The organism is Paraburkholderia nemoris (assembly GCF_905221015.1).
Classification (GTDB): Bacteria; Pseudomonadota; Gammaproteobacteria; order Burkholderiales; family Burkholderiaceae; genus Paraburkholderia; species Paraburkholderia nemoris.
In genome coordinates this window covers 1-115343 of the sequence record NZ_CAJNBO010000023.1, presented here as the reverse complement: position 1 = coordinate 115343, position 115343 = coordinate 1, and the positions used below count along the sequence as shown (strand labels likewise).

At 62.8% G+C, this 115343-nt stretch carries 96 protein-coding genes (1 of these 96 running past the window's edge); 72 read left to right on the top strand and 24 right to left on the bottom strand.

What is annotated here, in order from left to right:
* The 11 genes from KHO33_RS30170 to KHO33_RS30120 form a co-directional block, all read left to right on the top strand.
* A protein-coding gene (locus KHO33_RS30170) for a TonB-dependent receptor (RefSeq protein WP_054043152.1) crosses the window boundary here: on the top strand, positions 1-1893 show its 3' portion. 849 nt of this gene lie to the left of the window's left edge; 1893 of the gene's 2742 nt are visible here — the last part of the coding sequence; the start codon falls outside the window, past its left edge; its stop codon occupies positions 1891-1893.
* Positions 1894-2117: 224 nt separating this feature from the next.
* On the top strand, positions 2118-4073 hold the full coding sequence (locus tag KHO33_RS30165) for an extracellular solute-binding protein (RefSeq protein WP_054043164.1): 1956 nt from the start codon (positions 2118-2120) through the stop codon (positions 4071-4073).
* Between the two features lie 8 nt (positions 4074-4081).
* On the top strand, positions 4082-5134 hold the full coding sequence (locus KHO33_RS30160) for a microcin C ABC transporter permease YejB (protein ID WP_054043154.1): 1053 nt from the start codon (positions 4082-4084) through the stop codon (positions 5132-5134).
* Positions 5088-6203, top strand: coding sequence for an ABC transporter permease (locus KHO33_RS30155; RefSeq protein WP_054043157.1), 1116 nt, complete (start codon positions 5088-5090; stop codon positions 6201-6203). Before KHO33_RS30160 ends, KHO33_RS30155 begins: the two co-directional genes overlap by 47 nt.
* Positions 6200-7861, top strand: coding sequence for an ABC transporter ATP-binding protein (locus KHO33_RS30150; protein WP_054043158.1), 1662 nt, complete (start codon positions 6200-6202; stop codon positions 7859-7861). The genes KHO33_RS30155 and KHO33_RS30150 overlap by 4 nt, the downstream gene beginning before the upstream one ends.
* Entirely contained in the window at positions 7854-9290 is a 1437-nt protein-coding gene (locus KHO33_RS30145) for a TldD/PmbA family protein (RefSeq protein WP_054043160.1), read from the top strand. Before KHO33_RS30150 ends, KHO33_RS30145 begins: the two co-directional genes overlap by 8 nt.
* Positions 9290-10651 carry a TldD/PmbA family protein gene (locus tag KHO33_RS30140; RefSeq protein WP_200566522.1) on the top strand — a complete coding sequence of 454 codons (1362 nt, stop codon included), beginning with the start codon at positions 9290-9292 and terminating at the stop codon, positions 10649-10651. Before KHO33_RS30145 ends, KHO33_RS30140 begins: the two co-directional genes overlap by 1 nt.
* A gap of 43 nt (positions 10652-10694) precedes the next feature.
* Positions 10695-11216: a GNAT family N-acetyltransferase gene (locus tag KHO33_RS30135; protein ID WP_328822090.1), complete on the top strand. Its 522-nt coding sequence runs from the start codon at positions 10695-10697 to the stop codon at positions 11214-11216.
* A 44-nt stretch (positions 11217-11260) separates the two neighbouring features.
* Positions 11261-11827, top strand: coding sequence for a GNAT family N-acetyltransferase (locus KHO33_RS30130; protein ID WP_200566521.1), 567 nt, complete (start codon positions 11261-11263; stop codon positions 11825-11827).
* A 13-nt stretch (positions 11828-11840) separates the two neighbouring features.
* Positions 11841-15041, top strand: a complete 3201-nt coding sequence (locus tag KHO33_RS30125; RefSeq protein ID WP_200566520.1) for a multidrug efflux RND transporter permease subunit — start codon at positions 11841-11843, stop codon at positions 15039-15041.
* Between the two features lie 562 nt (positions 15042-15603).
* Positions 15604-16038 (top strand): DUF2968 domain-containing protein, encoded by a 435-nt coding sequence (locus tag KHO33_RS30120; RefSeq protein WP_054040605.1) that lies wholly within the window; start codon positions 15604-15606, stop codon positions 16036-16038.
* A gap of 93 nt (positions 16039-16131) precedes the next feature.
* On the opposite strand, the gene KHO33_RS30115 is transcribed toward KHO33_RS30120, so the two are convergent.
* Together KHO33_RS30115 and KHO33_RS30110 are read right to left on the bottom strand one after the other, a co-directional pair.
* Positions 16132-16506, bottom strand: coding sequence for a hypothetical protein (locus KHO33_RS30115; RefSeq protein ID WP_054040604.1), 375 nt, complete (start codon positions 16504-16506; stop codon positions 16132-16134).
* 62 nt (positions 16507-16568) lie between these two features.
* On the bottom strand, positions 16569-16916 hold the full coding sequence (locus KHO33_RS30110; protein WP_128576694.1) for a hypothetical protein: 348 nt from the start codon (positions 16914-16916) through the stop codon (positions 16569-16571).
* 352 nt (positions 16917-17268) lie between these two features.
* On the opposite strand from KHO33_RS30110, the gene KHO33_RS30105 reads away from it, so the two are divergent.
* On the top strand, positions 17269-18264 hold the full coding sequence (locus tag KHO33_RS30105) for a GlxA family transcriptional regulator (protein ID WP_200566533.1): 996 nt from the start codon (positions 17269-17271) through the stop codon (positions 18262-18264).
* Between the two features lie 141 nt (positions 18265-18405).
* Complete coding sequence (gene rfbC, locus KHO33_RS30100) at positions 18406-18957, top strand: dTDP-4-dehydrorhamnose 3,5-epimerase (RefSeq protein WP_200566519.1); 552 nt, start codon at positions 18406-18408, stop codon at positions 18955-18957.
* Positions 18958-19000: 43 nt separating this feature from the next.
* Here rfbC and KHO33_RS30095 read toward each other — a convergent pair whose 3' ends face one another.
* Positions 19001-19897 (bottom strand): EamA family transporter, encoded by an 897-nt coding sequence (locus KHO33_RS30095; RefSeq protein WP_200566518.1) that lies wholly within the window; start codon positions 19895-19897, stop codon positions 19001-19003.
* A gap of 102 nt (positions 19898-19999) precedes the next feature.
* Here KHO33_RS30095 and KHO33_RS30090 point away from each other — a divergent pair, with 102 nt between their 5' ends.
* On the top strand, positions 20000-20902 hold the full coding sequence (locus tag KHO33_RS30090) for a LysR substrate-binding domain-containing protein (protein ID WP_234480694.1): 903 nt from the start codon (positions 20000-20002) through the stop codon (positions 20900-20902).
* Positions 20903-21043: 141 nt separating this feature from the next.
* Positions 21044-21673 (top strand): GNAT family N-acetyltransferase, encoded by a 630-nt coding sequence (locus tag KHO33_RS30085; RefSeq protein WP_200566516.1) that lies wholly within the window; start codon positions 21044-21046, stop codon positions 21671-21673.
* 140 nt (positions 21674-21813) lie between these two features.
* Here the strand turns inward: KHO33_RS30085 and KHO33_RS30080 are convergent, their stop codons facing one another.
* The gene (locus KHO33_RS30080; RefSeq protein ID WP_035551387.1) at positions 21814-21975 is read right to left on the bottom strand and encodes a DUF1328 domain-containing protein; all 162 of its coding nucleotides are present in this window, start codon (positions 21973-21975) and stop codon (positions 21814-21816) included.
* 989 nt (positions 21976-22964) lie between these two features.
* Here KHO33_RS30080 and wecB point away from each other — a divergent pair.
* From wecB to KHO33_RS30025, 12 genes are all read left to right on the top strand, one after another.
* Positions 22965-24161, top strand: coding sequence for a non-hydrolyzing UDP-N-acetylglucosamine 2-epimerase (wecB, locus tag KHO33_RS30075; RefSeq protein ID WP_054040599.1), 1197 nt, complete (start codon positions 22965-22967; stop codon positions 24159-24161).
* 83 nt (positions 24162-24244) lie between these two features.
* Positions 24245-25579, top strand: coding sequence for a hypothetical protein (locus KHO33_RS42280; RefSeq protein WP_234480693.1), 1335 nt, complete (start codon positions 24245-24247; stop codon positions 25577-25579).
* Entirely contained in the window at positions 25519-26448 is a 930-nt protein-coding gene (locus KHO33_RS42275; protein ID WP_236074721.1) for a cellulose biosynthesis cyclic di-GMP-binding regulatory protein BcsB, read from the top strand. The genes KHO33_RS42280 and KHO33_RS42275 overlap by 61 nt, the downstream gene beginning before the upstream one ends.
* Positions 26445-28667 (top strand): glycosyl transferase family protein, encoded by a 2223-nt coding sequence (locus KHO33_RS30065; RefSeq protein ID WP_054040597.1) that lies wholly within the window; start codon positions 26445-26447, stop codon positions 28665-28667. Before KHO33_RS42275 ends, KHO33_RS30065 begins: the two co-directional genes overlap by 4 nt.
* Positions 28664-31333, top strand: coding sequence for an NfrA family protein (locus KHO33_RS30060; RefSeq protein ID WP_200566515.1), 2670 nt, complete (start codon positions 28664-28666; stop codon positions 31331-31333). The genes KHO33_RS30065 and KHO33_RS30060 overlap by 4 nt, the downstream gene beginning before the upstream one ends.
* 15 nt (positions 31334-31348) lie before the next feature.
* Positions 31349-32074 (top strand): alginate O-acetyltransferase AlgF, encoded by a 726-nt coding sequence (locus tag KHO33_RS30055; protein ID WP_054040595.1) that lies wholly within the window; start codon positions 31349-31351, stop codon positions 32072-32074.
* Positions 32075-32229: 155 nt separating this feature from the next.
* Positions 32230-33258 carry an alginate O-acetyltransferase AlgX-related protein gene (locus KHO33_RS30050; protein ID WP_200566514.1) on the top strand — a complete coding sequence of 343 codons (1029 nt, stop codon included), beginning with the start codon at positions 32230-32232 and terminating at the stop codon, positions 33256-33258.
* Positions 33258-34499 (top strand): alginate O-acetyltransferase AlgX-related protein, encoded by a 1242-nt coding sequence (locus KHO33_RS30045; RefSeq protein WP_200566513.1) that lies wholly within the window; start codon positions 33258-33260, stop codon positions 34497-34499. The genes KHO33_RS30050 and KHO33_RS30045 overlap by 1 nt, the downstream gene beginning before the upstream one ends.
* Before the next feature lie 5 nt (positions 34500-34504).
* Complete coding sequence (locus tag KHO33_RS30040) at positions 34505-36157, top strand: MBOAT family O-acyltransferase (RefSeq protein ID WP_200566512.1); 1653 nt, start codon at positions 34505-34507, stop codon at positions 36155-36157.
* A gap of 33 nt (positions 36158-36190) precedes the next feature.
* A complete protein-coding gene (locus tag KHO33_RS30035; protein ID WP_054040591.1) occupies positions 36191-36427 on the top strand; it encodes an acyl carrier protein in 237 nt (78 codons plus the stop codon).
* 7 nt (positions 36428-36434) lie between these two features.
* Positions 36435-38015, top strand: a complete 1581-nt coding sequence (locus tag KHO33_RS30030) for an AMP-binding protein (protein ID WP_200566511.1) — start codon at positions 36435-36437, stop codon at positions 38013-38015.
* 4 nt (positions 38016-38019) lie between these two features.
* Positions 38020-38919 (top strand): alpha-amylase family protein, encoded by a 900-nt coding sequence (locus KHO33_RS30025; RefSeq protein WP_200566510.1) that lies wholly within the window; start codon positions 38020-38022, stop codon positions 38917-38919.
* A 15-nt stretch (positions 38920-38934) separates the two neighbouring features.
* On the opposite strand, the gene KHO33_RS30020 is transcribed toward KHO33_RS30025, so the two are convergent.
* Positions 38935-39573, bottom strand: a complete 639-nt coding sequence (locus KHO33_RS30020; RefSeq protein WP_200566509.1) for a LysE/ArgO family amino acid transporter — start codon at positions 39571-39573, stop codon at positions 38935-38937.
* Between the two features lie 97 nt (positions 39574-39670).
* Between KHO33_RS30020 and KHO33_RS30015 the strand changes: the two genes are divergently transcribed.
* Positions 39671-40564, top strand: a complete 894-nt coding sequence (locus tag KHO33_RS30015) for a LysR family transcriptional regulator ArgP (protein ID WP_200566508.1) — start codon at positions 39671-39673, stop codon at positions 40562-40564.
* 64 nt (positions 40565-40628) lie between these two features.
* On the opposite strand, the gene KHO33_RS30010 is transcribed toward KHO33_RS30015, so the two are convergent.
* Entirely contained in the window at positions 40629-42029 is a 1401-nt protein-coding gene (locus KHO33_RS30010) for an NAD(P)/FAD-dependent oxidoreductase (protein WP_200566507.1), read from the bottom strand.
* 155 nt (positions 42030-42184) lie between these two features.
* Here KHO33_RS30010 and KHO33_RS30005 point away from each other — a divergent pair, with 155 nt between their 5' ends.
* From KHO33_RS30005 to KHO33_RS29995, 3 genes are all read left to right on the top strand, one after another.
* Positions 42185-43156, top strand: a complete 972-nt coding sequence (locus KHO33_RS30005) for a LysR family transcriptional regulator (RefSeq protein ID WP_054040585.1) — start codon at positions 42185-42187, stop codon at positions 43154-43156.
* 267 nt (positions 43157-43423) lie between these two features.
* Positions 43424-45028, top strand: coding sequence for a purine-cytosine permease family protein (locus KHO33_RS30000; protein WP_054040583.1), 1605 nt, complete (start codon positions 43424-43426; stop codon positions 45026-45028).
* Between the two features lie 159 nt (positions 45029-45187).
* Complete coding sequence (locus tag KHO33_RS29995; protein WP_054040581.1) at positions 45188-46579, top strand: NAD(P)/FAD-dependent oxidoreductase; 1392 nt, start codon at positions 45188-45190, stop codon at positions 46577-46579.
* A gap of 151 nt (positions 46580-46730) precedes the next feature.
* On the opposite strand, the gene KHO33_RS29990 is transcribed toward KHO33_RS29995, so the two are convergent.
* Positions 46731-47102 (bottom strand): cupin domain-containing protein, encoded by a 372-nt coding sequence (locus KHO33_RS29990; RefSeq protein WP_054040615.1) that lies wholly within the window; start codon positions 47100-47102, stop codon positions 46731-46733.
* 207 nt (positions 47103-47309) lie between these two features.
* Between KHO33_RS29990 and KHO33_RS29985 the strand changes: the two genes are divergently transcribed.
* Together KHO33_RS29985 and KHO33_RS29980 are read left to right on the top strand one after the other, a co-directional pair.
* Positions 47310-48746, top strand: a complete 1437-nt coding sequence (locus tag KHO33_RS29985) for an aldehyde dehydrogenase family protein (protein WP_200566506.1) — start codon at positions 47310-47312, stop codon at positions 48744-48746.
* 129 nt (positions 48747-48875) lie between these two features.
* Positions 48876-49334 (top strand): lipoprotein, encoded by a 459-nt coding sequence (locus KHO33_RS29980; RefSeq protein WP_054040577.1) that lies wholly within the window; start codon positions 48876-48878, stop codon positions 49332-49334.
* Positions 49335-49369: 35 nt separating this feature from the next.
* On the opposite strand, the gene KHO33_RS29975 is transcribed toward KHO33_RS29980, so the two are convergent.
* On the bottom strand, positions 49370-50746 hold the full coding sequence (locus KHO33_RS29975) for an ATP-binding protein (RefSeq protein ID WP_200566505.1): 1377 nt from the start codon (positions 50744-50746) through the stop codon (positions 49370-49372).
* A gap of 108 nt (positions 50747-50854) precedes the next feature.
* Positions 50855-51805, bottom strand: coding sequence for a LysR family transcriptional regulator (locus KHO33_RS29970; protein ID WP_200566504.1), 951 nt, complete (start codon positions 51803-51805; stop codon positions 50855-50857).
* Between the two features lie 118 nt (positions 51806-51923).
* On the opposite strand from KHO33_RS29970, the gene KHO33_RS29965 reads away from it, so the two are divergent.
* Both KHO33_RS29965 and KHO33_RS29960 read left to right on the top strand, forming a co-directional pair.
* On the top strand, positions 51924-53096 hold the full coding sequence (locus tag KHO33_RS29965) for a M20 aminoacylase family protein (protein WP_200566503.1): 1173 nt from the start codon (positions 51924-51926) through the stop codon (positions 53094-53096).
* Positions 53097-53260: 164 nt separating this feature from the next.
* On the top strand, positions 53261-54616 hold the full coding sequence (locus KHO33_RS29960) for an MFS transporter (protein WP_200566502.1): 1356 nt from the start codon (positions 53261-53263) through the stop codon (positions 54614-54616).
* Between the two features lie 900 nt (positions 54617-55516).
* Here KHO33_RS29960 and KHO33_RS29955 read toward each other — a convergent pair.
* Positions 55517-56770 carry an MFS transporter gene (locus KHO33_RS29955; RefSeq protein WP_093646737.1) on the bottom strand — a complete coding sequence of 418 codons (1254 nt, stop codon included), beginning with the start codon at positions 56768-56770 and terminating at the stop codon, positions 55517-55519.
* Complete coding sequence (locus KHO33_RS29950) at positions 56767-57744, bottom strand: PRC-barrel domain-containing protein (RefSeq protein WP_054040569.1); 978 nt, start codon at positions 57742-57744, stop codon at positions 56767-56769. Before KHO33_RS29950 ends, KHO33_RS29955 begins: the two co-directional genes overlap by 4 nt.
* A 516-nt stretch (positions 57745-58260) precedes the next feature.
* Here KHO33_RS29950 and KHO33_RS29945 point away from each other — a divergent pair.
* The 3 genes from KHO33_RS29945 (at position 58261) to KHO33_RS29935 (ending at position 61162) form a co-directional block, all read left to right on the top strand.
* The gene (locus tag KHO33_RS29945) at positions 58261-59643 is read left to right on the top strand and encodes an NCS2 family permease (RefSeq protein WP_054040567.1); all 1383 of its coding nucleotides are present in this window, start codon (positions 58261-58263) and stop codon (positions 59641-59643) included.
* 244 nt (positions 59644-59887) lie between these two features.
* Positions 59888-60313, top strand: a complete 426-nt coding sequence (locus KHO33_RS29940) for an ArsR/SmtB family transcription factor (protein WP_054040565.1) — start codon at positions 59888-59890, stop codon at positions 60311-60313.
* Positions 60314-60427: 114 nt separating this feature from the next.
* Positions 60428-61162: a DUF899 domain-containing protein gene (locus KHO33_RS29935; RefSeq protein WP_054040563.1), complete on the top strand. Its 735-nt coding sequence runs from the start codon at positions 60428-60430 to the stop codon at positions 61160-61162.
* Positions 61163-61190: 28 nt separating this feature from the next.
* On the opposite strand, the gene KHO33_RS29930 is transcribed toward KHO33_RS29935, so the two are convergent.
* Entirely contained in the window at positions 61191-62036 is an 846-nt protein-coding gene (locus tag KHO33_RS29930) for a response regulator transcription factor (RefSeq protein WP_054040561.1), read from the bottom strand.
* 139 nt (positions 62037-62175) lie between these two features.
* Here KHO33_RS29930 and KHO33_RS29925 point away from each other — a divergent pair, with 139 nt between their 5' ends.
* Together KHO33_RS29925 and KHO33_RS29920 are read left to right on the top strand one after the other, a co-directional pair.
* On the top strand, positions 62176-63012 hold the full coding sequence (locus KHO33_RS29925; protein ID WP_200566501.1) for a carbon-nitrogen hydrolase family protein: 837 nt from the start codon (positions 62176-62178) through the stop codon (positions 63010-63012).
* Between the two features lie 179 nt (positions 63013-63191).
* Positions 63192-64559, top strand: coding sequence for an APC family permease (locus KHO33_RS29920; protein ID WP_200566500.1), 1368 nt, complete (start codon positions 63192-63194; stop codon positions 64557-64559).
* 33 nt (positions 64560-64592) lie between these two features.
* On the opposite strand, the gene KHO33_RS29915 is transcribed toward KHO33_RS29920, so the two are convergent.
* Together KHO33_RS29915 and KHO33_RS29910 are read right to left on the bottom strand one after the other, a co-directional pair.
* Entirely contained in the window at positions 64593-64775 is a 183-nt protein-coding gene (locus tag KHO33_RS29915; protein ID WP_093646755.1) for a hypothetical protein, read from the bottom strand.
* 180 nt (positions 64776-64955) lie between these two features.
* Complete coding sequence (locus KHO33_RS29910) at positions 64956-65861, bottom strand: NAD-dependent epimerase/dehydratase family protein (RefSeq protein ID WP_200566499.1); 906 nt, start codon at positions 65859-65861, stop codon at positions 64956-64958.
* Between the two features lie 115 nt (positions 65862-65976).
* On the opposite strand from KHO33_RS29910, the gene KHO33_RS29905 reads away from it, so the two are divergent.
* The 8 genes from KHO33_RS29905 to hutG all read left to right on the top strand — a co-directional run bounded on the left by KHO33_RS29905 (position 65977) and on the right by hutG (position 75455).
* On the top strand, positions 65977-66873 hold the full coding sequence (locus KHO33_RS29905) for a LysR family transcriptional regulator (RefSeq protein WP_200566498.1): 897 nt from the start codon (positions 65977-65979) through the stop codon (positions 66871-66873).
* Positions 66874-67129: 256 nt separating this feature from the next.
* On the top strand, positions 67130-68653 hold the full coding sequence (gene hutH, locus KHO33_RS29900) for a histidine ammonia-lyase (RefSeq protein ID WP_128576689.1): 1524 nt from the start codon (positions 67130-67132) through the stop codon (positions 68651-68653).
* 37 nt (positions 68654-68690) lie between these two features.
* Positions 68691-69386 (top strand): histidine utilization repressor, encoded by a 696-nt coding sequence (gene hutC, locus KHO33_RS29895; RefSeq protein WP_054040559.1) that lies wholly within the window; start codon positions 68691-68693, stop codon positions 69384-69386.
* Positions 69387-69478: 92 nt separating this feature from the next.
* A complete protein-coding gene (hutU, locus tag KHO33_RS29890) occupies positions 69479-71167 on the top strand; it encodes a urocanate hydratase (protein ID WP_093646762.1) in 1689 nt (562 codons plus the stop codon).
* 2 nt (positions 71168-71169) lie between these two features.
* The gene (locus KHO33_RS29885) at positions 71170-71790 is read left to right on the top strand and encodes a HutD/Ves family protein (protein WP_407946204.1); all 621 of its coding nucleotides are present in this window, start codon (positions 71170-71172) and stop codon (positions 71788-71790) included.
* Positions 71791-71920: 130 nt separating this feature from the next.
* Positions 71921-73144 (top strand): imidazolonepropionase, encoded by a 1224-nt coding sequence (gene hutI, locus KHO33_RS29880; protein ID WP_200566496.1) that lies wholly within the window; start codon positions 71921-71923, stop codon positions 73142-73144.
* A 10-nt stretch (positions 73145-73154) separates the two neighbouring features.
* A complete protein-coding gene (locus KHO33_RS29875; RefSeq protein WP_054040557.1) occupies positions 73155-74540 on the top strand; it encodes a formimidoylglutamate deiminase in 1386 nt (461 codons plus the stop codon).
* Between the two features lie 96 nt (positions 74541-74636).
* Positions 74637-75455: an N-formylglutamate deformylase gene (hutG, locus tag KHO33_RS29870; RefSeq protein WP_200566495.1), complete on the top strand. Its 819-nt coding sequence runs from the start codon at positions 74637-74639 to the stop codon at positions 75453-75455.
* A 285-nt stretch (positions 75456-75740) separates the two neighbouring features.
* On the opposite strand, the gene KHO33_RS42665 is transcribed toward hutG, so the two are convergent.
* Positions 75741-75875 (bottom strand): hypothetical protein, encoded by a 135-nt coding sequence (locus KHO33_RS42665; protein WP_266212797.1) that lies wholly within the window; start codon positions 75873-75875, stop codon positions 75741-75743.
* Between the two features lie 315 nt (positions 75876-76190).
* Here KHO33_RS42665 and KHO33_RS29865 point away from each other — a divergent pair, with 315 nt between their 5' ends.
* Positions 76191-76856: a hypothetical protein gene (locus tag KHO33_RS29865; RefSeq protein ID WP_054040612.1), complete on the top strand. Its 666-nt coding sequence runs from the start codon at positions 76191-76193 to the stop codon at positions 76854-76856.
* Between the two features lie 74 nt (positions 76857-76930).
* Here the strand turns inward: KHO33_RS29865 and KHO33_RS29860 are convergent, their stop codons facing one another.
* Positions 76931-77476 (bottom strand): hypothetical protein, encoded by a 546-nt coding sequence (locus KHO33_RS29860; protein WP_054040553.1) that lies wholly within the window; start codon positions 77474-77476, stop codon positions 76931-76933.
* A 109-nt stretch (positions 77477-77585) separates the two neighbouring features.
* On the opposite strand from KHO33_RS29860, the gene KHO33_RS29855 reads away from it, so the two are divergent.
* Positions 77586-78485: a helix-turn-helix transcriptional regulator gene (locus tag KHO33_RS29855; RefSeq protein ID WP_054040551.1), complete on the top strand. Its 900-nt coding sequence runs from the start codon at positions 77586-77588 to the stop codon at positions 78483-78485.
* On the top strand, positions 78482-80389 hold the full coding sequence (locus KHO33_RS29850) for a DUF3857 domain-containing transglutaminase family protein (protein ID WP_054040610.1): 1908 nt from the start codon (positions 78482-78484) through the stop codon (positions 80387-80389). Before KHO33_RS29855 ends, KHO33_RS29850 begins: the two co-directional genes overlap by 4 nt.
* A gap of 101 nt (positions 80390-80490) precedes the next feature.
* Here the strand turns inward: KHO33_RS29850 and KHO33_RS29845 are convergent, their stop codons facing one another.
* From KHO33_RS29845 to glgC, 5 genes are all read right to left on the bottom strand, one after another.
* Complete coding sequence (locus tag KHO33_RS29845) at positions 80491-81642, bottom strand: branched-chain amino acid ABC transporter substrate-binding protein (RefSeq protein WP_054040549.1); 1152 nt, start codon at positions 81640-81642, stop codon at positions 80491-80493.
* A 452-nt stretch (positions 81643-82094) separates the two neighbouring features.
* A complete protein-coding gene (locus KHO33_RS29840; protein ID WP_054040547.1) occupies positions 82095-82556 on the bottom strand; it encodes a hypothetical protein in 462 nt (153 codons plus the stop codon).
* 88 nt (positions 82557-82644) lie between these two features.
* Positions 82645-83511: a pyridoxal kinase PdxY gene (pdxY, locus tag KHO33_RS29835; RefSeq protein ID WP_054040545.1), complete on the bottom strand. Its 867-nt coding sequence runs from the start codon at positions 83509-83511 to the stop codon at positions 82645-82647.
* Positions 83512-83727: 216 nt separating this feature from the next.
* The gene (gene glgA, locus KHO33_RS29830; RefSeq protein WP_200566494.1) at positions 83728-85188 is read right to left on the bottom strand and encodes a glycogen synthase GlgA; all 1461 of its coding nucleotides are present in this window, start codon (positions 85186-85188) and stop codon (positions 83728-83730) included.
* Between the two features lie 118 nt (positions 85189-85306).
* Positions 85307-86572, bottom strand: coding sequence for a glucose-1-phosphate adenylyltransferase (glgC, locus tag KHO33_RS29825; protein ID WP_054040543.1), 1266 nt, complete (start codon positions 86570-86572; stop codon positions 85307-85309).
* 586 nt (positions 86573-87158) lie between these two features.
* On the opposite strand from glgC, the gene KHO33_RS29820 reads away from it, so the two are divergent.
* Positions 87159-88322, top strand: a complete 1164-nt coding sequence (locus KHO33_RS29820; RefSeq protein WP_054040542.1) for an alpha/beta fold hydrolase — start codon at positions 87159-87161, stop codon at positions 88320-88322.
* A gap of 268 nt (positions 88323-88590) precedes the next feature.
* Here the strand turns inward: KHO33_RS29820 and KHO33_RS29815 are convergent, their stop codons facing one another.
* Entirely contained in the window at positions 88591-89586 is a 996-nt protein-coding gene (locus KHO33_RS29815) for an LLM class flavin-dependent oxidoreductase (RefSeq protein ID WP_054040607.1), read from the bottom strand.
* A gap of 1164 nt (positions 89587-90750) precedes the next feature.
* Between KHO33_RS29815 and KHO33_RS29810 the strand changes: the two genes are divergently transcribed.
* From KHO33_RS29810 to KHO33_RS29790, 5 genes are read left to right on the top strand one after another with little or no spacing between them, the layout of a single operon-like run.
* Positions 90751-91830, top strand: coding sequence for an LLM class flavin-dependent oxidoreductase (locus tag KHO33_RS29810; RefSeq protein ID WP_200566493.1), 1080 nt, complete (start codon positions 90751-90753; stop codon positions 91828-91830).
* Between the two features lie 11 nt (positions 91831-91841).
* On the top strand, positions 91842-92813 hold the full coding sequence (locus tag KHO33_RS29805; RefSeq protein WP_234480691.1) for a class II aldolase/adducin family protein: 972 nt from the start codon (positions 91842-91844) through the stop codon (positions 92811-92813).
* Between the two features lie 12 nt (positions 92814-92825).
* Entirely contained in the window at positions 92826-93899 is a 1074-nt protein-coding gene (locus KHO33_RS29800) for an ABC transporter substrate-binding protein (RefSeq protein WP_128576918.1), read from the top strand.
* A gap of 33 nt (positions 93900-93932) precedes the next feature.
* On the top strand, positions 93933-94541 hold the full coding sequence (locus KHO33_RS29795; protein ID WP_200566492.1) for a cysteine dioxygenase family protein: 609 nt from the start codon (positions 93933-93935) through the stop codon (positions 94539-94541).
* A complete protein-coding gene (locus tag KHO33_RS29790) occupies positions 94538-96139 on the top strand; it encodes a rhodanese-related sulfurtransferase (RefSeq protein WP_200566491.1) in 1602 nt (533 codons plus the stop codon). The genes KHO33_RS29795 and KHO33_RS29790 overlap by 4 nt, the downstream gene beginning before the upstream one ends.
* A 19-nt stretch (positions 96140-96158) precedes the next feature.
* Here the strand turns inward: KHO33_RS29790 and KHO33_RS29785 are convergent, their stop codons facing one another.
* On the bottom strand, positions 96159-97070 hold the full coding sequence (locus KHO33_RS29785) for a LysR family transcriptional regulator (RefSeq protein ID WP_054043524.1): 912 nt from the start codon (positions 97068-97070) through the stop codon (positions 96159-96161).
* A gap of 197 nt (positions 97071-97267) precedes the next feature.
* On the opposite strand from KHO33_RS29785, the gene KHO33_RS29780 reads away from it, so the two are divergent.
* The 14 genes from KHO33_RS29780 to astE all read left to right on the top strand — a co-directional run bounded on the left by KHO33_RS29780 (position 97268) and on the right by astE (position 113398).
* Complete coding sequence (locus KHO33_RS29780) at positions 97268-98254, top strand: ABC transporter substrate-binding protein (RefSeq protein ID WP_200566490.1); 987 nt, start codon at positions 97268-97270, stop codon at positions 98252-98254.
* Positions 98255-98276: 22 nt separating this feature from the next.
* Positions 98277-99467 carry an acyl-CoA dehydrogenase family protein gene (locus KHO33_RS29775; RefSeq protein WP_054043517.1) on the top strand — a complete coding sequence of 397 codons (1191 nt, stop codon included), beginning with the start codon at positions 98277-98279 and terminating at the stop codon, positions 99465-99467.
* A gap of 517 nt (positions 99468-99984) precedes the next feature.
* Positions 99985-100536 carry a hypothetical protein gene (locus tag KHO33_RS29770; RefSeq protein ID WP_054043519.1) on the top strand — a complete coding sequence of 184 codons (552 nt, stop codon included), beginning with the start codon at positions 99985-99987 and terminating at the stop codon, positions 100534-100536.
* A gap of 21 nt (positions 100537-100557) precedes the next feature.
* The gene (locus KHO33_RS29765; RefSeq protein ID WP_093646802.1) at positions 100558-101511 is read left to right on the top strand and encodes a patatin-like phospholipase family protein; all 954 of its coding nucleotides are present in this window, start codon (positions 100558-100560) and stop codon (positions 101509-101511) included.
* 1121 nt (positions 101512-102632) lie between these two features.
* The gene (locus KHO33_RS29760) at positions 102633-103322 is read left to right on the top strand and encodes an ABC transporter permease (protein WP_012432581.1); all 690 of its coding nucleotides are present in this window, start codon (positions 102633-102635) and stop codon (positions 103320-103322) included.
* A 4-nt stretch (positions 103323-103326) separates the two neighbouring features.
* Positions 103327-104040: an ABC transporter permease gene (locus KHO33_RS29755; RefSeq protein ID WP_054043065.1), complete on the top strand. Its 714-nt coding sequence runs from the start codon at positions 103327-103329 to the stop codon at positions 104038-104040.
* 79 nt (positions 104041-104119) lie between these two features.
* Positions 104120-104911 carry an ABC transporter ATP-binding protein gene (locus tag KHO33_RS29750; protein WP_054043063.1) on the top strand — a complete coding sequence of 264 codons (792 nt, stop codon included), beginning with the start codon at positions 104120-104122 and terminating at the stop codon, positions 104909-104911.
* A gap of 37 nt (positions 104912-104948) precedes the next feature.
* Entirely contained in the window at positions 104949-105998 is a 1050-nt protein-coding gene (locus KHO33_RS29745) for a GlxA family transcriptional regulator (RefSeq protein WP_054043062.1), read from the top strand.
* A gap of 152 nt (positions 105999-106150) precedes the next feature.
* Complete coding sequence (locus KHO33_RS29740; RefSeq protein WP_054043060.1) at positions 106151-107386, top strand: aspartate aminotransferase family protein; 1236 nt, start codon at positions 106151-106153, stop codon at positions 107384-107386.
* A gap of 55 nt (positions 107387-107441) precedes the next feature.
* Positions 107442-108500, top strand: a complete 1059-nt coding sequence (gene aruF / locus KHO33_RS29735) for an arginine/ornithine succinyltransferase subunit alpha (RefSeq protein ID WP_200566532.1) — start codon at positions 107442-107444, stop codon at positions 108498-108500.
* Positions 108497-109534, top strand: a complete 1038-nt coding sequence (astA, locus tag KHO33_RS29730) for an arginine N-succinyltransferase (RefSeq protein ID WP_054043058.1) — start codon at positions 108497-108499, stop codon at positions 109532-109534. The genes aruF and astA overlap by 4 nt, the downstream gene beginning before the upstream one ends.
* Positions 109535-109536: 2 nt before the next feature.
* A complete protein-coding gene (gene astD, locus KHO33_RS29725; protein WP_200566489.1) occupies positions 109537-111000 on the top strand; it encodes a succinylglutamate-semialdehyde dehydrogenase in 1464 nt (487 codons plus the stop codon).
* 9 nt (positions 111001-111009) lie between these two features.
* Positions 111010-112350 (top strand): N-succinylarginine dihydrolase, encoded by a 1341-nt coding sequence (gene astB, locus KHO33_RS29720; protein WP_200566488.1) that lies wholly within the window; start codon positions 111010-111012, stop codon positions 112348-112350.
* Positions 112334-113398, top strand: coding sequence for a succinylglutamate desuccinylase (gene astE / locus KHO33_RS29715; RefSeq protein ID WP_234480689.1), 1065 nt, complete (start codon positions 112334-112336; stop codon positions 113396-113398). Before astB ends, astE begins: the two co-directional genes overlap by 17 nt.
* Before the next feature lie 61 nt (positions 113399-113459).
* On the opposite strand, the gene gstA is transcribed toward astE, so the two are convergent.
* Positions 113460-114089, bottom strand: coding sequence for a glutathione transferase GstA (gene gstA, locus KHO33_RS29710; protein ID WP_054043053.1), 630 nt, complete (start codon positions 114087-114089; stop codon positions 113460-113462).
* 126 nt (positions 114090-114215) lie between these two features.
* Between gstA and KHO33_RS29705 the strand changes: the two genes are divergently transcribed.
* On the top strand, positions 114216-115124 hold the full coding sequence (locus tag KHO33_RS29705; RefSeq protein WP_054043051.1) for a LysR family transcriptional regulator: 909 nt from the start codon (positions 114216-114218) through the stop codon (positions 115122-115124).
* Positions 115125-115343: the final 219 nt, after the last annotated feature.

Genomic DNA, 115343 nt, shown 5'->3' with positions numbered 1-115343 from the left:
CAGGACTTCACCAATCAGCCGGGCGGCCTTTCGTTGCTCGCGCCGTCGTACTGGAATATGCCAGACGGCAGTGTGCAGGCGTTGAGCGGCTGTCCGTCCGGCGGTTCGGTGCGCCCCGCAGCCACCAACTCGCTGACGGCCGGCAAGGCAGGCACGGTCTGCGCATTCAATACCGCGGAAGGCACGTCCATCGCGCCGATGACCGAGCGTCTCAACGCGAAGCTTCACGCTGACTTCAAGATCAACGATACGACCACGGCATTCGGCGACTTCCTGATCAGCAGAAACACGACCACCACCAACGATGGTCTGTGGGGCAACGTGGTCGGCAATCCGCAGAATCCCACGCTGGTGTTGAACCCGCAGACGAAGCTGCTCACCCCGTTCAGCACGGTTGTACCGGCGACTAACCCGTACAACCCGTTCGGGGTTGGCACGCCGCTCACCTATGCTTTCCCGAACACGATCGCGGAAAAGACGGATGCCACGTACTGGCGCGCATCGACGGGTGTCAAGGGTTCGTTCAACCTGCCGAACGGTGAATGGGATTGGGCGACGTCGGTGAGCCACTCGCAAAGCACGGTCGCGAACACCTACACGAACCAGCTGAACTCCGCCGCACTGGCCAACATTTATCAGAACGGTACGCTGAATTTCGCGAATCCGTCGGCTACGCCCAATGCGTTCAACGGGCTGTACCAGGATGCGGACAACCTGGGTATCTCGAAGCTCGATACGGTTGACGCGACGTTGTCGACGCCGGAGCTGTTCCACCTGCCGGCGGGCGACGTGGGTCTCGGGTTCGGTGCGCAGTTCACGCACCAGAGCGAAGTGCTCACGCCGGGTGCGGCATTCCTGTCGGGCCAGGTCATCAATCCGAATCTCCAGACGGTGAACGGCCAGCGCAATGTGGCGGCCGTGTATTACCAGGTGGACATTCCGATTGTGCGCAACCTGACCTTTAGCCAGTCGGGTCGTTACGACCACTACAGCGATGTGGGCGGTGCGTTCTCGCCGCGCTTCGCGTTGCGCTATCAGCCGGTTCAGGCGCTGACGATGTACACGTCGTATGACCGCGGTTTCCGCGCGCCGACGTTCGTCGAAAACAGCAAATCGCAAACGCTCGGGATCCAGGTTGATCCGAACACGGGTCTGAACTACACCTCGATCACAGAGGGTAATCCGAACCTGGCGCCGGAGCACACGCGCAACTTCAACATCGGCTTCCAGTTGTCACCGACCCGTACAACCGATGTCGGCCTCGACTGGTACAAGATTCGCGTCGACAACGTGATCGGCCAGGGTTCGCCTTCGCAGGTTGCTACGGATCCGACAACGGGTGACGTGCTGTACAAGGTCATTCCGTATCAGAACCTCGGCTACCTCGACACGAACGGCTTCGAAGGCACGTTCCGCCAGGCGCTGCCGACCACGACCGCCGGTACGTTCACCTTGTCGGCTGACTGGGCCTATGTGAACAGCTTCAAGCTTGGTTTCCTGGGTTCCTCGCCGATCAACGGTGCGGGTAACAACTTCACCCTCACGCAACCGTTCGGCGGCAGCTTCCCGCGCTGGAAGGGCAACACCACCCTGGACTGGACGTACCACAAGTTCGACGCAGCATTGACGTGGCAGTTCACGGGTCCGTACGCGCAGAATCTGAATCCGTCCGGGCCGAGCAAGGTGGGATCGTACAGCCAGTTCAACCTGATGATGACGTACACGGGCTTCAAGCACTGGACGATTTACGGCGGTATCGACAACATCTTCAATCGTACGCCGCCGTACGATCCGATCTTTGCGAATGGCACGTTGGATCAGAACGGGTACGATCAGTCGATCTATACGTACATTGGCCGTTTCGCGCAGATCGGCGCAACATACAAGTTCTGAGGTCTCTGTAGTTGATCTGATGGAAGCACCGCTCCGGTTCCGTTCGTGCAAGGAACCGGAGCGGTGTGCTTTAAGCGGCGACTCATCGTAAGGCGGCGCAGTCTGCCTGTCGTCGCAATGGACCAGCGTGCACCGGTACAGCCAACAGGTTGTACTCGTGCCGCAGGACGAATCGCGCGCAGGTCACGAGCCGGTGCGCACTGTATGGGCTGATGAAAAGAATGATGAATTCCGGACTGTTGCGCCTGCACGACGCGATTGGATGTTTGCTCGGCGCAGTGCGCCGCGCCGCGAGCATCTCGTTCGTCATTGCCGCTGCGCCTGGCCTGCTAGCGGTATGCGGAGCGATGCCGACGGCGGCGCAAGCAAAGCCATCGATTTCACAGTACGATCAGCCGAAGTATCCCGCCGATTTTACGCACTTCGACTACGCGAATCCCGACGCGCCCGCGAACGGCTCGCTCAGTTTCGAAAACTATAGCGAACTGCAGACTTACGATTCAATGAATCCGTTTCTGGTGCGTGGCGCGCCCGCGCCCGACATCCAGAATCTGATGTTCGATACGCTGATGCAGCGTAGCTGGGACGAACTGGCCTCCGAATATCCGCTGATCGCCGACGATGTCGAAGTCGCACCAGACCTGAGCTCAGCGACATTCCATATCAATCCCGCCGCACGCTTTTCTAACGGCGACCCGATTACGGCCGCCGACGTCAAGTACTCGTACGACACGTTGACGAGTCCACAGGCCTCGCCGCTTTTCAACGCGCAGTTCTCGATCATCAAAAGCGCGACGGTAGTCGACAAGAGCACGATCCGCTTCGATTTCAAGCATGCTGAACGCGATGCGCCGTTGATTGCCGGCGACCTGCCGATCTTTTCGCCGAAGTGGGGGATGCAGCCCAATGGCAAGCGTCTGCCATTCGACCAGATCTCTTCCATGCCGCCGATCAGTAGCGGCGCCTATCTGATCGAGAGCCGCAAGAACGACAAGCAGATCACGTATCGCCGCAACCCTGACTACTGGGCGGCGAATCTGCCTTCGCGACGTGGCATGTTCCGTTTCGAGCGCATCACGTTCAACCTGTACCGCGACCACTACACACAGCTCGAAGCGTTCAAGGCGGGCGACGCGGACGTCATTGTCGAATACAGCGCGACGCAGTGGGCGCGCAAATATGTCGGCAAGAACTTCGACAACGGACTGCTGAAGAAGGGCGAATTTGCCGACGGTCCCGCGCAGATGCAGGGCATGCTGATGAATATGCGCAAGCCGATGTTTCAGGATCCGCGCGTGCGTCATGCCCTGACGCTGGCACTCGACTACGACTGGATGAACCGGATGATGTTCTACGGTCAATACCGGCGTACGAACAGCTATTTCGAGGCCAGTCCGTTCGGTGCGACCGGCATGCCGGGCGAGAAGGAACTGGCGTTGCTCGAACCATTGCGTGGCAGCGTGCCGCCTGAAGTGTTCGGCCCGATGCTCAAACAACCCGACACGATTCCGCCGAATTCCCTGCGCGGCAATTTGCGCGTTGCGCGCGATCTGCTGGCGCAAGCCGGTTGGCACTATCGCGACGGCGCATTGCGCGACGCCAACGGTACGCCGATGACGATCGAGATCATGGACGATCAGCCGGGCATGGATCGTCTGATCCTGCCGTATATGCAGGCGCTCGGCATGCTCGGTATTCAGGCCCATATGCGCGAAATCGACAGCGCGTTGTACGAGAAACGTCTGGACAATTTCGAGTACGACATGACCACCTTCATCTATCCGCCGGTCACGATTCCGGGCGCCGAACTGACCCGCCGCTTCGGCAGTGCGGCTGCGTCCGAAGTCGGCTCCGAGAACTATACGGGCATCCGTTCGAAGGCGGTCGACTCGCTGATTCACTCCGCGCTCACCGCCACCAATCTCGACGATCTGGAAGCCGCAACCCGTGCGCTGGATCGCGTGCTGATCTATTCGTTCTATCTTGTGCCCGAGTACTACGCGCCGGGCGCACGCATCGGCTACAAGACCACCATCGGCTTTCCGAAGACCGTGCCGAACTCCTATCTGTACGAAGACTGGGTCATCGACTACTGGTACGTGAAAGCGCCGGGCGCACAAGCGACACAGAAACTCCAGGCCGCGCAATCCGCGAGTTCAACCACGGCAACGGCCCACTGAGGAACACCATGCTCGCCTACATTCTCAGACGATTGCTGTTGATGGTGCCGACGCTGCTCGGCGTAGTCACGCTCACTTTTGTCGTCACGCAGTTCGTACCGGGTGGGCCGGTCGAACAGGTGATGACGCAACTCCGCCACGGCGCTGGCCGTGGCGGAGAGGCGGGGTCGGGTGGCGGCGGCTATCACGGCAGCCAGGGTGTCGATCCGCAGCAGTTGGAGCAGATCAAGAAGCAATTCGGCTTCGACAAGCCGCCGCTCGAGCGCTACGTTCTGATGCTCAAGCGCTATGCGACCTTCGATCTCGGTCAGTCCTACTATCAGCACGACAGCGTGTGGGACGTCATCAAATCGAAGCTACCCGTGTCGATCACGCTCGGCTTATGGACGGTGATGCTCACGTATCTGATATCGGTGCCGTTAGGCATTGCGAAAGCGGTGCGCAACGGCTCGCGCTTCGATACCGTGACCAGTGTGCTGGTGCTTGCCGGTTACGCGATTCCGGGCTTCGTGCTGGGCGTGCTGTTGCTGATGCTGTTCGGCGGCGGCACCTTCTGGCAGGTGTTTCCGATGCGTGGCCTTACCTCGGACAACTTCAACGACCTCAGTGCGTTCGGCAAGGTGCTCGACTATTTGTGGCACATCGTATTGCCGGTCACGGCTTCAGTAGTGGGCAACTTCGCGATCGTCACGATCCTGACCAAGAACACCTTTCTCGAGGAGATAGGACGTCAATACGTACTGACTGCACGCGCTAAAGGAGCACCGGAGCGCGACGTGCTGTGGAAACACGTGCTGCGCAATGCCGCGATTCCGTTGCTGACCGGTTTGCCGGCAGCCTTCGTCGGCGCCTTCCTGAACGGCAATCTGTTGATCGAAACCCTGTTCTCGCTCGACGGCATGGGCCAACTTTCGTATGACTCGGTGATTCGCCGTGACTATCCGGTCGTGCTCGGTTCGCTGTTTCTGTTCACGCTGATCGCCCTCGTAACCAAACTCATTGCTGACGTCTGCTATGTCCTCGTCGACCCCCGCATCCAATTCAACCGCCTGGACCGCTGATCAGTCCAGCGCGGCGCACGTGGCGTCGCCGTCTCCCTGGCGGCGCACATGGCTGCGCTTCAAGCGGCAGAGGCTCGGTTACTGGAGCCTCGTGATCTTCGTGTCGCTGTTCGTCATCAGCCTGTTCGGTGAGGTGCTGTCCAACGATCGTCCATTGATTGTCCGCTATGACGGGCACTATTACTTTCCTATCGTCAAAGACTATTCGGAGAAGATCTTCGGCGGCGATTTTCCGGCGCGCGCGAATTACCTCGATCCGTATATTCGTTCGCGGCTCGAATCGAATGGCAACTTCGCGATCTATCCGCCGAATCATTTCCATTACGACACGATCGACTACTTCGCCGCCCATCCATATCCGGCACCACCTACTAGAAGCAACTGGCTCGGCACGGATCAGTACGGCCGCGACGTGCTTGCACGGCTACTGTACGGTTTCCGGCTCTCGGTGCTGATGGCGCTCGCGCTCACGGTTTCCGGTGTCCTGATCGGCGTATTGACCGGCGCGGTGCAAGGTTTCTACGGCGGCCGCACCGATCTGATCGGCCAGCGTCTGATCGAGATATGGAGCTCGATGCCGGACCTGTACCTGCTGATCATCTTCGCGTCGATCTTCGAACCCACGCTGTGGCTGCTCTTTATTCTTCTCTCGATGTTCGGCTGGCTCGTGCTCTCCGACTACGTGCGCGCTGAGTTTCTGCGTAACCGTTCACTGGACTACGTGAGGGCGGCACGGACCATGGGTCTCTCGAACTGGCAGATCATGTGGCGCCATGTGCTGCCGAATAGCCTGACGCCGGTGATTACCTTTCTACCGTTTCGCATGAGCGCGGCGATTCTGTCGCTGACCAGTCTCGACTTCCTTGGGTTGGGTGTGCCGCCGCCTACGCCGAGCCTCGGCGAACTGCTTCAGGAAGGCAAAAACAACCTCGACGCCTGGTGGATTTCGGTTTCGGCTTTCGCCGCGCTGGTGATCACGCTCCTGCTGTTGACCTTCATGGGCGACGCATTACGCAATGCGCTCGATACGCGCAAACGCGGTTCGGCCTTCGGCGGAGGCCCGCGATGAGCGACGTCAAACCAAACCGGCCGTTGCTGGAAATCGACCGCTTCTCCGTACGTTTCGGCGACAAGATCGCCGTGCATGAACTCAGCCTCTCGATCGCGCGCGGAGAGCGCGTCGCCCTGGTCGGCGAATCGGGCTCCGGCAAGAGCGTCACTGCATTGTCGATTCTGCGTCTTGTCGAGCATGCTGATCTCAGCGGGCGCATGCTGCTCGACGGCGAAGATCTGCTGCAGAAGACCGAGCAGGAGATGCGCGGCCTGCGCGGCGCCGATGTGGCGATGGTGTTTCAGGAGCCGATGACGGCGCTCAATCCGCTCTTCACGATCGGCAAGCAGATTGCCGAGAGCTTGCGTTTGCACGAAGGCTTGCGGCCGAACGCGGCACGTAAGCGCGGCATCGAGTTGCTCAGGCGCACCGGCATTCCCGAACCGGAGCGGCGCATCGACAGTTTTCCGCATCAACTGTCCGGCGGCCAGCGGCAGCGCGCGATGATTGCAATGGCGCTGGCGTGCCGGCCACGTCTGCTGCTTGCTGACGAACCGACCACCGCGCTCGACGTCACCGTGCGTCAGCAGATCGTCGATCTGTTGATCGCGTTGCAGGAACAGGAAGCGGCCGAGCGTGGCATGGCCGTGCTGCTGATCACGCATGACCTGAATCTGGTGAAGCGTTTCGCGCAGCGCGTGGCGGTGATGGAAAAGGGCGTACTGGTCGAAACCAATACGACTGAAGCGTTGTTCTCCAACCCACAGCATCCCTACACGAAGCGCCTGCTGGACAGCGAGCCGCAACGTGCGGTGGAGCCCGTCGAGCCCGACGCGCGGCGTTTGCTCGAAGTGCAGGGACTCGCCGTCGACTACAGCACCTCCGCGAAAGGCTGGCGCTCCATGTTCGGCCGCTCCACGTTCCGCGCAGTGCACGACGTCGACCTGAGCGTGCGGCGCGGTGAAACGCTCGGTATCGTCGGCGAATCGGGGTCGGGAAAATCGACGCTGGCGGCCACCGTGCTCGGTCTGCAGCGACCGGCCGCCGGCCATATCCATATCGACGGTTTGCCGCTTGCCTCCCTGAAAACCGCGCGCTCCCGCCGCGAGTTGTATTCGCGCATGCAAGTCGTGTTTCAGGACCCGTTCGGCTCCTTGTCGCCACGTATGACGGTGGAGCAGATAATCAGCGAAGGCCTGACCATGCATCAGCCCGACATGGACGCCAAGGCGCGGCGCGCGCGTGTCGGTAGCCTGCTGGAAGAAGTTGGGATGCCCGCGGACGCCATGTTGCGCTATCCGCATGAGTTTTCCGGCGGCCAGCGCCAGCGTATAGCGATTGCGCGTGCGCTCGCGGTCGAGCCTGAATTGCTGGTGCTCGATGAGCCGACCAGTGCGCTCGATGTATCCATCCAGAAACAGGTGCTGAATCTGCTGACAAATCTGCAGAAAAAGTACAAGCTAAGCTATTTGTTCATTACGCACGATCTGGCGGTGATGCGAGCCATGGCGCATCGCGTGATCGTGATGAAGTCAGGACGCATTGTCGAAGCCGGCGACACACTCGACGTGTTGCACGCACCGTCGCATCCTTATACCCAGTCGCTGCTCGCGTCGTCGCTGATCGTGTCGCCGGCGGGTGCAGAGAAGACTCCCACGGGAACCGGTAATGATTGACGAACGTTGGGCGCAAGCCGCCCGATCGCTTACGAGCCGCGCGGCGTTCTGGTCGCTGCGCATTGTCGATGAACGGATCGACGATCACGAGATCCGCAACGACATCGCGCAACCCATGCGCACGGTGCGCGATCGTGGCGCAATGCTGATCGCATGGGTTGGCGCGGGTGCCGGCTATGCGGCTACCGCGAATCTGAGTGCAGCGGGTCTGCAGGAGGCGCTAGATCTCGCCACGGCCCGCGCGGAAGCGAGTGCGACCTTGTCGCTGATCGACCATCGCGAGGTAGTGCGTCCTGCGATGAGCGGCCACTATGTGTCGCCGAACGCGCAGCTTGCGTTGCCGAGCCGCGCCGAATGGCTGGATCGTCTGAGCGTGGAGTGCGCGGGTGCGAATCTTGATGCACGCATTGTCGAGCGCGTCGCGGCCGTGCAGATCACGCTTACCGATCAGCTCTACATCACCAGCGACGGCGTGCGTATCGATCAGCAGTTCCAGTTCGTGATGCCGCAATTGAGCGTGGCAGCCCACGCGGACGGCGATACGCAGGTGCGTACCCTCGGCGGCAACTACGGCACGTTGGGGCAGGGTGGCATGGAAGTGTTGGCGCGCTTCGGTTTCGACGGGTCGGGTGCGCGTGTCGCCAATGAAGCGCTGCAATTGCTGGCCGCGCCGAATTGCCCGTCAGGCAAGCGCGATTTGCTGCTGATGCCCGATCAGATGATGCTGCAGATTCACGAATCGATCGGCCATCCGCTCGAACTCGATCGCATTCTCGGCGACGAGCGCAACTTCGCCGGCTGGAGCTTCGTCAAGAAAGAGATGTTCGGCTCGTATCGCTACGGTTCGGAACTGCTGAACGTGACGTTCGATCCGGAGCTGCGTGAGGAAGCGGCCACGTACGCATTCGACGACGACGGCACCGAAGCGAAAAAGCAGTATCTGATCCGCGGCGGCGTGCTCGAACGTCCGCTCGGCGGCGCGCTTTCGCAGCAACGCGCGCATATGGCGGGCGTGGCGAATTCACGCGCGTCGAACTGGAACCGCCCGCCGATTGACCGGATGGCGAATCTGAACATCGAGCCCGGTGAGAGTTCTCTGGCGCAGATGATCGGCAAGATCGAACACGGCATTCTGATGCGCACCAACACGTCCTGGTCGATCGACGACCATCGCAACAAATTTCAGTTCGGCTGTGAGTTCGGTCAACTGATCGAAAACGGCAAGCTTACCCAGGTCGTCAAACAGCCAAATTACCGCGGCATTTCGGCGAATTTCTGGCGCAGCCTGAGCGCGGTGGGGAACGCGGAAACGCGCGAGGTGTACGGCACGTCCATGTGCGGCAAGGGCGAACCGGCGCAGATCATTCGCGTCGGCCACGCCTCGCCGGCGTGCGTGTTCAGCGACATCGACGTGTTCGGAGGCGCTTGATGAGCCAATTCATCTCCTCGCGCACTGCTCCTTCGATCGACTGGCAGCAGCATTTCACTTTGCTGGCCGATGCCATCGAACGCCTGCAGCAAGGCGCGGAAACCACGCTGAGCTCATTTGCCGGCGAACAGTCCGACTTTATCCGCTTCAACTCGGGCAAGGTGCGGCAGATCGGCAGTGTGTCGCAAGGCAAGCTGACCTTGCGCCTGATCGACGGCGCACGCCAGGCTTATTCGACGCTGACCGTCTGCGGCGATCTGCAACAGGATCTGGACGACGTGAGCGCGGCGCTTGCCACCTTGCGTGAAAGCCTGCGCGGCGCGGCGGACGATCCGCATCTGTTGTTCGACACGTCGCAATGGCAGCGCGCCACGCAACGCTCAGGCAAGCTGCCGGAGCCGGGCGGGCTGTTGCGCACCGTTGCCGAATGCGCGCAAGGGCTGGATTTCGTGGGTTTTTACGCGGGCGGCACGATTGTGCGCGGTTTCGCGTCTACGGGGGGCAGCCGCGGCTGGTACGAAGTCGATAACTTCAATTTCAGCTGGTCGCTATACGACCCGAGCGGCCGTGCGATCAAAACCACATATGCGGGCGACGATTGGAGCGATGCTGTTTTCGCGCACAAGGTCGAGCAGGCCGCAACGCGTCTCTCGATGCTCGCGCGCACACCGCGCACTTTGGCGCCGGGGCGTTATCGTTCGTATCTGGCGCCCGCAGCGCTCGCGGAATTGCTTGGCGTGGCGGCATGGAGCGGTTTCTCCGCACGCGCTCAGGCCACGTCGCGCAGCGAGTTGTACAAGCTGCATGTGGGAGAAATCGTAGTCGACCCGCGCGTCACGATCAGCGAAGATCTGAATCTCGGCATCACACCCGGCTTCAACGACGACGGCTATTTGCGCGAGAGCGTCCCGCTGATCCAGGCCGGCCGCAGTGCCGAACGCCTGACCAATGCGCGCAGCGCGCGCGAATATGGATTGACGCCCAACGGTGCGCTGGCGAACGAGTCGCCAGCGGCGCTCTCGATGGAAGCGGGCGATCTGCTGGAAGAGGACGTGCTGGGCAAGCTCGATACCGGTCTCTACATCGGCAATCTCTGGTACGTGAATTTCTCGGACCGGATGAATTGCAGGCTGACCGGCATGACGCGCTTCGCAACCTTCTGGGTCGAGAACGGGCAGATCGTCGCGCCGCTTGAAGCCATGCGATTCGACGATAGCCTGTACCGTGTGCTCGGCAGTGAACTTGAACAACTCGGCGCGCAAGCGGAATTGTTGTTGAGCGATTCGACTTGGGGTGAGCGCGCCACCGGCGGCATGCAATTACCCGGCATTCTGACGAGGTCATTCGAATTGACGTTATGAGCCTATGAATCAAGAGATAAGAACAAAATCTAATTCTGGGAGCTTGCCTGAGGGCCTGACGCTGCGCGCGTTGCGCGTGGCCGACGCGGAGCAATACCACGCATTGCTGCAGCTGCCGGCGGTCGTGAACGGCAATCCACACGTGCCGTTTCAGACGATTGCCAGTACGCGCGAATACCTTGAAGAACTCGCGGCCCCCGAAATCGCGATCGCGGCGATGGTCGGCGACACACTGGTCGGTCAAGCGGAGCTCACGCCTTTCAAAGGGCGCCGCGCGCATGCCGCGTCACTCGGCATTGGTGTACACGACGCATGGCACCGGCGCGGCATCGGCAATGCGCTGATGACTGAACTGATCGATCTTGCCGACAACTGGCTGGGTCTGCGCCGCCTCGAGTTGTTCGTCTTCGCCGATAACCATGCGGCTTTTGCGCTCTATCGCAAGTTCGGCTTCGAGATCGAAGTGCATCAGCGTGGCGCCGTGTTGCGCCGTGGCGTGCTGATCGACTGTTATTTCATGGCGCGCCTGCGTGAGGCGCCGCCGTGGATGTCGACGCCTGAGTAGTCAACATCGGCCGCTATCGGCCGCCCTCGCAGCGGAACAAGACCATGAAAGAAGAAACGTCGCAGAGCGACGCCGCGCTCGACAACCTTGACGATCTCGACGGTCGCATTACGGTGCGAGCGCTCGAATCGTCCGACGCGGTCGGGTTCGCCGATATCATGACGCTGCCCGGCGTGCGGCGCGGCACGCTGTCGGTCGGCTACCGCAGCCCTGAACAGCTCCAGGCCTGGTTCGACCGGCGCCTCAAAAACGGTGTGAACGTGTGCGCGACCATCGGCGGGCGCATGATCGGCCATGCCGGGCTAGAGGTTTATCGACCCAGCCGTGCGCATTGCGCGCATTTGGGATTGGCCGTTCATGACGCGTATCATGGGCGCGGCGTCGGCTCAGCGCTTCTGCACGCGTTGATCGACTGCGCGGACGCGTCGCTCGGTTTGCGCCGCATCGACCTCACGGTGTTCTGCGACAACGCGCCGGCAATCGCGCTGTACCGCAAGTTCGACTTTGTCGAAGAAGGTCGCTCGCGCGGTTTTGCATTGCGCGACGGCATACTGGCCGACGTGCTGCATATGGCCCGCCTCGTTGACGCGCCGCGTCTCCAGACAATCTGAACGGATTTTTTGCGTGCCATTTTTCTTCATCGACCGCCCGGTTTTCGCATGGATCGTTGCGCTCGCCATTGTCGTGGCGGGCGCGCTTGCCATTCCGCAGCTGCCGGTCGCGCAGTATCCGCGTCTTGCGCCGCCGCGCATCGTGATCAGCGCCACCTATCCGGGGGCCGCCACTGAAGTGGTCGATGCCAACCTCGGCAGCATCATCGAAGAGAGTCTCGATGGCGCCGACAATATGCTGTACTACGAAACGACCAGCGACAACCTCGGCAATCTCGAGATCGACGCGACCTTCGCGCCGGGCACCAATCCGGATCTCGCGCTGGTCGATATCCAGAACCGTCTCAAGCAGGTCGAGCCGCGCTTGCCGCAACAGGTCGTGCAGCAGGGCATCAGCGTATTCAAGGCGGCCAATACGTTTCTGATGCTGGTCGCGCTGACCTCCACGGATGGCTCGCGCGACTCCGTGCAATTGAGCGACTACCTGAGCCGCTACGTGTTGCGCGAACTGAAGCGCGCGCCGGGCGTGGGCGCGGCAGAGTTGTGGGACGCCGACGAAGCGTTGCGCATCTGGCTCGATCCGATGAAGCTGCGCGAGTACGGCCTCGGCGCCGCGGAAGTGAACGCCGCGATCGCCGCGCAGAACGCCACGGTAACGGCCGGTACGCTGGGCGACGCACCGTTCGTTCCCGGGCAGCAATTGACGGCCTCGGTGAGCGTGAAGGGGCAACTGATCTCGCCCGCCGAATTCGGCCAGATCGTGCTGAAGGCGCTGCCCGACGGCTCGGCCGTGCGCTTGCGGGACGTCGCGCGGGTCGAACTGGGACGCGACAATTACTCGTACTACTCCCGCCTGAACGGCAAGGCTGCGGCAACCGTCGGTATTCAACTCGGACCGCGCGGCAATGCGCTCGAGACGTCCAACGCGATCCGCGCGCGGCTTGCTGAACTATCTAGAGGTTTGCCGCCGGGCGTTGCCGTCGAAATTCCGTTCGACAACGCGCATTTCGTAAAGATTGCGATTCGTGAAGTGCTCGTCACGCTGGCCGAGGCAGTAGTACTGGTGTTCTTCGTGATGTGGCTGTTCCTGCGCGATTTGCGCTACACGCTGGTGCCGACGGTGGTGATTCCGGTCACGCTGATGGGCGCATTCCTCGCGATGTACGCCTGCGGCCTGTCGATCAATGTGTTCACGATGTTCGGCCTGGTGCTGGCCATCGGGATTCTCGTCGACGATGCGATCGTGGTGGTGGAGAGCGTGCATCGCGTGATGGAAGAGGAGGGCCTGCCGCCGCGCGAGGCCACCCGTAAGGCGATGAAGCAGATCGGCGGCGCGATCGTCGGCGTGACCGCGGTGCTGACGGCCGTGTTCGTGCCGATGGCCTTCTTTCCGGGCGGTGTCGGCGGTATTTACCGGCAGTTCGCGGTGTCGATGATCGCGTCGATGCTGGTGTCGTCGTTCATGGCCTTGTCGTTGACGCCCGCGCTCTGCGCGAATCTGCTGAAGGCGCACAAGCACCCGGTGAGTCAACGCGATGCCCGCCGTGGTGTGCTTGGCTTCGCGGCGCGAGCGGCGAGCAGGTTCACGACCGGTTTTGATCGAACCGCAAGCGGCTATCGCGCCCTGACCGCGCGTACGTTGCGCCGTATCGGACCGATGCTGGCGATCTATGCGGTGCTGGTCGGCGCGTGCGCCGCGCTCTATTGGCAGATGCCCGGTGGCTTTTTACCGAGCGAAGATGAAGGCCAGTTGCAGGTGATGGTGCAATTGCCGGCTGGTGCGACGCAGGCGCGCACGCTCGCGGTGGTCCAGCGTATGGAAACGATTCTGCACGCCGAACCCGCGGTCGCGCACGTCACCAGTGTGGTCGGCTGGAGTTTTACTGGCAGCGGACAGAACGTGGCGATGGGCTTCGTCGAACTGAAAGACTGGGGCAAGCGCGACATCGACGCGATGGCCTTGCGCGAACGGCTCAACGAAAAGTTCGACAAGATTCTCGATGGCAATGTGGAGGCGCAATTGCCGCCTGCCGTGCCGGGACTCGGGCATTCGGACGGCTTCGTGTTCCGGCTCGAAGATCGCGGCGGAGTCGGGCTGGATGCGCTGAAGGCCGCGCGTGAGCAACTGTTCGCGCAGGCCAAGGCGAGCCCGGTGCTGGCTTCGGTGCATTCGGAGGATTTGCCGGACGCGCCGCGGGTCGAACTCGTCATCGATCGTGCGAAAGCGTATGCGCTCGGCGTGCCGTTCGACCGCATCACCGACGTGCTGGGCAGCACCTTCGGCTCGACCTATATCGACGACTTTCCTGCCGGTGGCCGGATGCGCCGCGTGATGATTTCCGCCGACGCCGCCACGCGAATGACCGAGGACGATCTGATGGCGCTCGCCGTGCCGAACTCATCCGGCGGCATGGTGCCCTTATCCGCGATTGCGTCGCGTCATTGGAGCATCGGTCCGGTGATGCTCACGCGCTATAACGGCTACCCGTCACTCGACGTGAGCGGCCACGCGGGGCCCGGCTACAGCTCGGGCGCGGCGATGGCGGAGATGGAGCGGCTCGCGGCTTCGCTGCCGGTCGGGGTCTCGTATGACTGGGTCGACGCGGCGCGCGAAGAAACCGCGGCGGCACAGCTCACGCCGTTGCTGATCGGCCTGTCGCTGCTGGCGGTGTTCATGGCGCTGGCTGCCTTGTATGAAAGCTGGACGATCCCGCTTGCCGTGCTGATGGTGGTGCCGCTCGGCGTGATCGGCGCAATCGCCGCGATGCTGCTGCGGGGCATGCCAAACGACGTGTACTTCAAGGTCGGCATGATTACGGTGATTGGCCTCGCGGCGAAGAACGCGATTCTGATCGTGCAGTTCGCGCGCGATCTGTATCGCCGCGGCCTGCCGTTGACGCGCGCCGTGACCGAAGCAGCCGCCGCGCGTTTCCGGCCGATCGTGATGACCTCGGCAGCATTCCTGCTGGGCGTCGTGCCGCTGGTGGTGTCGAGCGGTGCGGGTGCGGAAAGCCGTCGCTCGATCGGCACCGGAGTGTTCGGCGGGGTGCTGGCGGCCACGCTGTTCGGCCTCGTATTCGCACCGGTCGCGTTTCATGCGGTCGCCTCGCTAACGTATAGCAAACGGCGGCTTGCCGAGTTGCGCCGTAAGCGTGACGAACGGCGCGCACGGCGGCAAGCAAGCGAAAGCGGCCAGTTGACGAATGGCCGGTGACCTGACGGCGGCGCACATGCGCCTGGGCACAGCCGCCGTCTGAATCGTGTCACTCTCAAGCGCATTCACAATCGCATTCACAAGCGCGGTAACACGTTACGTAACATCCAGCCGGTTTCGCACGTCAGAATGCCGGTCAATCAGGATGAGCGCCTCTTTTTAGCCGAATTTAGCGAGTTTCCCTGGTGCAAAATAGTCGGTACGAATTTTGCTCTTGCTGGGCATCGCTTCCTGGCTGCGGGAAAAGTTGTGTACATCGTCCTTCTGATTTGTGTTCCGTTCCTCCTTCTCGCTCTCTTTGCTTTTGCCGCGCGAGTTGACCCTCTAACCGGTCAAATTCGTAGAAAGCGAATCCGGCCAGGGTTGGGCATATGAATGGGAAGGGGACGCAAACGTCTGTTCGCATGAAATAGAACAAGCTGAATTGCTTTTGCGCAAGCGTGGTGACGGTGAGGCATGACGAACTCGGTCACCCGACTATGGACGGAAGAGACTTGCCGCAACCGGAGAATTCGCCTTGAAAAACCTATGGAACCGGTGGGGTGTCATTACCGCAGCCCCGATGTCGCATGTTGTCCCGCTAGGCGCCGAACTTGCCACGCCTGAAGACAAGGCCCCACTAGACGCGGATGAAGATCTCGCTGCCGAGTCGCCGCAACCCGTTACTCCGTTGCGGGCAGTACCCGTGATGCCGTCACCGCAGGGCAGACACACGCTCCAGATGGCCGACATTGCAGTGCTCGAGGCGCACAACGAACGCCTGTCGCGCATGACCGCGCAATCGGAAGCGCAGGCTGAACGACTACGCAGCGATCTCGAACGAAACAACACGCTATCCCAGCTGGTAACAAACCGGCAGCGTCAATTGCGCGGGGAGATCGGGCAGATCGAGGCGCAGCGCGTGGCCGCGCAGGCCCAGTTGAACAAGACGCTCAGGCAGGTTCAGCAGCTCAAGGCGGCGAACAACGAAGGCATTCCGCGCATATCGAATCGCTGACGCGCACTCTGAAACGCTGCGCTACGCGAAACGCAACAAGCGGCGGCCGCTCGCGAACCGGCTGAGTCGGCTGATCCAGCCGGTTCAGCCGATTCAATTAAGCATGCCGTGTACTTCGAGCGAGGCTTCCAGTTGCTGGGTCAACGCGTGATGCAGCCTGGCAAGACTTTCGGTGGGGAGTGCAAAGCCAGCCCAGCCCAAGCCCGAATGCCGCAGGAACAGCACGGCGCCGTCGTGCAGCGGATGTTTTTCGGCGTGCCAGCACGGATCGATTTCAATCACGTACTGATGGGTGCGCAGGGGTTCCTTCGGTACTTCCGGGCGCATCGTGGCGCGCATCGCGCTGAGGTGCTCGATCACGGCGTCCAGATCCGCCGCTTCGAGCAGTACCGCACGGTCCTCGATGGCGATGCGAACGGCGTTCTGTCCGTATTCGTTGACTCTCTCGATGCTCATGGGGTGCGACATATCTCTGCTCCTTCCTGCTCTCACGGTGGGCAAATTATGGCGCCGCCTCTCTTAACCAGGTCTTAAAGAGCACGATCAAGGGATGAAACTTTGTTTAAGGAAACCGCCTGGCACGATTCCCGCCGCAACGCACAATCGTCTGATGTTTTTCCTGCATCCAGACCAATGACCGGCGCATTGGTCATATGTAAAAAAGCCGGATGTTTCAATATAGAAACATTTTTAGCCGTATGGGAAATTAGTGTCGAAATGCTTAATCGGGAATGTTTCGATAAGTGTGCGGTTTGCCGCATTGGCACCGCCGATAAATTCCCGATTTGCGAATAAAAGCCTGATTGAATGTTCATTATTTGCGAGGTTTCGATTTCACGTTTGAAACATTTCTGTATGTGATTTCGATGAATCGCCATCGCGAATCCGACAAGCCGTGCTACGTCGGCGCGCCCGAGTTGGAGCCTCGAACGTGGCTCTGTGCAAGGTTCTTCGAGCTTCTGGTGGTCGCGAGGCCGCTACGGCCCGTCGCTATGCCGGCTCATATGCCGGCAGTCATATGAAACACACAATAATGTTTTTCGTCATACATCGAATTTCTCAATACGGATTTGTTTTTCAAATTTACTATAGCGCGGCATTCGGCTAACATCACGCTTAATCCGTTAAGCGGCGTTGCCGGTGGTTTTCATCCGCCGTAATTCAATTCGTCCATATCGTCCGGCCGACGGGGCAGCGGGGTCCACAATGTACGACAGCTTGGGGAAGATCATGCCGCACTTGCATCTGGATACTGCGAGGATTACCTGGTTACATGCGCCGACGCTGAACGTGCGTAGTGCAGCGCGGCGAATCGGCGTGTTGCTGTTCGACGGTTTCTGGCTGCTCGGGCCTGGCACGGTGGTGGAGATGTTCCAGACCGCCAATGAACTCTCGGGCTCGAGGGCTGGCGAAGAGCCGCCTTACGAAGTGCAGTTTCTGTCGATGGACGGGGGCAGCGTCGCGAGTTCTTCGTCGGCGCGGATCTGGACCGACCGTATCGACACACGTTATGGCAGCGGTTTCGACGTGCTGTTCATCGCAGGCGGCTACGGCGCACATGAGGCCGCGCTCGACGAACGCTTGCTGGGCTGGCTGCGATCGGTGCAAACGCGCACCCGTGCGATCGAGACGATCGGCGAGGGCCGTCTCGTGCTGGAAGCAGCGGGGCCCGCGGAGCACGACGGTCTGCAGGTGAATCGCTATCTGGGCAGTGCCACCGCCGATGCCGTGCGCAGCGCCGCCAACGATCGTAACGACTGCGCACGTAGCGCGCTGATGTTCATCAAGCGCGATCTTGGTGCGGAGCTCGCGCGCAGCGTCGCCGATCGGGTGATGCCCGGTATGGCCGCGACCTGGGTGCCACTACCGGCTGAGGGCGGCACACTCAGCGTCGCCGAGAAAATCCGGGCCGCCGCGCGCTGGATGGAGGCGAATTGCGATCGTTCGGTGTCGGTTGCCGACGCAGCGCAAGTGGCGGCGATGAGTGAGCGCAATTTTCTGCGGCGCTTCAAGCATGAAATGCAGGTCACGCCTTCTGACTATCTGCTGCAGGTGCGGTTGCGTATTGCCTGCAACTTCCTGACTGAAACCGAATTACCGGTCGACAAGATCGCGCGCCGCAGCGGCACCGGCAATGGCGATCGCCTCGCGAAGATATTCCGCAAGCGTATGGCGCTGTCGCCCACCGAATATCGCGCGCGCAGCCGGGTGGCGACAGAGGCGTAAGCTTGGACACACCGTGCAGACAGACGGTGCAACTCAGAGCGGACGGGTGCGTGTGCAACGGCGTGCGCAGCGGCGTATGTAACGATGCGTGCGTCGGCAGTCGCGTTTTCTCCTGGCGGCCTTCTTACGAGCATAGTGGCCATGGGCAACAAGGTAATGGCGACAGCATTTCCGGAGGTGAAACTCATCGAGCCCGAGGTGTTTTGCGACGAATTTGGCTTCTGTTTCGAAAGCTTCAGCGCGGATGAGTTTGCCGACGACGTCTCGCACGGTTTCAATTTCGTGCAAGACCGTCATTTACGGGCAGTGCGTGGTGTGTTGCGCGGCTTGCACTATCAGGTGCATCGGCCGCAAGGTCGCCTCGTGCGCGTGGTGGTGGGGGAGGTGTTCGACGTCGCCGTGGACGTGCGGCTCAATTCGCCGACCTTCGGGAAGTGGAGCGGCGCACACCTGAGCGCGGCTAATCATCGGCAGGTGTGGGTGCCGCCGGGTTTCGCACACGGTTTCGTTGTGCTGTCCGACGTCGCCGAATGCCTGTGGAAGACCACCGAATACTGGTTCCCCGAACTCGAGCGCTGCATCTTGTGGAGCGATCCTGACATCGGGATCGACTGGCCAATTGAAATCGAGCCGATCCTCGGCGCGAAGGACGCAGCGGGCCGGCGTCTTTACGAAGCGGAAAATATCGCCTGAGGGCTGCGCACGCACACGCACGCAGCGATTCAACGGCGTTCGTTCAGCGAGTCGCCACCACGGCGCCCACGCTCGCCGCAACCACCAGCAGCGTGCCTGCGATCTGCAGGATACCCATCGGTTGATGCAGCACCACGAAGCCGGCCAGCGCGCCGATCGCCGGTTCGACACTCATCAGTATCCCGAACGATGCGGCCGGCATGTGCCGTAACGCCACCATTTCCAGCGCATAGGGTAATAGCGGGACCAGCAATGCGAGGCCCGCGGTTGCGGCGATCTGTCCCGCGGCGATGTGGATGCCGCTTTGCGCGAAGCCGAACGGCGTGGCAACCAGTGCCGCTGCAATCAGCGACACCGACAATCCTTCAAGGCCGGCGAACACCGTGCCGATCTTTTTCATCAGCACGATATAGCTGCCCCAGCCGAGTGCGGCCCCGAACGCGAGCAATACGCCGAACGGTTCGCCGATCCAGCCTGCGCGATCGCGCGAGAGCAGCAGCACGCCGGCAATCGCCAGGGCCGGCCACAGTAGTGCTCGCGCGCGGGGCACCGCGAAAGTCGCGACGGCGAGCGGTCCAAGAAAATCGATCGCGACGGCGAGCCCCAGTGGAATCCGCTGAAGCGCCGCGAAAAAGCACAGCGTCATGCCGGCCATCGCGGCTCCCAACGCACCGGCCGCGAGCCAATGCGAGCGCGAGTAGGTGAAGAAACGCGGGCGCACCAGCAACGCAAGCACGACGGCCGCCCAGCAAAGACGCAACCAGGTGGTGCTGAGCGAGCCGTACTCAGCCATCGTCGGTGCGGAGAGCGCGGCGCCGAACTGCACGCTCGACATCGACAGCACGCACAGGAGCGCTGCGCCGGCTGCGGCACTGACGGGCTTCACGGATGCTGGTGCTGGCACAGGATTCCGCGCGGGTTTGATGGTGGTGTCCTGCATCTTGGCCTCGTGACCGCTCTTCGGATGGGGTGGAAGCTATCTTATCGGTGCAGGCGGTATTAAGATAAGTTGATATTTCTTATGACCACTTCAAGAAACGTGATGACCCGAGATATCGACAGCAGTCTCCTGCGCGCGTTCGTCACCGTGGCGGAAACCGGCGCCGTGGGTGTGGCGGCGGCCCGCCTTGCGCGCACCCAGGCGGCGGTGAGCATGCAATTGCGCCGGCTCGAAGAGGAGTTGGGGCAGCGGTTGCTCGACCGCTCGCCGCGTGGCGTGCAACTCACCGAGGCGGGACATCTGCTGCTGCCGTTCGCGCATACGATCCTCGGCGCGGGCGCTGATGCGCGGCGGGCGCTGAGCGCAGGACAGGTGTCCGGCACGGTGCGGCTCGGCATGCTGGAAGACATCGCGGTTGGTCGGCTGCCGCGCGCGCTGCGGCGCTTTTCGATCGCTTATCCGCAGGTGGCGCTGGAGATCGTCGTCGATACCAGTTCGGCATTGTCGAGCCGGCTTGCGGACGGCGGCCTCGACGTGGTGGTGGGAGACCCAGCGCTGGTCGACGCGGTGCCGCTGCTGACATGGACGCAGCCGCTCTTCTGGGTCGGCGCGCGCGGGTTTAGCCGTGACGGTGACGCCGTGCTGCCGGTGGTTGCGTTCGGCGGCGCGTGTCTGTGGCAACAACAGGTGTTGACGGCGCTGCGGCGCGCGGGAATTGCATGGTGCATTGTGTGCACCAGCACCAGTTTGCCGGCGGTGCAGTCGGCCGTGGAAGCGGGGCTGGGTGTGTCGGTGCTGCTCGACGGCAATATCCGCTCGGAGTCGATGCGCGTGCTCGGTCAGGCCGATGGATTGCCCGATGCGCCGACCGCCGATTTCGGACTCTTCATGCGCCCGGTCTCCGGTGCGCAGGCGGCCGCTGTGCAGACGTTGCAGACGTTCCTGTGCGAGGAATTGCATCTTGGTTTGCGGGAGAGCGAGCCGCTTGTGATGCCGGCAGGCTAGGGCGTGGGCAAGCTGTGCCGGCAACCTACTGGCAGGCACGTCGGCACGCTCATCCCATGTGAGTTTTTACGACATTTTTTCTTGAGACGCCTACGCGTGAAATCTACACTTCGTGCATCTTGATAGCGCGAGGTGCTCAACGTGAAGCGACGTGCAACGACGCAGCAATCCGTCCGTATCGATTACGTCTGTCACGGCGTGGGCCGTGTCGAACTGCGCCGCTTCGATCCGTCGCGCGATTCGTATGTTGCATTGACCGCGCTGCTGCATCGTGCTTTCACCCGACTCGGTTCGATGGGGCTGAATTGCACCTGTGTGGATCAAACGGTGGAGACGACACGCTCACGCGCGATGCGGGGCGATTGCTATGTGGCGGTCTGCGAAGGACGCATTGTCGGCACGATGACGCTGTATGCGCCGGACCGTGAGTCGTTGTGCGATCTATACCGCCGCGACGATATTGCCAGCTTGCGTCAGTTCGGCGTGGAGCCGGTGTGGCAAGCGCGTGGCATCGGTACGCTGTTGATCGCTTTCGCCGATCACTGGGCCGCGACGCGCGGCTATGCGGAGCTCGCGCTCGATACGCCGCAACCGGCTGCACACCTGATTGCGTTTTACAGAGGGCAGGGGTTTCGCATTGTCGATTTCGTGCGCTTTGACGGAAAGCACTACGACAGCGCGATCTTGAGCAAACCACCGGTGGCGACGCGCACGCTCGCGAACTGGTCGCATAGGTTGACTGTGCCGACGAGGATCGCGCGCGCGGCGTGAGGAAGGTGCGCTGAGGTGCGCTGGCGATAAAAACCCCGATGCGGGCAGCAACTATTGCAATACCGTGTGGCAAGTATTGCAACGCGCTGCCGATCCTCGCATCGGGGCGGGTGTTTCTTCTTAGCTGTTCGATGCGGCGGTCAACGTCGCATCACGCCCATCAGCAAGGTGACGAGGAAGATCACCACGAAGATGAAGAACAGGACCTTGGCGATTTCCGTTGCGCCTGCGGCAATGCCGCCGAAGCCGAATACCGCGGCGATGATCGCGATGATGAAGAAGATTACAGCGTATCGAAGCATGGGGCCTCCCACCGATGGATTGCTGGATCGAAGTTGAAAACGGCTACTCGTTGTGGGCACTGCGTGCTTTGACGGGTTGTTGCCGGCGAGCGATATACAGCAATAGATGTGCCCAACGGCAGGACGAACAGCGGCGCTCCTGATCCGCGAGCCGAAACTCAATCAACTGATGATCTTCGAACGCGTGCTGGAAACGCGCTTCGTCATGCCGCCTCATATAATTCGGAACCCTTATGAAGCGATTGATCTATGCCGATTCGTTCGGCTCGTAATTGGCTTTATCCTGGGGAATTCAGCGCGTGCTGAACGGGCACGCTCCACAGCAAAACCCATCCCGCCGCCGGCGTCACTGTCGCGTTGCTGCAACAGCACGGCATCCGCCTATTCGCCGAGTGGCAACTCTCCAAGCCGCCGACGGAAGTCGGACCATTAATCCAGCAAGTGAGACACACGGTCAATTTGAACGAGTAGTTCATGATATTGCCCGCACCGCCTCCAATTCGCCGATAACGTTTGCGCAGCCTTAATCGACGGGCTATTCCACTTGCGAAAATGAACCCAGGAAACTGTTAATTCGAATTTAACATTTACAGATTTTAAAAATGATTGGCTAAAATTTAACGCTTTCATAAACATTCGGAAAACGTTTGCGCCGGCTTAATCCCCCGGCTTCGTCGGCAAAAGTCCCCTTTCATGGCTGCGGTGCGCTGCCGCGGGCGCGCCCGATAGGGGAAATCCATTGTGAGATAAGGCGAAATCCGCGTTAGAATGCGCGTCGATTCACCATCAATGGCCGCTTGTTCAAACGGCGCTCACGTGAATCCAGTCGGCAGTTATTGAATCCGATCGATTGTTCCCGGCGTATATGGGAACTGCCGGGAATTATCGGCGACGGGCAAGTCAGATCGGTAAATATGGGGGTGCGATATTAACGCGTGCCTTGCATCGCCCTGCCGCCAATAAAACATTCAAATAAAGATCGAGGACATATGCCAACGAGGATTCTGTCGATTTTCGGCACGCGGCCGGAAGCCATCAAAATGGCGCCGCTGGTCAAACAACTGGAAGCTGACGCCGGCATCGAGTCGGTAGTCTGCGTGACAGGCCAGCATCAGCAGATGCTCGATCAGGTACTCGACCTGTTCCAGATCAAGCCGCATCACAATCTCGCGCTGATGACCGGCAACCAGACGCTCAACGGTCTGGCTTCGCGTCTCATCGCGTCGCTCGATGACGTGCTCGCAAGCGTTCAGCCGGATCGTGTGCTGGTGCACGGCGATACGACCACCGCGTCCGCGGCAGCGTTGGCCTCGTTTCATCGGCGGATCCCGATCGGTCATGTCGAAGCGGGTCTGCGTACCGGCAACCTGATGCAGCCGTGGCCGGAGGAAATGAATCGTCGCGTGGTCGACGTCATGAGCGATCTGATGTTCGCGCCCACCGCGAGCTCGAAAGAGAACCTCGCCCACGAAGCACTGCACGGCAAGATCATCGTGACCGGCAATACGGTGATCGACGCACTGAACCTCACTACCGCGCGCATCGACAACGACGCGGCACTGCGCGCCGAACTCGACGCGCGCCTGCCGTTCCTCGACGGCGCACTGCCGGTGTTGCTCGTCACGGGCCATCGCCGTGAGAGCTTCGGTGCGGGCTTCGCGAACATCTGCGCGGCACTCGCGGAGCTGGCCAGGACTAACCGGGTCCAGATCGTCTATCCGGTGCACCTGAATCCGAATGTACGCGGCCCGGTGCAGGAAACCCTCGGCACAGCGCGCAACGTGCATCTGATCGATCCGCTCGACTATTTGGGTTTTGTGCGTCTGATGCAGCGCGCCTCGATCATTCTCACCGACTCCGGTGGCGTGCAGGAAGAAGCTCCCGCGCTCGGCAAACCGGTGCTGGTGATGCGCGACGTGACCGAGCGTCCGGAAGCGGTGGCGGCCGGCACGGTGCGCCTCGTCGGCACGGAGCGCGAAGCGATCGTCCGCGCGGTGACGGGCTTGCTCCACGACGCGGGCGAGCGCGACGATTTCGCGCATCGCGTCAACCCATACGGCGACGGCCAGGCATCGCAACGGATCGTCGCAGCGTTGACCGGGCGTCCGTTCCACGAGTTCGTGAGCGGAGGCATCGGTGGGGCCGGGCAGGCGCCGCACGTGAAGCGCGCGCAAGCCGTGCAATAACGCCGCACGGGCCGCAGTTCCAGACAATCCATGCAGTGCGAATCAGCTTTAGTGTTTGCGCGCCAATCAAGAGAAAAGACACCGTGACCTCCAATACGCCCATGCGCCGCCTCACGCGCCCCCGTCTGAATGTACTTGCGGCGCTGCTGTTGCTCGCCTCGACGGCCCATGCTCAACAGCCGGCCGACGTCGCCGGCAGCTTCGCGCAACTCGGCAGCGGCCGTCTCGCTACGCGCACGGTGTCGCTCACCGACCTGGGCATGCGCGATCCGGTCGTGCTGCGGGCACCGGAAGGCCGTCAGGAACTGTATCTGCCCGTGCCGGCCGGCGTGCCGTTGAGTGACGCGGCCTTGCAGATCGACGGCAGCTATCTGCGCGGCAACGGCGGCCGCACGACCATGCTGGTGTCGCTCGACGGCTCGCCGGTTCTCTCGCGCAGCCCGGCGCAGGACCAGGGCGATGCCTCCGCGAATCTCGGCGTGGACGGCGCGGCGCGGCCGAGCGGGTTCGTGCGCGTGGGCCTCGACTGGTCGTCGGTGCTGAGCGATAACGTCTGTACCGATCAGACCGCGATCGGCAACGTCTGGCGCATCGCGCCGACTTCGCGCCTGACCTATCGCTACGACCCGGATGCGATCGTCGATCTGCGCAGCGCGTGGAGCGCCTTGCCGCAAAAACCGGTGGTGATGCTCGGCGCGAACACGCTCGCGGCACCGGCGTTCGACGCAGGCTGGCGCGTCGAAGCGCTACTTCAACGCGAAGGCCGCACGCCTGCAACGCGCACGTGGCCGGCGGTGGGCGACACTGTCGATCTGGGTGACACCGAAGTGCCGGCGCCGCTGCGCGCGATTCCGGCTTTTGCGGCGCTGGCCGCGGGCGGTTCGCACAAGCTGGCGAACCCGGCGGAAGCGGGCGCCTTGATCGCACTCACGCCGCGCTCGGCGTTCGCGCCGGACGTGATCGTCGCCGACGACACGGTGCGCAACACGCTGAAGACTTCCCTCGATGCCCTGCGCGAACAGGTCGCTAGCTCCGCGCCCGGCGCAACCGAGGCATTCGACGCATGGCGTGCCCGCGCGATCGATCCGATCGCGAAGCCGCTCGCCGCGGGCGAAGTGCGCCTCGCTCACCTTGGTGGCCAGACCGCGATCGTGGTCAGCGATAACGACGGCGTCGCGGTTCTCGCGCGCTCCTGGCGTCCGATCGACGTGACGAGCCGTCTCGTGGTTCATCAGATCGACACGGCACCGAACACGCGTGGCGACGAAATCGCCTTGGCGCTGCTGGGCGGCCAGCCGCGCACGCTTGACGTGCAGGGCCGCGCCACCTGGGACGCGAGTTTTGATCTGGGCGCGCATTGGGTAACGGTAAGTTGCCGGGCACCGTGGTGCTCGACGTCGCCGCATCGCCGACGCTGAACAACACCGCGCAAACCGCCTCGATCTATTTCAACGACGTGCTGATCGGCTCGCAATTGCTGACCGCCAACGGCAAACCGCAGCGCATCACCGCGCGCGTGCCGCATTACGCGCTCGCCCCGAACAACCTGCTGCGCGTGGTGTTCCAGCGTCAACCGGAAGGCGGCTGCCAGGCGCGCGGTCAGGGCCATCCGATTGCCGTGCTGCCGAGCAGCCATTTGACGCTGACCGATGCGAAAGTCGGCGACGACTTCACCGGCATGGTGGCGCGTTTCGCGTCGGAAGCGAATGTGATCGTGCCGGCCTCGTATCTGAACGACGCCACGCAAGTGCTGTCGCGCGTCGCGCGTCTCGCCAACGCGAGCGGCATCGCGCCGACCCGTGCGGCCTTCAGCGTCGCGCGTGACGGCGAAGCGGTGAGCCCGCAGGGCGCTTTCCTTGCAGCCGACGTCAAGCTTGCCGATGAGAAAAGCCTCGCTCGTCTGTCGAAAGACCGTCTGTCGCTCACCGATGCGTCCGGCAAGATGCTGGCGGACATTTCGGGTTTGAACCGCGTCGGCGTGATCGAAGCGGTCCAGTCGGGCAGCGTATCGGGCATCGTGTATCGCACGGTGGGCGATACGGCGGCGATTCTGCCGGCATCGCTGCAACTGACGCGTGGCGACGTCGCGATCGTCGACGGCAGCGGCACATTGCGCCAGTTCGATACGCGTCATCCGGGCGAAGTAATCGACGCAGAGGACGTGCAAGGCCCGTGGTTCATGCAGACCTGGGTACGCTGGGGCATCCCGGCAGGCCTCGTCGCTTTGCTGATCGTATTGCTGCTGGTCGCCAACGTGGCGCGCCGCAGGAATCAGGACAAGTCGTGAGCTTCGCGTCAATCAAATGGTATGTGAGCTACGCGGTAGCTCACTATTACCAGGGGCTCGAATACGTCGCGGCGCTGGTGGCGTTCATCATCCTGCTGTCCAGCCTCGACGATCTGTTCATCGATCTCTGGTACTGGACCCGCACGCTCTATCGCCACTTCACGGTGCAGCGCGCCTACAAGCCGCTCACCAGCGCGCAGTTGTATCAGCGCGACGAGCAGCCGATCGCGATCATGGTGCCCGCGTGGCACGAGTACGACGTGGTTGCGGCAATGATCGAAGACATGGTGCGGGTGATGGACTACCGCAACTATGTGGTGTTCGTCGGCACTTATCAGAACGACCCGCAGACTATCGCCGAAGTCGAACGGATGCGCCGCCGCTATAAACAGCTGCGTCGCGTGGAAGTGCCGCACGACGGTCCCACCTGCAAGGCCGACTGTCTGAACTGGGTGATTCAGGCGATCTTCAAGCACGAAAAAGAAGCCGGCATCGAGTTCGCGGGCGTCGTGTTGCACGATAGCGAAGACGTGCTGCATCCGGTCGAGTTGCGCTTTTTCAACTACCTGCTGCCGCGCAAGGACATGATCCAGTTGCCGGTGGCCTCGCTCGAACGCAACTGGTTCGAACTCGTGGCCGGCACCTATATGGACGAGTTCGCCGAATGGCACGCGAAGGATCTGGTGGTGCGCGAGAGCCTCGTGGGTTCGGTGCCGTCCGCGGGCGTGGGCACGTGTTTCTCGCGGCGCGCGTTGCTTGCGCTGATCGCCGAGACCGATAGCCAGCCGTTCAACACCGAAAGCCTCACCGAGGACTACGACGTCGGCGCGCGTCTGGGCAAGATGGGCATGCAATCGATTTTCGCGCGCTTCCCGGTGCAATTCGCGACGCGCCGCAAGTCGTGGTTCGGCTTCGGCAAGGAACGCGACATCACCGTGACGATGCCGCTGTGCGTGCGCGAATTCTTTCCCGATACGTTCCGCACCGCCTACCGGCAGCGTGCGCGCTGGACGCTCGGCATCGGATTGCAAGGGTGGAAGCAGACCGGCTGGAGCGGCTCGTTCGCCAATCGCTATTTGTTGTTCCGTGACCGTAAAGGCATTGTCACCGCGTTCGTCGGCATCATCGCGTATGCGCTGGTGATTCAGTTTCTACTTTTCGCCGGCGCCGATCTGCTCGGCTGGATGCCGGAGCTGATCGCTTCGCCGTTCGCCGATTCGCCCTGGTTGCAAGCGCTGCTGTGGGCCAACGGTTGTGCGTTGCTGTTGCGCGTGGGGCAGCGGATCTATTTCGTGACCCGTCTGTACGGCTGGGAGCACGGCGTGCTGGCCGTGCCGCGCATGGTGGTGGGCAACTTCATCAACTTCATGGCTGTCTCGCGTGCGTGGAAGATGTTCCTCACGCATCTCGTGACCGGCAAGCGGCTGGCATGGGACAAGACCATGCATGACTTCCCGTCCGCCGATGGATTTAATAATCGCCGTCAGCGTTTGGGGGAACTGCTGCTGTCGTGGCAGGCCATCGATCCGGACAAGCTCGAACAGGCGCTCGGCGAAAGCCATGCGCGTGAAGCGCCACTCGGTCGCGTGCTGATGGCCAAGGGGTGGCTCGACGAGGAAACCCTCGCGGAAGCGATTGCCTTCCAGTCAGATTTGCCGCGTGGCCACGTGGTGCTCGAACGCATCAAGGACGACGCCGCGCGATTGCCGCTCGAAGCGATCGTGCGCCATCGCGTGTTGCCGCAGGCTGACGCCGCAGGCGGCCGCACGATTCTGCTGACCGCGAGTCCGCTCGCCGAACCGGTGGTCGCGGAACTGAGCGGGTTGGTCGGTGGCGTGGTCGTGCAGGAGATCGTTCGTGAGGGCGAGATCGCCGCGGGGTTGCGCGTATTGCGTGGTGTCGAGATCGCGGCGCCGGCAGGCGAGGGTGGGCAGGCGGGACCGACGGGTGCCGCGCAAGGTGCGTCAGCGGGCGCATCGTCGGCCGGCGGCGTCGAGCCGGTGCCGCCGCGCAGCGTGCCGCTGATCGGCGATCTGCTGATCGAGCATGGCCACGTGCGACGCGAGGCCTTTGAAGCGGCGATGCAGGATTATCGCCCGGATCGCCACGGCCGCATCGGCGACTACATGGTGGCGCGCGGTGTGATCTCGCGTGCCGCACTTGAGAACGTAATTGAGCAACAGCGCCGCCTTCAGGGCGCTCTGGCGGCATCCGAATGAGCGATTCTTTTTTCTTCCGGCGTGCGTGGATGGCGCGTGCTTCTTTGGCAAATTCGGCTTCTGGCTCGACGGTGGCGTCCGCTTCCGCGTGCGCTGCAACGACGGCTTCGACGACAGCTTCAACGGCGACTTTAACTACGGCTTCGATCGCGGCTTCAGCGTTCACGTTGCGTGGCATTACCGCTGCAATGGTGGCCGGCGCGTTGTGCTTGAGCAGCGCGGCGACGTTTGCGCAGAGCGCTGCAGCGACCTCATCCGAACACAATACGCTGCCGTTGAGCGGCGCCGCCTATCGCGTGGCACAGGACGCCTATACCGCCTATGGACGCGGCGACTACACCGGCGCAATCACGCGAGCGCGCGAGGCGGTTCGCCAACGTCCCGATGTCGTGTCGCTGCGAGTCTTGCTCGCCAACGCGCTTGCCGCACAACGCCGTTATAGCGAAGCGAGCCGCTCGCTCGGCGACGCGATCGCGCAGATCGGCCGCGATCCGGCGCTGGTTTCGCGTCGCAAGCAGATCGACGCGCTGAACGTGTCGACGCGCGCGGCTTCACGCACCGGCCGCCAGCAGCCGGGCGACCCGGACGCGCTGACCGGCGCCGCGTTGACAGCCGCGCAGCAGGCCTACAAGGCGTATGCCGCGAAGGATTTTTCGGGCACGGTCAGGTACGCGAACGAGGCGATCGCGTTGCGCCCCGATCTGCTGCGCCTGCGCTTGCTGCTGATCGACGCGGCGAGCGCGGCCGGTCAGGACACCGATGCCTGGAACGCCGATCTCGCTGCAAGCAAGCGTTTCGGTGACAACGACGAACTGCGTGTGAGGCGCAGCTTTATCGGCAGCCGTCTGGCGCCGAAGTCGTCGGGTGCATCGTTCGCGGCGCGCAAGAAGGGCGACTATGCGGAGGCCGCCGCACTCGCACGTGAGGCGGTCGCCTATGCGCCGGATCTGGTCAGCTACCGCATCCAGCTGATCGACGCGCTGTTCGCCGCGAACGATCTGCCCGGTGTGCAGGCGGCGGCGAGTGAGGCGATTGCCGCCGACGATACGGAAATCATGCCGCTCGCGCTGCGTGGCTACACGCTTGCCGCGCAGGGTCAGACCGCGGAAGCCGAGGCGGACTTCGCCAAGGCGCTGCACGCCAACGACGCGACCCAGCGCAACCAGCGCGTGGCGCGCGTGATCATTGCCGATGTGTGGATTTCAGAAGGACAGCCGCAGCGCGCGCTCGATCTGCTTGCGCCGCTGAAGATGAACCGCGATGACACCGATCCGCCGATCGCGCTGCGTCGATATCAGGCGCGGCAATTGTTGGCGCATGCTTCGGCGGGGCCGAATGCGTCGAGCGCAACGAACGCAGCGACCGCCCCAACGGCCTCGCTCGATCCGGCGCGGCGCCCGGTCATCGACTGCGTCGTCGATCAGTTCGGCGCAAGCTGCGATGTCTACGCCGCCGATGCCGGTTTCGCCGCGGCACGCGCCACCGCGACCGCCGCAGCCGCGAACGACAAAACCGGCGCGGTCGGCTATGCACGCGAAGCGGTCAAGGGGGCGCCGGACGATCCGCAGCATCGTGTGGAGTTGATCAACGCGCTGAGCACGGCCGGCGACGACGCCGCTGCGACGCGCGAAGCGCAAAAGATGATCGATGCCGGCATGCTCGACGCCATGCCCGACATGACGGCCGCCTATATCGCGCAACGCGCCGGCAACAACAAGGTCGCGTACCAGCGCTTCAGTATGGCTGACAAGGCCGGCGCCATGCCGGTCAGCGCCGCGGCCGACGCGGGCTATGCGGCCGTCCAGGCGCACCGCAATCGCGAAGCCGCGCAGTACTTCGAGCGCGCGATCGACGCAAGCGGCGCCACGCCAACGGACGACACGCCGCCGGCCACGCCGGCGCAACTGAACGAGATGCGCAGCGCGCACGCCGAGGCCACTCGCAACTGGGGCTTCGACGCATCGCTCAACTATCGCGGCGCGGGCATGCAGCCGGGCTATGCGTCGTCGCCGACGCCGGGCACGTCGAACAACTGGCAGGCCGGCGTCGAAGCCTATTGGCGTCCGTTCGGCAGTCTCGGCGACCGGATGTTCGAACTCTACGCACGCGGCTATGAAAGCTTCGGCGTGAAGAACGGCGGCGCGAGCGGCGTCGATACCTTGCAGGCCACCGTTGGCGCACGCGCCAAGCCGTTCTCGCAGATCGACGCGATCGTCGCCTTCGAACGGATCATTCCGATCGGCTCGCAGGTCAATCCCGACTGGCTCGCGCGGCTCGCCTATTCGGGCGGCTATGGCATTGAACGCAGGGTGGACGTGCCGTCGTGGTGGACCGCGCAGGTCTACGCGGAAACGGGCACCTATCTGAACGCGGGATCGGTTTACGCGACCACCAATCTCGAACTGGGCCGCACCTTCCGCATGGACCGTTACAGCCCGAAGTGGACCGTGTTCCCGTATGCGGTGATCGGCGCGGACTACGACTCGAGTATCAACCACAGCATTCCGCTCGGCGCCGGCGTGGGGATTTCGACGCGTTACTGGTTCCGCGACAGCAAATATGACGCACCGCGCTCGTATATCGATCTGTCGGTGCAGTACCGCCTGAAGATCACGGGCGACGAACGGGCGCGCGGCGTGTTCTTCGGCGCGATCTACTCGTATTGACTTCGGACCAATCAAATGAAAAGAAACCGCTTGGGTAAATCGAAGCTGGCAACGGTAATCGCAGTGGCCGTTGCCTCAGTCGCGCTGCTATCGGCCGGTATGGCGCACGCGGCTGCTGACGATGTCGCGAGTCTGTATGGACCGCAGCCGCCCGCCAATGCGTCGTATCTGCGCGTGCTGAACGCATCGTCGCAGGCGGCACGCGTCGCGCTTGCCGGCAGCGAAGCGCCGCAGACGCTGGCGCCGGGCGCGGTCACGCGCTTTAGCGTGCTGACGCAAGGCACGGCGGCTCGTGTCACGGTCGACGGCAAAGCCCTGGCCGATGCCGCCGGTTCGGCAAAAGCAGCGACCCGTGCAGGCGACGCCGTCACTGTCGCGCTGCGCCATGACGCGACGGGGTGGCATGCGACGCAGATCGTTGGCCGCTATGAGCGTGTCGATGGATTGAAGGCGACTTTGCGCGCGTTCAATTTCGCGCCTGGTTGCAGCGCGAAGATCGGCGTGGACGGCAACGGTCCAACGGTGTTCGCGCAAGTGGCCGCAGGCGCGCAGGACACGCGCGCGATCAATCCGGTCAACGCGAAGCTGGTGGGGCAGTGCGGCGCGGCGGCGAGCGCGGCGCTGCCCTTGCCGGCGCTCGCGGCCGGCGACAGCTACAGCCTGTTCGTCACCGGCGATGCGGCAAAACCGGTGTTGAGCGGCGCGCGCGATGCGCTTGCGTGGCCGCCGGCCGCCAATTGAGCCGCACGCATTGGCAACACGAAATAGCAGCAAGAAGTAGCAGCAAGAAGTAGCAGGAACATCAAGAGAAGATCGCAACGCGGGCCGCGCTTCAGCGCGTGCCGCCGACGTTGTGCCACATGAGAGATGCTTCAGATCAGTTCGGGGAACACGACATGACCGACTCCTGCCGTCCGCTTTTTCAACCGTCCATTCAGGCCGGGCCACCCAACAACACGCGTCGCCGTCTGCTGCTCGCCCTGGCCGCGGCCCCGCTCGGCGGCGCGCTGTCGCTGCTGCCGCGCCGCGCGTTTGCCGCGGCGTCGACCAGTGTGATCGAAGGCCGCAATCTGTGGCTCTATCCCGGCTGGGAGAGTCTCACCGACGACGCAACGCCCGCGTGTCTGAAAGCCGTCGATCTGATTCATCAGGCGACGGATCAGCTGGCGGCGCGCGGCATCCGTAGCGTGATCGTGATCGCACCGCTCAAAGCCCGCTCATGCCGGGAGAATCTGCCGGATGGCACCGCGATGTCCGCGGGTGTTGCGAGCCGCTACGCAGCGATTCGCGCGCATGGCGCCTCGCTCGGCTTGCAGATAGTCGATGGCGACGGTGCGATCGCCGCGGTCGATGCTTCGCAGGAAAAGTACATTCGCGCCGACTACCATTGGAGCGCTCATTCCGCCGAAGCGGTCGCCGCGCGCGTCGCCAGACGTCTCGCGGCGCCGGGGCCGCTGAAGGGGACGGCGGGCGCGGGTAGCCGGCTCGGCACATGGAACGAGGAAGTCCGTTACGGCGACCTCGCGGCGTTGCTGCCCCCGGAGCGCAAGAAAGCGGTCGGCAAGGACCACTTCATCGTGCGCACGGTTGTGGCGTCGCCGGATCTCGTCGACGGCGGGCCGCCGGTCGTGCAGGTGGTCGGCAACAGCATGGTCCAGCCTTACCTTGGTTTTCCGCAGAAGCTCTCGAACGCGATCGATCGTCCGGTCGGCTTGACGTGGACTTTCGGGGACACCGGCCCGTGGAAGACGCTCCTCAACTATGTCGAATCGCCAGCGTTCAAGGCGAATCCACCGCAAGCGATCGTCTGGCAATTCAACGAAGGGCAGATGATGAATTTGCCGAGCGCGGCCGGGCAGTGGGACGCCGCCTCGGTCATGGCCGACGATGCGTTCCTCGCACGTCTCAGCAAGGCTATCGCCTGATGAGCGAGTCAGTTGGACGCCCGCAGGCGCGCACGGTCGGTCGCACAGCGGCAGGCTCAGCGGGCAACGACACCGGCGCGGCGCACGGTCACGCTGCTGCCGCCGCGCCAGGGCCGCTCGCTGAGCCGCTCGCGCGCGCGCATCGGCGCGTCGCGTGGTTGGTTGCGCTGTTGCTCGGCCTTGGTTGCGCGGGCGCGCTGGTGTCGCTTGTCATGCAGGCGCGCGACGGCGCGTCCTTCGACGCGCATGGCTGGCGAGACGGCAGCTTCGGCCGTAGTCTCGACCGCGCTATCGACGTGCCGTATGCGCGGTCGCTGCGTCGCTGGCAAGCCGCGGCGCGATATCGATTGTTTGGCGAACTCGGGCATCAGGTACGCGAGGGCTGTCCCGGCTGGCTGTTCTATGCGGACGGTTTGCGCGCGCCGGTGCAGCCGGGACATGATCCCGTCGAACGCGCCGATGGCGGCGACGCGCTGACTGATGTGCGCATCGCCTCGTTGCATCGTTACGCGGATGCGCTACGCAGCGCCGGGATTCAACTCGTGGTGGTGACGGTGCCTGACAAAGCGCGCGTGGAAAGCGAAGCGCTGTGCGGGCTGCGTCTGGACGCGCGGATGACGCAGCGTCTGAATGCGTGGACTCGCGCGTTGACCGCGAGCAACGTCGCGCATGTCGAATTGCTGTCGGCGTTGCAAGCTGCACGTCCCGCGTTTTTCCGTACCGATGTGCATTGGAATGCGCGTGGTGCACAAGCGGCTGCGCAGGTGGTCGGCGCTGCGGTGTTGCCCCTGCTCGGTCAACCCGGCGACACCACGTTCACGCACGCGACGGCGCAACCCGCGCCGCGCATCGGCGATCTGCTCACGCTGGCCAATCTGAATGACGTGCCGGACGCGTGGCGGCCCGCGCCTGATGTCGTCGCTGCGGAAACACTGCGGGCACAACGCACCGGCGGCTTGCTCGACGATGGTCCTGCCGCTGACGTGTTGCTCGCGGGTAGTTCGTTTTCACGCCGCAGCGCGTTTGCCGAACGCCTCGGCGAGCAACTTGGCCGCGAAGTGTGGAACGTCAGCCTCGATGACGGTCAGTTCGACCGCGCGTTGCAGGCGGTTTGGCGCGAGCGCGCTACATGGCCGAAGACTGTGCGCGTAGTGATCTGGGAAATGTCGGAGGACGCGCTGTCGATGCCGGTCGACACCGTTCCAGCGCACACTGCGCCCGCACCGGCTAGGCAGGACTGACCCTGATGCTATTCAATTCATTCATCTTCCTCACGCTATTCTTGCCGCCGGCGCTGGCCGGCTACTACCTGCTTGGCCAACGTATGCCACGCGTTGCGGCGGCGTGGCTCTGCGGTGCGTCGATCGTGTTCTACGGCTGGTGGAATCCGGCGTTCGTCGCCTTACTGGCGGGGTCGATCGCATTCAACTACGCGATGAGCTGTGCGATTGTCGCGGCGCCCGCGCAGTCCGCTCGCCGCCGCTGGTTGCTCGGTCTCGCGATCACCGCCGACCTCGCGCTGCTGGTGCGCTACAAATATCTGGCGACGCTGCTTACCGCGCTCGTGCACGCAAGCGGCATCGCGCCGGCCGATTGGGTCGCGCACGGCATGCAGGACGTGATCCTGCCGCTCGGCGTGTCGTTTTTCACCTTCACGCAGATCGGCTATCTGCTCGATTGCAACGCGGGCATCGTCAAGGAGCGCGACCCGCTCGGTTACGTGCAGTTCGTTACGTTCTTTCCGCATCTGATCGCGGGGCCGATCCTGCATCACAAGGAAATGATGACGCAGTTCGCGCAGCCGGCCACCTATAAGCTGCGCGCGGAAAACCTGTCGATCGGCGCGTTTGTCTTCACGATCGGTCTCGCGAAGAAGCTGCTGTTTGCCGACACCATCGCACCGTTTGCCGACGCAGGCTTCGCCGCGCCACACGAGTTGCAGTGGCTGGCGGCGTGGGGTACCTGTCTCGCGTACGCGCTGCAGCTTTACTTCGATTTCTCCGGTTATTCGGACATGGCCGTGGGCCTCGCAAAGATGTTCGGCGTGCGTTTCCCGCTGAACTTCAATTCGCCGTTCAAGGCGGCCAGCATCATCGACTTCTGGCAGCGCTGGCATATGACGCTCACGCGCTACCTCACGGCGTACCTGTACTACCCGCTGGCGATGCGGATCAACCGCAGCCGCGCGTTGCGTGGCCTGCCGATTGGGCGCCTCGCGCAACGCTCGACAAGCGGCTTTCTCTCGACGGTGGCCGTGCCGACTTTCTACACGATGGCGCTGGCCGGCATCTGGCACGGCGCGGGATTGCAGTATCTGATTTACGGCTTGCTGCATGCGTTGTATCTCACTGTGAATCACGCCTATCGTGCGTGGCGGGCGGCGGCTCAGCCGGCGGTTGCGGCGAGGACGGCGGGCGCGGTTGCAGCAGGAACAGCGACGGCACTCACATTGAGCCTCAAAGCACGTGTTCGCCATGCAGGCAACGTCCTGCTGACCTTCGTGGCCGCACTGGTTGCGTTCGCTTTTTTCCGGGCACATGGCGTGGGCGACGCGCTCGCGTTGTTGCAGGGTATGGCCGGTCTGCGCGGTATCGAAGCGCCCGACTGGCCTGCCTGGAGCACGGCGAACATGAGCCTTGGCGGGTGGCTGCATCTGGTCGCGGGCCGCTCCACGCTTGCGTTGCAGATCGTCGCGCTGCTGGCGATCGTCTGGTGCACGCCGAATTCACATCAACTGATGGGCCGCTTTTCGCCTGCGCTCGACCGCGCGGCCGAAGGCTTGCCCGCAGCGCTGACATGGCGGCCTTCGCTGCGCTGGACCGTCGCGATGGTCGGCGTGCTGGTGTTCTGCGTCGCGCAGTTGCATGGCGAAGTGCGTTTTCTTTATTTCCAGTTCTGATTGCCGGAACGACGTTTGCGCAAGGAGCACACAATGACTCAACATGAAACGCTGCACGCCGATGTGGCGGCACTGGTCGAATCCGTCGTACTGCGCCTCGTGCGCGACGACGAACTGCTGCTCGAAACAGGGCTGGTCGATTCGGTGCTGGCCGTCGAAATCGTAATGGGCGTCGAGATGCAATTCGGTGTGCGGATTCCGCCGACCGAGATCGCCGAGCACCTGGCATCCGTGGATGCGCTTTGCGCATTCATTGCCGCCAATCGCTAGGCGCGCCATGCGATTCGATCTGAGCGCGAACTGCTTTGCCGATACCGATGTGCGTGCCGACGCGTGGGCGGTGATCGGCGCCGATCGCACTTTGCGCTGGCACGAGTTGGCGGAACAAGCCCACGCATGGGCCGCCCTGGCGCGCGCACACGGATTCGCTGCGGATGTGCCGGTGATCATTCGCGGTCACAAGGAAGCGGCGTTCTTTGTGGCGATGGTGGGGGCGCTTCTGCTCGGCGCGCCGTTCGTGCCGGTCGATACGATCTATCCGGACGAACGGATGCAGCGCATCGCGAGCACGCTCGGCGCGCAGATGTATTTTGACGCGCATAGTGGCCGCTTCGTGAGTGTGAGCGGGCAGGGCGCGTGGGTCGAATTTGACGCGGCAGAGGGGGCGGAGGGTTCGACTTCGGCACCCGGATCGGGATCGACATTCGCGTCGACGTCGACGGCATCGGCATCCGCATCTACATCGGCATCAAAAGCATCAACACCGCCGGCTTTACGCGAGAAAAACCTCGCATACGTGCTCTTCACCTCCGGCACGACCGGTGAACCCAAAGGCGTCCAGATCGGCCGCGAAAGCGTCACGGCGCTGACCGACTGGATGGCGGCCGACTTCGCGCTCGGCGACGCGCCGGTGTTCCTGAATCAGGCGCCCTTCAGCTTCGATCTGTCGATGTACGAAGTGTTTGGCACGCTCGCGCTCGGCGGCACCGTGGTGCTCGCCTCGCGTGCGCTGACGGCGCAGGGTGCAGCGTTTCTCACCACGCTCGCACGGCACGGCATGACCACATGGGTCTCGACGCCATCGTTCGCGCAACAGCAGTTGCTCAATCCGCGGTTCTCGCAAGACGGCTTGCCTGCCCTCAAAACCTTCCTGTTCTGCGGTGAAGTGCTGCCGGTCGCACTCGCGCGGCAATTACGCCAGCGCTTTCCGTCCGCACGAATCATCAACACGTACGGACCCACCGAGGCGACCGTGGCGACCACCTGGATCGTCGTCGACGATGCGGTGCTCACTCATCACGCGCGTCTACCGATCGGCCATGCCAAGCGCGACGCCGAAGTGTTCGTCGACGCCGGCGAATTGTGCATCGCCGGCGCGCACGTGATGCGCGGCTATCTGAATCGTGAAGACCTGAACGCGGCACGCATGTTCACTCACAACGGACAGCGGGCGTTTCGCACCGGCGATCTGGGCGCGATCGACAGCGACGGACTGCTGTTCTGCCACGGACGTATCGACGATCAGATCAAAATGGGCGGCTACCGGATCGAATTGATGGAGATCGACGCGGCCCTGCGCGCGCTGCCCGGCGCGGCGAGCGCCGCAGCCGTGCCGTTGCGGCGGCCGGACGGTTCGGTCGCGCGGGTCGTCGCGTTCGTCGCAACCGGCAACGACGATGTCCGGCTGCCCGACGCTTTGCACGACTGGAAGACGCTGCTGGCCGCGCGCCTGCCGTCGTATATGATCCCGTCAGAATTGCTCGCGTGCCGGTCCTTGCCGGTATCGGTCAACTTCAAGATCGATCGCGCGCAACTTGCTCAGGATTATCGTGACGTTCATTTCAAAGCACAGCGCTAGCACAATGCGTAATCCACACGAAGTGCAGACTTGCGAAGGTGGGCCGGTCTCGCCGCGCCGCCGCGCGCTGCTGGCGGCGAGCGTGTGCGCCGCGCTCGTGTACGGCTGCTCGGCGCCAGGTGCGGGCGACGCCGGCGCGTTGGCGCAGGGCGTAGTCTGGCAACTCGACGATGATCATGTCGACCCGCGCGGCGACTGGAATCGTCTCGGCGTGACGGATCTGCTGGTGCAATGGACTGCGGTGGACGGCATGTCGTTTCTGCCCGGCACCGCCATGCAAACGGCTCGACGTCTGCCGGACTGGACACGGATTGCCGGCGAACCGTGGGCGCGTAATGTGATCGTCGGCCTCGCCGGACGTTTCGACGAAACCACGGCCCGTGCGCAGGTAGCGCGACTGGTCGAACAATCGAAGCAACTGGCGGCCGTGCGGCCGGCGGTTCACATCGACGGTTATTACTTCCCTGTGGAGGTTGACCCGACCTGGAAGGACGCCGCCGCGCTCGCGCCCCTGCTCGACAAGCTGCCGCGACCGCTGTGGATCAGTGTCTACGACAACGCGAATATCGGTGGCACGGCGCTGGCAGCGTGGCTGGACGGCTGGCTGCCGCACGATGTCGGCGTGTTTCTGCAAGATGGCTGCGGTGTCTATGCGCGCGGCCCAGCCGCTGCGCGGGAGTATGCGGATGCGTTGGCGGCGCGGCTCGGCAAGGATCGTGTGCGGATCATCGCCGAGGCATTTCGTCCCGCCGAAGGCGGTGCATTCCGCGCGGCGACGGCTGCTGAACTGTCGCCGCAATTGCTCGCGTATCGCGGCTATCGGACCTATCTCTTCGACGGACCGCATTACGTGTCGGCGCAACTCGTGCAGGACCTGCTCGGCATGCAGCAGGTGCAGAAGTAGGGCGCCCGCCGGCGATCACCGCAACTGCGTCACCGCCAGCAGCAACACCATGCTGCCGATTGCGCCATCCAGCACGCGCCACGCCGTCGCGCGGCGAAACAGCGGCGCCAGCGCGCGGGCGCCGTAACCCAGACCGATAAACCAGACCCCGCTCACCGCCATCGCGCCGAGCGCGAACGCCACCCGTGCGCCGTCCGGTTCGCGCGCGCCGGCCGTGCCGATCAGCAGGAAGGTGTCGAGATACACGTGCGGATTGAGCCACGTGAAGGCCAGCGTCATCAGGATGATCGGCAGCGCACGTTGCACAGGTGCTGCTGCGCTCGTGCCCGGCGCCGTACCGTCCGCATTGGCGTCCAGTACCGCATGTCCCGGGCGCACCGCACGGCGCAGTGCGTTGATGCCGAACCACGCCAGATAAGCGAGCCCGACATACAGCATGGTATGGACGAACACCGGATAGCGTTCCACCAGGACCGACGCGCCACCGACGCCCGTGCCGATCAGGATGCAATCCGACAGCGCGCACAGTGCGACGATCTTACCGACGTGCGAGCGCATGATGCCCTGACGCAGCACGAAGGCATTCTGCGCGCCGATCGTCACGATCAGCGACGCGCACAGGGCGGCGCCGTGGGAAAAAGACAGCCAGTTCATAATCGATCCAGTAGACGGGGAAAGCGAACGAGGCTAGTCTGCGGTTTTGCTGCTCATAAGAGAAGCTAATTTACTTAATGCCGATTAAGGAACGCTAATGCTCGACTATGCGTTGCTCGACGCGCTGGCCGCCGTGGTGCGGCACGGCTCGTTCGACCGTGCGGCCAGCGAACTGAATGTGACGCCCTCAGCCGTCTCCCAGCGGGTCAAACTGTTGGAGGAGCGGGTGGGCAGCGTGCTCGTCAAGCGCGGCCAGCCGTGTGTCGCGACCACCTCGGGGGCGCTGCTGTGCCGCCATACCGAACGCGTGTTGTTGCTGGAAGCGGAGCTGAGCGGCCGGTTGCCGGCGCTGCCCGGCGCGCTGGTCGAACCGTGGCCGGCGCTGCGCGTGGCTGTCAACGACGACAGCGTGGGCACCTGGTTCATCGACGCGGTGGCCCAGTTCTGTGTGGAGCGGGAGATGCTGCTCGATCTGGTGATCGACGACCAGGACCACACCGCACAGCGGATTCGCGACGGCAGCGTGCAAGGCGCGGTCACCACGCAAGCCGAGCCGGTGCAGGGCTGCCGCTCGACCCGTCTCGGGCGGATGCGCTATCTGGCTGTCTGCACGCCGGCGTTTCGCGAGCGTCATTTTGCCGACGGCGTCACGCGCGAGTCGTTACGGCGCGCGCCGTGCGTCGATTTCAACCCGAAGGATCAGTTGCAGAAGCGCTTCATGCGCCGCATCACGCGGGCCGACCTGGATCCGCCCTTGCACTGGATTCCGCACGTCGCCGGTTTCTTGCGCGCCTGCGTGACGGGAATGGGCTGGGGCATGTGTCCCGAACGGATGATCGCGCCGCATCTAGCGAGCGGCGAGTTGGTCGACGTGGCGCCCGGCAAGCATATCGATGTGGATCTGTATTGGCAGAGCTGGCGTTTGTCGATCGGCTGGCTCGACGATTTCGGCGCGGTGCTGCGCAAGCGGGCGACGGAGTTTCTCGATTGAGCGTCGTGCGGGCGGCGTTTTCTGAATCTGAGACTCTGAAAGACGCCGTCCGCGCTTGCTAAATTCAATGCAGCCGGATCACCGGATGCACGCGCCGGCGCAACCAGTGGCTCGCCGAATCGAGCGCCATGCGTGCGAAGCCGGTCATTGTCATCACGTGGCGGCGATAGATGAGCTTGTAGACGGCAGTCGCCAGCCAGCCGTCGACGAACACCGGCTGCGTCAGCAAGCTGTTGCTCAAACTGCCGATCGTGCCTTCGCGGCCGAAGCCGACCAGGGTGCCGGCGTCGTGATAGACGAACTCCGGCAAGGGCTCGCCAGCAATCCGGCACTTCAGCGCACGCGCCAGAAACTGCGCCTGTTGATGTGCGACCTGCGCGCGCGGCGCCAGAAACGCGTCCGCGTTTTCAGAAGAAGGGCAGGCTGCACAGTCGCCGAGTCCGAAAACGTTCGCGTCGTTCGTGCATTGCAGCGTGCGGTTCACCTGCACCTGTGCGTTGCGATTCACCGCGATGCCGTCCAGCGTGCGTAACACCGGCGGCCCCGCGATGCCGGCGGTCCAGATTGCGATGTCGCTGGCGAGCGGCGTGCCTTCATTCGTCAGCACGGCGTCGGCGCGCACTTCGGTGACGCGCGTTGCGTTCAGTACTTCGACACCGAGACTGCCGAGCATCTTTTGTGCGCGCGCCGAGATCGTTTCGGACAGGGCAGGCAGCACGCGCTCGCTGCTTTCGATCAGACGGATGCGGAAGTCGCGCACGGGATCAAGTGAAAACGGGCTATAGCGGTTCAGCAGACGCACCGTATCGCGCAACGCAGCAGCGAGTTCAACACCTGTCGCTCCAGCGCCGATGATGTTGATCGACACCGGCGTGTCGGCCTGCGCGGTCCGTGCGCGTCGCGCATGGTTGGCACGCAGACAGGCGTCGAGCAGCTTGCGGCGAAACGCTTCCGCATGCGCGACCGATTCGAGCGGCAACGCATGTTCGGCTGCGCCGGGCACACCGAAATATTGTGTGACGCTGCCCATGGCCAGGACCAGTGTATCGAATGCAAGTTGCCGTGACGGCAGGATTTCGCGGCCGTCGGCGTCGTGGAGCGCATTCAGTGTGATGTGCCGGTTCGTGCGATCGAGCGCGGCGAGTTCGCCCTGTTCGAATTCGAAGCCGTGCCGTTGTGCCTGCACGGCGTATTGCAATTGATGCGTGGCCGGATCGAGTTGGCCCGATGCGGCTTCGTGCAGCAAGGGCTTCCAGAAGTGCGTCGGCCAGCGATCCACCAGCACGATCTGCGCGAGACCGGCGCGTCCGAGCGTTTCCGACAGTCGCGTAGCGAGCCCAAGGCCGCCAACCCCACCGCCGACGATCACGACGCGATGCGCTGCCGCTTGCGCCGCTTGTGCCGTTTGCTGCCCTTGCCCCCTGTGTTGCGCGGTAGAGGCTCCCTGCTGATCGATTGCAGCCATGATCCGTATCCTCCTGAAGTTATCTTTGCCGAGCCGGCGAAGGCGTCCCGGGGCTATGTCCGGTATTCGTTCGCCTCATCTGTCAGGGCCAGTATAGAATCGGCCAAAACCGCAGCGCAATTTAATGTTTCTGCACAACATATAGGTTTTCACTTATGTTAAAAGCCGCCACGTTTCGTCAATTGAAAGCCTTGCATACGGTCGCGAAGCTCGGCAGCGTGTCGCGCGCGGCCGAAGAATTGAAGCTCACGCAGCCGGCGGTGTCGCTTCAGGTGCGCCTGCTCGAAGAGGCCGCGGGCGCGCCGCTATTGCAGCGGGTGGGCCGTGGCGTGCAGTTGACCGCGGCGGGCGAAATCCTCGCGCGCTATGCGCTGGAAATCCTCGATCTGTGGAACGGCGCAGCGGATGATCTCGCAGCCTTGCATGGCGAGCAGGGCGGCACGTTGCGCATTGGCGCGATCACCACCGCCGAATATCTGATCCCGCCTTTTCTGGTGCGCTTCACGGAATCGCGCCCGCAAGTGAAGGTGCAATTCAAGGTCGGCAATCGCGCCGACATCATCCGCATGCTGGCCACGCACGAGATCGATCTTGCGGTGATGGGCAGCGCGCCCCGTGAATTGCGCACGGTGGCCACGGCGTTCGCCAAGCATCCAATGGCGTTCGTTGCCTCGCCCGCTCATGCGTTGATGAAGAAGAAGCGCCTGTCGCTGGACGATCTGCAAACCGCGAATCTGTTCGTGCGGGAGCGGGGTTCGGGTACGCGCTCGACGGTCGAGAATCTGTTTCGGCTCGCCGGCCACAAGCTGCATATCGGGTCTGAGCTCTCGAGCAACGAAGCGATCAAGCAACTGGTCGAGGCGGGTCTCGGCATTGCGTTTCTGTCGCTGCATGCGTGTTCGCTGGAATTTCAGGCGGGTCTGCTGGCGTTATTGCCTTTGCCCGCGAATCCAATCGAGCGCGACTGGTACGTGATGCATGTGTCCGACAAACGCCTGCCGCATGTCGCCGGACTGTTCCGCGATTTTCTGATCGAGCACGGCATGTCCGGCGCGGTGCCGGTGCCGCTGCCAACTGTTGCCGCCGCGAAACGGCGCCGCCAGGCGCGTGAAGCGAGCCCGGGTTGAAGCGCGGATTCTCGCTATTCGCTTCGACGTTTGCGTTGGAGCAAGCCCGAAGGAAGTCCCCGCGCGGCCTCCGGCTACATCCGTAGAGCCTTATAGGGCGGGCATTTCACCTTACATCGCCCGCGATCGAAGTAAAGGTTGGGCGGGCGATATTTTTGCCCGCGACGATTGTCTTTACAGTGGCGTCCAGACATCCGAGAAAAGTGGACGCCGCAGCCTCGTGGCGAGCCATTGTGATTGACCTGGCCGTTACAGGAGTTGGAGACAATGAGCAGCAACAGCATCACCCAAGTCGAAACATTCGGTTTTGAACGCATTCCGGATCGCTCGCGTTATGCGCGGCCGATCGATCTGTTCCGCTTGCTGTTCGGCGGTTGCAATACCTTTTCCACCTCGGTGCTCGGCAGTTTTCCGGTGCTACTCGGTCTGTCGTTCAAGGCGGGCGTTTATTCGATCGTGCTTGGCGTAGTAATCGGTTCGTGCATTCTTGCGCCGATGGGCCTGTTCGGTCCGCGCAACGGCACGAGCGATCCGGTTTCGTCGGGTGCGCATTTCGGCATTCATGGCCGGATCGTCGGCTCCTTTCTGGCGGTGTTGACCGCCGTCGCGTTCTTCTCGCTGGCGGTGTGGAGTTCGGGCGATGCGCTCGTGGGCGGTGCGAATCATCTGCTCGGCCTGCCGGTCAACTGGATGACGCTGAGCTTCGCGTATGGTCTCTTTGCGGTGCTGGTGCTCACCGTCTGCGTCTACGGCTTCCGCTTCATGCTGTGGGTCAACAAGATCGCCGTGTGGGCGGCGAGTCTGCTGTTCGTGGTCGGCATTGTGGCGTTCGCCGGGCCGTTCAATAGCGCGTATGCCGGCAAGGTGGCGCTCGGCTCGGTGGGATTCTGGCCGGCCTTCGTAAGCGCCGTGCTGGTCGCGATGAGCAATCCGGTGTCGTTCGCCTGCACGCTCGGCGACTGGGCTCGCTATATCCCGCAGAACACGCCGAAGAAGCGCACGATCCTCGCGGTGATGCTCGCGCAACTGGCCACCTTCGTGCCGTTCTTCTTCGGTCTTGCTACCGCGACGATCATCGCCAGCACGGCGCCGGATTTCATCGCCTCGAATAACTACGTGGGCGGTCTGCTGGCGATCTCGCCTAACTGGTTCTTTCTGCCAGTGTGTCTGATTGCGATCATCGGCGGGATGTCGACGGGTACCACCGCGCTGTACGGCACCGGGCTCGATATGTCGAGCATGTTCCCCAAGTTTCTGAACCGCGTGCGCGCCACGCTGCTGATCGGCAGTCTCGCCATCGGCTTCATCTTTCTCGGCCGTTTCGCCTTCAATCTGGTCGAAAGCGTGTCGACGTTCTCGGTGCTGATCAACGTCTGCAGTTGCCCGTGGATGGTGATCATGATCATCGGCTTCGTGACGCGGCGCGGTTTCTATCTCTCCGACGATCTGCAGGTGTTCAATCGCGGCGGCCGTGGTGGTCACTACTGGTTCACGCACGGCTGGAACTGGCGCGCGATGGGCGCGTGGATTCCGAGCGCGGTGGTCGGCCTGTGCTTCGTCAATTTGCCGGATCAGTTCGTCGGCCCACTCGGGCAGCTCGCCGGCGGTCTCGACATCAGCATGCCGGTTTCGCTGACGCTGGCCTGTGCGTTGTATATCGCGTTGCTGCAGTGCTTTCCTGAACCGGATGGCGTGTATGGGCCGCTCGGCCGACGTTGGTTGCGTAGCGGTCCGCAGCGCAATGCGACCGTGCACCCGGTGGTACCGGCGACTAAGCTTAGGGCTGGCGGCGTGCAAATGAAGACGCAATCGCAGCAGCATGCCGTGCGACGTGAACGCGAAGAAGCGCTGGACACGCAGGACGCGGGTTGAATCGCGCGGTTCGAGGTGCTCAGTGCAAAGCGCAGTGACACGGCGCTGAACGCAGCATCGAGGTGGCATTAGAAGCTGCGTCAAAGCGCCACCAAGGCCGCACCGAAGCAACAGTCGCGCAGTAAATGCAATGGTATTCAAGTTGAGTAGGCAAACAAAATGAGCGAGTCAGTAAAGCGCGCGTTTGAAGGGGTAAAGCTGTTTCCGTTCTGGCTGGACAATCCGCGTGCACCGGCCGTCGAACGGGAATTGATCGGACCGACTTCCGCGGATCTGGTGATCGTTGGCGGTGGGTTCACCGGTTTGTGGGCCGCGATTCAGGCGAAAGAAGCGGACCCGTCGCTCGACGTCGTGCTGGTCGAAGCGGGGAAGGTGGCCTACGGCGCATCGGGCCGTCCGGGCGGAATCATTTCCACCTCGGTGATGCATGGTTTGCCGAATGCGACGCGCGTCTTTCCGCAGGACCTCGACGTGCTGGAAAAACTGGGGCAGGAGAATCTCGATGGCTTCAAGGAGTCGTTGACGCGTTACGGCATTGAAGCGGACGTCGAATGGAATGGCGAGATGACGGTTGCCGTCGATCCGGGCCACCTCGATCATCTGAAAGGCGATTACGAACTGCACGTAGCCCACGGGCATGATGTCGTTTTGCTCGATAGCAAAGGCGCACGCGAACAACTCGATTCACCACTGTTCGCAGGCGCGATGTGGTCGCGCAATCGCAGCGGCACGATTCATCCGGCGAAACTCGCGTGGGGCCTGAAGGCCGCCGCGCTGAAACTCGGCGTGCGTTTGCATGAACACTCGCCGATCACGCGCATGGAAGATCTCGGCGCAACGATGATGGTGCACACCCAGGCGGGCAGCATCGAAACGCCACGCGTGCTGCTTGGCACCGGCACCGCAGACGTGGGCGTGACCGATATCAAGCGCCGCGTGATGCAGGTGCGCGATCACATCATCGCGACCGCGCCGTTGAGCGACGAGCAGATGGCGCGCATTGGCTGGAACAATCGCCAGGGTATCTACGATACGCGCACGCAGCTCAATTATTTCCGTCTCACCAAAGATAACCGGATCATTTTCGGCGGCCGTGTGAGCTATCACTTCGGCGGCGATCCAAATCCGGCCGCGGATCGTGACGAGAGCACATACTACAAGCTCGCCGAAGCGTTCTACCGCACATTCCCGCAACTGGACGACGTGCGCTTCACCCATGCATGGGGTGGTCCGATCGACTACTGCTCGCGTGGCGCCGTGTTCGCGCGCCGCTATCACGGCGGCAAAAGCGTGTTCGTCGCGGGCTATACGGGCTTCGGCGTGGCGGGCAGCCGCTTTGGTGCGAAGATGGGCCTCGACATGCTGTGGAATCGCGAGACGCTGATTACGTCGCTCGATATATCGCGCAAAGGGCCGTCTTACATTCCGCCGGAGCCGCTGCGCTGGATCGCCGCGAAGATCACCTTCAACGCGTTCGATGGCGCCGACGATCGCGGCGGCTGGCGGCGTCTCTGGATCAATTCGATCAAGGCGCTGGGCTTCCCGATGTAGTTGCCGTTGTAGTCGCTACTGTAGTGATCGATGTGACTGGTGGTTTTTTATTGATTGCCGCCAGAATAAAAAAACCGCACCTTAAGGGGTACCGCACCTTAAGGTGCGGGGGTGCGGTTCTAGTTGAAGCAACGCTGCGATGCAGTATGAATCAACCGCAGTACACGATGCTGTACTTCTTGGTCGCCACCGGCATGTGCCACGTGCCCGAGAAGCCCTTGTGCAGGATGAAGGCGTCGCCGGCGGCATAGCGTTCGCTGCGGCCGTCGTCGCTGGTGATGACGACTTCGCCTTCGATCAGCACGCAGACTTCGTGAATCGGCAGGTCGGCCAGCTTCAGCGTGCCCGCATCGCATTGCCATACACCGGCGGATAGCATGTTGCTCGCGTCGGAGAAGGCGTTGAGGGCGTGTGGTGCCTTGGCGCCTTCGAGAATGACGTCGGCGGGATCGTGCAGGGCGGGGTTCAGGCCGGAAGCGCCGGGGCCTTTAGCGTCGATGCGGGTGAAAGTGATGGTGCTCATGTGTCTCTCCTGGTTAGTGTGATCGAAGACGAGTGATTCGAAGACGGAATCGAAGCAGAACCGGAGTCTGAGCCAAAGCTGCGTAGCGATGAATTTCGATTTGAAGACATTCAGATTGAGCGGCGTCGATGTAAAGCATTCGATACCGTTCCCGGGCGCTTTGCCGGCCCGACGTCTGACCCAACCATTCATGTAAAGGACAAGCCCATGCAACACGCCAAACAGTTTTATATCGACGGCCAGTGGGTCGATCCGCAAAACCCGGCCGGCGCTGCGACGCTCGACGTGATCGATCCGTCCACGGCCACCGCGTTCGCGCAGATTTCGCTTGGCGGCGCGGCCGATGTGGACCTTGCAGTGGCCGCGGCGAAGCGTGCCTTTCCGGCCTACAGCGAAACGACGATCGCGCAGCGAATCGATCTGCTGCAAGCGATTCTCGACGTCTACCGCAAGCGCTACGACGACATGGTGCATGCGATCAGCCGCGAGATGGGCGCACCGCTGCAATATGCGAACGACGCGCAGGCATGGACCGGCGTCGCCCATCTGGAGACGATGATCCGCACGCTCGACACGTTCGAATTCGAGTACGTGAAGAGCAGCATTCTGATCCGCAAGGAAGCGGTCGGCGTGTGCGGACTGATTACGCCGTGGAACTGGCCGGCCTTGCAGATCGCCACCAAGGTCGTGCCCGCGCTCGCGGCCGGCTGCACGATGGTGCTCAAGCCCTCGGAACTGGCGCCGCTCTCTGGCATCATCTTCGCCGAGATCCTCGACGAAGCGGGCGTGCCGGCCGGCGTGTTCAACCTCGTCAACGGCGAAGGCGCAACGGTGGGCGAGGCGATGTCGCGTCATCCTGACATCGACATGATGTCATTCACCGGTTCGACGCGTGCGGGCGTGCAGGTCGCGAAGGCCGCGGCGGATACGGTCAAACGCGTCCATCAGGAACTGGGCGGTAAATCGGCCAACCTGATTCTTGAAGATGCCGATCTGAAGCAGGCTGTGATGCGCGGCGCCCGTGCGTGTTTCGACAACAGCGGCCAGTCGTGCGATGCGCCCACGCGCATGTTCGTGCCGCGCGCACGCCTCGCGGAAGCATTGACGTACGCGAAGGAAGCGGCTGAAGGCCTGGTCGTCGGTCCCGCGGATGCGAAGGGCATCGATCTCGGGCCGGTCATCAGCGAGCAGCAGTTCGACAAGATCCAGCGGCTGATCGGTGTGGGCGTCGAAGAGGGCGCCACGCTGGTGGCCGGCGGCCCGGGGCGTCCTGAAGGATTGAAGGATGGTTACTTCGTGCGCCCGACGGTGTTCGGCAACGTCACGCCTACCATGACGATCGCGCGCGAAGAGATCTTCGGGCCGGTGCTGTCGATCCTTGGCTACGACTCGGAAGATGAAGCGATCGCGATGGCCAATGACAGCCTTTACGGTCTCGCGGGCTATGTGCAATCCGCCTCGATCGAGCATGCGCATGCCGTGGCAAAGCGCCTGCGTACCGGCACGATCTATCTGAACTACGCGGACTACAGTCCCGATGCGCCGTTCGGCGGCTTCAAGCAATCGGGCAATGGCCGTGAGTACGGCGAGTTCGGTCTCGAGGATTTTCTGGAGATCAAGGGCGTGGTGGGTTACGCGAGTTAAAGCTGCGCCGCAGCCGGGCGGTGAGAGACATCACTGCGCCGGCCGTTTTCCGATGGCGGTGCCAATCTGCGAACGCTGTTGGCTGGCGTCTATAATCTTTGCCGGAATTCGTCATCGGACCTTGAACCTGTGAAAAAGACTATCGCTATTGCACTTGCTGCGCTTGCCCTGAGCGGCTGTTCATCCGCCGAAAAACAGGAGGCGCAGGCGCGCGACTTCACCCGCTCAGAGAGCCTGCTCGATAGCGCCCAGCGTAACGCCGCTGTTGGGTGCGGGGATCAGGCGCAGTGCGACAAGGCCTGGTCCCTCACGAAGGACTACGTGGCGGCGCATTCTTATACATCGATCGTCCGCGCGGACGCGGTAGCGATCGAGACCGATGTTCCGAGCCGCTCGGGGCATGCAGTCTATTCGGCCACGCGCGTGGCCAAGGGTAGCGGGGCGACGATCACGCTGTACGCGCAGTGCCGTGGCATGTACGGCCAGGATCGCGCGATGGGCTCCGACTACGATGATTGCGTCAAGCAGATCGGTCCGACGCAAAACGGCTTCGTGCCGTATCTGCAGCAACATCTGTCCAGCCGGTAAGGGACAAACCTCAGGACGAACCTCAGGACGAACCTTCAGGTCGCGGAGTGACGCGACATCATTCGTTCGAATGCATCGACGATACGCTGCACGTGCGGATTCTTGTGGGCGAGGGTGCCGGTTGCGCGCTCGAAGTGCGCCAGCATGGTCGCGTTCGCTTCGAAGACCAGCACCTGTCCGTCGGGCAGCACCGTGAAGTCAATTCCGCCGTAGTCGAGATCGAGCCGTCTGCCGATCGCGGCGATCGCACTCATGACACGCTCGCCGAGCGCGGCGTGCGGATTGTCGAGGAAGCGCCGCTCCTCCTCCAGCTTCCACGGATGCTGTTCCATGTCGGCGGAGTAGTAGTGCACCATCCAGTGCGGCGAAATCGCCAGATGGTACGGAAACGGCTCCCGGTCGACAAAAATGATCCGGTATTTGCGGTAGAAGCCGTCGGCGCTGCGGTAGTCGCGAAACGCCGCGAGATAGCAAACGTCGGTTTGTGCCGAGCGCCACGATTCAAGCGCGGTGGGACTCTCGCATAAGGTCAGCCCCTCGCCGCCGTGTGTCGCGGCAGGACGCGCGAGGACCGGAAAGTCGATGCCGTCCGCCGCGAGCAGCGCGTCAAGCGCATTGCGTGAAGCCGGTGGGGTTTCGCTGCGTACGCAAGGCGCCGCCTGCACGTCCGGCAATCCATAGAACAGGCTAGCGGTACGGTGCCGTTGAGTTCGGGCGATAGCGTCGGGCGGATTGAGCACGGGCCGCGCACAGCGCGAGACGAAGCGCGCGAGTCGTCCGGAGAGCGGGGCGGCGATATCCGCATCACCGATCGCGTTGAACACGAGGTCGTAGGCCGGGAGCTGCTGGTCTTCTTCATCGGCAGCGTAGTCGATTGCGTACTTGATGCGGCAGCAGGTCGTGCTGGGCAGCAGGGCATCGAACGGCACATTGCCGGCGGTGTGTGCCGCGCAGAGGATCAGCACGCGGCGCTGCCCGGCGCCGCTTCCCTCGATGAAGACACGCTGGATCCGGTAGGCACGTTCCCGATATGCAGCGGCTTCGCTCGCGCGTCCGCTGCCTGCGAGGATGGCGGCCAGATTCTGGCAAGCAACGGCGACATGCGGATCGAGCTTCAGAACGAGGCGGTACCAGTATTCAGCGATCTCATGATCGCTTTTCATGAAGTATCCGGTCGCGACATCACAGAGATTCGCGGCGCTGGCGTTGGGTGCGCTGGCGGCGTAGGCGTCCAGCGTGTGGGCGGCGATCAGATGCGCGACGGCGCCCAGTTCGTCGCCGTCGGCGCGTCGCGTTTCGGCGAGCGCGCGGTGATGGGACGGGTCGAGCGAGGCGCTGTCGTCGGCATACCCCGCTGATGTGCTTGGAGGCTGTGCCTGACGGTCGGCTTCGCTGTAGGGATTCTGGGTCACGGTTGATCGGGATAGCGGCAGGGCGACGCGCCGCTGCGCACTCGAAGCATAGCGGGCGTGCATGCGATTCAGCTTACAGCGCCGCGGGTCCGTCACCCCGGCACATCACTACAGCAGCAGTTCGATCGAATGAAACAGGCGGCGCAATTCAGGGTCTTGCGAGCGCGCGCCTTCGTCGACGACTTCGCGCAAACATTCGAGAAAACACGTGGCGGCCGGACTCGTCGGCGCGCCGCGGCGTGAGGTGATGCTGACGATGGTTTCATCCACCGTCTCGCGCAAGGGCAGCGCCCACAGGTTTTCCTTTGCGATGAGCACTTCGACGAGCGGCCACGGAAAAATGCTGACCATGTCCGTTCGTGCGAGCAGGCCGAGCACGACCGAGAGCGAGTGCGCGAGATGGATCGTATGCGGCACCTTCATGCCGCGCTTGCGAAACAGATTGTCCGAGATCGACTCGCGGCTTGCCGGGTCCCAGTTCAGCACCCATTCGGCGTCCTCCAGTTCGAGCAGCGTGCGGCAGCCCGCCTTCGGATGATCGCGCCGCGCGCACACCGCCGAATGCGTTGAAAACAGCGGTACGTTGTGAAACTCCGATTGCGGCGATGCGGGCGGCGGACGGCCGATCGAGAAGTCGAGGCTGCCGTCGCGCAGGCGTGGTTGCACGACGCCCAGCAGCCCCTCAAAAAATTCCAGTTGGACTTCCGGCATGTGCTGCCGGAACCGCTGCACTGTGGGCGGCAGAAAAGTCAGCGCCACCCACGGCGTGACGCCGATCGACAGTTTGCCGGCCGCCGCGCCGCGCATCGCCTCGATCTCAGCCTCCGCGCGCTGCAACTGACCGAGCACCAGCCGCGCATGCACGACCAGCGCGCGGCCGAACTCCGTGAACGCGACGCCGCTCGCGCCACGCACCAGCAATGGCGCTTGCAGATCGGCCTCCAGTTCGCGCATGGCCTTGGTCACGGCGGCCGGCGAAAGGTCGAGCGAACGGGCGGCAGCCCGGATACTGCCGGTATCCGCAATGGCCGCTAAGGTGCTGAGTTGATGCAGTTTCATCTGGAAAACCCGTACGTGGGTGGCAACCGCTGGTTGCTGGCGCAACGATTCTACGCCTGCCGCTGGAAAATCGGCGTGGTTATGCTCGGTTCACGCTTTCATCGACGGAGACAACATCGTGAACACCATGGCCATCCCGGCGGGCATCGCCGAACTCGAAGACGAAATGATCGCGCTGCGCCGCCGCATTCACGCGCAGCCTGAACTGGCTTACGAAGAGTTCGCCACTGGCGACCTGGTCGCCGAGCGCTTGCAGGAGTGGGGCTACACCGTGCATCGCGGGCTGGGTCAGACCGGTGTTGTAGGGCAACTGAAAGTAGGCGGCGGCACGCGCAAACTCGGCCTGCGCGCCGACATGGACGCACTGCCGATTCATGAGACTACCGGCCTGCCGTACGCGAGCACCGTCCCCGGCAAGATGCACGCATGCGGCCATGACGGCCACACGGCGATCCTGCTGGCGGCCGCCAAGCATCTGGCGCAGGAAAAGAATTTCGACGGCACGTTGAACCTGATTTTCCAGCCCGCAGAAGAAGGTCAGGCCGGCGCGAAGAAAATGCTCGAAGACGGCCTGTTCGACAAATTCCCGTGCGACGCGGTCTTCGCGATGCACAACATGCCCGGTTTCCCTACCGGCAAGTTCGGCTTCCTGCCGGGCTCGTTCATGGCTTCGTCCGATACGGTGATCATCAAGGTGACCGGCCGCGGCGGTCATGGCGCGGTGCCGCACAAGGCGGTCGATCCCGTGGTGGTGTGCGCGCAGATCGTGCTGGCCTTGCAGTCGATCGTGTCGCGCAACATTGCGCCGCTCGACATGGCGATCATCACCGTCGGCGCGATCCACGCCGGTGAAGCACCGAACGTGATTCCTGAAACCGCGGAGATGCGTCTGTCCGTGCGTGCGTTGAAGCCCGAAGTTCGCAACTATTTGCAGGAGCGCATCACGGCGGTCGCCTGCGGACAGGCGGCGGTGTTCGGCGCGCGTGCGCATGTGGACTATCAACGACGTTATCCGGTGCTCGTCAACGATGCGCAGATGACCGGTCTCGCACGGCAGGTCGCGCTCGACTGGCTCGGCGAAGACGGTTTGATCGCCGACATGCAACCGCTGACCGGCAGTGAAGACTTCGCGTTCCTGCTGGAGCGTTGCCCGGGCAGCTACCTGATCATCGGCAATGGCGACGGCGAGGGCGGTTGCATGGTCCACAACCCGGGCTATGACTTCAATGACGACTGCCTCGCTACCGGCGCGGCGTATTGGGTGCGCCTCGCGCAGACGTTCCTCGTCTGAGGCAGGTGGCATCGCGTTGAACTGAGGCCGTGCAAGGCTCCGAGGGTCACGAAGACTCGCGGGGCCATCAAGGCCGTGTTGGGGCCAGTCAGACCGTCCATCGCTTTCAGGCGCACAAGGCCGCAGGTCCGCGCATTGGCAGGAAGGACACCATGGAGAGACAGATGGACTATTCCGCTACACCGCAACCCGCAGGCACCGACGCGTTGAATCTCGGCGACGCGTCGGCCACGCCGCCGGCCAAACGCACGAGCCACGCCAAGGCGATTGCTGCGATCACGCTTGGCAACGGCCTCGAGTTTTTCGATTTCACGATCTACAGTTTCTTCGCGACGATCATCGGCAAGCTGTATTTCCCGGTGGAAGGGCAGCTTGCGCAACTGATGCTGGCGGTCGGCACGTTCGGCGTGGGATTCATCATGCGTCCGGTGGGCGGCATTGTGCTCGGCGGCTATGCCGACCGCGCCGGCCGCAAGGCGGCGATGAGTCTCACACTGTGGCTGATGACACTCGGCTCGGCGATCATCGCATTCGCGCCGACGTACGCGGCGATCGGCATTGCTGCGCCGCTGCTGGTGATCCTTGCACGCTTGATTCAGGGCTTTGCGTTGGGCGGCGAGGTCGGCGCATCGACCTCGTTGCTGCTTGAATATGGCAGCGACAAGACGCGTGGATTTTACGGAAGCTGGCAGTTCGTGAGCCAGGGGTTGAACACCGTATGTGGCTCGCTGCTGGGTGTTGCGTTGGCGGCGGCGCTGTCCACTGCAGCGCTTGAGAGCTGGGGCTGGCGTGTGCCGTTTGTGATCGGCATGGCGATGGGGCCGATTGGAATTTACATCCGGCGGCATCTGGACGAAACGTTGCCGGGCGTGGAAGACGGGACGGTTTCGGCGGCCCAGGCGCCTGATGCACAGCCGGTTCGCAAATTGTTCCGCGAGCATTCGCGCGTGATCACGACGGGTGTGTTGACGACGATTGGCGGTACGGCCGCGAACTACATCGTGCTGTTTTATCTGTCGACCTACGCGATTCGGATCTTGCATTTGCCGATGTCGTCGGCATTGTGGGCCGCTTGGACCGCGGCGGTGGTGACGGTGATTTGCTCTCCGTTTGCCGGGGCGTTATCCGATCGCGTGGGGCGTAAACGCGTTTTGTGGATTTCGCGGGTGATGTTGATTGTTGCCGTGTATCCGGCTTTTATGATTATTAATGCTTCGCCTACGGTGCCTGTTTTGTTGTCTGTTGTAGCGGTGCTGGCTGTGTTTGTTGCTTTTACGGCGGTGCCTAATATCGTCATGTTGCCGGAGATGTTTCCGCGCGAGATTCGCGCTACCGGGATGTCGATTGTTTATTGTTTAGGGGTTTCGATTTTTGGTGGGTTTGCGCAGTTTTTTGCTACCTGGTTGATTCAGATTTCGGGGAGTAATTTGGCTCCTGCCTGGTATTTGATTGGGTGTGGGGTTGTGTCGTTGTTGCCGTTGCCGTTTATGCGGGAGACTGCAGGTAGGGCTATAGATTGAGGTTGGGTTTTTGCCTTTTGCGGCGGCATTTGGCCGTGTTCTTAGGGTTTTGGCCTTTCCTTGTTCTGGCTTTGGTGCCTTTCCTTGAATTGTTAGTGGTTTATTAGCGTTCCCCCTGTGCGGGGGGGCACCTACTTTTCTTTGCCGCCGCAAAGAAAAGTAGGCAAAAGAAAGCGGCTAGAAGCCCCTGCTAAGCGGGTCCCGCAGCTCGCTCACGGTAGTGGTGCATCTGGAATCTGTGTTCGTGCCGATGCATGCGCTTGTGACAAGGGCGTCATACTTCCGGCGGCGCTGCGCGCGCCGAAGAGCAGTTCAAAAACCGATCGCTACGTTTTGGTCCCCACGTCTCACTACCAGATCGTGCTCGTCATTCCACAGCCGCCGCCGTCGCCACCGCGATCGTGATTGGAACGGCCACTGTCCACTGACACTGCAGCCGTGACTTCACTCGCGATTGGGACGGAGATTGGGACCATATTTCAGTACACCGACATATCTGCAGAACGCCGATATATCATTTGAAGTGGGTGTCCGGGGTGAGAGCGGGGGCGCATCGCCGAGGCGAAGCCGACGGCCCCCACTGCGCGCAACCGAAGCCGGTGGTTTCCCCTGCAGACCCGTCCGCGACGCACGTAGTGCGGAGTGGGAGCTGATGACACCTTTGTCACTAACGCGGAGTGTGCGAGAACACGGATTCCAGTCGCACCACTACCCCAAGCAAACAATGGTGCCCACTTAGCATTAGCGGTTTGAGCCGCTTTCTTTTGCCTACTTTTCTTTGCGGCGGCAAAGAAAAGTAGGTGCCCCCCGCACAGGGGGAACGCTAATAGACCACTAACAAATCAAGGAAAGGCCAACAGCCTAAGAACACAGACAACAAGCGCGCGCAGGCAAAAAAACTCATCTAACAGCCGACTTCCCATCCCCCAAAGGCTCCGCCTCATCCCCAGCAGCCGCATCCCGCGTCTCAGGCATCGCGGCCCAAACGAGCAGCACGGCAAGTGCCCCCGCCGCCGCAAGCCCAAAAAAGCTCACGGCATTGCCAAAATGATCCGCCACAAACCCAGCGGCAGTCGTGCTCAAAGTAGCCCCAATCCCCGCAGCCAACCCAAACAACCCAATACAAAGGTTATACCGCCCCTTCCCGCCGGCAACATCGGCGGCAATCAACGGCAGCATCACACCGAACACGGCCGCGCTCAGGCCGTCGAGCATCTGCACCGGCACCAGCAAATAAGGGCTGCTGATCCCGGCAAACAACAACGCCCGTATCGGCAACGCCGAAAACCCAAGCAGCAGAATCGGCCTGCGTCCCCATCGCTCGGCAGAGCGACCAACCCATGGCGACATCATCGCCACAATCGCCTGCGGCACGATGATGCACGCGGCAATCACGAGCTGCACGTTGTCGCCCATGCCGGCCGTCACTTCGCCAGCGGCGAGATTCAGCATCGCAGCATTCGACAAGTGAAACAGCACGATACAAGCCGCAAACAACAGCATCCGCTTGTCACGCAACAACTCGCGCAAACTCTCGCGTCGTTCGATCTGTGCCGGTGTCGGCCCGGTTTTCGGCAGCTCGATCGTGTCGGTACGCTGAATCATCGTCAGCGCGAACAGCGCAGGAACCGCCAGCGCCGCGGTCAGCCAGAACACCGCGCGGGGCGAATAGTATTCGCCGAATACGCCCATCAATCCGGCCGCGACGGCGCTGCCGATCGACGCCCAGCGCGCGTTACGTCCTAACCGGTCGCCCAGATTCGCGCGCCCCACGAGAGCGAATGAGATCGCGGCCAATGCCGGCGTCAGCATGCAACTGGCAAAGCCGTGGAATACCTCGGCGGCAATCACCGGCAGCACCGTCGGGCTCGCGGCCAGCAGCACGGCACTGAAGATGATCGCGAAGATCGCCCATGCAGCCGCGCCTTTCTTGTTGCGCAACGCGTCGACGGCAGCGCCGCCCGGCACCTGGCTGACCATCGCACTGATAGTGCCGACGGACAGCGCCATGCCGATCTCGCCCTGGGTCCACTTGTGCGAGGCGAGATACGACGCAATGAACGGCCCGAAACCCGTCTGCACGTTGGCGACGAAAAAATTCAGCCAATCGAGTGCGCGCAGACTTCGTGCGGTGACCAAAGTGCGGCCTGTCATCGGACCGCCCGTGTATTGGAACCCGCCGTGACTGTGGCCGGCGCGGCAGAAGCCGCAGTGGCGGGAGCGGCGGGAGCAGGCGCGGAGGCGGGAGCGGGTGGCGGCGCGGGTGACACCGCGCGGATCGGCTTGTCGTTGGCGTACGGCGGCGTCGCGTTGATCTGCGCATCGCTCAGATCGATCAACGGATGCAGCTCCTTGTCTTTCGTGACGAAACGTAGCGCCGACCAGTTGGCGGCAATCGTGCGCCGTTCGGTGCTGACCATGCCGTTGACGTCGAGCACGACCGCTTGCGGCTGCGCATTGGCGTCGATCAGCACATCGATCACGCGGCCGACTTTGGCGCCGTTTGAGCGCTCGACGTCGGTGTCGATCAGCGGCAATTGCACGGCGGCGGACTTCGCCGCGGGAGTCGGCGTGGCCGTCGCGTTGAGCGTGATCGGCGCGGTCTTCGCGGTGGGTGTGAAGCGGAACGCGTTCCACGGGAAATTGACCTTGCGATCGCCGACGCCGAGGAAACCCTGCAGATTGACCACGATTTCGCGCGGTTTGCCGCTCGCATCGGCGATCAGATCGACCGCGCGGCCCACCACTTTGCCGTCAGGCTTCTGCACTTCGCTATCGAGCAGGGCGCGCGCCTCGCTGCGCTCGATCGTGCGCAGCACGATCAGCGGCGCGGGCGCGGGCGGCGGCGGCGCGGGCGTGGCCACCGGCGGCGGAGGTTCGACCTTGCGTGGCTTGACGATCGGTTTCTTGGGCTTCTTCGGCTGTTCGGGCTCGGCCGCTTCAGTCTCGGCGGGTTCCGGCGCGGAGGCGGCTACGGGCGCGCTCGCGGGTTCGACGGGCATCACCGTGGCGTCGACAATCGGCGCCTGTTGCGGGCCCCACAGCAGGCTGCAACCGGACAGCGCGAATAGCGCGAACACAGCAAGAAGCAGAAGACGCCAGGCAGGACGCGAAAAACCGCCGCTCATCAAGAAGGACTCCATGGGCCAGTGCGGACGGGCGCTGTGGACCGCCGCAGTTAAGTCACGCTTTAACTCAGGTAAGGGCCAGAGTGTAACCCGCGGCGCCGGGGCGGCCCGGTTTTGCAGGCTTTCTGACAGGTGTCCGCGGCGCACGATTCATGCCGCGTTGGGCACTTCCGGCCGCGACGTAAGCCCGTTTTTGCGCGCTGAACCCTCAAAACCCTTTCACGACTCGATGACAAACCGTAGGTGTAAACGCGCGGGGCGTCCCCATGGTTTGCCGTCCCTTAAACGATATAAGCATCGCGACATGTCGAGCATGCCATTCATGCGATGGGAGACATATTTGTGTTGCCCTACATTTCGGGACAGCAAAAGAAGAACGGAGCATGCGGGTTGTCTGACGCATCGCCAGCCGACGTTCAAACCTTGCCACACCACATTAGATCAACGCAACGAGACGAACCTGATGGCGGCCGGAAACCGGGCCGTTTCAGCACGCTGATAAAGGAGGCACTCATCATGATGGAACCCCACGCCCAACCGATTTCTGAAGTCGGCGCCGAATCATTCGACGGAAAGGGCTTTCTCGACCGCTACTTCGAAATCTCTTCACGCGGCAGCTCGCAGCGTACGGAAATTGTTGCGGGCATCACGACCTTCCTCGCGATGGTCTATTCCGTGTTCGTCGTGCCGGGCATGTTCGGCAAAGCGGGCTTCGACACGAGTGCGGTGTTTGTCGCCGTATGTCTGACGACCGCCTTCGGTTCGCTGCTGATGGGTGTGTGGGCGCGTCTGCCGATCGCCATCGGCTGCGCGATTTCGCTGACTGCGTTCACCGCGTTCGGCCTCGTGCTCGGTAAAGGTCTACATCCGAACGTCGCGCTCGGTGCAGTGTTCCTGATGGGCGTGGTATTCACCGGGATCTCGGTAACGGGCGTGCGTTCGTGGATTCTGCGCAATCTGCCGACGGGTATCGCGCACGGCACGGGGATCGGCATCGGCCTGTTCCTGCTCCTGATCGCCGCGAACGACGTAGGTCTGGTCGTCAAGAATCCGGGCGCCGGTTTGCCGGTGGCCCTGGGCAACATCACGGCATTGCCGGCGATCATGTCGGTGGCGGGTCTGGCGGCGATCTTCGGTTTGGTGCGCCGTCGCGTGCCGGGTTCGATCCTGATCGTGATCGTCGTGATCTCGTTGATTGCGCTCGCAATCGATCCGGCGGTGGTGTTCCACGGCGTGTTTGCGGTGCCTTCGCTGAGCGCACCGGGCCATGCTTCGCTGATCGGCGCGATGGACATCAAGGGCGCGCTCTCGATGGCGGTCCTGCCTAGCGTGCTGGCACTCGTGATGACGGCCGTGTTCGACGCAACCGGCACGATTCGCGCCGTCGCCGGACAAGCCGGTCAACTCGACGGAAACGGCCGCATCATCAACGGCGGTCGTGCGCTGACGGCGGATTCGCTGAGTTCGATTTTCTCGGGCCTGCTCGGTGGCGCACCGGCGGCTGCGTATATCGAATCGACGGTTGGCGTTGCAGCCGGCGCGAAGACGGGTATGGCCGCAGCGGTGGTCGGCTTGCTGTTCCTCGTGGTGATGTTCTTCTCGCCGCTGGCCAGTCTCGTGCCTTCGTATGCAACGGCCCCGGCGCTGATGTACGTTGGTTTGCTGATGCTCTCGAACGTGAGCAAGCTGCACATGGACGATATGGTCGACGCGATGTCGGGCCTGATGTGCGCCGTGTTCATCGTGCTGACCGCCAACATCGTGACGGGCATCATGCTCGGCTTCGCGACGCTGGTGATCGGCCGCGTGGTGAGCGGCGAGTATCGCAAGCTGAACGTGGGCACGGTTGTCATCGCTGTCGTGCTGGTCGGCTTCTATCTCGGCGGTTGGGCGATCTGATTCTGCCGCATTGCGTTTTACGCGGTTTGCTGTAACGCGAGAGTAGGGCGGACTTTCCTCGCCGCCTCGCTCGAACGTGTAGTCGGTTGTTCTCCACCTTGACGCGGCGTATCGCAGGGTTCGATCTGCGATGCGCCGCGTATCTTTTTTCAGTATCCCCTTCGCACCTGCCGCTTCTTGCACGCTTTGAGAAAAGTGCGCACCTGTCCTTGACATCCTCACGCGTGTTTCTATACTTAACCTCATGGTTAAGTTTAATGAAACGTTACTCGATCGCACCTTTGCCGCGCTGTCCGATCCGACGCGGCGTGCGTTGCTCGCGCGTCTGTCGCAACTGAACGATCTGTCGGTCAGCGAACTCGCCGAGCCGTTTGCGATGTCCTTGCCCGCGGTGATGAAACACCTCGACGTGTTGTCTGACGCCGGTCTCATCACGCGCAGCAAAACCGGCCGCACGGTGGCGTGCCGCCTGTCAGCCGGACCGATGGAGGAAGCCATGGAATGGCTTACCCGCTATCAGCGCTTCTGGTCCGAATCACTCGATCGTCTTGCTGCTTTCGTCGAAGAGGAACCGCCATGTCCGCCAAACCCAACCACGCCCACCAGCGTCGTCACGACGCCGCGCCCGCGAAAGTCTGCCGCGTCTCTACGGAAGCGGCGCAATTCGTGACATGGATGCATCCGGCCGGCTGGAGCCATGGCCTCGATGCGCTGGAACGCTACCTCGCCTGAATTCGCGTGATTTGCTCTATCTAACCTGTATGACGCAGAGAAGGAGACGCACATGGATCCGCAACACCGTATCGGTACCCGGGAAGAATGGCTGGCCGCCAGTAAGGCGCTATTGGTCGAAGAGAAAGCGTACACACGCGCAGGCGATGAACTTGCCCGCAAACGCCGAGCGCTGCCTTGGGTGAAGGTCGAGAAGACCTATGTATTCGAAACGCCGCAGGGCCCCAAAACACTCGCCGATCTGTTCGGCGGCCGTAGCCAGTTGATCGTTTATCACTTCATGTTCGGCCCGGATTGGGAAGAGGGTTGTTTCGGTTGCTCGTTCGTGTCGGATCACATGGACGGCATCCTGACGCATCTTGAACATCACGACGTGTCCTACGTGGCGGTCTCGCGTGGGCCGCTTGCGAAGATCGAGGCCTTCAAAAAACGCATGGGCTGGAAGTTTCCGTGGGTGTCGTCGAATGAGAGCGACTTCAATTTCGACTATCACGTGTCGTTCACGCCGGAGGAGATCGCCAGTAAGAAGGGGTTCTACAACTTCACCGAGCAGGATGTCGGCATCGACGAGCTACCCGGTCACAGCGTGTTCTACAAGGACCCAGCGGGCGACGTCTATCACACGTATTCCACCTACGGACGCGGCGGCGAGCAGTTCCTCAGCGCGTACGCGCATCTCGACGTGGTGCCGAAGGGCCGCGAGGAGAAGAAGAATATGGGCGAATGGCTCAAGCATCACGATCGCTATGAGGAGAAGGCGGGCGGTTGCGCCGCGTGCAACCATTGACGCGCGCCGGCCAGGAATAAGCGGGACGTCATGCCCCTTTGCGTCCCGCTTCATAAAACAGCGCGAACAACTCCGATTGCGAGTTGACGTTGAGCTTCGTATAGATGTGCTTCTTGTGCGCGCGCACCGTCTCGAACGAGATCGTCAGTTTCTCTGCGATGGCGCGCGTTGAAAATCCGCTCAAGGTCAGCATCGCCACTTCCACTTCGCGTGCGGTGAGTGACGAGCGCCCGCCCACCGACGACACCTGCTCGAAACGCGCGGCATAGGTGGGCGCGTCCGCTGGGGCACCCGTATTGATCGCTGCTTGCGTCACGGCCTCGTTCGAGGCCGACTCCGGCGCATCGAACTTCTCATAGGGCAAGCGCTGCCGCAGCAGCGCGATCATCCATGGCGCACAGAGCGCGAGCACCGCCAGATCGCGCTCGCCATAGCGCTGCGTTGCGCCCAGCGAGAACGCCAGCGTATGCCTCGCGTCTATCATGTAGTTGAAATGCACTTCATCGCCGACGATGTTTTTCCTGAAGTACCGCTGGTAGTAGTCGGTCATCGAGAAGTTGTCGGGCGCGACGTCCGCCAGCGTGACGAAACCCGATGCGGGCTTCTCGGTCGCGGCGATATAGAACGGATCGAGTTGATAGAGCGCGGCGAGATAGTCCTGAAACATCACGTCCACCGTGCCGTCCGGTGTGGGCGATTCTGCGCAGACGAGCGGCGCCATGCCAGGTGTGAAGCGCAAGGCCACCCAGTTGTCGAACACGACATAGCGTTCGAGCGCGCGTGTGAGGCGAGTCCAGAATTGAGCGCTGTCGAGTGCTTCGATAACCGCGCCGATCTCGCGATGAAAGGCCAGATCGCGCCATTCGAGTTCCATGCGTGCTCCGTTGAGGGTAACCCTGCCGGGTGATTACGGTCAAAAATATGTCTGGTAATAATAGGCCCAACCTGAAACGCGGGCGCCTGACAACAGCCGCTATTTAACGCGAAGCAGATTGCTGAGCATAGGAGACAAAATGCTTCAACTCGAACTGGCACAGATCCCGATCGTAGACGGCGCCGTGGGCGTAGGCGGGGCAAACGTGCAACGCGTGCTGCAAACCATCGGTCAACGCGCGGCCGGAACCGATCTGATCGTGTTTCCGGAGACCACGCTGTCGGGCTTTCCGACGCGCGACACCATCGCGGACGTGGCCGAACCGATTGACGGGCCGTCGCTCACCGCTGTGCGCAACGCGGCGCGCGAAGCACGGGTTGCGGTGGCGGTCGGTCTCGCCGAGCGTGACGGCAGCCGCTTTTTCAACACCACGCTGCTGGTCGACGAACGCGGCGAGATCGCGCTGCGCTATCGCAAGACGCATCTGTGGGCGTCGGACGTCGGCGTATTCGAACCCGGCGACCGTTACGAGGTATGCAGCTTCAAGGGCCTGACCGTTGGCCTGCTGGTCTGCTACGACATCGAATTTCCGGAAACGGCGCGCGCCGTTGCCTCGCTCGGCGCCGATCTGCTGATCGTGACGAACGGCAATATGGACCCGTTCGGGCCGGTGCATCGCCGCGCAATCGTGGCGCGTGCGATGGAGAATCAGATGTTCGCGGCGCTTGTGAATCGCATCGGTTCGGGCGACGACAATCTCACCTTCCCCGGCGAATCGGCGCTGATCGATCCGTTAGGCGACGTGGTGTGCGACGCCGGTCACGAAGAAACGATCCTGCGCGCCACGCTCGATCCCGCGCGTCTCGAAGCCGCGCGTGAGCATTATCGTTATCTGCATGACGCGCGCATTTCGCTCGACCTCGCGACGCTGGACGGCGAGCAAGGGCAACGTGCGCGTGTGATCCGAACGCGCTAAGGCGTGCGCGCAGGTGTAGGTGCGCATAAGCACGCATCCACACCTGCGCGCAGCACGTTAAGCAAAGAATCATCGGCGCGACTTCCGCGCACCCTGCAAGACTGATCGACAAAACCCGACCGGGGCGCGTTCAACGTCGCCCTCGACGACGCTCGCCCATTCGCAAGAGGAGACACCGCATGACCCCGACATCCCCCACGGAACGCGCCGGCGCACCTGCCGCGCCCCAAAGCGCGCATCTGAAACGCACACTCGGCCTGCCTTCGGTTTTGCTATTCGGCCTCGCCTATATGGCGCCGCTGATTGTCTACGGCACCTACGGTGTGCTGGCGACCGCCAGTAGCGACACCGCCGCGCTCGCGTATCTGATTGCCCTGATCGCGATCGTGTTCACCGCGCTCAGTTACGGCAAGCTCGCGCGGCTTTTCCCGGTAGCGGGCTCAGCGTACACGTACACGCGCAAAAGCTTCAATCCGCATCTGGGGTTCATGATCGGCTGGGCCACCTTGCTCGATTACTTTTTCCTGCCGATGGTGATCTGGCTGATCGGCGCCGCGTATCTCAGCGCCGCGTTTCCGAACATTCCGAGCTGGATCTGGATCGTCGCGTTCATTGTGTTGACGAGCGGGCTGAATATTCTCGGCATCGAACTCGCGAACCGTTTCAACATCGTGCTGATGGTCGTGCAACTCGCGATCGTCGCTTTGTTTGTCGTGTTGTGCTGCCACTATGTGACTGCGGCGTCCGGTCCCGGCGGCCTGATTTCGGCCGAGCCGTTCTTCAAGCCGCATGTGCCTTTGTCAGCGACGATGGCAGGCGCCGCGATTGCCGCTTATTCGTATCTCGGCTTCGACGCGGTGTCGACGTTGACTGAAGAAACCATCGCCCCTGAAAAGACCATGCCGCGCGCGATTGTGCTGATTGCGCTGATCGGCGGCGCGATCTTCGTGATCGCCGCGTACACGGTGCAACTTGCGCATCCGGGTGCGGTGTTCAAGGACCCGGATTCGGCCGCGTTCGAAGTCGCACGCAAAGTCGGTGGCGATATCTTTGTGACGGTGTTTCTGGCCGGCCTGATTCTCGCGCAGTTCGCTTCGGGCATTTCGGCGCAGGCAAGCGTGGGGCGTCTGCTGTATGCAATGGGACGCGACGAAGTCTTGCCCAAGCGCATCTTCGGTTTCGTGCATCCGAAGTTCAAGACGCCGGCGCTGAACATCGCGATCGCGGGTGCAATCGGTCTTGTCGCGTTGAAGCTCGACGTGGCGACCTCGACCTCGTTTATCAACTTCGGCGCGTTTCTCGCGTTCACCGCGGTCAATCTGTGTGTGATCCGCCAGTTCTTCAATGCGAAGGGCAGTGCGAATGCGATGGGTGTGATCGGCGGCCTGCTGTTCCCGCTGGCCGGTGCGATTGCGGATATCTGGCTGCTGGTGAGTCTGGAGAAAACCGCACTGGTGCTCGGCGCGGTGTGGTTCGTGCTGGGGCTGTGCTATCTCGGCTGGATCACGCGCTGCTTCCGCCGCGCGCCGCCGGAAGTCGCGGTCTGATAACCGATGGCGCTGCCGCGCGCAGCGCCGAACTCACAACGCCATGTCGAAGGCGGGTTTGAGGAACAGTTCGATCGCCATCACGATCAGGCTCATCACGGCCGCGGACAGCGTCAACGTGCCGTACTCGTCGTAGCGTGCATCGTATAAGCACGCTACGACGAAAATAATCGCCAGCAGGTTGGTCAGCCAGTCGAAATTCAACGCCAAGGTCATCGATCAAATCCGGGCTTACGCGCGACTCGTATCGTCGGATCGCGCTATTACGTGAGCCGGATTCTAGCGAGTTGAGCTTACGGATTTGCTACGCCTGGGCTTACATGGATTACGCCCCGGAGGGAGTCCCCTCGGCTTACGGCCCGAAGGAAGCCCACTTGGGTTAAACCCCGAAGGAGCTCACTTGGCGGCCATCATGTCGTGCTCGATCCAGTCGATCACCGACGTGCGTTTGGGCTGCCAGCCGAGCAGTTTGCGCGCACGCTCACCACGCACGCGGCTGTTTGAACCGAGCCCGTACGAAGCCATTTCGTAACCCCATTCCTTCTGCGCGTCTGCGAGCGGCCAGTCTTGCGCCTCGCCCAGTTTCATCACGCGGGCGATCGCGGCGCTCATGTCACGAAACGACGCTTCGCCACTTTCGACGAAGTAGAAGGTGCCCGCCGGCGTCTTCTCCAACGCAAGGCGATAGAGTTCGGCGACGTCGCCGATATGCACGTTCGACCAGATGTTGCCGCCGCTGCCCACATGCCGCACCACGCCGCTCTTTTGCGCTTGGCGCACGAGTCGCGGCAGTTGCACGCTTGCGCTGCCCGGCACGTCGCCGTGGCCATAGATCAGCGTATTGCACAACACCGCCGAGCGGATGTTCTGCTGCGCCGCGTCGAGTACGAGTTGATCGATGGCGACGCGTGCCGCTTTGTCCGCGGTCGGCTCGGGCAGGGCGTCCTCGTGATAGATGCGTGCTTCGCCCGCTTCACCGCCCGATGCATCGCCGACGATGCTCGAGCCGCTCGTATGCAGAAACGGCTTGCCGGAGCCGGCCAGGCCGTCGATCAGCGCTTTCACTGCGCCTTCATGGTCGCTGCTCGCGGCGTTGATGACCGCGTCGGCGGCTTTGGCTTCGGCGATCAGCAGTTCGCGGTCGTCGAGCGTGCCGATCACGGGTTCGATACCGAGGCGTTGCAATTCAGCGCTGTGTTCGGGCTTGCGGATCAAACCGCGCACATGGTGGCCGGCGCGCACGAGGTGCGCCGCGATCGAGCCGCCAATAAAGCCGCTTGCGCCAGTAATGAAAATCTTCAAGACGTTCTCCTAAGGTGGAAACATCGGAAATACGATGACATGGACGCAGTATCCGCCGTCTTGATTCTCGCAAAAAGCGTGTTAGTCTCAAATCAATCTTGATTTGAAATCAATAATGAAGACTTCCACCGACGAATTACTGGTGTTCGCGACGGTGATCGACTGCGGTTCGATCACCGCGGCGGCCGAGAAATTGGAGCAGACCGTCTCCGGCGTGAGCCGCGCCCTCACTCGCCTCGAAAAGAAACTCGACACCGCGCTGGTGAGGCGCACCACGCGCCGTTTGCAACTGACCGAAGAGGGCGAAGCGTTCCTGCGACGGGCGCGGGCGATTCTCGACGCCATGGAAGAGGCCGAGGAATCCGTCACGCGTGGACGCGAGCGGCCCTCGGGGCGCTTGCGTGTCGATGCGGCGTCACCGTTCATGCTTCATTGCGTGGCGCCCCATATGAAAGCGTTTTCAGCGCTGTATCCGGAGATTCGTCTGGAGTTGACGAGCAACGAGCGGATCGTCGATCTGCTAGAACAGAAGGTGGATATCGCGATCCGCATCGGCGCATTGCAGGATTCGACCCTGCATGCACGCACCCTGGGCAGTAGCAAGCTGCGGGTGCTCGCGAGTCCGGCGTATCTGGCCGAATACGGCGAGCCGCGGTCGGTGGAAGCGCTGCGCTCGCACCGTCTGATCGGCTTCACGGCGCCGGAGCATCTGAATCGCTGGCCGTTGCGGGCGGCTGGAAAGGGCAAGTCCGAGACGCTGAAGATCGAACCGGCGATCACCGCATCGAGCGGCGAGACCTTGCGGCAGCTCGCGCTGTCGGGATGGGGCATCGCCTGTCTCGCCGACTTCATGACCGCGGCTGACGTGCGCGAAGAGCGGCTGGTGCCGATTCTCGGCAACGTGCTGGTGGATGAGCGGCAGCCGGTGAGTGCGGTGTATTACCAGAGCGCGTCGCTGGCGGGGCGCGTGCAGTGTTTCCTGGATTTCATGGCGGCGCGGGTGAGGTTGTAGCGAATCGCGTCGAGTTTTTTTGTCCGCTTGCCGCTCTGTATTTTGAACGTGTATATACAAGTTGTTTGTTGCGACGAGCAAATGCGACGCGGCGCGCTGACACCCGAAATCCCCGGCTCAAGCGATATGCATGCCACGTAAGCTCCCAGCTCTAATGGAAACTCCCAGGCCCGAGCTTGAAAAAATAAGTTGTATATACAAGCCGACGCCGCTAGACTTCATCTTGAATTGTATAGACAAGACAGGACACAACACCATGATGATTCTGAAGCCCGGCTACCTGACCCTCCCGCAACTGCGCCAGATCGCTCGCGAGCACGTCGCGCTGCAGCTCGATCCCGCCAGCCACGCCGCCATCGACGCCTGCGCCAAAGCCGTCGCCGATATCGCCGCGAAGGGCGAGCCGGCATACGGCATCAACACGGGTTTCGGGCGCCTCGCCAGCACGCACATTCCGCATGACCAGCTCGAGCTGCTGCAGCGCAATCTGGTGCTGTCGCACGCGGTCGGCGTCGGTGAGCCGATGTCGCGTCCGGTCGTGCGTCTGTTGATCGCGCTGAAGCTGTCGAGCCTCGGCCGCGGCCACTCGGGCATCCGCCGCGAAGTGATGGAAGCGCTGATCACGCTGTACAACGCCGACGTGCTGCCGGTGATTCCGGTCAAGGGCTCGGTCGGCGCATCGGGCGACCTCGCGCCGCTCGCGCATATGTCGGCAACCCTGCTGGGCGTCGGCGAAGTGTTCGCGAAGGGCGAACGCATGCCGGCTACCGAAGGCCTCGCGCTGGTTGGCCTGAAGCCGCTCACGCTGCAAGCGAAGGAAGGTTTGGCGCTGCTGAACGGCACGCAAGCCTCGACCGCGCTCGCGCTCTACAACATGTTCGCGATCGAAGACCTGTTCCGCACCGCACTGGTGGCGGGCGCGTTGTCGGTGGATGCAGCAGCGGGTTCGGTCAAGCCGTTCGACGCGCGCATTCACGAACTGCGCGGCCATCAGGGCCAGACGGACGCGGCAACGGCCTACCGTTCGCTGTTGCAAGGCTCGGGCATCAATGTCTCGCACGCCGATTGCGACAAGGTTCAGGACCCGTACAGCCTGCGCTGCCAGCCGCAAGTGATGGGCGCGTGTCTGGACCAGATGCGCCATTCAGCCGACGTGCTGCTGATCGAAGCGAACGCCGTCTCCGACAATCCGCTGATTTTCCCGGACACGGGCGAAGTGCTGTCGGGCGGCAATTTCCATGCTGAGCCGGTCGCATTTGCCGCTGACAACCTCGCGCTCGCGGTCGCGGAAATCGGCGCGTTGGCCGAACGCCGCATCGCGCTGCTGATCGACGCGACGCTGTCGGGCCTGCCGCCGTTCCTCGTGCGCGATGGCGGTGTGAACTCCGGCTTCATGATCGCTCACGTGACGGCCGCGGCACTCGCCTCCGAGAACAAGACGCTCGCGCATCCGGCTTCGGTCGATTCGCTGCCGACGTCCGCGAACCAGGAAGACCACGTTTCGATGGCGACGTTCGCTGCGCGCAAGCTTGGCGACATCGCTGAAAACGTCGCGAACATTCTGTCGATCGAGCTGCTCGCTGCCGCGCAAGGCGTCGATCTGCGCGCGCCGCACAAGACCAGCCCGAGCCTGCAGAAAGTGATGGACGCAGTGCGCAAGGACGTCGCGCATTACGAGCTCGATCACTATTTCGCACCGGATATCGCGGCCGTTACGCGTCTCGTGCAGAACGGCACGATCGCGAAGCTGAGCCCGTTCTCGTTCGCGTCCGAGCAGTAAGCTCGAACACCACGTTTCAAGCACGCCAATCAAGCCAATGAACGCACCGGCCTATCAGGGCATCAAGGACTTCATCCTCGGCCGCATCCATGCGGGCGAATGGGCTGAAGGCGACCAGGTGCCCTCCGAAAACGAGCTCGCCCGTGAATTCAACGTGGCGCGCATGACGGTCAACCGCGCGTTGCGCGAATTGACTTCGGAGCAGGTGCTGACGCGTGTGCAGGGCTCGGGCACGTTTGTCGCCCGGCCCAAGTACGAATCGACCCTGGTGGCGATCCGCAGTATTTCCGACGAAATCGTCGCGCGTGGTCATCGTCATCAGGCGAACGTGCTGCACATCGGAGCGAGCATCGCCGACGAAGCGCTTGCCGAAGAAATGCAGGTGAGCGCGGGCAGTCCGGTGTTTCATTCACGCGTGCTGCATTTCGAAAACGACGAGCCGGTGCAACTCGAAGAGCGCTGGGTCAACCCGGCGGTCGCGCCGGAGTACGCCTTGCAGGACTTCACGAACACCACGCCGAATCAGTATCTGGTGCGGGTGGCGCCGTTGCAGCGCGTCGAGTACCGCATCGAAGCTCTGGCTGCGGATGCGGATACCCGCGAGCTGCTGACGATGGATGAACTCGAACCGTGCCTTGTGCTGCATCGGCGCACGTGGTCGCAAAGCCAGGTCGCCTCGATCGCCAATCTCTGGCACCCCGGCAGCCGCTATCGCTTCACCGGACATTTCTGATTTCGCCGCTTTTAAAGACCGCTTTTAAAGACCGTTTCCGACTCATTTCCCTGAACTTCTCCCGCACATTTTCAAGCATCCCGAGGGCCACCATGAACAACCCGAAACACATCGACCCGCGTCTGGACCCGACCCGCACGATCCGCGCACCGCGCGGCGCGGAAAAGACCTGCAAGACCTGGATCGCGGAAGCCGCGTACCGGATGATCCAGAACAATCTGGATCCGGAAGTCGCCGAGCATCCGCACGCGCTGGTCGTGTACGGCGGTATTGGCCGTGCCGCGCGCAACTGGGATTGCTTCGATCAGATTCTCACGTCGCTGAAAGACCTCGAAGAGAACGAGACGCTGCTGATTCAATCGGGTAAGCCGGTCGGCGTGTTCAGGACGCATGCGGACGCACCGCGCGTGTTGCTGGCTAATTCGAATCTGGTGCCGCATTGGGCGACGTGGGAACACTTCCACGAACTCGATCGCAAGGGCCTGATGATGTACGGGCAGATGACCGCGGGCAGCTGGATTTACATCGGCAGCCAGGGCATCGTGCAAGGCACCTACGAGACGTTCTTCTCGGTGGCGAACCAGCATTTCAACGGCGATCCTTCGGGCCGCTGGATTCTGACGGGTGGTCTTGGCGGCATGGGCGGTGCACAGCCGCTGGCCGCAACCATGGCCGGCTTCTCGATGATCGCGGTGGAATGCGACGAGACGCGTATCGACTTCCGTCTGAAGACGCGTTACGTCGACAAGAAAGCGGCGACGCTCGACGAAGCGCTCGCCATGCTTGAAGAAGCGAAGAAGGCAGGCAAGCCGGTCTCGATCGGCCTGCTCGGCAACGCAGCGGACGTCTTCGCTGAATGCGTGACGCGCGGCATCACGCCGGATTGCGTGACCGATCAGACCAGCGCGCACGATCCGATTCACGGCTACCTGCCGCAAGGCTGGAACGTCGAAGACTGGCGCGAGCGTCAGAAGACGGTGCCGGACAGTATCGTGCTGCCCGCCAAGCAATCGATGGCCAAGCAGGTTCAAGCGATGCTGACGCTGCAGGAACGCGGCGCCGCTACGCTCGATTACGGCAACAACATTCGTCAGATGGCGCTGGAAATGGGCGTTGAAAACGCCTTCGACTTCCCGGGCTTCGTGCCGGCGTATATCCGCCCGTTGTTCTGCGAAGGCAAGGGCCCGTTCCGCTGGGTCGCGTTGTCGGGTGATCCGGAAGACATCTACAAGACCGATGCGAAGGTCAAGGAATTGATCCCCGACGATCCGCATCTGCACAACTGGCTCGACATGGCGCGTGAACGCATTGCGTTCCAGGGTCTGCCGGCGCGGATCTGCTGGGTCGGCGTGAAGGATCGTTATCGTCTGGGCCAGGCGTTCAACGAAATGGTCCGGAACGGCGAGCTGAAGGCGCCGATCGTGATCGGCCGCGATCACCTCGACACCGGTTCGGTGGCAAGCCCGAATCGCGAAACCGAATCGATGAAGGACGGCTCGGACGCGGTCAGCGACTGGCCGTTGCTCAACGCACTGCTGAACACGGCAGGCGGCGCTTCGTGGGTCTCGCTGCATCATGGCGGCGGCGTTGGCATGGGCTTCAGCCAGCACTCGGGCGTCGTGATCGTCGCTGACGGTACCGATGCTGCGAAGGAGCGCCTCGGCCGCGTGCTGTTCAACGATCCGGCGACGGGCGTGATGCGTCATGCGGATGCGGGCTATGAACTCGCGCAGGAAACGGCGCGCGAGGCAGGGTTGAATCTGCCGATGCTGGGCCGTTGATCGTGACGGTTGTCTCTAAAGTGGCAACCACAACGCTCATTCGCGGCGCCGACCTCGTGGCGGCGCCGTGGAAGAACGGCGGCGGCGTCACGCGCGAAGTGGGGGCGTCTCCCGCAGGCGCAGGCCTCGATGCATTCACGTGGCGCGTCAGCATCGCCGACGTGGCGCAAGCGGGGCCGTTCTCGCGCTTCGCGGGCATCGACCGCACGCTGGTGTTGTTGTCGGGCGCGGGCATGCTGCTCGATGAAACCGACGACACCGGTGCTCACGCCGTGAAGACGTACGCGTTGACTCACCCGCTCGATATCGCGCAGTTTGCGGGCGAAGCGCGAATCGATGCACGCCTTGTCGACGGCGCCACGCGCGACTTCAACCTGATGGTCCGCCGCGGTGCGGCGGTGGGCGAAACTGAGGTATGGCGCGGCGCGACGCAACGTACTTTGTCCGCCGACGTGGTGCTGTTGTTCTGCGCAAGCGGCGCGGTTTCGGTCACGCTCGGTGGCGAGAGTCAGCCGCGCATGCTCGAAGCCGACGACACACTGCGCATCGACACGCCGAACGCGCTGTCATGCGTGGTCGAGGGCGCGGGCGCATTGCTCGCGATCAGCATCCGCTATACGTGATCACTGCAACGATGACGACGATTCGCGTGCGCGCTTGAATGTTGCCAAACACCTGGCAAAGGCCAGGCAAAGCGCGCCGCGAACCACCACAGACACGCAACGAGCTGCAAAGAGCTGCAAAGAGCAAGCGATGAAGCAAACCGTCTGGCATCACCTGAAACTCTGCCCTCAGGGCAATCCCCAACACACGCTGCCCGATGCCGCGATTGCCGTTGAAGACGGCAAGATCGCATGGCTCGGTGCGGCTTCCGACTTACCTGTTCACTACGCCGCATGGCCGCGCGAAGATCTGCATGGCGCGTGGGTGACGCCAGGCCTCGTCGATTGCCATACCCATCTGGTGTACGGCGGCCAGCGTGCGGATGAATTCGCGCAGCGTCTCGCGGGCGTCAGTTATGAAGAAATCGCGCGGCAGGGCGGGGGCATCGTTTCGACGGTGCGCGCCACGCGTGCCGCCGACGAAGACTCGCTGTTCCGCCAATCGGCCGCGCGCCTCGAACCGCTGCTCGCCGAAGGTGTCACCGCGATCGAAATCAAATCCGGCTACGGCCTCGATCTCGCCAGCGAACGCAAGATGCTGCGCGTCGCGCGCCGGTTGGGCGAGCGCTATCCGGTGACGGTCTATACGACATTTCTCGGGGCGCATGCCTTGCCGCCTGAATTCGCGGGAAGAGCCGATGCGTACATCGACGAAGTCTGCAACACGATGCTGCCCGCGCTCGCCGACGAAGGACTGGTCGACGCCGTCGACGTGTTTTGCGAACGCATCGGTTTTTCTCTGGAACAAAGCGAGCGCGTGTTCCAGGCCGCGGAGCGCTACAAATTGCCGGTGAAAATGCACGCCGAGCAGTTGTCGAACGCTGGCGGCACGGCGTTGGCCGCGCGTCACCATGCGCTGTCCGCGGACCACCTTGAATTCCTCGACGAAGCCGGTGTCGCCGCGATGAAAGCGTCTGGCACCGTTGCCGTTCTGCTGCCTGGCGCGTACTACTTCATCCGCGAGACGCAATTGCCGCCTTTGGATTTGCTGCGACGCTACCAGGTGCCGATCGCGATTTCCACCGACAGCAATCCCGGCACGTCGCCCACCACCTCGTTGTTGCTGATGATGAACATGGCGACCACGTTGTTCCGCATGACCGTGCCCGAAGTGCTGCAAGGCGTAACCACGCATGCGGCGCGTGCACTCGGCAAGGCAGACCAGCATGGCTCGCTGCAAGCCGGGCGCGCAGCGGATTTCGCGGTGTGGTCGGTGGATTCGCTTGCCGAGTTGGCTTACTGGATTGGGCGTCCGTTGTGCGCGCGAGTCGTGCGCGCAGGCGAGACTGTTTATACACGGCGTGATTTGAGCTAGGGCCTGAGAGATGATGCAATCAAAACAATCACTATTCGCCGATCACGCCTATCTGCCCGACGGCTGGCGCCGCAATGTGCTGCTGGAATGGGACGCTAACGGCACGCTGACATCCGTGACGCCCGATACGGCGGCGATTCCCGACGGTGTGCAAAAAGCCGCCGGCCCCGTGTTGCCTGGCATGCCGAATCTTCACTCGCATGCGTTTCAGCGCGCGATGGCCGGCCTGACCGAATATCGTGCGAACGCAACGGACAACTTCTGGAGCTGGCGCGATCTGATGTACCGCTTCGCCGCTCGGATCACGCCGGAAGGGCTCGCTGCCGTCGCGCAGTGGCTCTACATCGAGATGTTGAAGGCGGGCTACACATCGGTCTGCGAATTCCATTACGTGCACCACACGCCGGATGGCAGCCGCTATTCGAATCAGGCGGAACTGGCGCAACGTGTAGTGGACGCCGCGTCGGCGAGCGGCATTGGCATGACGATGCTACCCGTGCTGTATCAGTACAGCGGTTTCGGCTCGCGCCCTCCGCGCGAAGATCAGCAGCGCTTCATCAACACACCGGAGAGTCTGCTCGATCTGCTCGGCACGGTGCGCGCGGCGCGTCCCGAGAGCGCGGCCTTACGCTATGGCGTTGCGCCGCATTCGCTGCGCGCGGTATCGGCCGATTCATTGCACGCATTGCTGAAGGGCATCGATCGAAGCGCGCCGGTTCACATCCATATCGCCGAGCAAACCGCCGAAGTCGACGCTTGCGTCGAAACCGAAGGTGCGCGGCCGGTGCAGTGGCTGCTCGATCGTTTCGACGTCGACAGCCGCTGGTGCCTCGTGCACGCCACGCATGTCGATGCGAACGAAACACTGGCGCTCGCAAAAAGCGGTGCGGTCGCGGGTTTGTGTCTGACTACCGAAGCGAATCTCGGCGACGGTATTTTTCCGGCGCAAGAGTATCTCGACGCGCAAGGGCGCATCGGGGTCGGATCGGATAGCCATATCGGCGTCGACTGGCGGGCGGAATTGCGTTTGCTCGAATACGGCCAGCGCCTGACACGCCGTCAGCGCAATGTGCTGGCATCGGCGCACGCCACGCACGTGGCCGATCGTCTGTTCGACGCGGCGCTCGAGGGCGGCGCGCATGCCACCGGCCGTGCAGTGGGTGCATTGCAAGCTGGCCGCCGTGCCGACTGGCTGGTGCTCGATCCGGATCATTCGAGCATCGCCGAGCATGCGCCGAACGCGTGGCTCTCGGGCGTTGTATTCTGCGAACATGGCGAGACGCCGATTCGCGACGTCTATGCGGGCGGCGACAAAGTTGTGGACAATCGCCGCCATCGTGATGAAGAGGGCGCTTACGCGTGTTATCGCGGGGCGCTCGCCGAATTGCTCAAGTAAACTGCTGACAGCCCTTGGCTGTTGCGAAATGCTCGCATGAATGGCTGAACACGCTGAGCCTTCGATTTTTATCGATCCCATCGATTCCGGACTGATATGACTGCTTCGTCTACTACTACTCCGCCGGTTCTATCGCTGCATCAGGGAAGCCTGCCCTTGCTGATTTCGATCCCGCATCTGGGCACGCAAATCCCCGCCGATATCGCCGCAACGATGACGCCGGTCGCGCAGCGCACTGACGACTGCGACTGGCATCTCGACCGTCTCTACGCGTTTGCGAAACGCATGGGCGCATCGATCCTGGCGCCGACCTACGCGCGTTATGTGATCGACCTGAACCGTCCGCCCGACGGCGCGAATCTCTATCCGGGGCAGGACACCACCGGCCTGCTGCCGGTCGATACCTTCGACAAGGAACCCCTGTACCTCGACGGCCATCTGCCGACCGACTCCGAAGTCGCGCGTCGGCGCGATGCTTACTGGAAGCCCTATCACGACGCGCTAACGGGCGAACTCGCCGAGCTGAAGGCGAGGCACGGCAAGGTGCTGCTGTGGGAAGCGCATTCGATTCGCTCGCACGTGCCGCGTTTTTTCGAAGGACGTCTGCCGGATTTCAACTTCGGCACGTCGAACGGCGCCAGTGCGGTGGCGGGATTGGGCGAGGAATTGGCCGCTGTGGTCGGACGGCATGGCGGATATTCCGCTGTCGCCAACGGGCGCTTCAAGGGCGGGTATATCACCCGGCAGTACGGGCAGCCGTCGCAGGGCGTGCATGCGGTCCAGCTCGAGTTGTCGCAGATTACGTATATGGAAGAGCAGATGCCGTATGCGTATGACGAAGCGCTGGCTGCGAAGATCGAGCCTTTGCTGGAAGAACTTGTGATGACGGCGTTGGAGCGCGTCAAAGCGGCTTAACGGCGAAAGCCCGACGTCGCCGCTGTCCGCGGTATCCATTTCATCTTTTCCACGCGGTTCGCCGCGCTTCGCATTCCGCGAGGCCGCGACCGCGTCGGCTCACACCGCAAAGGTGTAACAGCATGTGTCCGTGATTGCATGCTGCGGCGTTCGCGCCGAACGTATAGAGCGTCGCAGGTTTCGCTGAATATCTGACCGGAGCCTCGTCAAAGCGGAGCGGCTACAAAAAAGCCCCGCTTGTGGCGAGGCTTTTCGATGCGCGCGCTATGGGGCGCTGTGTAACGCTCAATGGCAGCGACGTTCCCAGTGATGGTGGACGCGCACCTTGTGGCATTCGCGGTGGTGCTCGTAAGCTTGAGCGGGAGCGACGGCGCTCAGGGCGACGATCGTTGCTGCGATGGCGAGGACAATTTTCTTCATTACAGAATCCTTAAATCATGGTGGTGGTGCTAACGCTGCAGCACGTGGCGTGCCACAACGGTTCGAAAGGATGCCACACATCGCGCGCGCAGCGAAGGAACGCTGGCCGAATGCATGGGTCAACTCAAAACGCCGGGCTTCGTGGCGTTTTATCCCCGGACGGCGGCGCGCCGTAGCGTGTCATTTCGGTACCTCGACAGTCGCGGAATGCGCGCGGGCATTGCGCCCCATGTGCTGAAGCGGCTACCCTTTCAGAACGATGACGTGTGCAAGCGCGTCATCCGTACATCGGGCAAAAAGATGGAAGACCCAGCGATGGAAGATTCCGACGAATTGCTACTCCCGGTCTGGCGAGCGAACCTGGTGCTGCTGACCCGCGAGGTCGGCGCCGCGACGCGTCTCGCGCGCATGATGACCTTTTCCGCCAGCTACCTCAAATTGATTCTGTCCGGCCAGCGCGAATTCAGCGAGGAGTTCGTGCGCGGCATCGAGGCGGTCACCGGCTTGCCGGGTGGCTGGATGAACGTGTCGCATACCGAGCATGACATCCCGGCCAATGCACGCGAAGCGATCGACAACGAACAGCCGCTGGCGCGTTTTCGCGGCACGGCGCATCCGGTGCGCAAGAAGACGGTGCTGCGGCCACCCGAGCCGATTTTCGGCCAGACCGCGCCGGCCAAGCGCGTAGAAGAAGAGACGCTCGACGCCGAAGCGCATCGGCGTCAGGCCCACTTCCGCAAGGTTCGCGATCTGGCGATACAGGACGTGCGGCGTTTCGAACGGCATTTGAGTCATGCGCCGGTGGAGCTTGCGTCGATGCGATCGAAAGTGGAGGACGTGATCGCCGCCGCCGATCTCGACGACCCGATTCAGGCCGACCTGGCGGGCCGGCTCGAGCAGATCGAAAAGCATCGGCATTTGCTGCTCAGGCATGTGGAGCGCTTGCAGGCTTTGCTCGCGCAGATTGGGGGAGGGGATTGAAGCTTGCAGCTTGTGCAGTTGGGCGTCTTTGTTGCATGCAGGCTTGTTGAACCTCCTGATCGTCCGGCCGCAGCCTAACGCCTGCGTCGCGCGTGAAATTCCGCCTCGAGCGTCCACGTGACGCCATCCTGCGCCAGTGCAACGCCGGTCCAGCGGAACGAATCCCTCGTGATATCGGTGAAATTCCATCGAATCGGCGTGCCGTTGGCATGCGTGCCGATCTGCACGAGATCATTGCCGACGCGCCGGCCGATCAGTTCATCGCGCTGGCCGGTCAGCGGATTCATATAGGTCACGCGCCAGGCACGCAGCGCCGGGTCCCACACCCGCAGCGTGGTGCCGTACATGGTGTCGGCGGCTGTGGGCCCTGCGTGATGTTCGCGGCGGGGCGGCATGATCCACACGTCCTGCACGGCGCGGCCCTCCAGTACCCAGCCAAAATGAATCTCGCCGCGGCGGCGCGCGTTGCCGAGGTCGACGCGGTAATGCAGCACGTCCATGTCCCAACTGCCGATCAGCCAGCCGTAGAGGTCGTCGGTGGCGTCGATGTCGGCGGCCCGCGCCGGGGCGCTCAAGGCGGCGTGAAAGCCGCAATCGACGGTGTCGTCCAGCATGTTCATCGTATGTGCTCCTTCGGGCGTTCAGTGAAAGCGTCATCGCCGTAACAGGCTGAACCGCGCCGGTCGCCGATGTGCTAAAACGACGATACGGACTCAGCCGAGGTGCATCTTGGGGAAAATTGCCGTTACTTTGCAGCAGGCGCTCGAACAGCGCGCGCGCGAAGGCACGCGTGGCAGCACGAACGCGCGTCCGCTGGCCCAGGGCGCGAGCTGGGATGTCGCGGACATCCTCTGCACCTTCGGCCCACACGACCAACCGTTCGAGGAGCGGCACGCGGGCGTGTGCATCGCGATGGTGGTGGCCGGTTCGTTCGGCTACCGGACCGCGACGGGACGCGCGTTGCTGACCCCCGGCGCGCTGTTGCTCGGCAATACGGGTGACTGCTTTGAATGCGGCCATCGGCATGCGCCCGGTGATCGCTGCATTGCCTTCCGCTATGCGCCGGCGTACTTCGAGCGGCTTGCCGCGGATGCGGGCATCGCAAGCGGTGATCTCAAGTTCAGGCGCGCGCGTATTCCGTCGCTGCCCGCGTTGTCGCCGTTGATCGCGCGCGCCTGTGCCGGCGCGCTGGATACGGGCGGCGCGGTGTGGGACGAACTAGCAGTCGAAGTGGCCGTCTCGACGCTCAAGGCGGCGGGTGCATTGAAGCATGCGGAAGCGCCCGCAAGCGCCGCAGCCTGGTCGCGTGTGGCGCAGACGGTGCGCCTGATCGACGACACGCCAGGCGCCGCGCATACGCTGACGAGCCTCGCTACCGCGGCGGGTCTGAGTGAGTTCTACTTCCTGCGCACGTTCCGGCGTGTGACCGGCGTGACGCCGCATCAATATGTGCTGCGCGCGCGCTTGCGAGCGGCGGCGCTGCGCCTTCACGACGACAGCGCGAAGGTCGTCGATATTGCGCTCGATTGCGGCTTCAACGACCTGTCGAATTTCAATCACGCGTTTCGTGCGGAGTTTGCGTCGAGTCCGCGTGCGTGGCGCGCGCGGGGCAGGGCGCGTCGCGCATGACGCGGTGGTTCGTGTTCGTGGAGTTGATCGCCGCGTTGGCGCTGGTTGCGTGTGCAACTGTCGCGCAGGCTGAGGTGAGTGTTTCTTCGAGCACCTCCAGCACCCTAAACGATGACCTCTCCCCCTCGACGACGGAGCGCGACGTCCACCTCTTCGTAATCCAGAAAGACGGCTCCGTCGAAGAACATGACGACACGGTCCTGCGGGCCAACACGACGAGCGGCGTCGACGATATCGCGCAACGCTATGTGTGGTTCAACAAGGACATCGAGCGGGTGCAACTGTTGGCCACGGAAACGATCGACCCGAACGGCGTCGCGCATCCGGTCGGGCCTGAAGCGATCCGTGACGTGCAGGAACCGCGCTCAGCGGGCGCACCGAGTTTCGAAGACGGCGTGTTGCGCACGGTGATCTTCCCGGGCGTCGAGCCCGGTTCGCGCGTGCATCTGGCGTTTCGCAAGACGCGCACGAAGCCCCTGCAAGCCGGCACGTTCGCGTACCTGGTCGAACCGACGCGCGAGCCTGTCGAGATGCAGCGTCTGATCTTCGACCTGCCCGCCGACGTGCCGCTTTACGCCGATGCGCGCGGCTACGTCGCGCTGCCGCCGGTCACCGCAAACGGCCGTACCCGCTACGAGTTCGATTACCAGCACGGCCCGTATGCGCCGCTCGAAGCGGGCGCGGTGGGCTATGCGAATTGGGGCGACCGGCTGATGGTGTCGACTGTGCCGGACTTCGCGAATTTCGCCGCGCGTTATCGCGGCCCTGCGGCCGACGCGACGATGAGCGACCCGGCCATCGTTCAACTCGCGCGGAGCCTGACAGCGGAAGCGAGCGACCCGCGTGCGAAAGCGCAGATCCTGTATGACTGGATGCGCCTGAATATTCGCTACGTGGCGCTGTTTCTCGGCGAGACGGCGGCGATCCCGCATAAGGCGATCGACATCCTGCACAACCGCTATGGCGACTGCAAGGACCACGTTGCGTTGTACAGCGCGCTTCTCGCCGCGGTCGGCATCCGCAGCGAAGCTGTGCTGCTCAATCTCGGGCCGTACTACAGTTTGCCGGCGGTGCCCGGCTACGGAGAGAGCGCGATCAATCATGCAATTGTCTGGATTCCTGATCTATCGCTATATGCCGACACCACGGCAGGCGGCATGAGTTTTGGTTATTTGCCGCCGAGCGTGATGGACCGGCCCGTGTTGCTGGTCGACGGGGGCGTGCTGGCGCGCACGCCGGCTACCCAGTTGCGCGAGCGCACGGCGCGCCTGCAGATCGACGTCGATGAGAGCGGGGCGGCGAACTACGCCTATCGCGTGGAAGATGCCGGCTATACCGCCGAGCTCGAACGCAATATGTTTCGACGGGCAACGCGGCAGCGCACGCAACAGATTGCGGCGAACCGTCTATTGCTGACGGGTTTGCATGGCACGGCGCAGTTGCGCACGGGCGATCTGACCTCGACCGATGGACCTTTTTCCACCTCGATGCAGGGACGGGTGCCACATTTTGTCTGGACCGATGGGACGACCGCAGTGCCGGCCCTGACGAGCTTATCCGGCGGAATGGCCGGGCAGGTCCAGGCGTGGCTGGCAGAGCCTTCGAGGACGCAGCCCTGGGCGTGCATCGGCGGGGAATTCGATGAAACGCTGGCAATGACATTGCCGAGCTTCGCCCACGTGACGGATGTGCCGCCGGACGCCACGGTGAAGGATCGTTTCCTCGAGTTTTCTTCTCGCTACGTGTTCGATCCTGCCGCGCGGGTCTTGCAGGTCAGGCGACACCTGCGCGCCGCGTTCGGCCATCAGATGTGCTCTGCCGATGACTTTGCCGGCGTGAAGGATGATCTGATCCGGATCGAACGGGATCTCGACGCCGAGGTGGTATTGAAGGCCATCAGGTAGCCAGGTACGGCATCGGCAGTGCTCACGGCAGCGGCGGTAAAGAACTACCGCCACTGCCGCATGAACAACAACGCCGTCACGGGCAAAAAGAGACGCTTGGCTTAACTTCCGCTCTTCGTCACGATAGGCACCCAGGCCCCACTCTTGACCTGATACAGCGTGGAAGCGCCGCTTTTCAATGCCCCGGTGCTATCGAACGAAATCTTGCCGGTCACGCCGTCGTAATCGAGTGCCTTGAGCACCGGCCGGTAGACCGCCGGCGAGCTGGATTTTGCCTGCTGCATCGCCTTGATCGCGGCCCATGCTCCGTCATACCCAAACGGTGCGTACGACAGGATATCCACCCCAAAGCGCTTCTTGAACTTCGCGGAGAAGTCTTTGCCGCCCGGCAACTGGGCCAACGGTCTGCCGTATTCCCAGGCCATCGCACCTTCGGACGAGTCGCCGGCGAGCTTGATGAAGTCCTGATCCATCACGCCGCCGCCGCCCACTAGCTGTGCGTTCATCCCCAGTTGCTTCATCCGCTTCGCGAAGCCCGCCGCCTGCGTATCCAGGCCGCCGAAGAAAATCAGATCGGCATTGGTCGCCTTGATCTTGGTGATCTGCGTGCTGAAGTCCACCGCGTGATTGTCGGTGTATTCGCGCGTCACGATGGTGCCGCCGTGCGCTTTCACCGCCTTCTCGAACTCGTCGGCCTCGCCCTGGCCGAACGCGGTGCGGTCGTCGATGATCGCAATGCGTTTGGCCTTCGTCACCTCGACGGCGTAGACGCCCGCGTTGCCGGCGTTCTGTGCATCGGTGGAAATCACCATGAAGGTGTTCGCGAAGCCGCGCCCGGTAATGATCGGGTTGGTGGCGGCCGGGTCGATCACCGGAATGCCGGCCTGCTCGTACACCTGGGAGGCAGGAATCGTCGTGCCCGAATTGAAGTGGCCCACGACTACCGAGACCCCCGCGTCGACGAGCTTCTGCGCGGCCTGCACGCCGATGCGCGGGTCGGCCTGGTCATCTTCGGAGACGAGCTGGAATTGCGCGACCTTGTCGCCGATCTTGATCTTCTGGGCGTTGGCTTCCTCGATGGCAAGCCGGACACCGTTCTCCAGATCCTTCCCGTAGCCCGCGTTGGCGCCTGTCAGCGGCGCGGCGAAGCCGATCTTCACCGGCAGGTCGTCGGCGAAACTGGCCAGCGGCGCGATCGCGAAGGCAGCGCCAACGAACAGTGCAAGCGGTTTCAGCGTGTTGCGAAGACTCATGGTCTTTCTCTCCATCGACAGTTTCAGGTGTGAAAACGGTAAGGCGGTAACGCTGGATCGACGCGCAAGCATGGGTTCGACTTCACATGGCGCGCGTCATCAAGAGTACGGACGATCGGTCACCATTAACAATGCTGGAATACGCCCGGTAGGAAGAACCCTTGGGTGGCGCGCGCAATGGCGTTCACATGCCGGTCAATCTGGCGCGAATATAGAAAGCCAATTTGCGACAGTCTTGGCAGTTCGCGGCGCTTTGAATGAGCATTTCGGCATAGCCCGCACAGCGCTTGGGCTGGCGGCCTGTCAGCGGCGTTGTGCGGGTGCGGATTGCGGCATATGCTTAAGAAGCACGGGCCGATGCGCGGGCGGGTAAACGGGGGATGCTGGTTGGTTACGGCTTGCGGATGATGCTCGAGAAACCGGCGCGAGCGCGCCGGTCTGAAACTACGTCCTCACTGCTCGCCTTGCTGGCGCAGCAACTCTTCACGCAGACGCAGGAGGGGCGCCTTGGTTTCGTCGTCGGCCCAGGTGTCGAGATCGTCGATGGCGCGCTGGCAGCCGTCGAGCACTAGGTCGATGTCCACCGGCACGCCGTTGTTCAGCGCGAATTCGATGGTCTCGGCGAACTGCTGGCACTCGTCCTCGCCGTACGAGATGTCGAGGTTGTCGGCGATGATTTCGGCGATGTTGCTGCGCGCCTTGTCGTCGGCTGTCACCATTTCGACGATGCCGCGCGCCACCGCCGGCGAATAGAACAGCGCGATGTCGAGCCACTGTGCGGGATCGAAGTCGGCCTGGTCGAACTGGTTCTCGAAGTACTCGATTGCTTCCTGTTCGTGTGCTTCGTCCGCGTCGACACTGATGCACAACTGCTCAAAAAATTCTTCCCGCTCGCTGCGGATATAACCGTCCATCGATGCCTCGTGTGCTGAATGCTAGATGCCTGAAAATTGCGGCGCGGGTGGCTGCCGGCCCACGCCTGCTCGGCACGCATTATAGGACCTAAGCCGTTTCCGCCACCCACGCGTCGAACCATTCACGCGGTTGCGCGATTTCGTTTTGCGCCGCCACCAGTTCCAGCTCGTAGCGCCCGGCCTGCCATGTCGTTTTCACGACGCCGTTCACGGCGGCCAGCGTGTGCTCGAAGGCCGAGCGGATCGAATCGCCCAGCAGCGTGCGCGCGACGAACACCGCGCTCGTCAGATCGCCGACGCCCACCGGCTGCCGCGCGAACGGGTAGAGCGGACGCTGGCCCATCCAGGCCTCGCGCTCGGTGACGACCAGCATGTTGAAACGGTCGGCAGGACTGTTGCGATCGAGCAGGTGTTTGACCAGCATGAGCTTCGGCCCGCGGGCGATGACCTCGCGGCACGCGGTCACGGCTTCTTCGAGCGTCTCGATCTCGCGGCCCACGAGGCGCTGCAACTCAGTGTGGTTCGGCGCCATCGCATCGGCTACTTCAGGCATGGTGCGCACGAGAAATTCCTGGATGCCCGGTTCGACCTTGCAGCCGCTCGCGGCGCCCATCACCGGATCGCAGAAGTACCAGGCGCGCGGATTGGCGGCCTTCACGGCCTTGACGATCTCCAGCACCGCTTGCGCCTGCTCGGGCGTGCCCAGATAGCCGGACAGCACGGCGTCGCAGCGCGGCAGCATGCCGATCGCACCGATCCCTTCGACGAGCTCTTCCATCTGCGAGGCCTCGATCGCACCGCCGGTCCAATGACCGTATTGCGTGTGGTTCGAGAACTGCACGGTATTGAGCGGCCAGACATTGACGCCGAGCCGCCGCATCGGGAATTCGGCCGCGCTATTGCCGGCGTGCCCGAAGACGACATGTGACTGGATGCTCAGAACGTTTTTCGTCATGGTGTGGCCCGCGCCAGCTTGGTGCGCGATCAATGAGAACGGAAGGATGGCCGCGGTAACGAACCGGCTTTGACCGGGCGCCTGAAGCGGCGTGACTGTATTTCGTGACTGTGTTTCAGATGGTGCAAGAAAAATGCGCGATCTGCATAGTCAGGAAACAATACATGAGTTTGTCACGCGCGAGTCGATCCGTCCCCGTGTTGTTGCGTCGAACCATCAGGATAGTTCGCGATACAAGGCCAGATAACGCTCGGCCGAAGCGCCCCAGCCGAAATCCTGATGCATCGCGCGGCGTTGCGTGGCTTTCCATTCGGTGCGGCGGTCGTAGAGCGCAAACGCGCGGCGGATCGCCGCCGCAATGCCCTTCGGCTCGAATCGTTCGAATACGAAGCCTGTAGCGAGGTCCTCGGCGAGATTTTCGAGCGACGCGTCCACAACGGTGTCCGCGAGGCCGCCGACGCAATGCACGAGCGGCAGCGACCCATAAGCCAGCGCATACAGCTGCGTGAGCCCGCAAGGCTCGAAGCGCGACGGCACGGCGATCACGTCGCTGCCCGCTACGATCGTATGCGCGAGTGTTTCGTCAAAACCCAGTTCGACCGCCACCGATTCCGGATGCGCATGCGCGGCGTGTTTCAAACCGTTTTCGAGCGCCGGGTCGCCGGTGCCGAACACCACCAGCTGGCCGCCGCGTTTGACAATTTCCGGCACCGCCTCGAGCAGCAGGTCAAGCCCTTTCTGTTCGGTCAGCCGGCTCACCACGCCGAACAGCAATGCATCGCTTTTCTGCGCGAGGCCGAAGCGCTTTTGCAGCGCCTCCTTGCAGGCCAGTTTGCCGGCCAGACGGGTGTCCGTGTAGTGATCTTCGAGCAGCGCGTCGGTGGCGGGATTCCACACCGAGTAGTCGACGCCGTTCAGTATGCCGCTCAGATCGTGCGAGCGATGGCGCAACAAGCCGTCGAGCCCGCCGCCTTGGGCCAGGGTCTGGATTTCGCGGGCGTAGGTCGGGCTGACGGTGGTGATGCGGTCGCTGTAATAGAGGCCGGCCTTGAGAAACGACAACTGCCCATAGAATTCGACGCCGCGCATATTGAAGAAGTCTTCCGGCAGCGCGAGCTGGCCGAACTGATGCGCCGGAAAAACGCCCTGATACGCGAGGTTGTGCACCGTGAAGACGCTGCGCGCGAACGAGCGGCCGTGCTGTCGTTCAGCCGCCTTCAGATAGGCGGGCGCGAGTCCGGCGTGCCAGTCGTGCGCGTGGACGATCTGCGGCGCCCATGCCGGGTCGAGATGCTGCGCCAGTTGGGCCGCCACCCAGCCGAGCAGGGCGAAACGTTGCGCGTTGTCGCCGTACGGTACGTGTTCGTCGTTCAGATAGGGGTTGCCGGGCCGGTCGTACAGCGAGCCGGCGCGGATCACGTAGACGATCAGGCCGTTCGACGGCAGCGTGCCCTGTTCGAGCGTGACGCCCGGCGAGTCGAAGCGGCGGCCCAACTGCGCCACCGGCCGCAAGTCCGCCAAGCCGGCGACCACCGCCGGAAAGCCGGGCAGCAGCACCCGCACGTCGGCGCCGCGCTCGATCAGCGCGGGCGGCAACGCGCCCGCGACGTCGGCGAGACCGCCCGTTTTGAGGAGGGGATACAGCTCGCTTGCGACGTGCAGGGCGCGAATCGTCATAGGCTCGGTCTCGTTCCTGTTAGTGCGGGTTTGCGGCGGGTCCGCGGCAGTTTGCGCGGGCGGCAAGACGGGCGGCCGGCTCTTTGCCAGCCCGTTCTTTTTGCCGCCCCGGCGACGATTACGTCCCCTTCTGCCGCAGTGCGTCGGGCGTGACCAGCACGACGCCGTCGTCGGTGCGATAGAAGCGTTCGGCGTCGGCCGCCGGATCTTCACCGATCACCGTGCCGTCCGGAATGGTGCAGCCGCGGTCAATCACCACTTTCTGCAGCCGGCAGCTCGCGCCGACGGTGACCTGCGGCAACAAGACTGCCTCATTGATATTACAGAACGAACTCACTTTGACGTTCGACGACAACACCGAACGCGAAATCTGCGAACCCGAGATCACGCAGCCGCCGCACACGATCAGGTTGTTGCCGGTGCCTTGCAGACCTTTCAGATCGCGTACGAACTTGGCGGGCGGCAACTGTTCCTGATACGTCCAGATTGGCCAGTTGCGATCGTACAGGTCGAGCGTCGGGATGGTGGAGGCGAGATCGAGGTTTGCTGCCCAGTAGGCGTCGATCGTGCCGACGTCGCGCCAGTACGGCTCCACGCTCGGGTCCGACGACACGCACGACATGCTGAACGGATGCGCGATTGCCGTGCCTTGCGTGACCACGCGCGGCAGGATGTCCTTGCCGAAGTCGTGGTCGGTGTCGACGCTCGAGATGTTCTCTTCGAGCAGCGAATACAGGTAATCGGCGCTGAACACGTAGATGCCCATGCTGGCGAGCGCCGAATCCGGGCGACCCGGCATGGCGGGCGGATCGGCTGGTTTTTCGACGAAGCCGGTCACGCGGCGGTTTTCATCCACATGCATCACGCCGAAGGCCACCGCTTCCATGCGCGGCACCTCGATGCAGCCGACCGTGCAATCGGCGCCGCTTTCCGCATGATCCGCAATCATGCGCGTGTAATCCATCTTGTAGATGTGATCGCCCGCCAGCACCACCACGTACTTCGGCCGGATCGAGCGGATGATGTCGAGATTCTGGAACACGGCATCCGCCGTGCCGCGGTACCAGTGGGCGCCTTCCACCCGCTGCTGCGCCGGCCAGAGATCGATGAATTCGCCGAATTCGCCGCGCAGGAAGCCCCAGCCGCGCTGCAGGTGGCGCAATAACGAGTGCGCCTTGTATTGCGTGACCACCGCGATGCGGCGGATGCCGGAGTTCAGGCAATTGGAGAGCGCGAAGTCGATGATCCGGTATTTGCCGCCGAAGTGCACCGCTGGTTTGACGCGCTTGTTCGTGAGCGGCCCGAGCCGCGTGCCCCGTCCGCCCGCGAGGACGATGGCGAGGGTGGTGCGTTGCAGATCGGCCAGCCGTGCCGGAGTTTCCATGTCTGTCTCCTTTTTTGACCGGCTTGGCGTGTGTGCAGGCGTGAGCGCTTTGGCTGTCGACCAGAATTCGCATGTCCGCAGGAGGTAGCGCTTTAGCGCTTATTCCTGCCCCATGGCGCGAACTCCGATCCCATGCCTGGCACTTACTCCAGCCTCACAGCGCTTACTCCGGTCCCTTGCAAGATAGTTGCTGATTGGTATGCCCCGGGTGGTCTTGTTATCTCGCTCTGCGTTATTGATTCGTGCTGCCAGGCGGCTTTCGTCTTCGCGGGCCCGTCTGCTAGTTCTAGCACCGAATTGCCGCCGGCGAATAGTCTGAATTGTGCGGATGCAACTCGCGCGGCCGCATTGCAAACGATCAACCCTTGCGCGGGACGCATCCGTGCGCCACGACACATAGGGCGTAAGGCGACTCGCCGCAATATGCGTGCCACACCGGCCGGCGCCGCCATGAGTGTGCCCGCGCGGCAGCAGAGTCCGGCGGCGCGTCGTAGAATCGTCCGCTTTGAACGGGGTGTGGGCGTTGCTTTCCAGCGCCCTGAGCCTGCCTGCTTCCCGCCGATTTCCCTTTGCAAGAAAACGATCGATGAATTTTCGCCGCCAGTCTTTGTTCGCCATCTTGAGCGCCTGCGTGCTAGCCGCTGCACCTGGTGCTTTCTCCGCTACGCCGGCTAGTGGGGCTGTTGCGGGTAGTGCGGCCAGTTCGGGGCATTTGGGTGGCTCGGCCGGCTCAGGTGGTTCTCACGCCCAGCCCGGTTCCGCGGCCACCAGCGCCGCTCCGGCTGTGGCCGTCGACAACAGCGGTCCGGCGTACGGCCCCGAGCTGCAGGGCTTCAACTATCCGGCACCGGTCGAGCAATACGACTTCACCTCGCAAGGCGTGGCGCTGCACATGGCGTACATGGATATCAAGCCGGAGCACGCGAACGGCCGCACGGCCGTATTGCTGCACGGCAAGAACTTTTGCGCGGCGACATGGGACGCGACCATTCATCGTCTGAGCGACGCCGGCTACAGGGTGATCGCGCCGGATCAGATCGGTTTTTGTAAATCAAGCAAGCCCGAGCACTATCAGTACAGCTTTCAGCAACTGGCGCGCAATACGCATGCGCTGCTCGAATCGCTCGGCGTGACCGACGCGACCGTGATCGGCCATTCGACAGGCGGCATGCTCGCGATCCGCTATGCGCTGATGTATCCGCATGAAACGCAGCAACTGGTGCTGGTCAATCCGATTGGCCTCGAGGACTGGAAGGCGAAGGGTGTGCCGTCGCTATCGGTCGACCAATGGTATGAGCGCGAACTGAAGACGACGGCGGACAGCATTCGTCGTTACGAGCAGGCGACCTATTACGCCGGCCAGTGGCGCGCCGACTATGAGCCGTGGGTACAGATGTTGGCGGGGATGTACCGTGGCCCCGGCAAACAGATCGTGGCGTGGAATTCCGCGTTGCTGTACGACATGATTTGCACGCAGCCGGTGGTGTACGAGTTGGGCCATCTGAGCATGCCGACGCTGCTGTTGATCGGCCAGAAGGACACGACCGCGATCGGCAAGGATGCGGCGCCGCCTGACGTGCGCGCAAAGATCGGCCACTACCCCGAACTGGGCAAGGCCGCCGCGAAGGCGATTCCGCACGCGACGCTCGTCGAATTCGCCGACTTGGGGCACGCGCCGCAGATGCAGGACCCACAGGCGTTTCATAAGGCGCTGCTCGATGGGTTGGCGGCGGTGCCGGCTAATCGGTGAGTTACCGCGCGCGTTTGAGCTTGGGCCCAAGCCGGAGCTATGGCTTGAGATTGAGTTGAAGCGCTTTAGCCGAGGTCAGAGCTCAACGTATGAGCTTGATTTGAAGTTCGGAGCTGAGTTTGAATTCGCGCGGCGCTGACTGGGCGAGGTGAGCATTGCGGCTGGGCAACCTGATGCTCGTGTACTCAGGGCAGCCAGCCAATCGACGAAAAAAGAAGGGTGGCCTGTGCTGATACACGCCGCCCTTTTTTGTTACTTGCCTGCGTTGTTACTTACCGGCACCTAACTCGTCACGCACTTGCGCGCCGATCTCGAACGAGCGCAGCCGTGCCTTGTGATCGTAGATTTGCGCGGTCAGCATCAATTCATCCGCACCGGTCTGATCGATGATCGACCGCAGTCCTTCGCGAACCGTATCGCTATTGCCGATGACGGAGCAAGCGAGCGAATGCGCGACGCCGTTCAACTCCATCTCCGACGCTTCGATCCGCTCGACCGGCGGCTGCAACTGACCGGGCGTGCCGCGCCGCAGGTTGACGAACTGCTGTTGCAGCGAGGTGAAGAGACGTCGCGCTTCCTCGTTGGTATCGGCGGCGAACAGATTGACGCCGACCATGGCGTACGGCTTATCGAGCGTCGCCGACGGACGGAATTGCTCGCGATAGACCTTTAGCGCGGTGAACATATGATCGGGCGCGAAGTGCGACGCAAACGCGAACGGCAGACCGAGCGCGGCCGCCAGTTGCGCGCTGTACAGCGATGAGCCGAGCAGCCACAGCGGCACATGAAGGCCTGCGCCGGGGACTGCGCGAATCCGCTGACCCGGCACGGGGTCGGCGAAATAGCGTTGCAACTCGACGACGTCGTCGGGGAACGACTCCGCGCTATTTTGCAGATCGCGGCGCAGCGCGCGGGCGGTGCTTTGATCGGTACCGGGTGCGCGGCCGAGGCCGAGGTCGATTCGATCCGGATAGAGCGAGGCGAGGGTACCGAACTGTTCCGCGATGACGAGCGGTGCGTGGTTGGGCAGCATGACGCCGCCGGAGCCGACGCGAATTTTCTTCGTCCCACCGGCGACGTGGCCGATCACGACAGCGGTGGCTGCGCTGGCGATGCCGGTCATGTTGTGGTGTTCTGCGAGCCAGAAGCGGCGGTAGTTCCAGTTTTCCGCGTGCTGGGCGAGGTCCAAAGTGTTTTTGAACGCGTCCGCGGGGGTGGCGCCGGCGATGACTGGCGATAGGTCGAGGACCGAGAAGGGGATCATTTTCTGTTCATTTGATGTTTCGGGCGCTTTCGCGCGATGGGGCATTGTGGCAAAGGTTTTGGTTTTCTGCTGAACGGCCAGGGATGTCCACGTTCGTGGGAGGGGGTTAATGGTTTTTGCCTTTTGCGGCGCTTGATTGTCAGTGTTCTTGGGGCTTTGGCCTTTCCTTGCATTGTTAGTGGTCTATTAGCGTTCCCCCTGTGCGGGGGGCACCTACTTTTCTTTGCCGCCGCAAAGAAAAGTAGGCAAAAGAAAGCGGCTAGAAGCCCCTGCTAAGTGGGCACCGTGGTCTGCACCGGGTAGTGGTGCGACTGGAATCTGTGTTCGTGCCGCTGTTTGGGCTTGTGACAAGGGCGTCATACTTCCGGCGGCGCTGCGCGCGCCGAAGAGCCGTTCATAAAACCGATCGCTACATTTTGGCGCTCACGTCTCGCCACCGACCGTGGCTCGTCAGTGCACCGCCGCCGCGATTGTAATTGGAGCGGCAACTGGAACCGCCTACGGCAGCCGCAGCCGCAGCCGCGACTGTGACGTGACCGGGACAGTGATTGCAGTACACCGACATATCGTTTGAGGCGGGTTTCCCGGGAGAGTGCAGAGGCACGTCGCCGAGGCGAAGCCGACGGCCCCACAAACCAAAACCGAAGCCCATGGTTTCCCCTGCATACCCGTCCGCGACGCACGCAGTGCGGAGTGGGAGCTGATGAGTCCTTTGTCACTAACGCCGAATGTGAGAGAACACGGATTCCAGTCGCACCACTACCCGCAGCAGACTACGGTGCCCACATAGCATTAGCGGTTTGAGCTGCTTTCTCTTGCCTACTTCTCTTTGCAGCCGGCAAAGAGAAGTAGGTGCCGCCCCGCACAGGGGCAACGCCAATAGACCACTAACAAAACAAGGAAAGGCCAAAGCCCCAGGAACACGGCCAAAAAGCGCCGCGCAAACAACAAAATCAAGAGAAGCCCACCTCCGCAGGCACACACCAGAATAAACCCGGCGCAGCCAACCCCGCTTTTACATGCAATTCCGATATAGATATGTCCGATCAATATTTAACAACCGCATGTAGCGCTGCTACCTTAATCCCCTCGAACAGAGCACCACACCCATTCAAGAAAGCCACCGCCCCGCCGGGCAAAAAACCACCCTTGGGAGACACCACCGTGTCCATCGAATTCATCGGCATGATCCAGACCCGCAAGGTGTCCGAGACCCACGCCCCGCAAGGGCCCACCATCGACATCGACTACGTGGAGCAATTCGCCCGCGCTCACGAAGCCGCAGGCTTCGACCGCATCCTTGTGCCGCATCATTCGACGAGCCCCGATGCGCTCCTCACCGTCGCCCACGCGGCCAGCGTCACGAGCAAAGTGCATTTCATGCTCGCCCATCGCCCGGGCTTCGTCTCGCCCACGCTCGCCGCGCGTCAACTGGCCACCCTCGATCACTATTCCGGCGGCCGTCTCGCCGTCCACATCATCTCCGGTGGCGATGACGCCGAACAACGCCGCGACGGCGATTACCTGTCGCATGACGAACGCTACGCCCGCACCGACGAATACCTGCACATCCTGCGTCGCATCTGGACCGAAGCGAAACCCTTCGATCACAACGGTAAGTACTATCGTTTCGAACAAGGTTTCTCCGAAGTGAAGCCGGTGCAGCAACCGCATATCCCCGTGTATTTCGGCGGCGCGTCGGCGCCCGCGCTCGAAATCGCCGGACGTCATGCGGACGTTTACGCGCTGTGGGGCGAATCGAAGGCGCAAGTGCGCGAACAGGTCACCCGCGTGCGTGCCGAAGCCGCTAAACACGGCCGTAACGTGCGCTTTTCCGTGTCGTTCCGGCCTATCCTCGCGGCTACTGAAGCAGCCGCGTGGGAACGCGCGGAGCATATCCTCGAAGAAACCCGGCGGCTGCGCGCGGCGCAAGGACTCGGCGTCGGCGGCCCGGCGCAAAGTGAAGGCGCGCGGCGGCTGCTCGCGGCATCGGGTGAGTCGGATCGCGTCGATGAACGTCTGTGGACCGGCGTCGCCAAGGAAATCGGCGGCCGCTCGAATTCGACCGCGCTGGTCGGCACGCCGGAACAGGTCGCCGAAACGCTCGCGGAGTATTACGCGCTCGGCGTGTCGACCTTCCTCGTGCGCGGCTTCGATCCGCTCGAAGACGCCATCGACTACGGCCGTGAACTGATTCCGGCCACTCGCGAACGGATCGCGCGCGTCGAGCGCGTGGCCGCCTGAACGGAGTCACGATGACCGATCTGTCCGCCGCGTTGCAAAACACCCCGGAGTCGCAAAGTACCGGCGCACTGCAAGACACGCCGGCGCCGCAAAGTACCCGCGCGTTGCAAGACATCGCAGCGCCACAAGGTGCCCACGCGCCGCAAGGCACCCCGGAGCCGCAAAGCGCCCCCACGCTGCAAACCACCGCAGATATACCGCCACTCCAGCGTCACACACCGCTGCGCAAATTCTGGTTCGACGACGTCCCGCCGCGCGCCAGCATCGCGGCCGAACGGCGCTATCGGCAGGAACGGCTCGCGGTGGCGTTTCGTCTATTCGCCCGCTACGGTTTCGATCAGGGTCTCGCCGGCCATATCACCGCGCGCGATCCGGAGTGGCCCGATCACTTCTGGGTCAATCCGTTCGGCAAGCACTTCAGCCGCATCCGCGTATCGGACCTGCTGCTGGTGAATGCAGAAGGGGAGATCGTGATCGGCGAGGGGCCGGTGAATCAGGCGGCCTTCGCGATTCACGCGGCGATTCACGAGGCGCGTCCGGATGTAATCGCCGCTGCACACACGCATTCGCTCTACGGCAAGGCATGGTCGACGCTCGGCCGCACGCTCGATCCGTTGACGCAGGACTCGTGCGCGTTCTATCAGGACCACGCCTTGTTCGACGACTTTCGCGGCGTGGTGCTCGATACCGATGAAGGTGCGCGCATCGCCGCGGCGCTGGGCGAACGCAAGGCGGTGATCCTGAAGAATCACGGCATCCTCACAGCGGGTCCGAGCGTCGAGGCGGCGGCCTGGTGGTATGTCGCGCTCGATAACGCCTGCCATGCGCAATTGCTCGCCGAAGCCGCGGGCACGCCGCAAGCCATCCCGCACGACGTCGCCACGCTCACGCACGAGCAGGTCGGCCGCCCGGGTGGTGCGCTGTTTGCGTTCCAGAGCCTGCTGGAAGGGCTGGTCGAAGCCGAGCCTGACGTCCTTACCTGAGCACCCCATAAGATGACCCAACGTTTCGATTCGCCGGTTTCGCTCCGGCGCCGCCGGCTCGTGTCCGCGCTGCCGGTTGCGCTGTCAGCCTCGCTGTCAGCCACGCTACTCAGCGCAGCAGGCACAGGCTTGATTTCGACTTCAGCCGCAGCAGCCACGTCGGCAGCAAGCGAGAAAACCGATCCGTCTGTCGACCTCAGCAAAGTCCGTTTGCGTGTTGCAACCTACAAAGGCGGCGACGCTACGCTGCTGAAAACCGCAGGCCTCGCGGATACGCCCTACACCATCGACTGGTCCGAATTCCAGTCCGGCAACGCGATGGTCGAGGCGATGAACGGCGGCTCGCTCGATATCGCCTCCGGCAGCGAAATCCCACCGATCTTCGCGCGGCTGCAGAACGCTCAGGTGCGCGTGATCGCCGTCTACAAGGACGACGTTAACAATCAGGTGGTGCTGGTCCCGAAGGGCTCGACGATCCGCTCGATCGCCGATCTGAAGGGCAAACGCGTCGGCTATCTGCGCGCCACTACGACGCATTACTACCTGCTGCGTATGCTCGAAGAGGCGGGGCTGTCGTTCAGCGATATTCAGGCCACTTCGCTAGCGCCGCGAGACGGTTTTGCCGCTTTCAACGCCGGTTCGCTCGATGCCTGGGCGATCTACGGCTACAACGTGCCGCTTGCGATCTCTCAAACGGGTGCGCGTGTGCTGAAAAACGCCAACGGCTATTTGTCCGGCAATTACCTGTACTACGGTCATCCGTCGGTACTTGCCGATCCGCAACGGCGGGCCGCGTCCGCGGATCTGCTGGTGCGGCTGCAACGCGCCTGCACGTGGTTCGGCCAGCATCAGGACGCCTACGCGAAGGTGTTGTCCACGGAGTTGCGGGTGCCCGAGGAGGCGATCCGTTCCTTGTATCGCAACCAGAGCCAGGCGCGTCGCGTGACCGGCGTCACGGCGGCGGACATCGCCAGCGAGCAGCAGGTTGCCGATACGTTTGCGCGTGCCGCGGTCATCGACCGGCATGTCGACGTCGCACCGTTATGGACCGACACCTTCAACGCCGCGCTCGCCCGCGGTGCGTGACAAATTCAAGTCAACCCACATTCTGAACATTCGATGACTCAAGCTTTGAGACCGGACCGGTTGCGCGCGTTCGTCGGACGGATTGCGTCGCTCGTCGACGAACGCGCGCCCGAAGCGCATCTGCTCGAAGCGGGCGGCGCCGCGCTGCGCGAGCTGATCGCCCACGACGACTGGTTGCCCGACGCCTTCGCGCAGCCCGACCCCGAGCGCTATCAACAATTCCTGTTGCACGCGGATTCGCAGCAGCGTTTTTCAATCGTAAGTTTTGTATGGGGACCGGGCCAGTCGACGCCGGTTCATGACCACACCGTATGGGGTTTGATCGGTGTGTTGCGTGGTGCGGAAATTGCTCAGGGGTATCGCATCACGCCAAACGGCGCGCTGGAAGAAGAGGGGGCGGCAAAGCGCCTCGATGCCGGCGCGGTGGATGCCGTCTCGCCACGCATCGGCGATATCCATCGTGTGAGTAATGCTTTTGACGATCGTACGTCGATCAGCATTCACGTGTACGGTGGAAATATTGGCGCGGTGACGCGTTCCGTCTATCCGGCCGGCGGAGGCCGAAAAACCTTTATCTCCGGCTACTCGAACGATGTGTTGCCGAATATCTGGAATGTTTCGAAGGAGTCCCTGATCTCATGAGTTTCGCTACAGAATTCCGTATCCGATCATTCAAAGACGTGCGCCGCGCACTGCTCGAGCGCGAGGAAATCGCGCTCGTCGACGTGCGTGAGGAGGATCCGCACGCACGCAGTCATCCGCTGTTCGCGGCCAACCTGCCGCTCTCGCGGCTCGAACTGGAAGCGCCGGTGCGCTTGCCGCGCCGCGACGTGCCGATCGTCGTATTCGACGATGGCGAAGGGCTTGCTGAACGCGCCGCACGCCGCTTGAGCGAGCTGGGCTATACGAATGTCGCGCTGCTCGATGGCGGTTTGCAAGGCTGGCGCGAGGCGGGCGGCGAGCTGTTCCAGGACGTCAACGTGCCGAGCAAGGCATTCGGCGAACTGGTCGAAAGCGAGCGCCATACGCCGTCCCTCGGCGCGCCGCAGGTGCTGGCGTTGCTCGATCATGAAGCCGATGTGGTGGTGCTCGACGCACGCCGTTTCGACGAATACCAGACTATGAATATTCCCGGCAGCATCAGCGTGCCGGGCGCGGAACTGGTGTTGCGTGCGCGGCAGCTCGCGCCGAATCCCGCCACGCGGATCATCGTCAATTGCGCGGGGCGCACGCGCAGCATCATCGGTGCGCAATCATTGATCAATGCGGGCGTGCCGAATCCGGTCGCGGCGCTGCGTAATGGCACCATCGGCTGGACGCTTGCTGGTCAGGCGCTCGCGCACGGCAGCTCGCGGCGCTTCGAGCCGATTGCCGACGACACGCTTCGCCTCGCCGCCGCCGATTCTGCGCGCGGGGTAGCGGATCGCGCCAAGGTAGGCCGCACTTCGCGCGACGAAGCGCGTCGCTGGGCCGATGAAGCGGTGCGCACCGTTTATCGTTTCGACGTGCGTACGCCGGAAGAATACGAAGCGGGCCACGTGCCCGGTTTTCGCAATGCGCCGGGCGGTCAACTCGTGCAGGAGACCGATATGTTCGCGCCGGTGCGCGGCGCGCGCGTGATCCTCGCCGACAACGACGGCGTGCGCGCGAACATGAGCGCGTCGTGGCTCGCGCAGATGAACGTCGAGGTGTATGTGGTGGACGGCTTGGGCAACGCGGACTTCAGCGAAAAGGGCGCCGCGCCCGCTGCGCGCTTTGCGCCCACGCCGCCCGTTGCCGAAGAGATCACACCGGCCGGACTGGTGACGTTGCTGCAATCGCCGGGCACTGTCGTGCTGGATTTCACGACCAGCGCGAACTATGCGAAGCGCCATATTCCCGGCGCATGGTTCGCGATTCGTGGCCAACTCGACGAAGCGTTACGCAAGCTGCCGGATGCGCAGCGTTATGTGGTGACCTGCGGCAGCAGTCTGCTTGCGCGCTTTGCCGCACCTGAGTTGGCGGCGCTGACGGGCAAGCCGGTGCAGGTGCTGGCCGGCGGCACGAATGCGTGGGTCGAAGCGGGCTTCGCCGTGGAGAGCGGTGAGACGCGGCTGGCGTCGCCGCGCATCGATCGCTATCGTCGTCCGTATGAGGGAACCGATAACGCGCGCGAAGCGATGAACGCGTATCTGGAGTGGGAGTACGGCCTCGTCGCTCAGCTTGGGCGCGACGGTACGCACGGTTTTCGCGTGATCTGATGAGCAAGCGGCGCGTGGCTCAAGCCGCGCGCTGCGCTCGCGCCTCCTTGAATTGCTGCTCGATCGCCGCGCCGAAGCGCTCGACCGGCTGTTGCAATTTACCCAGCACGCGCGGATGCACGAGCCAGATATCGATGAGCGGTTTGAAGTCGCTGATCGACACGATGTCGAGTGCGTCCGCGTGAGCGCTGGCGTGCAGCAGCGGTAAAGGAACGAGGCCGAGACCGTTGCCGTCGGCGACCAGTTGCAATTGCAGTTCGGTGCCGAGCGTTTCCAGATTGAGCTTGAGCGCGAGCCCGAGACCCGTCAGCGTGCGTTGCAGGCCATCGCGAAAGCCGCATCCATCCGGATTCAACACCCACCCGATCGACTGGCATTCCGCCAGCGTGTGCGTGCGTTTTTTCAACATGCCTTTCTGCGCGACCACCGCCAGTTTGATGCGGCCAAGCGAGCGCGCCGACAAGATCTCGTCGAAGGTCTTGTTGCTGGGCAGCAGCATCGCGGCGGCGTCGAGTTCGCCCTGTTCGACACGTTGCAGAAGCTGGCTGCCCCAACCGGTCGACGCACGCGCCTGCAGGTCCGGATAGGCCGACTTGAGGCCGCGCATCGCATCGGTCAGCGCGATATCGGCAATGGTCTGCGCGACGCCGAGGCGCAGCGTGCCCACCGGCGGCGTGTCGGTGGCGACGATCTCGCGCAGCACATCGAGTTCGCGCTGGATCACGCGGCATTGTTCGTAGACGATGCGGCCCGTTGCCGTCGCCTTGAGCGGACGTGTATTACGGTCGAGCAATTCGACGCCGAGCGCCTCTTCGAAATTCTGCAGGCGGCGCGTGATCGCCGGTTGCGTGAGGCCGAGTGAGAGCGCTGCCTGTTGCAATGACTGACAGCGAATGACGGTGACGTAGGCGTCGATTTCGTCGATCTTCATGATGAGCGGTGACTTGATGAGTGCGCCACGAGGCGCAAGATTCGTGCGTTCGATGATACCTGTATCGATGTGCGCGCACGCCTCGCCGGGCAAGAAAATTCGCATATTTGCTTAGCAGAATAATGCGTTTGTCTTATACAGATGCGTGCCTTATCGTCGATAGCACATTATCTGAATGCCACGACGTAATCGCCGCCATGACGACTTCTAGTTCTAAGTTCTCCGCCTCATCCGTATTGCAAAGCGCGTTGCTCAAACCACTCGGCGCGGCAGTGCTCGCACTGTGCGCGACGCTTTGCGCAACGCAGTCCTATGCAGCGGATCTGCCCGTGCTCAAAGTCGGCGACCAGTCCTTGCAAACCCGCGGCATTCTCGAAGCATCCGGACAACTCAAAGACCTGCCGTACAAGATCGAGTGGTTCAACTTTCCTGCCGCGCAACCGCTTGGCGAAGCACTGAATGCCGGCGCGGTGGATGTCGGCGGACTCGGCGACGCGCCGCTCGTGTTCGCGCTCGCAGCCGGCGCGCGGGTACGTGCGGTCGCGGCAACCCGATCGAATCCGCTGGATCTGGCGATCGTCGTCGGCGCGCAATCGCCGTTGAACGATGCTGCCAGCCTGAAGGGCAAACGCATCGCCACGACGCGCGGCTCGATCGGCCACTATCTCGCGCTCGCCGCGTTGAAGAAGGCCAACGTGCCGGTCAGCGACGTCACGTTCGTGTTCCTCGCACCCGCCGATGCGAAAGCGGCGCTTGCTTCGGGCAGCGTCGACGCATGGTCGGTGTGGGACCCGTACACGGCACTCGGTGAAGCGCGCGATCACGATCGCATCATCGCCAACGGCGTCGGTCTGTCCGAAGGGCTGAGCTATCAGGTTGCAACCGAACGCGCGATCGCGGAGAAGCGTGTGCAACTTGCCGACTTCCTGCGACGCGTGGCGATTGGCCAGCGTTGGGCACTGTCGCATCCCGACGAAGTAGCGGCGATGCAATCGAAAGTCACCGGTCTGCCGACCGATGTGCTGAAAACCGTCTATCAGCGCGGCCAGGTGCATCCGGTTGCGATCGACGACAGCGTCGTCAGCGCGCAGCAGCGCACCGCCGATACCTACGAAGCCGCCAACGTGATTCGTGCGCATCTCGACGTGCGTACGAGCTTCGATCGCAGCTTCCCGCTGCCTTGACGCGGCCTGCCGGAGTCCTTGCATGAATGCCCCGATTGCCGAAAGCGCGGTGACGCGCCGTCATCCACCGCTCGATAGCGCTGCGTTCGACGCGCTGCTCGCGCGGCTCACGAGCGAGTTCGCTGCCGGTGCGGCTCACTACGACCGCACGGCGGAATTTCCGCACGCCAATCTGGCGCGCTTGCATGAATTCGATCTGCTCTCGTTGACCGTTCCCGCATCGCTTGGCGGCGCGGGTGCGAGCTTGCCGCAGGCCTTGAAGGTGGTGCGCGCAGTGGCGCGCGGCGAGCCGTCCACGGCACTCGTGCTGGTGATGCAATACCTGTTTCATCATCGCTTGCAGGGCAACCCGGATTGGCCCGTCGAACTGCGTGAACGTGTGGCGCGTGAAGCGGTACGCGATGGCGCTTTGATCAACTCGCTGCGCGTCGAGCCCGAGTTGGGCACGCCGGCACGCGGTGGTTTGCCATCGACGATCGCGAAGCGCAGCGCCGATGGCTGGATCATTGATGGCAGCAAGCTGTACTCGACCGGCAGCCCAGGTCTCACGTGGCTTGCGGTTTGGGCGCGCAGCGACGAGACGCCGCCGCGCGTCGGCGTGTGGCTGGTGCATCGGGACACTCCGGGCGTGCGAGTCGGCAGCGAGTGGAATCATCTCGGCATGCGCGCCACGGGCAGTCACGAGCTCGTGTTCGACAACGTGTTTGTGCCAGCTGCTCACGCGGTTGACGTCCATCCGCCCGGCGAGCCGGGTGCGGGACTCGATGCACTCGGCTTCGCGTGGATGAGCGTGCTGTTGTCGGCGGTGTATGACAGCGTCGCACGGGCGGCGCGCGACTGGTTCGCGCAATGGGCCGCTGAACGCACACCCGGCAATCTCGGCGCGCCGCTCGCAAGCCTGCCCGCGTTTCAGCAGACGCTCGGCCGCATCGACGCGCTGCTGTTCAGCAATCGCGTGCTGCTCGATGCAAGCGCGCACACCGAGCGCGTGACACTCGACGAAGCGCCGCTCGTCAAATACACGGTGACTAACCAGGCCATTGAGGCGGTGCAACTGGCCGTCGAAGCGAGCGGCAATCCCGGTCTGAGTCGCGACAATGCGCTCGAGCGTCACTATCGCGACGTGCTGTGCGCGCGAATTCATACGCCGCAGAATGATTCGGTGCTACAGGGGGCAGGGCGCTCGGGTTTCGCTGCGTTTGTCCGCGCGTAGGGAGAACTGCGCGACCGCCGTGCAAACCGTGGACTGCGCCTGCGCAGCCCACTGCAAATCCTCTGCCAATTCGGTGTAAACGCGCTCTCGTTTAAATCCGGCAATCCGTTTAGATTAGCTGCACTTGAGGGGCTTATCGAGGGACCAGGGCGGCCAAACAAGCAGCGGTCCGCCATTCCGGCGACGGCGCAAGGTCAGAGGCCAAGGTCTCTCACCGCTTCGCCCGGGACCGGACCGCTGCGCGTCGTCCGCGATGCTGCGTTTCAAGCGGCTGTTCAGCCGCTGTTTGGTTTCCGGTTTGACCGTATCGACCGACTTGGCGACGCTTTGCACAGCGTCGCCTTTTTGTTTGTGGCGACGGTTTCTCGCATTCCACTGCAAATTACGCCACACGGCGGCCCATGACCGCCTTGCTGCCTTCGCTCGCGGTTTTTTCCGCACGCGGTTATCCTGTAGTACACCCTACACAACGGGATGCGGGCGGATTGCCGCTTTGTGTCCGTACAGGAAACTCGCTGTGAGCCTCAAACTGCTTACTGTCGCGATGCTGGCCGCGTGCGTTGCACTGACCGGTTGCGACGACCAACAGAGCGACCGCGCCGTGCAAAAATTCAAGGAATTCTTCAACGCCGTCAAGCCGGACGCGTTGCTACTCAAGAATATGACGCCGGGTATTACCACCGAGGCGCAGATCCGCGATCAGATGGGCAAGCCGGAAACCGAGCGCACGTTTACCGACGGTTCGAAGCGTTTCGAATATCCGCGCGGCCCGCAAGGACTGAACACGTACATGGTCGACATCGATCGTGACGGTAAATTGCAAGCCATTACGCAGGTGCTGACCGCCGACAACTTCGGGAAGATTCGGATCGGCATGACTGAAGACGAAGTACGCCGCCTGCTCGGCAAGCCAGGCCAGATCGCCGTGTTTCCGCTGAAGCCGGAAACCGTGTGGAGCTGGAAATGGCGCGAGGGCGGGGTGACAGAAGAAGGCATTTTCAACGTGCACTTCGACCAATATCAGAAGGTGTACACGACATCGCGCTCGGACGTGATACGCGGGCGCTAGCCGATAAAAGGCGGGGAACACATGATACATCGACGTCGATACAGCCGGATCGGGCTGGTGTTGGGGGGCGGCGCAGCACGTGGCTGGGCGCATATCGGTGCGATTCGCGCGTTGCACGATGCGGGCATCAAGCCGGATGTGGTGTGCGGCACGTCGATTGGCGCGCTGGTGGGCGCCGTGTATGCCAACGGCGATCTCGACTGGCTTGAAGAATGGGTGTCGAAGCTTACCTGGCAAACCGTGGTGAGGCTGCTCGATCTACGTTTTTCGGGCGGCTTGCTGGGCGGGCGCAAGGTGATCCAGATATTCGCGGACAAATTCGCCGGCCGCTCGATCGCGCAATTGAACATGCCGTTCGCGGCGGTGGCCACCGAACTCGATTCGGGCCGTGAGAGCTGGTTGCAGGACGGCAGCGTGGTGGACGCGGTGCGTGCCTCGATTGCGATTCCGGGGATTTTCACGCCGGTTTATCACAACGGTGTGTGGCTGGTGGATGGCGGTTTGAGCAATCCGGTGCCGGTTTCGGTGGCGCGCGGCATGCGGGCGGATTGCGTGATCGCGGTCGATCTGAACAACGACATTCTGAATGGGCGCGATTTTGGTGGCGCGGCGGTTGACACGCCGGCACTGGATCCGGATGCGCCGCCGCCGGTCGCGTTGCGGCGTAATGGGAAGCCTTGGCCGCGCTGGCTGGCACCTGCCGAAGGACGCGCTTCCGATGATGTGCGGGTGGCGCCGGCGCCAAGTGCGCGGGTGCCTTCGATGCTGAGCTCGATCGCGCAGAGTATTGACATCATGCAGGTGCGGATTTCGAGGAGTCGCCTTGCCGGTGAGCCGGCGGATATTTTGATTCAGCCGCGGCTGGGCGGGATGGGGATTTTTGATTTTCACCGGGCCGGGCCCGCGATGGAGGAGGGGCGCGCTGCGGTGGAGTATATGTTGCCGGCTATTCGGGCTCGGCTGGGGATTGAATGAGGGGTTGGTTTTTTTGCCTTCGCGGCGCTTTTTGGCCGTGTTCTTAGGGCTTTGGCCTTTCCTTGAATTGTTAGTGGTGTATTAGCGTTTCCCCTGTGCGGGGGGCACCTACTTTTCTTTGCCGCCGCAAAGAAAAGTAGGCAAAAGAAAGCGGCTAGAAGCCCCTGCTAAGCGGGCACCGTGGTTTGCCAGGGGTAGTGGTGCGACTGGAATCTGTGTTCGTGCCGCTGTTTGGGCTTGTGACAAGGGCGTCATACTTCCGGCGGCGCTGCGCGCTCCGAAGAGTCGTTCATAAAACCAATCGCTACGTTTTGACGCGACGTCTTGCTACCGGGCCGTGGCTCGTCATTGGGCGCCACTGCCACTGCGATTGCAATTGGAGCGGCAACTGCAACCGCCTACGGTAGCCGCAGCCGCGACTGTGATCGTGACCGGGACGGTGATTGCAGTACATCGACATATCGTTTGAGGCGGGTTTCCCGGGGGAGTGCAGAGGCACGTCGCCGAGGCGAAGCCGACGGCCCTCACTGCGCGCAACCGAAGCCGGTGGTTTCCCCTGCAGACCCGTCCGCGACGCACGCAGTGCGGAGTGGGAGCTGATGAGTCCTTTGTCACTAACGCCGAAGGTGAGAGAACACGGATTCCAGTCGCACCACGACCCGCAGCAGACTACGGTGCCCACTTCGCATTAGCGGTTTGAGCTGCTTTCTCTTGCCTACTTCTCTTTGCAGCCGGCAAAGAGAAGTAGGTGCCCCCCCGCACAGGGGGAACGCTAATAGACCACTAACAATGCAAGGAAAGGCCAAAGTGCTAAGAACACGGCCAAACAGAGACGCGCCGCAGGCCCCAATCTATATCGAAAAAGCGACCCAAAACTTGCTAAATCGCGGCAGCGCAGACAGCGAGTCACGCACCTTACAAACCCATATCCCCCGCAGAGATAGGCCCTGCCAGCGCCCAGCCAGAGCAAACACCCCATTGCTGCACCGCAGCACACCCTCCGTCTCTCTTTGAGAAATTAATTTCCGCTTGCGAGACTCCGCGCCATGCCGGATGAGTCGGGCAGGCCTAACCCGCCCCCCATCCATGACATCCTCAATAAAACCTGGATGGAGACACGCGTGTTCCTTTACGGCTTTGGTCCGGTGTTGCTGGCCGGCACGATCCAGACGATCGAGCTGTCCGTCCTGTCGCTGGCAGCCGCCGTGCTGCTCGGCCTCGCGGGCGCGGCGGCGAAACTCTCCTTCAATCGCCCACTCAGGGCAATCGCCACCGGCTATACGACCCTGATCCGCTCGGTGCCCGACCTCGTGCTTATGCTGCTGCTCTTCTACAGCATCCAGATCGCGGTCAACAATCTCACCGATGCGCTCAATCTCCCGCAGTTCGATATCGATCCGTTCGTGGCCGGTGTGCTGACGCTCGGCTTCATCTACGGGGCGTACTTCACCGAGACCTTCCGCGGCGCGTTTCTCGCCGTGCCGCGTGGCCAGCTCGAAGCGGGCAGTGCCTACGGCATGAGCGGCGCGCGAGTATTCACGCGCATCCTGTTTCCGCAGATGATGCGTTTCGCGCTGCCGGGCATCGGCAATAACTGGCAAGTGCTCGTCAAGGCCACGGCGCTCGTGTCGATCATCGGTCTCGCCGATGTCGTCAAAGCCGCCCAGGACGCCGGCAAGAGCACCTTCAACATGTTTTTCTTCATTCTGGTCGCCGCGCTGATCTATCTGGCGATCACCACCGCGTCGAATCTCGTGCTGATCTGGCTGGAAAAGCGCTATTCCATCGGCGTGCGTCACGCGGAGCTCTAAGACCATGATCGACATTCTCAATCAATTCTGGCGCGCGTTCCTGTACTGGGACGGTCAGCGCATGTCCGGTCTGGCGGTCACGCTGTGGCTGCTGGTGGCGTCGATCGGGATCGGCTTTTTCATGGCGATTCCGCTCGCGGTGGCGCGCGTATCGAAGAAGCGCTGGCTGTCGACGCCGGTGCGTCTCTACACTTACGTGTTTCGCGGCACGCCGTTGTACGTGCAACTGCTCTTGATCTACACCGGCATGTACAGCCTCGAATTCGTGCGCTCGCATCAGTTGCTCGACGCGTTTTTCCGCAGCGGCTTTCACTGCGCGATTCTCGCCTTCGCCCTGAACACCTGCGCGTACACCACCGAGATTTTCGCCGGTGCGATCCGTTCGACTTCGCACGGCGAAGTGGAAGCGGCCCGTGCCTACGGGATGAGCTGGTTCACGATGTACCGCCGCATTGTGATACCGTCCGCGCTGCGCCGGGCGCTGCCGTTGTACAGTAACGAAGTGATCCTGATGCTGCACGCCACCACGGTCGCGTTTACGGCCACGGTGCCGGACATTCTGAAGGTGGCGCGCGATGCGAATTCCGCCACGTATCAGTCGTTCGACGCGTTCGGCCTCGCGGCGCTGATTTACCTCGTGGTGTCGTTTGGGCTGGTGGCCTTGTTCCGTCGCGCGGAGCGTCACTGGCTGGGTTACCTGGCGGTGCGCACGCACTGAGCAGGCATGTTTCGATTGAGCGGCGCGGCAGGTTCGCGCCGTCACGTAGATTGATCCGTATTTTCAAAGGGAGAGCATCTTGCTCCACACGACTCAAACCGAAGCTTGCAAGCTCGCCGTCCAGGACATCCACAAGCGCTACGGCGACAACGAAGTGCTCAAAGGCGTGTCGCTGAACGCAAACAAGGGTGACGTGATCAGCATCATCGGCGCGAGCGGATCGGGCAAGAGCACATTCCTGCGCTGCATCAATTTTCTCGAGCGGCCGAACGCGGGGCAGATCGTCGTCGACGGCGAAATGGTCAAGACTAAAGCCGACCGCGCCGGCAATCTGGAAGTGGCCGATCACAAGCAGCTGCAACGCATCCGCACAAAACTGGCGATGGTGTTCCAGCACTTCAACTTGTGGGCGCACATGAACGTGATCGAGAACATCGTCGAAGCACCGATTCATGTGCTCGGCATGTCGCGTCGCGAAGCCGAAGAACGGGCGCGCGAATATCTCGAGAAGGTGGGTCTCGCGCCGCGTCTGGAAAAGCAGTATCCGTCGCATCTGTCGGGCGGTCAGCAGCAACGGGTCGCTATTGCGCGTGCGCTGGCGATGAACCCCGACGTGATGTTGTTCGACGAACCCACTTCCGCGCTCGATCCCGAACTGGTCGGCGAAGTGCTGAAGGTGATGCAGAAGCTCGCTGAAGAAGGCCGCACGATGATCGTCGTGACGCACGAAATGGGCTTCGCGCGCAACGTGTCGAACCATGTGATGTTCCTGCACCAGGGCCGCACCGAAGAAGAGGGCTTGCCCGCTGAAGTGCTGACCACGCCGCGCAGCGAACGGCTGAAGCAGTTCCTCTCCGGCAGCCTGAAGTAACGCGCGGCTCGCGCATTCCGCGTTTTACTGACAAGTGATGGCTCGCACGTCCAACCCGGCTCGCACCACGCAGGTCGCCATCGTCGCCTTGCCGCCGGTGTCGATGTCGGGCGTCGGGCCGATCGTCGACGCGCTCAATCTCGCCAACGAAATCGACGGCCGGGCGCTGTACCGCGTGCAAGTGTGTTCGTGGGACGGCCGTGCGGTGTCCTTGTCGGGCGGCGCACAATGGCCGGCCGATGCCGCCTTCGGCGATGCGATTTCGTGCGACTGGCTGATCATCGTCAGCGAACGGTTCCAGCAATTCGCGGACTACCGGCTGTTTTTGGCAAGTTTGTCGCGCGTCGGGCAGCGCACGCCGCTCGTCACCGGTATTCATCACGGTGTCTGGTGGCTGGCGATGGCGGGGCAGTTGTCCGGCTATCGCGTGAGCGTCAACTGGGAAACCTATCAGCAGTTCTCCGAGCAGTTCGAGCGCTCGATCGTCACCCAACAGATTTTCGAAATCGACCGTGATCGCGCAACCTGCGCGGGCGGTCAGGCGACCGTCGACTTCATGCTGGCGATGATCGGCCGCGATCACGGGCCCGAATTGGCGGACCGGATTGCCGATACGCTCGGCGTCGGTGTATTGCGCGCGGGCGAAGAGCGTCAACGCATTCCGTTCGTGACCGCACCGGGCGAGCGTCATCCGCGTCTGAACGATGCGCTCATGCTGATGGAAGCGAATATCGAAGACCCGCTGACCACCGATGAAATCGCCGGTCTCGTCGGTGTCTCGCGGCGTCAGTTGGAGCGCCTGTTTCGTCAGTACCTCGGCTCGATGCCGTCCAAATACTATCTGGGGCTGCGGCTTTCGAAAGCGCGCACGCAATTGCAGCGCACCAGCAAATCAGTGGTGCAGATCAGCCTTGCTTGCGGATTTTCGTCGGCGGCGCACTTTTCGAATGCTTACCGCGAACGCTTCGGTGTCACACCACGCGAGGATCGTCGTAACTGGATCGACAAGCAGACCGGTGCGACCGGCGCCGCGGCCAGCGAGCCGCGGCCGGCCGCGTTGATCGAACGGCCCGACCAGGCGGAATAACCAGGAGTAAGCGGCCGGAAAGCGCGCAGTCTGCAAGCTGCACGCGACATATCCGCCGGAAGCTCATAGAAAGCGTCGCGTATGCGCAAGACTTAACGCGCGCAGTTTCCTACACTACGTGTACTACCTCTCACCTGTAACGAGGATTCGCCATGAACGACCTGACTGTGACACGCCAGACCTTCGACGAAGTGATGGTGCCGGTGTTTTCGCCCGCCGCCTTCGTGCCGGATCGCGGTCTCGGCTCACGCGTCTGGGATACGCAAGGCCGCGACTATATCGACTTCGCCGGCGGTATCGCCGTCACCGCGCTCGGTCATGCCCATCCTGAACTGCTGAAAGTCCTGCACGATCAGGGCGGCAAGCTGTGGCACATCGGTAACGGCTACACCAATGAACCGGTGCTGCGTCTTGCCAAACGTCTCGAAGACCTGACCTTCGCCGACCGCGCGTTCTTCGCCAACTCGGGCGCGGAAGCGAACGAAGCCGCCTTGAAGCTGGCGCGCCGCGTCGCGTTCGAGCGCCATGGCGCCGATAAGGTCGAAATCATCTCGTTCACGCAGTCGTTCCATGGCCGTACGTTCTTCACGGTGAGCGTCGGTGGCCAGCCGAAGTATTCGGAAGGCTTCGGCCCGGTGCCGGCCGGCATCATCCATCTGCCTTACAACGATATCGAAGCGGCGAAAAAAGCGATCGGCGCGAAGACTTGCGCGGTGATCGTCGAGCCAATCCAGGGCGAGGGCGGTGTGATCCCGGCCGATCCGGCGTTCCTGAAAGCGCTGCGCGAAGCCTGCGATGAGCACGGCGCACTGCTGATTTTTGACGAGGTACAAACGGGTGTGGGCCGCAGCGGCTATTTCTACGCGTATCAGGACACCGGCGTGACGCCGGACATCCTGACCACCGCGAAGGCGCTCGGCAACGGTTTCCCGATCGGCGCGATGCTGACCACCAAGGAACTGGCCGCGCACTTCAAGGTTGGCGTGCATGGCACGACCTACGGCGGCAATCCGCTGGGCGCGGCGATCGCGGAGAAGGTGGTCGAGCTGATCAGCGATCCGAAGGTGCTCGAAGGCGTGCGTACCCGCAGCGAAGCATTGAAGGGCCAACTCGCGAAGCTCAACGAACGCTTTGGTCTGTTCAAGGAAGTGCGTGGCAAGGGTCTGTTGATCGGTGCTGAGTTGACCGATGCGTTCAAGGGCCGCGCGAAAGATTTCGTCACCGCTGCGGGTCAGCACGGCGTGATCATGCTAATGGCGGGTCCGGACGTGCTGCGTTTCGTGCCCTCGCTCATCATGCCGCTCGACGACATGTATGAAGGCTTCGCGCGTCTGGCGAAGGCGATCGAAGAGATCGTCGGCGCAAAGACTGAAGCCGCGTCGAAGTGAACCACGGCAGCGAGCTAAAGCACTGAATCATGCGTCACATTCAACAGGAACGATGATGCTCTTCGTACGCCCCGGCCGCCTCGCCGATCTCGATGCGCTCGAACATATGGCGCGCACCGCGCAACCGGTGCTACATTCGCTGCCGCACGACCGGGGCGCGCTCGAAGCGCGCGTCGCGTTGTCGGAAGACTCGTTTCGCGCGGATGTCGATTTTCCGGGCGAGGAGTTCTATCTGTTCGTGCTCGAGGACGCACAGAGCGGCAAGCTGATGGGCACGGCGAGCATCGTCGCCGCAGCCGGTTACTCCGATCCGTTCTACGCGTTTCGCAATGACGCGCTGATTCATGCGTCGCGTGAATTGCACGTGAATCGCAAGATCCACGCGCTGACCATGTCGCATGAATTGACGGGCAAGAGCCGGCTGGCGGGCTTTTACATCGACCCGTCGCTGCGTGGCGATGCGGCCGCGCATCTGATGTCACGAGCACGGATGATGTACATCGCCGCCAATCGCAAGCGCTTCACGCCTGAAGTGTTCTCGCTGCTGCTCGGCGTGACCGACGACTCAGGTGTGTCGCCGTTCTGGGAAGCGGTGGGGCGCAAGTTCTTCGGCCGCAATTTCGCCGACATCGAAATCGAATCGGGCGGGCGCAGCCGCACCTTTATCGCCGAAGTGATGCCGACCTATCCGATCTACGTGCCCTTGCTGCCGGAAGCGGCGCAGCGCGTGCTCGGCGAACCGGATTCGAAGGCGCTGCTCGCGTATGACATTCACCTCGAAGAAGGCTTCGAGACGGATCGCTTTATCGACATTTTCGACGCGGGCCCGGTGTTGACTGCGCAGGTGGATCGCAGCGCCTGCGTGACGCGTAATGAAACACGTGTGGTGCGCGAAGCCGGCGCGGCTGCCGGGGGCTCGACTTATCTGATCGCGCATAACGGGGCGGACGGTGAGTTCCGCTGCGTGCTCGATACCTTGTCGGGCGAGAAGGCGACCGGCGCGTCGCTGTCGCATGCGGCGCGCGCCGCACTCGGCGTGCAGGAGGGCGACGCGGTACGCTGCGTGCCACTGCATCAGCCGCATCAGGAAGAATTGACGGGAGACGCACGATGATCGTCGTTCGTGTAGTGCAACGAGGCGATGTGGACGCGCTCATGCGGCTCGCGCAGGAGACCGGTCCCGGTCTCACCACCTTCAAGCCGGATCGCGATGCTCTTGCGGCGCGCGTTGAACGTGCCCGCCGCACGATGGAAGACAAGGCCGAGCCGCACGAAGCCGGTTACTTCTTCGTGATGGAAGACACCGACACCGGCGACGTGGCCGGCGTCTGCGGCATCGAAACGTCAGTCGGTCTGCAGCAACCGTTCTACAACTATCGCGTGAGCACGGTGGTGCACGCGAGCCAGGACCTCGGCATCTGGACGCGCATGCGCGCGCTGAACATTTCGCATGACCTGACGGGTTACGCCGAAGTGTGTTCGCTGTTCCTGAGCCCGCGTTACCGCACGAGCGGCGTCGGCGGTTTGCTGTCGCGTTCGCGCTTCATGTTTCTCGCGCAGTTTCGCGAGCGCTTTCCGCAGCGTTTGTGCGCGGAATTGCGCGGCCATTTCGATGCGGAAGGCACCTCGCCGTTCTGGCGTGCGGTCGGCTCGCATTTCTACCAGATCGATTTCAATGCGGCGGATTATCTGAGCTCGCACGGCCGCAAGGCGTTTCTCGCCGAGCTGATGCCGCGTTATCCGGTGTATGTCGAACTGCTGCCGGAAGAGGCGCAGGAATGCGTCGGCCTCACGCATAACGACACGATTCCGGCGCGCCGCATGCTCGAATCGGAAGGGCTGCGCTACGAGAATCACGTGGATATCTTCGATGCGGGTCCGGTGCTCGAATGCCATATCGCCGACTTGCGCACGGTGCGCGAAAGCGTGGTTGTGCCGGTCGAGATCGCCGACGTACCGGCGGGCGCGCCGCAGGATGCGCCGCGTTCGATGGTATCGAATACGTCGCTGGGCGATTTTCGCGTGGGCGTGGCCGCGGGCGTGCCGCAAGACGGCGTGTTCCGTATGAGCGCCGCCGAGGCGGCCGCACTCGACGTCAAGGCAGGCGACCCGGTTCGGGTGCTGCCGCTGAAACACAAACAAGGATGATCATGAGCGAGATTTTCATCGACGGCGAATGGGCCGCCGGCACAGGACCCGCATTCGCGTCGCGCAACCCGGGTACGGGCGCGACGGTTTGGGAAGGCAATAGCGCATCGGCGGACGACGTCGATCGTGCGGTGCGCAGCGCGCGCCGTGCGTTCGCGGCGTGGTCGGCGCTAAGCCTTGACGAGCGTTGCGGCGTGGTGCGCCGCTTCGCCGCGCTCGTGACGGAACGCAAGGAAGCGCTTGCCGAAGCGATCGGCCGCGAGACCGGCAAACCGCTGTGGGAAGCGCGCACTGAAGCCGCTTCGATGGCGGCGAAGGTCGAGATTTCGATTCAGTCGTACAACGAGCGCACCGGCGAAAAGCGTTCGCCGATGGCTGACGGCACCGCCGTGCTTCGGCATCGTCCGCATGGCGTGGTCGCTGTGTTCGGGCCGTATAACTTCCCGGGGCATTTGCCGAACGGACATATCGTGCCGGCGCTGATCGCGGGTAACGCAGTGGTGTTCAAGCCGTCCGAACTCGCACCAGGTGTAGCGGCCCTCACGGTGCAGATCTGGCGCGATGCGGGCTTGCCCGCCGGCGTGCTGAACCTCGTGCAAGGTGAGAAAGAGACGGGCATTGCGCTCGCCAACCATCGGCAGATCGATGGCCTGTTCTTCACGGGTAGTTCGGATACCGGAACATTGCTGCACAAGCAATTCGGCGGCCGTCCGGAGATCGTGCTGGCGCTGGAGATGGGCGGCAACAATCCGCTCGTGATCGGACCGGTGGCGGATGTCGACGCCGCGGTGCATCACACGATTCAATCGGCGTTTCTGTCGGCGGGGCAGCGTTGCACGTGCGCGCGCCGTATCTTCGTACCGAACGATGCGTTCGGTGACCGTTTTGTAGAGCGCCTGACGGAAGTGACGTCGCGCATCAGCGTCGGCGAATACAACGCCGATCCGCAGCCGTTTATGGGCGCGGTCATTTCAGCGAGTGCGGCTTCGCGTTTGGTGGCGGCCCAGGAGCGTCTTCTGGCCGACGGCGCGAAAGCACTGCTGAGGATGGAGCAGCGCGATCCGAAACTCGGCTTCGTCACGCCCGCGATTCTCGACGTGACCGCCGTGAAGGACCTGCCGGACGAGGAGCATTTCGGACCGCTGGCGCAGATCATCCGCTACGGCACGTTCGACGAAGCGCTCGAAAAAGCCAACGATACCGAGTTCGGCCTCTCCGCCGGCCTGCTCGCCGACGACGAAGCCCTGTGGACGCATTTCCAGCGCACCATACGCGCGGGCATCGTTAACTGGAACCGGCCGACCAACGGTGCATCGTCGGGCGCGCCGTTCGGTGGTCCAGGACGTTCGGGCAATCACCGGCCGAGCGCGTTCTATGCTGCCGACTACTGCGCGTACCCGATGGCATCCGTCGAAAGCGCGCAACTGCAAATGCCCGCGAGCGTTTCGCCGGGCCTTCAATTCTAAGGATCGACGATGCAAGCCACTGAAGCCAATTTCGACGGTCTCGTCGGCCCGACCCACAATTACGCCGGACTCTCGTTCGGCAACGTTGCGTCGCAGAACAACGAGAAGTCGGTCGCCAATCCGAAGGCCGCTGCCAAGCAGGGCCTGCGCAAGATGAAGCAGTTGGCCGATCTCGGCTTTCATCAAGGCGTGTTGCCGCCGCAGGAGCGTCCTTCGATGCGCCTGTTGCGCGAGCTCGGTTTTTCGGGCGACGACGCGACGGTGATCGCACGCGTGGCTAAAGACGCGCCCGAGTTGCTGGCCGCCGCAAGTTCGGCTTCGGCGATGTGGACCGCGAATGCGGCGACGGTGAGTCCGTCAGCCGACACGCACGACGGTCGCGTGCACTTCACGCCGGCCAATCTGTGCAGCAAGCTGCATCGCGCGATCGAGCATGAATCGACGCGCCGCACCTTGCGCGCGATTTTCAGCGACGCGGATCGTTTCGCGGTGCATGAAGCGCTGCCCGGCACGCCGGCACTCGGCGACGAAGGCGCAGCGAACCACACGCGTTTCTGCTCGGAATACGGCACACGCGGCGTCGAATTCTTCGTGTATGGCCGCAGCGAATATCGCCGCGGACCGGAGCCGAAGCGTTTTCCCGCACGTCAGACCTTCGAGGCGAGCCGCGCGGTCGCGCATCGTCACGGCCTGGCAGAAGCGGCCACGGTGTACGCACAGCAGAACCCCGACGTAATCGACGCGGGCGTGTTCCATAACGACGTGATCGCGGTCGGCAACCGCAACACGCTGTTCTGCCATCAACTCGCGTTTGTCGAACAGAAGGCGGTGTACGACGAATTGCGCACGAAGCTCTCCGGGCTGAAGGCCGAGTTCAACGTGATCGAAGTGCCCGACGCGCAAGTGAGCGTGTCCGACGCGGTCACGTCGTACCTGTTCAACAGCCAGTTGCTGACGCGCCCGGACGGCAAGCAGGTGCTGGTGGTGCCGCAGGAATGCCGCGAAAACGAGCGCGTGGGTGCATACCTTGACGAACTGACCGCGCACACCGGTCCGATCGACGACGTGCTCGTGTTCGATCTGCGCGAAAGCATGAAGAACGGCGGTGGCCCGGCATGTTTGCGTCTGCGCGTGGTGCTGAACGATGCGGAGCGCGCGGCGGTGACGCCTGGCGTGTGGATCAACGACAAGCTGTTCGGCCGCCTCGATACGTGGATCGAAAAGCACTATCGCGATCGTCTCGCACCGTCTGATCTGACCGATCCGCAATTGCTCGCCGAGTCGCGCACCGCGCTCGATGAACTGACGCAGATTCTCGGCCTGGGTTCGCTGTATGACTTCCAGCGCTGAGCACGGTATGACGGTTTCGATGCTCGACGATTTCCTTGCCTATACGTTAGCGGGAACGCGGCCCGGCGCGCAGGAAACGCAGGGCGTGTGCGCCGACAACGGCAACGGCGTGCGATGGTCATGGCTCGACGACGGCGTGCTGCTGATGGAGCCCGCGGTGCGGGATGAAGGCATCCGCAGCGTGCTCGTCTCTGCCGGCGTGCATGGCGATGAAACCGCGCCGATTGAATTGCTGTCGTATCTCGTGCGCGATATCGCGCGAGGCGATGCCGCGCTGACGTGCCGCTTGCTGGTGATTCTCGGCAACGTCGACGCCATGCGCGACGCGTGCCGCTATCGCGACGACGATCTGAACCGCCTCTTCAGCGGACGTCACGAGCAGGTGCCGCATAGCCACGAAGCGCCGCGCGCGGCGGCGTTGGAGCGTGCGGCAACGCAGTTCTTTGCCGCGGCCTCGCAGGAGCCGGGCGCCCGTTGGCACATCGACATGCACACGGCGATCCGCCCCTCGGCTTTCGAGCAATTCGCCTTGTTGCCGCACACCGGCAAGCCGTTTTCGCGCGCCATGTTCGAGTGGCTCGGCGAAGCGCGCATCAGCGCCGTCCTGCTTCATACGACTAAGGGCAACACCTATTCGCACTTCACCGCGCATGCGTGTGGCGCCGAAGCGTGCACGCTCGAACTCGGCAAGGTGCGCCCGTTCGGGCAGAACGATCTGACGCGTTTCGCCGGTGCGGACGAAGCGGTGCGTCATCTGCTGGCCGGCACAAAGAACGGCAACGCGCCCGCGGCAATGCCGCGCGTGTTCACCGTAATCGACCAGCTCACCAAGCAAAGCGACGCATTCGAATTGCTGGTGGCCGCGGATGTGCCGAATTTCACACCCTTCGTGAAAGACACCGTGCTCGCACGCGACGGCGATTATCGCTACGCCGTGCGTCACGATGAGGAACGTCTCGTGTTCCCGAACGCAACAGTCAAGCCTGGCTTGCGCGCGGGTTTGCTGGTGATCGAGACGACGCAGGACACGCTGTCCGGTCTCGTTTAGACGCGCCATTGCAGAGCAGAACGTCGCGCGCCTTCGCGCGCAACGTCTCATCCCAAACCGCTTACGCGGCCTGCGTCGTGGTCTCCCTGACCAGTCCTTCCGCCACCATCGCCTCACGTACCTTCGGCCGCGCTGCCACGCGGGCCAGATACGCGTTGAGGTGCGGATACGGGCCTAGATCCACTGACAGCATCCGCGCCCAACTCAACACCGTGAACGCGTACGCATCGGCGACCGAGTACTGTCCGGTGAGATAGTCGCGCGACGTCAGTACACCCTCGAGTTCGCTAAAGCGTGTCGCGAGTTTCGTGCGGCATTCGAGTTTCGTCGATTCGGCTGTCTCCTGATGCCAGAGCCACGGGCTGAAGGTCTTATGCAATTCTGTGCTGATATAGGTGAGCCATGCGACCGCTTCGAGCCGCTGTGGCGTTCCAGCGGGCGGTAGCAGGGCGCGCTCCGGCGCAAGATCGGCGATGTATTGCAACAGCGCGGCGCCCTCGGTATGGCGCGAGCCGTCGTCGAATTCGATGAGTGGCACGTAACCGCGCGGCGAGATCGCGTAGTAGTCGTCGCCATTGGTGAGCTTGTGCGTTTGCAAGTTGACCTTGACGGTGTCGAAGTCGAGCCCGGCTTCGCGCAGGGCGATATGAACGGCCAGCGAGCAGGCGCCCGGTGAGTAATAGAGTTTCATGGTGTCACCGCTATAAACGAGAGTGAAGTCCCGGCAGGTGCCGGTGGCAAGGCTCGTCGGCCGACAAGTCGATGTGGTAAAAGTAGCCCGGATCGCATTCAGAATAAACAGGCGGCTTGCCAAACCATGCGTGCAAAAACGCAATACGAACTGACTTCGGCGGATACCCAGACCATTCTTGCGTTGGTGCGCGCCGGCACGCTGGTGGAAGCCGCGCAGCGCCTGGGGATCGACGCCTCGACGATTTTTCGCTCGGTGCAGCGGATCGAACGCGGGCTCGGGCAGCGTCTGTTCGAGCGTTCGCGCAGCGGTTATCGCGCGACGCCGCTCGGTGCGCAACTGGCGCGTCACGCCGAGCGCATCGAAAGCGAGTTGGCGGCGGCGCGCTCAACCGTGCAGGCAAGCAGTGACCGCGTTAGCGGCGCGGTTCACGTGACGACCACCGATACCGTGCTCTACGGCCTTCTGCTGCCCGCGTTGCATGATTTCGCGGCGCTGCATCCGGCGCTGTCGTTCGAATTGACCGCCACCAACAGCCTTGCGAGCCTGACCAAACGCGACGCTGATATTGCCGTGCGCGCTACGCGCCGCGCACCGGATCATCTGGTCGGCAAACATGTGGGCCCGCTGCGCATCGCCGTGTTTGCCGCGAAGGCGAGCGGTATCCGGGCGAGCGATGCCGATGCGCTGTCGCGCTGCGATTGGGCGGCACCGGACAGTTCGCTCGGCGATCATCCTTCGGTCTTGTGGCGCAAGCGCCATTGTCCGACGGTCGAGCCACGCTACAAAACCAATAGCGTGATGGCGGTGTTCGAACTGGTGGTGCGCGGTTTCGGCGTCGGCATCTTTCCTACCTTCCTCGCGCGTGATCGCGACGATCTCGTGCAACTGACTCCGCCGCTCGACGAAGCCGAATCGCAGGTCTGGGTGCTGGCGCATCCGGAGTCGCGGCATCTGCCGCATGTCGCGGCGGTGTACACGCATCTGTCGCAGCGGCTCGGCAGCGATTTCGCGGCCGGCGATGGCGCGGTCTGACGTGCATCGGGGTGCGTGCCGGCTTGCCTGAGCGCGACACGAAGTTGCACCTTTAAGCGCACGTTAGCCGGTTCGCCAAACGAGCCTGGCAAAGGGGCGCCCACAGGGCTTGCGATTACCCACAATTTTTGGTGGTTCCCCTCTGTTAACAAGGAGTCCATTCTGTTAACTTCGTTGCATGTCCAGTCGACGAAGGAATGCGATCGATGTCAAACAGAG

Excerpts from the sequence above, each read along its gene's own strand:
- KHO33_RS30165 (WP_054043164.1), top strand. The coding sequence starts at position 2,118 with ATGAATTCCGGACTGTTGCGCCTGCACGACGCGATTGGATGTTTGCTC.
- KHO33_RS30160 (WP_054043154.1), top strand. The coding sequence starts at position 4,082 with ATGCTCGCCTACATTCTCAGACGATTGCTGTTGATGGTGCCGACGCTG.
- KHO33_RS30155 (WP_054043157.1), top strand. The coding sequence starts at position 5,088 with ATGTCCTCGTCGACCCCCGCATCCAATTCAACCGCCTGGACCGCTGAT.
- KHO33_RS30150 (WP_054043158.1), top strand. The coding sequence starts at position 6,200 with ATGAGCGACGTCAAACCAAACCGGCCGTTGCTGGAAATCGACCGCTTC.
- KHO33_RS30145 (WP_054043160.1), top strand. The coding sequence starts at position 7,854 with ATGATTGACGAACGTTGGGCGCAAGCCGCCCGATCGCTTACGAGCCGC.
- KHO33_RS30140 (WP_200566522.1), top strand. The coding sequence starts at position 9,290 with ATGAGCCAATTCATCTCCTCGCGCACTGCTCCTTCGATCGACTGGCAG.
- KHO33_RS30130 (WP_200566521.1), top strand. The coding sequence starts at position 11,261 with ATGAAAGAAGAAACGTCGCAGAGCGACGCCGCGCTCGACAACCTTGAC.
- KHO33_RS30120 (WP_054040605.1), top strand. The coding sequence starts at position 15,604 with ATGTCGCATGTTGTCCCGCTAGGCGCCGAACTTGCCACGCCTGAAGAC.
- KHO33_RS30115 (WP_054040604.1), bottom strand. The coding sequence starts at position 16,506 with ATGTCGCACCCCATGAGCATCGAGAGAGTCAACGAATACGGACAGAAC.
- KHO33_RS30110 (WP_128576694.1), bottom strand. The coding sequence starts at position 16,916 with ATGGCGATTCATCGAAATCACATACAGAAATGTTTCAAACGTGAAATC.
- KHO33_RS30105 (WP_200566533.1), top strand. The coding sequence starts at position 17,269 with ATGCCGCACTTGCATCTGGATACTGCGAGGATTACCTGGTTACATGCG.
- rfbC (WP_200566519.1), top strand. The coding sequence starts at position 18,406 with ATGGGCAACAAGGTAATGGCGACAGCATTTCCGGAGGTGAAACTCATC.
- KHO33_RS30095 (WP_200566518.1), bottom strand. The coding sequence starts at position 19,897 with ATGCAGGACACCACCATCAAACCCGCGCGGAATCCTGTGCCAGCACCA.
- KHO33_RS30090 (WP_234480694.1), top strand. The coding sequence starts at position 20,000 with ATGACCCGAGATATCGACAGCAGTCTCCTGCGCGCGTTCGTCACCGTG.
- KHO33_RS30080 (WP_035551387.1), bottom strand. The coding sequence starts at position 21,975 with ATGCTTCGATACGCTGTAATCTTCTTCATCATCGCGATCATCGCCGCG.
- wecB (WP_054040599.1), top strand. The coding sequence starts at position 22,965 with ATGCCAACGAGGATTCTGTCGATTTTCGGCACGCGGCCGGAAGCCATC.
- KHO33_RS30060 (WP_200566515.1), top strand. The coding sequence starts at position 28,664 with ATGAGCGATTCTTTTTTCTTCCGGCGTGCGTGGATGGCGCGTGCTTCT.
- KHO33_RS30055 (WP_054040595.1), top strand. The coding sequence starts at position 31,349 with ATGAAAAGAAACCGCTTGGGTAAATCGAAGCTGGCAACGGTAATCGCA.
- KHO33_RS30050 (WP_200566514.1), top strand. The coding sequence starts at position 32,230 with ATGACCGACTCCTGCCGTCCGCTTTTTCAACCGTCCATTCAGGCCGGG.
- KHO33_RS30045 (WP_200566513.1), top strand. The coding sequence starts at position 33,258 with ATGAGCGAGTCAGTTGGACGCCCGCAGGCGCGCACGGTCGGTCGCACA.
- KHO33_RS30040 (WP_200566512.1), top strand. The coding sequence starts at position 34,505 with ATGCTATTCAATTCATTCATCTTCCTCACGCTATTCTTGCCGCCGGCG.
- KHO33_RS30035 (WP_054040591.1), top strand. The coding sequence starts at position 36,191 with ATGACTCAACATGAAACGCTGCACGCCGATGTGGCGGCACTGGTCGAA.
- KHO33_RS30030 (WP_200566511.1), top strand. The coding sequence starts at position 36,435 with ATGCGATTCGATCTGAGCGCGAACTGCTTTGCCGATACCGATGTGCGT.
- KHO33_RS30025 (WP_200566510.1), top strand. The coding sequence starts at position 38,020 with ATGCGTAATCCACACGAAGTGCAGACTTGCGAAGGTGGGCCGGTCTCG.
- KHO33_RS30020 (WP_200566509.1), bottom strand. The coding sequence starts at position 39,573 with ATGAACTGGCTGTCTTTTTCCCACGGCGCCGCCCTGTGCGCGTCGCTG.
- KHO33_RS30015 (WP_200566508.1), top strand. The coding sequence starts at position 39,671 with ATGCTCGACTATGCGTTGCTCGACGCGCTGGCCGCCGTGGTGCGGCAC.
- KHO33_RS30010 (WP_200566507.1), bottom strand. The coding sequence starts at position 42,029 with ATGGCTGCAATCGATCAGCAGGGAGCCTCTACCGCGCAACACAGGGGG.
- KHO33_RS30005 (WP_054040585.1), top strand. The coding sequence starts at position 42,185 with ATGTTAAAAGCCGCCACGTTTCGTCAATTGAAAGCCTTGCATACGGTC.
- KHO33_RS30000 (WP_054040583.1), top strand. The coding sequence starts at position 43,424 with ATGAGCAGCAACAGCATCACCCAAGTCGAAACATTCGGTTTTGAACGC.
- KHO33_RS29995 (WP_054040581.1), top strand. The coding sequence starts at position 45,188 with ATGAGCGAGTCAGTAAAGCGCGCGTTTGAAGGGGTAAAGCTGTTTCCG.
- KHO33_RS29990 (WP_054040615.1), bottom strand. The coding sequence starts at position 47,102 with ATGAGCACCATCACTTTCACCCGCATCGACGCTAAAGGCCCCGGCGCT.
- KHO33_RS29985 (WP_200566506.1), top strand. The coding sequence starts at position 47,310 with ATGCAACACGCCAAACAGTTTTATATCGACGGCCAGTGGGTCGATCCG.
- KHO33_RS29970 (WP_200566504.1), bottom strand. The coding sequence starts at position 51,805 with ATGAAACTGCATCAACTCAGCACCTTAGCGGCCATTGCGGATACCGGC.
- KHO33_RS29960 (WP_200566502.1), top strand. The coding sequence starts at position 53,261 with ATGGACTATTCCGCTACACCGCAACCCGCAGGCACCGACGCGTTGAAT.
- KHO33_RS29955 (WP_093646737.1), bottom strand. The coding sequence starts at position 56,770 with ATGACAGGCCGCACTTTGGTCACCGCACGAAGTCTGCGCGCACTCGAT.
- KHO33_RS29950 (WP_054040569.1), bottom strand. The coding sequence starts at position 57,744 with ATGAGCGGCGGTTTTTCGCGTCCTGCCTGGCGTCTTCTGCTTCTTGCT.
- KHO33_RS29945 (WP_054040567.1), top strand. The coding sequence starts at position 58,261 with ATGATGGAACCCCACGCCCAACCGATTTCTGAAGTCGGCGCCGAATCA.
- KHO33_RS29940 (WP_054040565.1), top strand. The coding sequence starts at position 59,888 with ATGGTTAAGTTTAATGAAACGTTACTCGATCGCACCTTTGCCGCGCTG.
- KHO33_RS29935 (WP_054040563.1), top strand. The coding sequence starts at position 60,428 with ATGGATCCGCAACACCGTATCGGTACCCGGGAAGAATGGCTGGCCGCC.
- KHO33_RS29930 (WP_054040561.1), bottom strand. The coding sequence starts at position 62,036 with ATGGAACTCGAATGGCGCGATCTGGCCTTTCATCGCGAGATCGGCGCG.
- KHO33_RS29925 (WP_200566501.1), top strand. The coding sequence starts at position 62,176 with ATGCTTCAACTCGAACTGGCACAGATCCCGATCGTAGACGGCGCCGTG.
- KHO33_RS29920 (WP_200566500.1), top strand. The coding sequence starts at position 63,192 with ATGACCCCGACATCCCCCACGGAACGCGCCGGCGCACCTGCCGCGCCC.
- KHO33_RS29915 (WP_093646755.1), bottom strand. The coding sequence starts at position 64,775 with ATGACCTTGGCGTTGAATTTCGACTGGCTGACCAACCTGCTGGCGATT.
- KHO33_RS29905 (WP_200566498.1), top strand. The coding sequence starts at position 65,977 with ATGAAGACTTCCACCGACGAATTACTGGTGTTCGCGACGGTGATCGAC.
- hutH (WP_128576689.1), top strand. The coding sequence starts at position 67,130 with ATGATGATTCTGAAGCCCGGCTACCTGACCCTCCCGCAACTGCGCCAG.
- hutC (WP_054040559.1), top strand. The coding sequence starts at position 68,691 with ATGAACGCACCGGCCTATCAGGGCATCAAGGACTTCATCCTCGGCCGC.
- hutU (WP_093646762.1), top strand. The coding sequence starts at position 69,479 with ATGAACAACCCGAAACACATCGACCCGCGTCTGGACCCGACCCGCACG.
- hutI (WP_200566496.1), top strand. The coding sequence starts at position 71,921 with ATGAAGCAAACCGTCTGGCATCACCTGAAACTCTGCCCTCAGGGCAAT.
- KHO33_RS29875 (WP_054040557.1), top strand. The coding sequence starts at position 73,155 with ATGATGCAATCAAAACAATCACTATTCGCCGATCACGCCTATCTGCCC.
- hutG (WP_200566495.1), top strand. The coding sequence starts at position 74,637 with ATGACTGCTTCGTCTACTACTACTCCGCCGGTTCTATCGCTGCATCAG.
- KHO33_RS42665 (WP_266212797.1), bottom strand. The coding sequence starts at position 75,875 with ATGAAGAAAATTGTCCTCGCCATCGCAGCAACGATCGTCGCCCTGAGC.
- KHO33_RS29865 (WP_054040612.1), top strand. The coding sequence starts at position 76,191 with ATGGAAGATTCCGACGAATTGCTACTCCCGGTCTGGCGAGCGAACCTG.
- KHO33_RS29860 (WP_054040553.1), bottom strand. The coding sequence starts at position 77,476 with ATGAACATGCTGGACGACACCGTCGATTGCGGCTTTCACGCCGCCTTG.
- KHO33_RS29850 (WP_054040610.1), top strand. The coding sequence starts at position 78,482 with ATGACGCGGTGGTTCGTGTTCGTGGAGTTGATCGCCGCGTTGGCGCTG.
- KHO33_RS29845 (WP_054040549.1), bottom strand. The coding sequence starts at position 81,642 with ATGAGTCTTCGCAACACGCTGAAACCGCTTGCACTGTTCGTTGGCGCT.
- KHO33_RS29840 (WP_054040547.1), bottom strand. The coding sequence starts at position 82,556 with ATGGACGGTTATATCCGCAGCGAGCGGGAAGAATTTTTTGAGCAGTTG.
- pdxY (WP_054040545.1), bottom strand. The coding sequence starts at position 83,511 with ATGACGAAAAACGTTCTGAGCATCCAGTCACATGTCGTCTTCGGGCAC.
- glgA (WP_200566494.1), bottom strand. The coding sequence starts at position 85,188 with ATGACGATTCGCGCCCTGCACGTCGCAAGCGAGCTGTATCCCCTCCTC.
- glgC (WP_054040543.1), bottom strand. The coding sequence starts at position 86,572 with ATGGAAACTCCGGCACGGCTGGCCGATCTGCAACGCACCACCCTCGCC.
- KHO33_RS29820 (WP_054040542.1), top strand. The coding sequence starts at position 87,159 with ATGAATTTTCGCCGCCAGTCTTTGTTCGCCATCTTGAGCGCCTGCGTG.
- KHO33_RS29815 (WP_054040607.1), bottom strand. The coding sequence starts at position 89,586 with ATGATCCCCTTCTCGGTCCTCGACCTATCGCCAGTCATCGCCGGCGCC.
- KHO33_RS29805 (WP_234480691.1), top strand. The coding sequence starts at position 91,842 with ATGACCGATCTGTCCGCCGCGTTGCAAAACACCCCGGAGTCGCAAAGT.
- KHO33_RS29800 (WP_128576918.1), top strand. The coding sequence starts at position 92,826 with ATGACCCAACGTTTCGATTCGCCGGTTTCGCTCCGGCGCCGCCGGCTC.
- KHO33_RS29795 (WP_200566492.1), top strand. The coding sequence starts at position 93,933 with ATGACTCAAGCTTTGAGACCGGACCGGTTGCGCGCGTTCGTCGGACGG.
- KHO33_RS29790 (WP_200566491.1), top strand. The coding sequence starts at position 94,538 with ATGAGTTTCGCTACAGAATTCCGTATCCGATCATTCAAAGACGTGCGC.
- KHO33_RS29785 (WP_054043524.1), bottom strand. The coding sequence starts at position 97,070 with ATGAAGATCGACGAAATCGACGCCTACGTCACCGTCATTCGCTGTCAG.
- KHO33_RS29780 (WP_200566490.1), top strand. The coding sequence starts at position 97,268 with ATGACGACTTCTAGTTCTAAGTTCTCCGCCTCATCCGTATTGCAAAGC.
- KHO33_RS29775 (WP_054043517.1), top strand. The coding sequence starts at position 98,277 with ATGAATGCCCCGATTGCCGAAAGCGCGGTGACGCGCCGTCATCCACCG.
- KHO33_RS29765 (WP_093646802.1), top strand. The coding sequence starts at position 100,558 with ATGATACATCGACGTCGATACAGCCGGATCGGGCTGGTGTTGGGGGGC.
- KHO33_RS29755 (WP_054043065.1), top strand. The coding sequence starts at position 103,327 with ATGATCGACATTCTCAATCAATTCTGGCGCGCGTTCCTGTACTGGGAC.
- KHO33_RS29745 (WP_054043062.1), top strand. The coding sequence starts at position 104,949 with ATGGCTCGCACGTCCAACCCGGCTCGCACCACGCAGGTCGCCATCGTC.
- KHO33_RS29740 (WP_054043060.1), top strand. The coding sequence starts at position 106,151 with ATGAACGACCTGACTGTGACACGCCAGACCTTCGACGAAGTGATGGTG.
- aruF (WP_200566532.1), top strand. The coding sequence starts at position 107,442 with ATGCTCTTCGTACGCCCCGGCCGCCTCGCCGATCTCGATGCGCTCGAA.
- astA (WP_054043058.1), top strand. The coding sequence starts at position 108,497 with ATGATCGTCGTTCGTGTAGTGCAACGAGGCGATGTGGACGCGCTCATG.
- astD (WP_200566489.1), top strand. The coding sequence starts at position 109,537 with ATGAGCGAGATTTTCATCGACGGCGAATGGGCCGCCGGCACAGGACCC.
- astB (WP_200566488.1), top strand. The coding sequence starts at position 111,010 with ATGCAAGCCACTGAAGCCAATTTCGACGGTCTCGTCGGCCCGACCCAC.
- astE (WP_234480689.1), top strand. The coding sequence starts at position 112,334 with ATGACTTCCAGCGCTGAGCACGGTATGACGGTTTCGATGCTCGACGAT.
- gstA (WP_054043053.1), bottom strand. The coding sequence starts at position 114,089 with ATGAAACTCTATTACTCACCGGGCGCCTGCTCGCTGGCCGTTCATATC.
- KHO33_RS29705 (WP_054043051.1), top strand. The coding sequence starts at position 114,216 with ATGCGTGCAAAAACGCAATACGAACTGACTTCGGCGGATACCCAGACC.